The organism is Mesorhizobium sp. M0011 (assembly GCF_040324155.1).
In the GTDB taxonomy this organism is placed as follows: Bacteria; Pseudomonadota; Alphaproteobacteria; order Rhizobiales; family Rhizobiaceae; genus Mesorhizobium.
Map to the genome: position 1 here is coordinate 1 of NZ_JAMYVQ010000017.1, position 111,319 is coordinate 111,319.

116 protein-coding genes, 1 tRNA gene, 1 other RNA gene and 1 riboswitch (1 of these 119 cut by a window edge) are annotated in these 111,319 nt (G+C 63.2%); of the genes, 41 read left to right on the forward strand and 77 right to left on the reverse strand.

What is annotated here, in order from left to right; genetic code table 11:
• Window positions 1–168: 168 nt before the first annotated feature.
• Window positions 169–1,167 (reverse strand): thiamine ABC transporter substrate binding subunit, encoded by a 999-nt coding sequence (thiB, locus tag NKK51_RS18845; RefSeq protein ID WP_352554242.1) that lies wholly within the window; start codon window positions 1,165–1,167, stop codon window positions 169–171.
• A 43-nt stretch (window positions 1,168–1,210) separates the two neighbouring features.
• Window positions 1,211–1,325: riboswitch (TPP riboswitch) on the reverse strand.
• Window positions 1,326–1,412: 87 nt separating this feature from the next.
• Between thiB and NKK51_RS18850 the strand changes: the two genes are divergently transcribed.
• From NKK51_RS18850 to NKK51_RS18865, 4 genes are read left to right on the forward strand one after another with little or no spacing between them, the layout of a single operon-like run.
• A complete protein-coding gene (locus NKK51_RS18850; RefSeq protein ID WP_352440955.1) occupies window positions 1,413–2,072 on the forward strand; it encodes a thiamine diphosphokinase in 660 nt (219 codons plus the stop codon).
• Between the two features lies 1 nt (window position 2,073).
• The gene (locus tag NKK51_RS18855; RefSeq protein ID WP_023814295.1) at window positions 2,074–3,894 is read left to right on the forward strand and encodes an ABC-F family ATP-binding cassette domain-containing protein; all 1,821 of its coding nucleotides are present in this window, start codon (window positions 2,074–2,076) and stop codon (window positions 3,892–3,894) included.
• Window positions 3,895–3,952: 58 nt separating this feature from the next.
• Window positions 3,953–4,195, forward strand: coding sequence for a type II toxin-antitoxin system CcdA family antitoxin (locus NKK51_RS18860; protein WP_352554243.1), 243 nt, complete (start codon window positions 3,953–3,955; stop codon window positions 4,193–4,195).
• Complete coding sequence (locus NKK51_RS18865; protein WP_127297430.1) at window positions 4,195–4,494, forward strand: CcdB family protein; 300 nt, start codon at window positions 4,195–4,197, stop codon at window positions 4,492–4,494. Before NKK51_RS18860 ends, NKK51_RS18865 begins: the two co-directional genes overlap by 1 nt.
• A gap of 29 nt (window positions 4,495–4,523) precedes the next feature.
• Here the strand turns inward: NKK51_RS18865 and NKK51_RS18870 are convergent, their stop codons facing one another.
• The gene (locus NKK51_RS18870; protein WP_352554244.1) at window positions 4,524–6,173 is read right to left on the reverse strand and encodes a hypothetical protein; all 1,650 of its coding nucleotides are present in this window, start codon (window positions 6,171–6,173) and stop codon (window positions 4,524–4,526) included.
• Between the two features lie 75 nt (window positions 6,174–6,248).
• Entirely contained in the window at window positions 6,249–7,547 is a 1,299-nt protein-coding gene (locus tag NKK51_RS18875; protein WP_127267133.1) for an adenylosuccinate synthase, read from the reverse strand.
• A gap of 208 nt (window positions 7,548–7,755) precedes the next feature.
• Here NKK51_RS18875 and NKK51_RS18880 point away from each other — a divergent pair, with 208 nt between their 5' ends.
• A complete protein-coding gene (locus tag NKK51_RS18880; protein WP_023811869.1) occupies window positions 7,756–8,661 on the forward strand; it encodes a DMT family transporter in 906 nt (301 codons plus the stop codon).
• A gap of 151 nt (window positions 8,662–8,812) precedes the next feature.
• Complete coding sequence (locus NKK51_RS18885) at window positions 8,813–9,277, forward strand: DUF2231 domain-containing protein (protein WP_352554306.1); 465 nt, start codon at window positions 8,813–8,815, stop codon at window positions 9,275–9,277.
• A gap of 49 nt (window positions 9,278–9,326) precedes the next feature.
• Here NKK51_RS18885 and serA read toward each other — a convergent pair whose 3' ends face one another.
• The 5 genes from serA to glmM form a co-directional block, all read right to left on the reverse strand.
• Window positions 9,327–10,928 carry a phosphoglycerate dehydrogenase gene (gene serA / locus NKK51_RS18890; protein WP_023811867.1) on the reverse strand — a complete coding sequence of 534 codons (1,602 nt, stop codon included), beginning with the start codon at window positions 10,926–10,928 and terminating at the stop codon, window positions 9,327–9,329.
• A 67-nt stretch (window positions 10,929–10,995) separates the two neighbouring features.
• Window positions 10,996–12,171: a phosphoserine transaminase gene (locus NKK51_RS18895; protein ID WP_023811866.1), complete on the reverse strand. Its 1,176-nt coding sequence runs from the start codon at window positions 12,169–12,171 to the stop codon at window positions 10,996–10,998.
• A 201-nt stretch (window positions 12,172–12,372) separates the two neighbouring features.
• Window positions 12,373–13,146, reverse strand: coding sequence for an outer membrane protein (locus NKK51_RS18900; RefSeq protein ID WP_023811865.1), 774 nt, complete (start codon window positions 13,144–13,146; stop codon window positions 12,373–12,375).
• A gap of 210 nt (window positions 13,147–13,356) precedes the next feature.
• Window positions 13,357–14,193 carry an outer membrane protein gene (locus NKK51_RS18905; protein WP_023811864.1) on the reverse strand — a complete coding sequence of 279 codons (837 nt, stop codon included), beginning with the start codon at window positions 14,191–14,193 and terminating at the stop codon, window positions 13,357–13,359.
• A gap of 270 nt (window positions 14,194–14,463) precedes the next feature.
• Window positions 14,464–15,816 (reverse strand): phosphoglucosamine mutase, encoded by a 1,353-nt coding sequence (gene glmM / locus NKK51_RS18910; protein ID WP_023811863.1) that lies wholly within the window; start codon window positions 15,814–15,816, stop codon window positions 14,464–14,466.
• A gap of 367 nt (window positions 15,817–16,183) precedes the next feature.
• Between glmM and NKK51_RS18915 the strand changes: the two genes are divergently transcribed.
• Window positions 16,184–17,020: a hypothetical protein gene (locus NKK51_RS18915; protein WP_352554245.1), complete on the forward strand. Its 837-nt coding sequence runs from the start codon at window positions 16,184–16,186 to the stop codon at window positions 17,018–17,020.
• A gap of 240 nt (window positions 17,021–17,260) precedes the next feature.
• A complete protein-coding gene (locus tag NKK51_RS18920) occupies window positions 17,261–17,713 on the forward strand; it encodes a hypothetical protein (protein ID WP_023811860.1) in 453 nt (150 codons plus the stop codon).
• A 246-nt stretch (window positions 17,714–17,959) separates the two neighbouring features.
• Here NKK51_RS18920 and ftsH read toward each other — a convergent pair whose 3' ends face one another.
• From ftsH to ybgC, 9 genes are all read right to left on the reverse strand, one after another.
• Window positions 17,960–19,888 (reverse strand): ATP-dependent zinc metalloprotease FtsH, encoded by a 1,929-nt coding sequence (ftsH, locus tag NKK51_RS18925; RefSeq protein WP_023811859.1) that lies wholly within the window; start codon window positions 19,886–19,888, stop codon window positions 17,960–17,962.
• Window positions 19,889–20,013: 125 nt separating this feature from the next.
• Window positions 20,014–21,408: a tRNA lysidine(34) synthetase TilS gene (gene tilS, locus NKK51_RS18930; RefSeq protein WP_352554246.1), complete on the reverse strand. Its 1,395-nt coding sequence runs from the start codon at window positions 21,406–21,408 to the stop codon at window positions 20,014–20,016.
• A 56-nt stretch (window positions 21,409–21,464) separates the two neighbouring features.
• The gene (gene ybgF, locus NKK51_RS18935; protein ID WP_352554247.1) at window positions 21,465–22,559 is read right to left on the reverse strand and encodes a tol-pal system protein YbgF; all 1,095 of its coding nucleotides are present in this window, start codon (window positions 22,557–22,559) and stop codon (window positions 21,465–21,467) included.
• Between the two features lie 225 nt (window positions 22,560–22,784).
• Entirely contained in the window at window positions 22,785–23,291 is a 507-nt protein-coding gene (gene pal / locus NKK51_RS18940; protein ID WP_013529149.1) for a peptidoglycan-associated lipoprotein Pal, read from the reverse strand.
• Window positions 23,292–23,541: 250 nt separating this feature from the next.
• A complete protein-coding gene (tolB, locus tag NKK51_RS18945) occupies window positions 23,542–24,825 on the reverse strand; it encodes a Tol-Pal system beta propeller repeat protein TolB (RefSeq protein WP_494516601.1) in 1,284 nt (427 codons plus the stop codon).
• 70 nt (window positions 24,826–24,895) lie between these two features.
• Window positions 24,896–26,053 carry a cell envelope integrity protein TolA gene (tolA, locus tag NKK51_RS18950; RefSeq protein WP_352440960.1) on the reverse strand — a complete coding sequence of 386 codons (1,158 nt, stop codon included), beginning with the start codon at window positions 26,051–26,053 and terminating at the stop codon, window positions 24,896–24,898.
• Window positions 26,054–26,060: 7 nt separating this feature from the next.
• Window positions 26,061–26,513 carry a protein TolR gene (tolR, locus tag NKK51_RS18955; protein WP_023811855.1) on the reverse strand — a complete coding sequence of 151 codons (453 nt, stop codon included), beginning with the start codon at window positions 26,511–26,513 and terminating at the stop codon, window positions 26,061–26,063.
• 10 nt (window positions 26,514–26,523) lie between these two features.
• On the reverse strand, window positions 26,524–27,234 hold the full coding sequence (gene tolQ, locus NKK51_RS18960) for a protein TolQ (RefSeq protein ID WP_023811854.1): 711 nt from the start codon (window positions 27,232–27,234) through the stop codon (window positions 26,524–26,526).
• Between the two features lie 397 nt (window positions 27,235–27,631).
• On the reverse strand, window positions 27,632–28,102 hold the full coding sequence (gene ybgC / locus NKK51_RS18965) for a tol-pal system-associated acyl-CoA thioesterase (RefSeq protein ID WP_352554248.1): 471 nt from the start codon (window positions 28,100–28,102) through the stop codon (window positions 27,632–27,634).
• Between the two features lie 57 nt (window positions 28,103–28,159).
• On the opposite strand from ybgC, the gene NKK51_RS18970 reads away from it, so the two are divergent.
• Complete coding sequence (locus tag NKK51_RS18970) at window positions 28,160–29,410, forward strand: glycoside hydrolase family 5 protein (protein ID WP_352554249.1); 1,251 nt, start codon at window positions 28,160–28,162, stop codon at window positions 29,408–29,410.
• A 26-nt stretch (window positions 29,411–29,436) separates the two neighbouring features.
• Here the strand turns inward: NKK51_RS18970 and ruvB are convergent, their stop codons facing one another.
• The 9 genes from ruvB to NKK51_RS19015 form a co-directional block, all read right to left on the reverse strand.
• The gene (ruvB, locus tag NKK51_RS18975; RefSeq protein WP_023811851.1) at window positions 29,437–30,474 is read right to left on the reverse strand and encodes a Holliday junction branch migration DNA helicase RuvB; all 1,038 of its coding nucleotides are present in this window, start codon (window positions 30,472–30,474) and stop codon (window positions 29,437–29,439) included.
• Window positions 30,471–30,875: a type II toxin-antitoxin system VapC family toxin gene (locus NKK51_RS18980; RefSeq protein ID WP_127296186.1), complete on the reverse strand. Its 405-nt coding sequence runs from the start codon at window positions 30,873–30,875 to the stop codon at window positions 30,471–30,473. Before NKK51_RS18980 ends, ruvB begins: the two co-directional genes overlap by 4 nt.
• Window positions 30,872–31,156: an AbrB/MazE/SpoVT family DNA-binding domain-containing protein gene (locus NKK51_RS18985; protein WP_023811849.1), complete on the reverse strand. Its 285-nt coding sequence runs from the start codon at window positions 31,154–31,156 to the stop codon at window positions 30,872–30,874. Before NKK51_RS18985 ends, NKK51_RS18980 begins: the two co-directional genes overlap by 4 nt.
• Before the next feature lie 68 nt (window positions 31,157–31,224).
• On the reverse strand, window positions 31,225–31,845 hold the full coding sequence (ruvA, locus tag NKK51_RS18990) for a Holliday junction branch migration protein RuvA (protein ID WP_352554250.1): 621 nt from the start codon (window positions 31,843–31,845) through the stop codon (window positions 31,225–31,227).
• A gap of 27 nt (window positions 31,846–31,872) precedes the next feature.
• Window positions 31,873–32,292: a type II toxin-antitoxin system VapC family toxin gene (locus NKK51_RS18995; RefSeq protein WP_128305342.1), complete on the reverse strand. Its 420-nt coding sequence runs from the start codon at window positions 32,290–32,292 to the stop codon at window positions 31,873–31,875.
• A complete protein-coding gene (locus NKK51_RS19000) occupies window positions 32,270–32,539 on the reverse strand; it encodes an AbrB/MazE/SpoVT family DNA-binding domain-containing protein (protein WP_128305341.1) in 270 nt (89 codons plus the stop codon). Before NKK51_RS19000 ends, NKK51_RS18995 begins: the two co-directional genes overlap by 23 nt.
• Before the next feature lie 56 nt (window positions 32,540–32,595).
• Entirely contained in the window at window positions 32,596–33,105 is a 510-nt protein-coding gene (gene ruvC / locus NKK51_RS19005; protein ID WP_352554251.1) for a crossover junction endodeoxyribonuclease RuvC, read from the reverse strand.
• Window positions 33,106–33,181: 76 nt separating this feature from the next.
• Entirely contained in the window at window positions 33,182–33,715 is a 534-nt protein-coding gene (gene rcdA, locus NKK51_RS19010) for a protease adaptor protein RcdA (RefSeq protein WP_352554252.1), read from the reverse strand.
• A 399-nt stretch (window positions 33,716–34,114) separates the two neighbouring features.
• Complete coding sequence (locus tag NKK51_RS19015; RefSeq protein ID WP_352554253.1) at window positions 34,115–34,495, reverse strand: hypothetical protein; 381 nt, start codon at window positions 34,493–34,495, stop codon at window positions 34,115–34,117.
• Window positions 34,496–34,827: 332 nt separating this feature from the next.
• Between NKK51_RS19015 and NKK51_RS19020 the strand changes: the two genes are divergently transcribed.
• Window positions 34,828–35,379 (forward strand): DUF2269 family protein, encoded by a 552-nt coding sequence (locus tag NKK51_RS19020; protein WP_352554254.1) that lies wholly within the window; start codon window positions 34,828–34,830, stop codon window positions 35,377–35,379.
• Window positions 35,380–35,415: 36 nt separating this feature from the next.
• Here the strand turns inward: NKK51_RS19020 and NKK51_RS19025 are convergent, their stop codons facing one another.
• The 3 genes from NKK51_RS19025 to NKK51_RS19035 form a co-directional block, all read right to left on the reverse strand.
• Window positions 35,416–36,186, reverse strand: coding sequence for a sulfite exporter TauE/SafE family protein (locus tag NKK51_RS19025; protein ID WP_352554255.1), 771 nt, complete (start codon window positions 36,184–36,186; stop codon window positions 35,416–35,418).
• 117 nt (window positions 36,187–36,303) lie between these two features.
• On the reverse strand, window positions 36,304–37,032 hold the full coding sequence (locus NKK51_RS19030) for a class I SAM-dependent methyltransferase (RefSeq protein ID WP_128305340.1): 729 nt from the start codon (window positions 37,030–37,032) through the stop codon (window positions 36,304–36,306).
• Between the two features lie 99 nt (window positions 37,033–37,131).
• Window positions 37,132–37,611: an Lrp/AsnC family transcriptional regulator gene (locus tag NKK51_RS19035; RefSeq protein ID WP_023811840.1), complete on the reverse strand. Its 480-nt coding sequence runs from the start codon at window positions 37,609–37,611 to the stop codon at window positions 37,132–37,134.
• Window positions 37,612–37,743: 132 nt separating this feature from the next.
• Between NKK51_RS19035 and NKK51_RS19040 the strand changes: the two genes are divergently transcribed.
• The 9 genes from NKK51_RS19040 (at window position 37,744) to NKK51_RS19080 (ending at window position 45,730) form a co-directional block, all read left to right on the forward strand.
• Window positions 37,744–38,649, forward strand: coding sequence for a DMT family transporter (locus tag NKK51_RS19040; RefSeq protein WP_352554256.1), 906 nt, complete (start codon window positions 37,744–37,746; stop codon window positions 38,647–38,649).
• A gap of 132 nt (window positions 38,650–38,781) precedes the next feature.
• On the forward strand, window positions 38,782–39,429 hold the full coding sequence (locus NKK51_RS19045; protein WP_023811838.1) for a thiamine phosphate synthase: 648 nt from the start codon (window positions 38,782–38,784) through the stop codon (window positions 39,427–39,429).
• A 1-nt stretch (window position 39,430) separates the two neighbouring features.
• Complete coding sequence (locus tag NKK51_RS19050) at window positions 39,431–40,471, forward strand: tetratricopeptide repeat protein (protein ID WP_352554257.1); 1,041 nt, start codon at window positions 39,431–39,433, stop codon at window positions 40,469–40,471.
• Between the two features lie 173 nt (window positions 40,472–40,644).
• Window positions 40,645–41,211 carry an elongation factor P gene (gene efp / locus NKK51_RS19055; RefSeq protein ID WP_013529127.1) on the forward strand — a complete coding sequence of 189 codons (567 nt, stop codon included), beginning with the start codon at window positions 40,645–40,647 and terminating at the stop codon, window positions 41,209–41,211.
• A gap of 86 nt (window positions 41,212–41,297) precedes the next feature.
• Window positions 41,298–42,098, forward strand: coding sequence for an inositol monophosphatase family protein (locus NKK51_RS19060; protein WP_352554258.1), 801 nt, complete (start codon window positions 41,298–41,300; stop codon window positions 42,096–42,098).
• A 106-nt stretch (window positions 42,099–42,204) separates the two neighbouring features.
• Window positions 42,205–42,891, forward strand: coding sequence for a PAQR family membrane homeostasis protein TrhA (gene trhA, locus NKK51_RS19065; RefSeq protein WP_352554259.1), 687 nt, complete (start codon window positions 42,205–42,207; stop codon window positions 42,889–42,891).
• 104 nt (window positions 42,892–42,995) lie between these two features.
• The gene (locus tag NKK51_RS19070) at window positions 42,996–44,021 is read left to right on the forward strand and encodes a MotA/TolQ/ExbB proton channel family protein (RefSeq protein WP_013529124.1); all 1,026 of its coding nucleotides are present in this window, start codon (window positions 42,996–42,998) and stop codon (window positions 44,019–44,021) included.
• A gap of 1 nt (window position 44,022) precedes the next feature.
• A complete protein-coding gene (locus tag NKK51_RS19075; RefSeq protein WP_023811834.1) occupies window positions 44,023–45,054 on the forward strand; it encodes a peptidoglycan -binding protein in 1,032 nt (343 codons plus the stop codon).
• Window positions 45,055–45,301: 247 nt separating this feature from the next.
• The gene (locus tag NKK51_RS19080) at window positions 45,302–45,730 is read left to right on the forward strand and encodes a hypothetical protein (RefSeq protein WP_128305337.1); all 429 of its coding nucleotides are present in this window, start codon (window positions 45,302–45,304) and stop codon (window positions 45,728–45,730) included.
• A gap of 80 nt (window positions 45,731–45,810) precedes the next feature.
• On the opposite strand, the gene NKK51_RS19085 is transcribed toward NKK51_RS19080, so the two are convergent.
• Window positions 45,811–46,164 (reverse strand): DUF1304 domain-containing protein, encoded by a 354-nt coding sequence (locus NKK51_RS19085; protein WP_352554260.1) that lies wholly within the window; start codon window positions 46,162–46,164, stop codon window positions 45,811–45,813.
• A 142-nt stretch (window positions 46,165–46,306) separates the two neighbouring features.
• Between NKK51_RS19085 and NKK51_RS19090 the strand changes: the two genes are divergently transcribed.
• A complete protein-coding gene (locus tag NKK51_RS19090) occupies window positions 46,307–47,794 on the forward strand; it encodes a carboxypeptidase M32 (RefSeq protein WP_352554261.1) in 1,488 nt (495 codons plus the stop codon).
• A gap of 31 nt (window positions 47,795–47,825) precedes the next feature.
• On the opposite strand, the gene NKK51_RS19095 is transcribed toward NKK51_RS19090, so the two are convergent.
• Complete coding sequence (locus NKK51_RS19095) at window positions 47,826–49,625, reverse strand: ABC transporter transmembrane domain-containing protein (RefSeq protein ID WP_352554262.1); 1,800 nt, start codon at window positions 49,623–49,625, stop codon at window positions 47,826–47,828.
• A 206-nt stretch (window positions 49,626–49,831) separates the two neighbouring features.
• On the opposite strand from NKK51_RS19095, the gene rpmE reads away from it, so the two are divergent.
• Window positions 49,832–50,053: a 50S ribosomal protein L31 gene (gene rpmE, locus NKK51_RS19100; protein WP_023811830.1), complete on the forward strand. Its 222-nt coding sequence runs from the start codon at window positions 49,832–49,834 to the stop codon at window positions 50,051–50,053.
• 63 nt (window positions 50,054–50,116) lie between these two features.
• Here the strand turns inward: rpmE and NKK51_RS19105 are convergent, their stop codons facing one another.
• Window positions 50,117–50,758: a TetR family transcriptional regulator gene (locus NKK51_RS19105; protein WP_352554263.1), complete on the reverse strand. Its 642-nt coding sequence runs from the start codon at window positions 50,756–50,758 to the stop codon at window positions 50,117–50,119.
• Window positions 50,759–50,886: 128 nt separating this feature from the next.
• Here NKK51_RS19105 and NKK51_RS19110 point away from each other — a divergent pair, with 128 nt between their 5' ends.
• Window positions 50,887–51,366 carry an anthrone oxygenase family protein gene (locus NKK51_RS19110; RefSeq protein WP_352554264.1) on the forward strand — a complete coding sequence of 160 codons (480 nt, stop codon included), beginning with the start codon at window positions 50,887–50,889 and terminating at the stop codon, window positions 51,364–51,366.
• Window positions 51,367–51,371: 5 nt separating this feature from the next.
• A complete protein-coding gene (locus NKK51_RS19115; protein WP_502895188.1) occupies window positions 51,372–51,533 on the forward strand; it encodes a glycine zipper domain-containing protein in 162 nt (53 codons plus the stop codon).
• Between the two features lie 18 nt (window positions 51,534–51,551).
• Here NKK51_RS19115 and NKK51_RS19120 read toward each other — a convergent pair whose 3' ends face one another.
• From NKK51_RS19120 to NKK51_RS19130, 3 genes are all read right to left on the reverse strand, one after another.
• The gene (locus NKK51_RS19120; RefSeq protein WP_352440973.1) at window positions 51,552–51,848 is read right to left on the reverse strand and encodes an Rdx family protein; all 297 of its coding nucleotides are present in this window, start codon (window positions 51,846–51,848) and stop codon (window positions 51,552–51,554) included.
• A gap of 13 nt (window positions 51,849–51,861) precedes the next feature.
• On the reverse strand, window positions 51,862–52,611 hold the full coding sequence (locus tag NKK51_RS19125) for a YebC/PmpR family DNA-binding transcriptional regulator (RefSeq protein ID WP_352440974.1): 750 nt from the start codon (window positions 52,609–52,611) through the stop codon (window positions 51,862–51,864).
• Window positions 52,612–52,825: 214 nt separating this feature from the next.
• Window positions 52,826–53,149 carry an ArsR/SmtB family transcription factor gene (locus NKK51_RS19130; protein ID WP_352554265.1) on the reverse strand — a complete coding sequence of 108 codons (324 nt, stop codon included), beginning with the start codon at window positions 53,147–53,149 and terminating at the stop codon, window positions 52,826–52,828.
• A gap of 52 nt (window positions 53,150–53,201) precedes the next feature.
• On the opposite strand from NKK51_RS19130, the gene NKK51_RS19135 reads away from it, so the two are divergent.
• From NKK51_RS19135 to NKK51_RS19150, 4 genes are all read left to right on the forward strand, one after another.
• Complete coding sequence (locus NKK51_RS19135; protein WP_352554266.1) at window positions 53,202–53,684, forward strand: SRPBCC domain-containing protein; 483 nt, start codon at window positions 53,202–53,204, stop codon at window positions 53,682–53,684.
• 28 nt (window positions 53,685–53,712) lie between these two features.
• A complete protein-coding gene (locus NKK51_RS19140) occupies window positions 53,713–54,105 on the forward strand; it encodes a VOC family protein (protein ID WP_352554267.1) in 393 nt (130 codons plus the stop codon).
• Between the two features lie 53 nt (window positions 54,106–54,158).
• Window positions 54,159–54,521, forward strand: coding sequence for a VOC family protein (locus tag NKK51_RS19145; RefSeq protein WP_352554268.1), 363 nt, complete (start codon window positions 54,159–54,161; stop codon window positions 54,519–54,521).
• Between the two features lie 61 nt (window positions 54,522–54,582).
• On the forward strand, window positions 54,583–55,014 hold the full coding sequence (locus tag NKK51_RS19150; protein WP_352440979.1) for an SRPBCC family protein: 432 nt from the start codon (window positions 54,583–54,585) through the stop codon (window positions 55,012–55,014).
• Between the two features lie 15 nt (window positions 55,015–55,029).
• Here NKK51_RS19150 and NKK51_RS19155 read toward each other — a convergent pair whose 3' ends face one another.
• The 4 genes from NKK51_RS19155 to ssrS all read right to left on the reverse strand — a co-directional run bounded on the left by NKK51_RS19155 (window position 55,030) and on the right by ssrS (window position 57,598).
• Window positions 55,030–55,791, reverse strand: a complete 762-nt coding sequence (locus NKK51_RS19155) for a TerC family protein (protein WP_128305329.1) — start codon at window positions 55,789–55,791, stop codon at window positions 55,030–55,032.
• A gap of 74 nt (window positions 55,792–55,865) precedes the next feature.
• Window positions 55,866–56,690, reverse strand: coding sequence for a TIGR00282 family metallophosphoesterase (locus tag NKK51_RS19160; RefSeq protein WP_023811815.1), 825 nt, complete (start codon window positions 56,688–56,690; stop codon window positions 55,866–55,868).
• 68 nt (window positions 56,691–56,758) lie between these two features.
• Window positions 56,759–57,346 (reverse strand): 5-formyltetrahydrofolate cyclo-ligase, encoded by a 588-nt coding sequence (locus tag NKK51_RS19165; protein WP_128305328.1) that lies wholly within the window; start codon window positions 57,344–57,346, stop codon window positions 56,759–56,761.
• A gap of 96 nt (window positions 57,347–57,442) precedes the next feature.
• A non-coding RNA gene (gene ssrS / locus NKK51_RS19170) (6S RNA) lies at window positions 57,443–57,598 on the reverse strand.
• Between the two features lie 148 nt (window positions 57,599–57,746).
• Between ssrS and NKK51_RS19175 the strand changes: the two genes are divergently transcribed.
• From NKK51_RS19175 to msrB, 5 genes are all read left to right on the forward strand, one after another.
• Window positions 57,747–58,586 (forward strand): AAA family ATPase, encoded by an 840-nt coding sequence (locus tag NKK51_RS19175; RefSeq protein ID WP_023811813.1) that lies wholly within the window; start codon window positions 57,747–57,749, stop codon window positions 58,584–58,586.
• An 85-nt stretch (window positions 58,587–58,671) separates the two neighbouring features.
• The gene (locus NKK51_RS19180; RefSeq protein WP_352554269.1) at window positions 58,672–59,118 is read left to right on the forward strand and encodes a GNAT family N-acetyltransferase; all 447 of its coding nucleotides are present in this window, start codon (window positions 58,672–58,674) and stop codon (window positions 59,116–59,118) included.
• A 7-nt stretch (window positions 59,119–59,125) separates the two neighbouring features.
• The gene (locus tag NKK51_RS19185; protein ID WP_352554270.1) at window positions 59,126–60,316 is read left to right on the forward strand and encodes a vWA domain-containing protein; all 1,191 of its coding nucleotides are present in this window, start codon (window positions 59,126–59,128) and stop codon (window positions 60,314–60,316) included.
• A 19-nt stretch (window positions 60,317–60,335) separates the two neighbouring features.
• Window positions 60,336–61,133, forward strand: coding sequence for an MBL fold metallo-hydrolase (locus NKK51_RS19190; RefSeq protein WP_023811810.1), 798 nt, complete (start codon window positions 60,336–60,338; stop codon window positions 61,131–61,133).
• A gap of 197 nt (window positions 61,134–61,330) precedes the next feature.
• On the forward strand, window positions 61,331–61,735 hold the full coding sequence (msrB, locus tag NKK51_RS19195; protein WP_127270383.1) for a peptide-methionine (R)-S-oxide reductase MsrB: 405 nt from the start codon (window positions 61,331–61,333) through the stop codon (window positions 61,733–61,735).
• An 80-nt stretch (window positions 61,736–61,815) separates the two neighbouring features.
• Here msrB and NKK51_RS19200 read toward each other — a convergent pair whose 3' ends face one another.
• The 13 genes from NKK51_RS19200 to NKK51_RS19260 all read right to left on the reverse strand — a co-directional run bounded on the left by NKK51_RS19200 (window position 61,816) and on the right by NKK51_RS19260 (window position 76,858).
• A complete protein-coding gene (locus tag NKK51_RS19200) occupies window positions 61,816–62,127 on the reverse strand; it encodes a hypothetical protein (RefSeq protein WP_127270382.1) in 312 nt (103 codons plus the stop codon).
• A gap of 7 nt (window positions 62,128–62,134) precedes the next feature.
• Window positions 62,135–62,575, reverse strand: a complete 441-nt coding sequence (locus NKK51_RS19205; RefSeq protein ID WP_352440983.1) for a hypothetical protein — start codon at window positions 62,573–62,575, stop codon at window positions 62,135–62,137.
• A gap of 50 nt (window positions 62,576–62,625) precedes the next feature.
• Window positions 62,626–62,886 carry a DUF2312 domain-containing protein gene (locus NKK51_RS19210; RefSeq protein ID WP_013529099.1) on the reverse strand — a complete coding sequence of 87 codons (261 nt, stop codon included), beginning with the start codon at window positions 62,884–62,886 and terminating at the stop codon, window positions 62,626–62,628.
• A gap of 155 nt (window positions 62,887–63,041) precedes the next feature.
• On the reverse strand, window positions 63,042–66,500 hold the full coding sequence (gene pyc / locus NKK51_RS19215; protein ID WP_352554271.1) for a pyruvate carboxylase: 3,459 nt from the start codon (window positions 66,498–66,500) through the stop codon (window positions 63,042–63,044).
• 284 nt (window positions 66,501–66,784) lie between these two features.
• Window positions 66,785–67,903 (reverse strand): branched-chain amino acid ABC transporter substrate-binding protein, encoded by a 1,119-nt coding sequence (locus NKK51_RS19220; protein ID WP_127296222.1) that lies wholly within the window; start codon window positions 67,901–67,903, stop codon window positions 66,785–66,787.
• A gap of 138 nt (window positions 67,904–68,041) precedes the next feature.
• Complete coding sequence (locus tag NKK51_RS19225; RefSeq protein WP_023811804.1) at window positions 68,042–68,389, reverse strand: DUF6867 family protein; 348 nt, start codon at window positions 68,387–68,389, stop codon at window positions 68,042–68,044.
• Window positions 68,390–68,500: 111 nt separating this feature from the next.
• Window positions 68,501–69,229 (reverse strand): ABC transporter ATP-binding protein, encoded by a 729-nt coding sequence (locus NKK51_RS19230; protein ID WP_127296224.1) that lies wholly within the window; start codon window positions 69,227–69,229, stop codon window positions 68,501–68,503.
• The gene (locus NKK51_RS19235; protein ID WP_352554272.1) at window positions 69,229–70,785 is read right to left on the reverse strand and encodes an ATP-binding cassette domain-containing protein; all 1,557 of its coding nucleotides are present in this window, start codon (window positions 70,783–70,785) and stop codon (window positions 69,229–69,231) included. Before NKK51_RS19235 ends, NKK51_RS19230 begins: the two co-directional genes overlap by 1 nt.
• On the reverse strand, window positions 70,785–72,380 hold the full coding sequence (livM, locus tag NKK51_RS19240) for a high-affinity branched-chain amino acid ABC transporter permease LivM (RefSeq protein ID WP_023811802.1): 1,596 nt from the start codon (window positions 72,378–72,380) through the stop codon (window positions 70,785–70,787). The genes NKK51_RS19235 and livM overlap by 1 nt, the downstream gene beginning before the upstream one ends.
• Window positions 72,381–72,384: 4 nt before the next feature.
• On the reverse strand, window positions 72,385–73,287 hold the full coding sequence (locus NKK51_RS19245; protein WP_013529092.1) for a branched-chain amino acid ABC transporter permease: 903 nt from the start codon (window positions 73,285–73,287) through the stop codon (window positions 72,385–72,387).
• A gap of 334 nt (window positions 73,288–73,621) precedes the next feature.
• Complete coding sequence (locus tag NKK51_RS19250) at window positions 73,622–74,623, reverse strand: 4-hydroxyproline epimerase (protein ID WP_352554273.1); 1,002 nt, start codon at window positions 74,621–74,623, stop codon at window positions 73,622–73,624.
• A gap of 31 nt (window positions 74,624–74,654) precedes the next feature.
• Complete coding sequence (locus NKK51_RS19255; protein WP_352554274.1) at window positions 74,655–75,905, reverse strand: NAD(P)/FAD-dependent oxidoreductase; 1,251 nt, start codon at window positions 75,903–75,905, stop codon at window positions 74,655–74,657.
• Window positions 75,906–75,964: 59 nt separating this feature from the next.
• Window positions 75,965–76,858, reverse strand: a complete 894-nt coding sequence (locus tag NKK51_RS19260) for a dihydrodipicolinate synthase family protein (RefSeq protein WP_023811799.1) — start codon at window positions 76,856–76,858, stop codon at window positions 75,965–75,967.
• Window positions 76,859–76,969: 111 nt separating this feature from the next.
• On the opposite strand from NKK51_RS19260, the gene NKK51_RS19265 reads away from it, so the two are divergent.
• Entirely contained in the window at window positions 76,970–77,620 is a 651-nt protein-coding gene (locus NKK51_RS19265) for a GntR family transcriptional regulator (protein ID WP_352554307.1), read from the forward strand.
• 54 nt (window positions 77,621–77,674) lie between these two features.
• Here NKK51_RS19265 and NKK51_RS19270 read toward each other — a convergent pair whose 3' ends face one another.
• Together NKK51_RS19270 and NKK51_RS19275 are read right to left on the reverse strand one after the other, a co-directional pair.
• The gene (locus NKK51_RS19270) at window positions 77,675–77,974 is read right to left on the reverse strand and encodes a hypothetical protein (RefSeq protein WP_352554275.1); all 300 of its coding nucleotides are present in this window, start codon (window positions 77,972–77,974) and stop codon (window positions 77,675–77,677) included.
• Between the two features lie 317 nt (window positions 77,975–78,291).
• Window positions 78,292–79,788, reverse strand: a complete 1,497-nt coding sequence (locus tag NKK51_RS19275; protein ID WP_023811796.1) for a CoA-acylating methylmalonate-semialdehyde dehydrogenase — start codon at window positions 79,786–79,788, stop codon at window positions 78,292–78,294.
• Window positions 79,789–80,163: 375 nt separating this feature from the next.
• On the opposite strand from NKK51_RS19275, the gene NKK51_RS19280 reads away from it, so the two are divergent.
• The 3 genes from NKK51_RS19280 (at window position 80,164) to NKK51_RS19290 (ending at window position 83,861) form a co-directional block, all read left to right on the forward strand.
• The gene (locus tag NKK51_RS19280) at window positions 80,164–81,045 is read left to right on the forward strand and encodes a LysR family transcriptional regulator (protein WP_352554276.1); all 882 of its coding nucleotides are present in this window, start codon (window positions 80,164–80,166) and stop codon (window positions 81,043–81,045) included.
• Between the two features lie 219 nt (window positions 81,046–81,264).
• Window positions 81,265–81,708: a phospholipase A2 family protein gene (locus tag NKK51_RS19285; RefSeq protein ID WP_352554277.1), complete on the forward strand. Its 444-nt coding sequence runs from the start codon at window positions 81,265–81,267 to the stop codon at window positions 81,706–81,708.
• Entirely contained in the window at window positions 81,705–83,861 is a 2,157-nt protein-coding gene (locus NKK51_RS19290) for a phospholipase D-like domain-containing protein (RefSeq protein ID WP_352554278.1), read from the forward strand. The genes NKK51_RS19285 and NKK51_RS19290 overlap by 4 nt, the downstream gene beginning before the upstream one ends.
• A gap of 4 nt (window positions 83,862–83,865) precedes the next feature.
• Here NKK51_RS19290 and NKK51_RS19295 read toward each other — a convergent pair whose 3' ends face one another.
• The 10 genes from NKK51_RS19295 to rsfS all read right to left on the reverse strand — a co-directional run bounded on the left by NKK51_RS19295 (window position 83,866) and on the right by rsfS (window position 93,451).
• Complete coding sequence (locus tag NKK51_RS19295; RefSeq protein WP_128304957.1) at window positions 83,866–85,122, reverse strand: D-amino acid dehydrogenase; 1,257 nt, start codon at window positions 85,120–85,122, stop codon at window positions 83,866–83,868.
• Between the two features lie 120 nt (window positions 85,123–85,242).
• Window positions 85,243–85,797, reverse strand: coding sequence for a GreA/GreB family elongation factor (locus NKK51_RS19300; RefSeq protein WP_352554279.1), 555 nt, complete (start codon window positions 85,795–85,797; stop codon window positions 85,243–85,245).
• Window positions 85,798–85,799: 2 nt separating this feature from the next.
• On the reverse strand, window positions 85,800–86,216 hold the full coding sequence (gene rnk, locus NKK51_RS19305; protein WP_352554280.1) for a nucleoside diphosphate kinase regulator: 417 nt from the start codon (window positions 86,214–86,216) through the stop codon (window positions 85,800–85,802).
• Window positions 86,217–86,490: 274 nt separating this feature from the next.
• Entirely contained in the window at window positions 86,491–87,630 is a 1,140-nt protein-coding gene (gene alr, locus NKK51_RS19310; protein ID WP_352554281.1) for an alanine racemase, read from the reverse strand.
• A gap of 77 nt (window positions 87,631–87,707) precedes the next feature.
• A complete protein-coding gene (locus tag NKK51_RS19315) occupies window positions 87,708–88,223 on the reverse strand; it encodes an RNA pyrophosphohydrolase (RefSeq protein ID WP_352554282.1) in 516 nt (171 codons plus the stop codon).
• 156 nt (window positions 88,224–88,379) lie between these two features.
• A complete protein-coding gene (locus NKK51_RS19320) occupies window positions 88,380–89,558 on the reverse strand; it encodes a divergent polysaccharide deacetylase family protein (RefSeq protein ID WP_352440993.1) in 1,179 nt (392 codons plus the stop codon).
• A gap of 211 nt (window positions 89,559–89,769) precedes the next feature.
• A complete protein-coding gene (locus tag NKK51_RS19325; protein ID WP_023811786.1) occupies window positions 89,770–91,101 on the reverse strand; it encodes a S41 family peptidase in 1,332 nt (443 codons plus the stop codon).
• Window positions 91,102–92,439, reverse strand: a complete 1,338-nt coding sequence (locus tag NKK51_RS19330) for a murein hydrolase activator EnvC family protein (protein WP_352554283.1) — start codon at window positions 92,437–92,439, stop codon at window positions 91,102–91,104.
• Window positions 92,440–92,563: 124 nt separating this feature from the next.
• Entirely contained in the window at window positions 92,564–93,046 is a 483-nt protein-coding gene (rlmH, locus tag NKK51_RS19335; RefSeq protein WP_023811784.1) for a 23S rRNA (pseudouridine(1915)-N(3))-methyltransferase RlmH, read from the reverse strand.
• Between the two features lie 27 nt (window positions 93,047–93,073).
• Window positions 93,074–93,451 (reverse strand): ribosome silencing factor, encoded by a 378-nt coding sequence (gene rsfS / locus NKK51_RS19340; RefSeq protein ID WP_013529073.1) that lies wholly within the window; start codon window positions 93,449–93,451, stop codon window positions 93,074–93,076.
• Between the two features lie 242 nt (window positions 93,452–93,693).
• On the opposite strand from rsfS, the gene NKK51_RS19345 reads away from it, so the two are divergent.
• Entirely contained in the window at window positions 93,694–94,545 is an 852-nt protein-coding gene (locus tag NKK51_RS19345; protein ID WP_352554284.1) for a mechanosensitive ion channel family protein, read from the forward strand.
• Between the two features lie 9 nt (window positions 94,546–94,554).
• Here NKK51_RS19345 and NKK51_RS19350 read toward each other — a convergent pair whose 3' ends face one another.
• The 5 genes from NKK51_RS19350 to obgE all read right to left on the reverse strand — a co-directional run bounded on the left by NKK51_RS19350 (window position 94,555) and on the right by obgE (window position 100,240).
• Entirely contained in the window at window positions 94,555–95,838 is a 1,284-nt protein-coding gene (locus NKK51_RS19350; RefSeq protein WP_352554285.1) for an MFS transporter, read from the reverse strand.
• 68 nt (window positions 95,839–95,906) lie between these two features.
• Window positions 95,907–96,539: a nicotinate-nucleotide adenylyltransferase gene (locus NKK51_RS19355; protein WP_352554286.1), complete on the reverse strand. Its 633-nt coding sequence runs from the start codon at window positions 96,537–96,539 to the stop codon at window positions 95,907–95,909.
• 204 nt (window positions 96,540–96,743) lie between these two features.
• Window positions 96,744–98,030: a glutamate-5-semialdehyde dehydrogenase gene (locus NKK51_RS19360; protein WP_352554287.1), complete on the reverse strand. Its 1,287-nt coding sequence runs from the start codon at window positions 98,028–98,030 to the stop codon at window positions 96,744–96,746.
• Window positions 98,031–98,032: 2 nt separating this feature from the next.
• Window positions 98,033–99,205 (reverse strand): glutamate 5-kinase, encoded by a 1,173-nt coding sequence (gene proB / locus NKK51_RS19365; protein ID WP_352554288.1) that lies wholly within the window; start codon window positions 99,203–99,205, stop codon window positions 98,033–98,035.
• Between the two features lie 3 nt (window positions 99,206–99,208).
• Entirely contained in the window at window positions 99,209–100,240 is a 1,032-nt protein-coding gene (gene obgE / locus NKK51_RS19370) for a GTPase ObgE (RefSeq protein ID WP_352554289.1), read from the reverse strand.
• 134 nt (window positions 100,241–100,374) lie between these two features.
• Between obgE and NKK51_RS19375 the strand changes: the two genes are divergently transcribed.
• Window positions 100,375–101,244, forward strand: a complete 870-nt coding sequence (locus NKK51_RS19375; protein WP_352554290.1) for an endonuclease/exonuclease/phosphatase family protein — start codon at window positions 100,375–100,377, stop codon at window positions 101,242–101,244.
• A gap of 7 nt (window positions 101,245–101,251) precedes the next feature.
• On the opposite strand, the gene NKK51_RS19380 is transcribed toward NKK51_RS19375, so the two are convergent.
• The 4 genes from NKK51_RS19380 to NKK51_RS19395 form a co-directional block, all read right to left on the reverse strand.
• Window positions 101,252–101,782, reverse strand: coding sequence for a GNAT family N-acetyltransferase (locus tag NKK51_RS19380; protein ID WP_352554291.1), 531 nt, complete (start codon window positions 101,780–101,782; stop codon window positions 101,252–101,254).
• 21 nt (window positions 101,783–101,803) lie between these two features.
• Complete coding sequence (locus NKK51_RS19385; protein WP_352554292.1) at window positions 101,804–102,391, reverse strand: GNAT family N-acetyltransferase; 588 nt, start codon at window positions 102,389–102,391, stop codon at window positions 101,804–101,806.
• A gap of 120 nt (window positions 102,392–102,511) precedes the next feature.
• The gene (gene rpmA / locus NKK51_RS19390) at window positions 102,512–102,781 is read right to left on the reverse strand and encodes a 50S ribosomal protein L27 (protein ID WP_013529063.1); all 270 of its coding nucleotides are present in this window, start codon (window positions 102,779–102,781) and stop codon (window positions 102,512–102,514) included.
• A 97-nt stretch (window positions 102,782–102,878) separates the two neighbouring features.
• Window positions 102,879–103,559, reverse strand: a complete 681-nt coding sequence (locus NKK51_RS19395; RefSeq protein ID WP_352554293.1) for a 50S ribosomal protein L21 — start codon at window positions 103,557–103,559, stop codon at window positions 102,879–102,881.
• Between the two features lie 409 nt (window positions 103,560–103,968).
• On the opposite strand from NKK51_RS19395, the gene NKK51_RS19400 reads away from it, so the two are divergent.
• Window positions 103,969–104,058: transfer RNA gene (locus NKK51_RS19400), tRNA-Ser, on the forward strand.
• A gap of 665 nt (window positions 104,059–104,723) precedes the next feature.
• Here the strand turns inward: NKK51_RS19400 and NKK51_RS19405 are convergent.
• The gene (locus tag NKK51_RS19405) at window positions 104,724–105,323 is read right to left on the reverse strand and encodes an NADPH-dependent F420 reductase (RefSeq protein WP_128304050.1); all 600 of its coding nucleotides are present in this window, start codon (window positions 105,321–105,323) and stop codon (window positions 104,724–104,726) included.
• 72 nt (window positions 105,324–105,395) lie between these two features.
• Window positions 105,396–106,130: an SDR family NAD(P)-dependent oxidoreductase gene (locus tag NKK51_RS19410; protein WP_128304051.1), complete on the reverse strand. Its 735-nt coding sequence runs from the start codon at window positions 106,128–106,130 to the stop codon at window positions 105,396–105,398.
• Window positions 106,131–106,406: 276 nt separating this feature from the next.
• On the opposite strand from NKK51_RS19410, the gene NKK51_RS19415 reads away from it, so the two are divergent.
• Window positions 106,407–107,303: a LysR family transcriptional regulator gene (locus tag NKK51_RS19415; RefSeq protein ID WP_352441004.1), complete on the forward strand. Its 897-nt coding sequence runs from the start codon at window positions 106,407–106,409 to the stop codon at window positions 107,301–107,303.
• Window positions 107,304–107,563: 260 nt separating this feature from the next.
• On the opposite strand, the gene recQ is transcribed toward NKK51_RS19415, so the two are convergent.
• Complete coding sequence (gene recQ, locus NKK51_RS19420; protein ID WP_352554294.1) at window positions 107,564–109,405, reverse strand: DNA helicase RecQ; 1,842 nt, start codon at window positions 109,403–109,405, stop codon at window positions 107,564–107,566.
• Window positions 109,405–110,166, reverse strand: coding sequence for a sulfotransferase family protein (locus tag NKK51_RS19425; RefSeq protein WP_352554295.1), 762 nt, complete (start codon window positions 110,164–110,166; stop codon window positions 109,405–109,407). The genes recQ and NKK51_RS19425 overlap by 1 nt, the downstream gene beginning before the upstream one ends.
• A gap of 380 nt (window positions 110,167–110,546) precedes the next feature.
• Here NKK51_RS19425 and NKK51_RS19430 point away from each other — a divergent pair, with 380 nt between their 5' ends.
• A protein-coding gene (locus tag NKK51_RS19430) for a coniferyl aldehyde dehydrogenase (protein ID WP_352441007.1) crosses the window boundary here: on the forward strand, window positions 110,547–111,319 show its 5' portion. Its footprint extends 649 nt past the window's final position; the window shows 773 of its 1,422 coding nt (coding positions 1–773); it begins with the start codon at window positions 110,547–110,549; its stop codon lies beyond the right edge, outside the window.

The following is a 111,319-nucleotide window of genomic DNA, read 5'->3' on the forward strand; positions in this document are numbered from 1 at the left end:
GTTCCCAAATGGCATCGCGAACCTCCCGGCGCAAAGCACGCCAAACTGTGCGCGATGTCCTCGCACACCTGTTCGCGATGTCTCCGGTCCAAACACCCCCTTGAGGGGGAGATGGCCGGCAGGCCAGAGGGGGGTGGAGTGGCGCGAACATCAAAAGAACTCGCAAGCCTACTTGCTCATCACCGCCAGCCACTCATCGACCCAGGCCTTGCGGTTGGCGGCGACCTCGTCGGGGCTGAACAGCAAGGTCTTGGTCGGCTTGACCAATTTGTCGAAGGCCGGATTGAGCGGCTTGTCGGTCTTGCCGGCCGGGAACATCCAGTTGGTCTCGGGGATGGCATCCTGGAATTTCGGCCCGGTCATGAAGGCGATGAACTTGGCCGCCAGCGGGTTCTTGGCCCCCGCCGTGGTGATACCCGCGACTTCTATCTGCAAATACTCGCCCTCCTCGAACGACGCTGCCTGATAGCGCTCTGTCTTCTCGGCGACCATGTGGTAGGCCGGCGACGTCGTGTAGGACAGCACCATCGGCGCCTCGCCCTTGGTGAACAGCCCATAGGCCTCGCTCCAGCCCGGCGTCACGGTCAGCACTTTCGCCTTGAGCTTGGCCCAGGCCTCGGGCGCCTTGTCGCCATAGACTGACTTGACCCACAGAAGCAGACCGAGGCCCGGCGTGGAGGTGCGCGGATCCTGGATGACGATCTTGTCATCGGCACTGCCCTCGACCAGCTCTTTCAGGCTTTTCGGCGGGATCTTCAGCTTCTCGGTGTCGTAGACGACGGCGAAATATCCGTAGTCAAAGGGGACAAAAGTATCGTCGCTCCAGCCACCCGGCACGTTGACATCAGTTACGCCGCCATGCGGCGCGAACAAGCCTGACGCCTTGGCATCGGCGGTGAGATTGGTGTCGAGGCCAAGCACGATATCGGCCTTGGTCGATGCGCCTTCCAATCTGACGCGGTTGAGCAGCGCGACGCCGTCGGCGACCGAGACGAACTCGACATCGCAGCCGCATTCGGCCTCGAACTCCTTCTTCACCACGGGACCCGGACCCCAGTCGGCGGTGAAGCTATCATAGGTGTAGACGGTGAGCTTGTCCTTGGCCAAGGCCGGTCCGGACAAGGCCACGACCGTTGCTGAAACAAGAGCGTATAAAAACGTGCGCATCGGCGCCTCCTTCGTTCGAATTGAAAGGAATTGAGGCGTCGGACTGTCCGAAACGTCTAATCCCTCCGCCGGTACAAACCGGATCAGGTTCAGCGGGTTGGCGAGACTGCCTCTCAGCCGGTCCGCGAAGATCGCGTCCGGCACCCCGTTAGAGCGTTTCGACACATAGGCCGGGCCGATCCCCCATGCAAGTGGGAGTTTGCCGCCTTCCGTTTCCCGTGCCGGGCTGGTAAGGGCCACACGATATGAGCACATTCACCATCCTGCTTGGCGGCGATCTCATCCGCACGCCACGGCTCGACCGCCAGGCCGAAGGCTCCCGCGTCATCGCCGCCGACGCCGGCATCGGGCATGCGCGGCTGCTGGGTCTCGTGCCCGAACTGTGGGTGGGCGATTTCGATTCCGTGCCAGCCGAGCTGCCTGACGATCTCGCTTCCGTGCCGCGCCGGACCTTCCCGGCGGAAAAGGACCAGACCGATGGCGAACTGGCCATTGCCGCCGCACTCGAGCGCGGCGCGACCCGCCTGGTGCTCGCAGGTGCTTTCGGCGGCAAGCGCGCCGACCACGCTTTCCTGCATCTGGCGCTTGCCCTGCGGCTGGCCGAGGCCGGGACTGATGTGCTCCTGACCAGCGGCGCCCAGGAAGGCATCCCGCTGCTGCGCGGAACGGCCGGCTTCGACTATGCCGATGGCACGCTGTTTTCGGTGCTCGGCTTTTCCGAGCTCGCCGGCCTGACCGTCACCGGCGCCAAATGGCCGCTGAACCACGTCAAGGTGGCGTTCGGTTCGTCGCTGACCATCTCCAACGAGGTCAAGTCCGACAAGACCGGGGGCCGCCTCGAAATCGCGCTCGGCCATGGCCGCGCGATGCTGCTCGCTCATCCCTATCCCTTACCTGAAAGCTGACATGGCCCCGCCTCTTCTCAACCTCGACGGGATAAAACTGACCTTCGGCGGCACGCCGCTGCTCGACGGCGCCGCCTTGACGGCTTCGGCCGGCGACAAGATTGCACTGGTCGGCCGCAACGGGTCGGGCAAGTCGACCCTGCTGAAGATCGCCGCTGGCCTGATCGAGCCGCAGGACGGCGAGGTGTTCCGCCAGCCTTCGGCAACTATCCGCTATTTGCCGCAGATGCCGGACATGGAGGGCTTTGCCACCGTCCGCGCCTATGTCGAGGCCGGGCTTGGCCCCGCCGACGATCCCTACCGAGCCAGCTATCTGATGGAGCATCTCGGACTGTCGGGTGAGGAACGTCCGAATGATCTGTCGGGCGGCGAGGCGAGGCGTGCTGCCCTTGCCCGCGTGATGGCGCCGGAGCCAGACATCCTGCTGCTCGATGAGCCGACCAACCATCTCGACCTCTCGGTCATCGAATGGCTGGAAGAAGAACTCATCCGCACCTCCTCGGCACTGATCGTCATCTCGCACGACCGCCGCTTTCTCGAACGTGTGTCGCGCGCCACCATCTGGCTCGATCGCGGCCAGACCCGCAGGCTGGACAAGGGCTTTGGCCATTTCGAGGAATGGCGCGACCTGGTCCTGGAGGAAGAAGAGCGCGAGCAGCATAAACTCGGCCGCCAGATCGTTCGCGAAGAGCATTGGCTGCGCTACGGCGTGACGGCGCGGCGCAAGCGAAACATGCGCCGGCTCGGCGAGTTGCAGACCATGCGCCAGCGTTTTCGCGGCCATCGCGGTGCCGAAGGGTCGGCGACCATGGTGGCGAGCGACGCCGCCGAGTCCGGCAAGCTGGTGATCGAGGCGAAGAACATCGAGAAGAGCTTTGGCGATCTCACCGTGGTCAAGGGGTTTTCGACCCGCATCCAGCGCGGCGATCGCGTCGGCCTGGTCGGGCCGAACGGCGCCGGCAAGACGACGCTCTTGAAGATGCTGACCGGCGAGATGAAGCCGGACGCCGGTTCGGTGCGGCTCGGCACCAATCTGGAGATCGCCACGCTCGACCAGAAGCGCGAGGCGGTCGACCCGCAGGAGACGCTGGCGCAATATCTCACCGACGGGCGCGGCGAGAACCTCGTCATCAATGGCGAGCAGCGCCACGTCGTCTCCTACATGAAGGATTTCCTGTTCAAGCCGGAGCAGGCACGCACGCCGGTGCGCGAGTTGTCCGGCGGAGAACGGGCACGGCTCTTGCTGGCGCGGGTGCTGGCGCGGCCGGCAAACCTTCTGGTGCTCGACGAGCCGACCAACGATCTCGATATGGAGACGCTGGAACTGCTGCAGGAACTGGTCGCCGGCTTTGCCGGCACCGTCATCCTGGTCAGCCACGATCGCGATTTCCTCGACCGCACCGTGACCAGCCTGATCGCGCCGGATGGTGAAGGCCGCTGGATCGAATATGCCGGCGGCTACTCCGACATGCTGGCGCAGCGCGGCGGCACCAGGCTGGACGACCGCAAGGCGCGTGCGAAGGCCGAAAACGGCGAAGCGCCAGTGACGACCAGAAGTGAAGCGGCCGCGCCAAAGGGGCCGGCGAAGAAACTGTCGTTCAAACAGAAATTCGCGCTGGAATCGCTGCCCAAGAAAATCGAGGCTGTGACGGCTTCGATCTCAAGGCTGGAGAACAACATCGCCGATCCGGCCTATTACGAGCGCGACCCGGCCTCCTTCCAGAAAACCATCGCCGCCCTCGACAAGGAGCGCGCCACGCTGGCGGCGCTGGAGGAAGAGTGGCTGGAACTGGAGATGCTGCGCGAGGAGATGGAAGGGTAAGGGATTGTGTGTGAACTTTTATGCGCCTACATTATGCGCATAAAAGAGAGCGATTTCCATGCTTCAATCGACGTCAAAACCTCAACGGCAATCCGTCAACACGTCCATCGATTCCCAGTTGATCAGCGACGCGAAAGCGTTGGGCATCAACATTTCCCGTGCCGCCGAGGCGGGGATCGCGAAAGCGATTGCGGCGGAAAAGACGCGTCGATGGCAAGAGGAAAACAAACAAGCCATTGAAAGCTCCAATGAATATGTCAGGCGCAACGGACTGCCATTAGCCAAATACCGGCTGTTTTGATGGCACGTTACGATCTTTATCGGAATGCTGAAGGCGGCGGCTATTTTCTCGATGTTCAGTCCGACCTTCTTGAAGGACTGAGCACAAGAGTCGTCATTCCGTTGATGCCGCCCAACATAGCACCGGTTCCGGGCCGCCGACTAAATCCGACCTTCGCTATCGATGGCAAAGATCATGTAATGGTCACGCAGTTCATGTCAGCCTTGATGGCCTCTGAATTGCCGGATGCCGAGGGAAATCTCTCCCGGCACCACGACGACATCGTCGCCGCGCTCGATATGTTGTTCCAGGGCTTCTGAGTCAACGAGGCTTCGGGCCGGCTTCCTTCTCAGCCCGCCGTCTTCGCCTGCCAGGCCTTGATTGCCTCGTCGAACACCTTCTCGCCGGGAATGCCCTTTTCCATGGTCAGCAGTGCCCGCCGTCCGGTCTTGTAGACGACCGGTACGTCGATCCAGTCCTGGCCGCGAAGCAGGGTCATGTTGGCGTCTTCGTCGGCCTTGGTATCGTTGAGCGCGACGAGGAAGAAGCCGTCGGCGATCTTGGCCGGAATGCCGATCAACGGGCTGCCGGCATCCTGCTCCGAACCCTTCATGGCGACGCGCAGGATGTTGTCGACACCGCCGCCCTCGAAACCGTCGGGCGTCAGGAAGATCATCTCGATGATATGGCTGGCCGGCAGTGTCTGGTCGGTGTTGCGGCGGATGGTCATGCGCAACTGGATGTCCTTGCCGGGAATGGTGGCCTCGGCGCGGATCGCCGGCTCCGGCGGCAGGTCGCCACCGGGCGATTCCTGCACCAGCGACCAGACGATGTTGCCGGGCTCGGCGGAACCCTGGGCGGTGCTGGTGCGCTCCTCATAGAAGATCGCCTTCTGGCCGACAGGCAGAGCGGCTTCCGCAGGCGCAGCTGCCGTGGCGGGCGGCGCGGCGCCGGCCGGTGCGGTCGGCGTGCCGGCAGCATCGGCTGGCGCTGCCGGGGCAGCTCCGTTGGCAGGCGGTATTGCGGGGGCGGCACCTGTAGCGGGGGGCGCTGCCGCGGCAGGTGTGCCTGCGGCCGGAGCGGAAATCGCCGGTGGGTTCGTCGCCGAGGGCGGCGTGGTCAGCGCGGCGACCGATTCGCCTTCGCCGATGCCGCTTTGGCCACCGGCCGGACCCGGGTCGACTTCACTGCCCTGCGGCGTCAGCCGCTGCGTGAATTTCGTGCTTTCGGCTTCCGTGCCGCCAGCCGCGGGCGCCGGAGGCGTTGCCGCGGCATCGGTTGCCGGCTTGGCAGGCGCTGGTTTCACCGGCTCGGTCTTGGCGACCTGATTGCCGCCAAGCCCAAGCATTTTGCCGAAGGCATCCTTGTTCAGCCAGATTCCGTAGCCACCGCCGGCTACGACCAGAAGAGCGACGACGGCCGCGATCAGCCCACCATAGCTGCGCTTGCGCTCGGCGGGACGCAGGCGCTGGAAGGTGTCCGACACCGGCTCTTCGTCGCTGGAAAAGACATCTGCCTCGTCCTCCTCCTCGTCGGCATCCATACCTGGAAGAGGCGTGTCGGCGCGAGCCAGCTGGGAAGGCGCCGGCGTCGCCCTTTGCCAGCTCGGCTCGACCTTGGCGGCAGGTGGTGGCGCGGGCTGATAAGATTCAGGCTTTGCAGCGGGCGGTGCCGGCCAGGCCGATTCGGCCTTGGCCGGCTGCCGTGTATGGCTCGGCTGATTCTTGTTGCGATCGATCGACGAAAAGATGTGTTCCAGCTCCGCCAGCGGATCGGTCTCCGGCAGGCTCTTGGCATAGTCCCGCTCGACACTCGCGATCGCGTCTTCCAGCGAACGCATCTGCGTGGCTATGGCTTCGGCGGCCGGCGGCGGCGAATATTCCTCAAGCTTCTTCGCCAGCATGGTGCGAACGCTGGCATAGATGCGCGTACGCTTTTCCGGCGTCTCGTCGCCATGCTTGCCGAGCGCCTTTGTCAGAATAGCAACGTAATCTGCCATGCTTCAGTCGACCTGTATTTTGTTTCCGCGCCGGCCCCCGCAAATCGGCCGCGATGCCCGGAAAGGCTTCAGAAACTAGTCTTGAAACGGATCGGTCACAAGTATCGTGTCGTCCCGTTCCGGGCTGGTGGAAAGGAGTGCGACCGGGGCGCCGATCAGCTCTTCGATGTAGCGGACGTATTTGACGGCCTGGGCCGGCAGATCGTTCCAGCTGCGCGCGCCGGCAGTGGTGCCTTTCCAGCCCTCGAGCGTCTCGTAGACCGGTTCGACACGTGCCTGCGCACCCTGGCTTGCCGGCAGATAATCGATCATCTCGCCGTCGAGACGATAACCTGTGCAGACCTTGATCTCGTCCAGCCCGTCAAGCACGTCGAGCTTGGTCAGCGCGATGCCCTTGATGCCGTTGACAGCGACGGCCTGGCGTACCAGCACCGCGTCGAACCAGCCGCAGCGGCGCTTGCGGCCGGTGACGACGCCGAATTCATGGCCGCGCGTGCCGAGGAATTCGCCGACCTCGTTCTTCTGCTCGGTCGGGAACGGACCCTCGCCGACGCGTGTCGTATAGGCTTTGGTGATGCCGAGCACATAGCCGATGGCGCCTGGGCCGACGCCGGAGCCGGCGGCAGCCTGTCCGGCAACCGTGTTCGACGAGGTCACGAATGGATAGGTGCCGTGGTCTATGTCAAGCAGCGTGCCCTGCGCGCCCTCGAACAGGATACGCTCGCCAGCCCGGCGCTTGTCGTCGAGGATTTTCCAGACCCGGTCCATATAGGGCAGGATGTCGTCGGCGACCGAGGTCAGTTCCTGCATGATCGCGTCATGCGTGACTTCCGCATGGCCAAGCCCCCGACGCAGCGCATTATGGTGCGTCAGCAGCCTGTCAACCTTCACGGGCAGTGTTTCCAAATCCGCCAAGTCCATCACCCTGACCGCGCGCCGGCCCACCTTGTCCTCGTAGGCGGGGCCGATGCCACGACGGGTCGTGCCAATCTTCGTCCCGGAATTGGATGCGGCGTCCTCACGGAATCCGTCCAGCTCCCGATGCAGGGACAGGATAAGCGCTGTGTTTTCGGCTATTTTCAGGCGATCCGGTGCGACTTCGACACCTTGCGCCTTGAGCTTAGCCACCTCGGCGACGAAAGCATGCGGGTCGAACACGACGCCATTGCCGATGATGGACAGCTTGCCCTGGCGCACGACGCCCGACGGAAGCAACGACAGCTTGTAGACCTTGCCGTCGACGACCAGCGTATGGCCGGCATTGTGGCCGCCCTGGAAACGCACCACGACATCGGCCCGCTCCGACAGCCAGTCGACGATCTTGCCCTTGCCTTCGTCACCCCACTGCGAGCCGACGACCACCACATTGGCCATGTTTCTTTTCCCTTGAGACGCCGCCAAGCGGCTTGAATATGGTTCGAAACGACAGGCCTCTATAACGTCAAGACCTCGCGAGCGCGACCTTTCTTTGCCGTCGAAAATGCCCTGAGGCACAACAATTTTCGGCTTTGACATCATTTACTTGGGCGAGCGAGGGCAATAGGCCGGCAAACACCGCAGCTCCGGCGACTGGAATCCCGCGATGCATCGAAGCGCCTACATATTCCTGCTGCTCACCACCTTGCTCTGGGGCGGAAATTCGGTGGCCGGCAAGCTGGCGGTCGATCACGTCTCGCCGATGACGCTGGTCTTCCTGCGCTGGGTTCTGGCCGTGGCGATCATGCTGCCCATCGGCTGGAAGACCATCCAGAAGGACTGGCCGGTCGTCCGCAAGCACTGGTTCGTGCTGGTCGCCCTCGGCGCCAGCGGCTTCACCCTGTTCAACACCATCTTCTACACGGCGCTCAACTACACGACAGCGATCAATGTCTCGATCGAACAGGCGGCGATGCCGATCCTGATCATGACTGCCAATTTCGTCTTCTTCCGCCTGCGCGTGAACTGGGCTCAGATTGTCGGCGTCGTGCTGACCATCGCCGGCGTGATCCTCACCGCCTGCCATGGCGACCCGCGCCGGTTGTTGACGCTGGAACTCAATTTCGGCGACGCCATCATGCTGGTCGCCGTCTTTCTCTACAGCGGCTATTCGGTCGGACTGCGGTTGAAACCGGTGATGCATTGGCAAAGCCTGATGCTGGCCCTGTCGGTTGCGGCACTCGTCACTTCGCTGCCGTTCTTCCTGTGGGAGGTCGTCGCCGGCAAGGTCATCATGCCCGACGCGCGCGGCTGGACCGTCATCGTCTATACGGCGATCGGCGCCTCCGTCGTTTCGCAGATCTTCTACATCAGAGGCAACGAACTGATCGGCGCCAACCGCGCCGGCCTGTTCATCAATCTGGTGCCGATCTTCGGCACGCTGCTTTCGGTGCTGATCGTCGGCGAGACGTTCCACCTCTATCAGGCATTGGCTTTGGTGCTCGTGCTGGGCGGCATCGGGCTTGCCGAATACAGCGGGCGCAAGATGGCGTTGGCGGACCACCGCGGATGACATGTGGCGGCTGACGCTCTCCCCGTTGCAGTGATTCACGCGAACAGCATGGATTTAGCCATTGGCCCGGAAACAGCGGCATAAACCCTGCCGCGTCCCCACTTGGAACATTTCACCTCCAGCGGAGTTTGAACGGCAGGGAGGCGACATGATGAGCCACAACCCTCGCAGCACGGCAAGCATCGCTGGTCACCCTATCCATCCCATGCTGATTCCGTTTCCGATTGCTTTTTTCGTCGGCACCTTCGTTTGCGATCTTATCTTCTGGCGAACAGCCGATCCCGGATGGGTCACCGGATCGCTCTGGCTTCTCGGCGCCGGCCTGATCATGGCTGCCCTGGCTGCGCTTGCTGGCCTGACGGATGTTCTCGGCGATGTTCAGATCCGCAATCTCACGACGGCATGGCTCCATGCCGGCGGCAATGTACTCGTTGTGTTGATCGAGCTTTACAACTGGTACTTGCGGTATGCCGGCGGAGCGGCGGCCGTGATGCCAACCGGCTTCGTCCTATCGCTGATCGTGGTTCTCATCCTGCTGTTTACGGGCTGGAAGGGCTGGGAACTGGTCTACCGACATCGCGTGGGTGTCTCCGATGGCTCGGACGAGTTGACCTGAACCGGCCGCCGCGGCGGCCGGCATCAACGAGGGCGACCCCTGTCCTCGATCACATCGCGTTGACGTCGAACTGCAGCCGCTTGGCCGAGTCGATCGACTTATGCGCCTTGACCTTTTCCAGCACGGCTTCCGGGAACGGCGCGTCGAGATAGAGCAGCGCTATGGCATCGCCGCCCGGCCGGTTGCGGCCGAGCTGGAAGTTGGCGATGTTGACGCCATTCTCGCCGCAGACAGTGCCGAGCAGCCCGATAATGCCCGGCGCGTCGGCATTGGTGGTGTAGAGCATGTGCTGGCCGACCTCGGCATCGAGATTGATGCCCTTGATCTGGATGAAGCGTGGCTTGCCATCCGAGAAGCATGTGCCGGCGATCGAGCGCGTCATGTGCTCGGTCTTCACCGTCAGCTTGATATAGCCGTCGAAGACGCCCGACTTGTCGCGCTTGACCTCGGCGACGATGATACCCCGCTCCTTCACCATGATCGGCGCCGACACCATGTTGACGTCGGAGACCTGAGGCCGGATCAGTCCGGCGAGTGCGGCGCTGATCAGCGCGCGCGTGTTCATCGTCGCGGTGGAGCCGTCGAACAGGATCTCCACCTCCTTGATCGGATCCTCGGTGACCTGGCCGACGAAGGCGCCGAGCACCTCGGCAAGCTTGACGAACGGCTTCAGCCGCGGCGCCTCCTCGGCGGTGATCGACGGCATGTTGATGGCGTTGGAGACGGCGCCCTTGATCAGATAGTCGGCCATCTGTTCGGCAACCTGCAACGCGACATTCTCCTGGGCCTCCGTCGTCGAGGCGCCGAGATGCGGCGTCGCCACCACATTCTCCATGCCGAACAGTTCGTTGTTCTCGGCGGGTTCGACCTCGAAGACGTCGACGCCGGCGCCGGCCACCTTGCCGCTCTTCAGCGCCGCGATCAGGTCGGCCTCGACGATCAGACCGCCGCGTGCGCAATTGATGATGCGCACGCCCTTCTTCATCTTGGCGATCGCCGCGGCATCGATGATGTTGCGCGTCTTGTCGGTCAGCGGCGTGTGCAGGGTGATGAAATCGGCGCGGGCGAACAGTTCGTCGAGTTCGACCTTGTCGACGCCAAGCTCCTCGGCACGGCTGTCCGACAGGAACGGATCGAAGGCGATGACGTGCATCTTGAGGCCAACGCCGCGTGTCGCGACGATCGAACCGATGTTGCCGCAGCCGATGACGCCCAGCGTCTTGCCGGTGATCTCAACGCCCATGAAGCGGTTCTTTTCCCATTTGCCGGCATGGGTCGAGGCGTTGGCTTCAGGGATCTGGCGCGCCAGCGCAAAGATCATCGCCACCGCATGTTCGGCTGTGGTGATCGAGTTGCCGAAGGGCGTGTTCATCACGATGATGCCCTTGCGGCTTGCCGCCGGGATATCGACATTGTCGACGCCGATGCCGGCGCGGCCGATGACTTTGAGATTGGTAGCGGCGTTGATCAGCTTTTCGGTGACCTTGGTCGCCGAGCGGATGGCGAGGCCATCATACTGGCCGATCACTTCGGCGAGCTTTTCCTTGTCCTTGCCGAGATCGGGCAGATAGTCGACCTCGACGCCACGATCCTTGAATATCTGCACGGCGGTGGGGGAGAGTTTGTCTGAGACGAGAACGCGGGGCGCCATGGCGACCTCCTTGAAATGGATTTGATCCTGATGGGAATGGGCGGCCCGGAGGCCGCCGCGAATGATCTCAGGCCGCCGCTTTGAGCGACGCCTTCTGTGCGGCGAAGGCCCAGTCGAGCCAGGGCAGCAGCGCTTCCAGATCCGACGTCTCGACCGTCGCGCCGCACCAGATGCGCAGGCCGGGCGGTGCGTCGCGATAGGCACCGATATCGTAGGCGACGCCTTCCTTGTCGAGCACCGACACCAGCCCCTTGGCGAAAGCCGCCTGCCCGTCGGCGTCGAGCTCGGACACGTCCGGATCGGTGAAGGACAGGCAGACGGACGTGTTCGACCGTGTCGCCGGCTGGACGGCGAGATGACCGAGCCAGGAGGATTTGCCGACAAAGCGATCGAGGACGGCCGCATTGGCATCCGCCCTGGCGATCAGCGCGTCAAGGCCGCCGGTCGACTTCGCCCAGTTGAGCGCATCGAGGTAATCCTCGACGCACAGCATCGAGGGGGTGTTGATGGTCTCGCCCTTGAAGATGCCTTCGATCAGCTTGCCGCCCGAAGTCAGGCGGAAGATTTTCGGCAGCGGCCATGAAGGCTTGTAGGTCTCCAGCCGCTCGACGGCACGAGGCGACAGGATCAGCATGCCGTGAGCGCCCTCGCCGCCCAGCACCTTCTGCCAGGAGAACGTGACGACATCGAGCTTTTCGAAGTCGAGCCTCTGCGCGAATGCGGCGGAAGTCGCATCGCAGACGGTCAGGCCCTTGCGGTCCGCGGGAATGAAATCGCCGTTCGGCACGCGCACGCCCGACGTGGTGCCGTTCCAGGTGAAGACCACATCGCGGTCGAAATCGATCCTGGTAAGATCAGGCAGTTCGCCGTAGCCGGCTTCGATCTTGCGCACATCGGCGAGCTTCAATTGCTTGATCACGTCGGTGACCCAGCCGGAGCCAAAGCTCTCCCAGGCGACCATGTCGACGCCGCGCTCGCCGAGCAGCGACCACAGCGCCATCTCGACCGCACCGGTGTCCGACGCCGGCACAATGCCGATGCGATAACCCGCCGGGACCTGGAGAATCTCCCGCGTCAGCTCGATCGCCTGTTCGAGCTTGGTCTTGCCGATCTTGGCGCGGTGGGAACGGCCGAGCGCGGCATTGTTCAGCGCCTCGACCGACCAGCCGGGACGTTTTGCACAGGGACCTGAGGAAAAATTGGGGTTTGCCGGACGGAGTCCGGGCTTCGTATGCGTCGTCATCGTGGTCTATCCTTCCAGATAGTGGCCCCTCGTTGGGGAGGGGTGGCCCACGGACGGCGATATGCGTTCAGGCTTCGGGCGTCAAGAGGAAAGTTTTTGTCGCTGCCGGGATACCGGCGATCCCTGATCGGGATGTCGTGACTTCAAACGCAAACGGCGGACCCCGAAGATCCGCCGTCCTGAACCTCGTGCTCGCCGCGCCTACCAGAGATCGTAGCGCAGCCCGAGCTTGACCTGATGGTTGCTGATACCTTTTTTGACCGGATAGGAGGTCAGGCTCTCAGCCGTCACATATTCAGCGTCCGGAGCGGAGAAATACTGATAGCCCAGGTCGACGGAAACGTTCTTCGATACCTGATAGGCGAGGCCCGCATTCAGCGTGTAGGCCAGCGAGTACTGGGTCTTGCTGTCACTTACGGCGAAATCGTCCGTGTCGTCGCCATTGTCGGTGAAATAGCTTGCCGACAGGCTGCGCTTGCTGCGGACGACCCCGATACCGGCGCCGAGATAGGGTGTGATGCCGACATAGGTGCCAAGATCGACATAGCCGTTGAGTATGCCCGACAAGGCGTAGTTCTTCAGGGATGCCGACGCCACGGTCGGCTCTGCCGCAGTCGCTGAATCGTCATAGCCGACGCCGATCTCGTTGCCAGGCAGATAGCCGAGATTGAGGTCGGCGCGCAGATAGTCGTTGAAATGGTAGCCGAAGCCGATGCTGGCAAAGATCGGATCTTCTTTGTCGCTGAAGCTTGCAGGTGGCGAAGGTGTGAAGGCGAAATCCTCATTTTTGAAGCTCTTCTGCGCCAGATAGGAGACGTCGCCGCGCAGGTACCAGCCGGAACCGACCTCGACCGGGACATAGTCGGGCGCCTGGTCGACATAGATCGGCGGGTCATAATCGGCCGCGTGCACCGGCGTCAGCGGCAGGAGGGCTAGTGCACCGAGCGCCAGCGCCATACGCGATGTAAGTTTCATGGTCCCCGACTCCCGAATTTGGCGCAGCCCGCAATCGCAGCGGCAGCCATCGTTTCAAGGAGCATTGTTAACCATAGTGGTTAAGTGCCGGTTAAGGCTAACAGAGCGTTAGCGAATTCATTTCCGCTGTCGATTCCAGGCGGCCCAAACGAAAAACCGCCCGGCTTGAGGCCGGACGGTTTTCGAAGAATTCAAGTGATGTAGATGGCGTTACTTGGTGTAGATCGGCTCGGGTTCGGGCTGGTAGGCCACGACCGGCGCGGCGCAACCATTGCTGCCACCGAACTGGTAGCGCAGGCCACCGCGCACTTCGTGCGTGTTGATGCCACGGTCGAAGCCGGGACCGGAGCTGGTGATGTTCCAGTCGAACATGCGGCCGCCCTGAATATGGGAGAAGCGGTAGCCGGCATCGAGAATGATCTTGTCGGTCAGGCAGTACGAAGCGCCGGCCATCAGACCGTAGGCGAAACGCCAGCTTGATCTGCCGGGATTGAACTCGGTGGTGTTCGGGTCGTAGACATCATCCCACTTGACGCGGGCGCCGCCGATGCCGGCGCCAACGTAAGGCGTGATGCCATGGTAGGTGCCGAGATCGACATAGGCATTCGCCAGCAGCAACAGGGCGCTCATCTTCGATACTTCGGTCGAAGTACCGTTGATGTCCGAGGTGCCCCCGTTGAAGTTCGACTTGAACCAGTAGTCGGCGGTCAAATCGGTCCGGAAGTGATCGTTGATCTTGTAGCCGACGCCGGCGCCGAGCGAGAAACCGCCCTTGAGTTTGCCGAAATCGAAGCTTCTGGTGCCGGGCGTAACCGTACAGTTACAGGGATCGACGGTGTAGGTCATATAGTCGATGCCGCGCACGGTCGACTTGTGATAGTCGATGTCGCCGCGGATGTACCAGCCGCCGACCTCGACCGGCTGCTCGTAGACAGCCTGAGGCGGAGCCTCTTCGACCATCGGTTCCGGCAGGTCGGCTGCGAACAGCGGTCCTGCCAGGCCTGCGAACAGGAAGGCGAGCAGGACCTTTCTTGCTGTCTTGAACATGCTTGTCACCCCTGAGAAGCTCGGAACGGCGAATCCGTCCGAAATGCGATTGGCTTTCAGTCGTGGATAATGAATTGCAAAGGTTAAAAGGCGTTTAACCCTGTTGCTTAACCACGAATCTCGAAACTCTAGGGATTGGCGCGAGATTTACGGGCACCGAAAAAAGTGGCGGCTGACAAGAAAAAGCCCGCCGAGGGGCGGGCCTTGGACCGGTTAAGGGAGCGCGGCGCGCCTGGTTGTCCGATCCACGTCCTGCTGGACGCGCTGGGGTCAGGCGGCGCTGCGCGTTTCCGAGATGACTTCAACGATGCCGTTGACGACGGACTCGACCAGTTGCGGGTCGTCGCCTTCGGCCATCACGCGGATCAGCGGTTCTGTCCCTGATGGCCGGATAACCAGCCGTCCGGTCTTGCCGAGGCGGTTACGGGCGTCTTCGATGGCGGCCTTGACCGGCGCCTCCTCGAGCGGCTTGCCGCCGGAAATATGGACGTTCTTCAGAAGCTGCGGCACCGGTTCGAACTTTTTCGACAGTTCGCTGACCGGCCGCCCCTGCCGCTTGATGCAGGCCAGCACCTGCAGCGCCGAGACCAGGCCGTCGCCGGTCGTCGAAAAGTCGGACAGCACGATATGACCTGACTGTTCGCCGCCGACATTCAAGCCGTGCGCGCGCATATGCTCGACGACATAACGGTCGCCAACCTTGGTGCGGTGCAATTGCAGCTTCATGCCGCCGAGGAAGCGCTCGAGGCCGAGATTGGACATCACCGTCGAAACGACGCCGCCGCCCGCAAGCCGCCCGCTCTGGTGCCAGGATTCGGCGATCAGCGCCATGATCTGGTCGCCATCGACGATCGCGCCGTTTTCATCGACGATGACGACGCGATCGGCGTCGCCGTCGAGCGCGATGCCGATGTCGGCGCGCACTTCGTGCACCTTCTTTTGCAGGCCGGCCGGATGGGTCGAGCCGCATTCCTTGTTGATGTTGAAGCCGTTGGGCTCGACATTGATGGCGACGACTTCGGCGCCCAGTTCCCACAGCGCCTCGGGCGCCACCTTGTAGGCCGCGCCATTGGCGCAATCGACGACGATCCTCAAGCCCGCGAGCGACATCGAGCGCGGCAAGGTGCGCTTGGCGAATTCGATGTAGCGGTCATGCACGCCGTCGACGCGCTTGGCGCGGCCAAGCCCGTCGGAATCGGCGAGCGCCAGTTCGATATCCTTGTCGAGCATGCTCTCGATGCGCTCCTCGATTTCGTCGGAGAGCTTATAGCCGTCGGGTCCGAACAGCTTGATGCCGTTGTCGTAATAGGGGTTGTGCGAGGCCGAGATCATGACGCCGATATCGGCGCGCAGCGAACGCACCAGCATGGCGACAGCCGGCGTCGGGATCGGGCCGAGCAGGAACACGTCCATACCGGCGGCACAAAGACCGGCGACCATGGCATTCTCGATCATATAGCCGGAAAGCCTGGTGTCCTTGCCGAGTACGACACGATGTCGATGGCTGCCGCGCTGGAAGGAAAGGCCGGCGGCCATGCCGACCCGCATCGCGATTTCAGCCGTCATCGGAAACTTGTTGGCGCGTCCGCGAATGCCGTCCGTGCCGAAATAATTCCCTGCCATGCTAGTCAGCTTCCTCGACGTTTCTTCCCCGGCACGTCATGCCACAATTGGCCAGGGCGCTATGATCACATTGTGTGATTATACGTTACCAATCCTTAGAAAACCATTGTTGTGCACTGCACACATGTGGCCGCAACCTGACATGCCCAGACTGCCATGTTGCAATATACAAGTCATGCGAGCCTTTCAGCGCGGATGCACCAGCAAAATCTTGCTTTGGACCAGGCAACAAACAACGATTTCATCACCTTATCGGGAGAAACCGGTCTTCGGCGATATATACGCCACTTAGCATCTGGCGCAACCGCCCGTTGAGCGTTATTGATTTGCAGGGACGTATCATGGGCTGCTGCAACGGAGAAACGCTATGCTCATCCACCGACTTGCCACTTTGACCGGCCTCGCCGTCGCGACCTTGTTCCTGGCCGCGCCAGCCAACGCACTGACGATGGCCGAGTGCAGCACGAAGTATAACGCCGCCAAGGATGCGGGGACACTTGCCGGAGCGACCTGGAATCAGTTCCGCAAGGCTCAATGCGGCACCGATGCCGCGGCAACCACCGACGCCAAGCCAGCCGACACCAAGAAGGCCGCGGAAACGAAGCCGGCCAAGGCTGCCAAGGCTGCCGCCGCGACGGACGACAGCACAGCCAAGGGCCTGACGGCGAAGGAATGCAGCACCAAATACCAGGCGGCGAAGGCTGCCGGCACGCTGAACGGCATGAAGTGGAACGACTTCCGCAAGTCCGAATGCGCCGCCGGTGCATCCGCCGCTGCCGCCGCCAAGCCGGCAGCCACCAAGGCAGCCGCGGCTCCCGCCGACGGCAAGGGCCTGAGCATGGCCGAATGCAGCACCAAGTATCAGGCTGCCAAGACGGCCAACACGCTGAAAGGCATGAAGTGGAACGACTTCCGCAAGGCCGAATGCGGTACCGGCGCCTCGGATGACGACACCGTGCCGGCCGCCGACGAGGCGAGCTACACCAAGGAGCCGGCAAAGCCGACCACGGCCGCACCCAAGGGCGTCACTTTCCCGTCCGCGATCTCGGCTAAATATGCCAGCGAGACCCCCGGTAAAGGCCGCATGCACACTTGCCTCGACCAGTACTATGCCCTCAAGGACGCCAATGCGCTTGGCGGCCTGAAGTGGATCCAGAAGGGCGGCGGCTTCTACAGCCTGTGCAACGCCAAGCTGAAGAGCTGATCGCTTAGCCATAGTCTCCAAACAAAGGCCCGCGCATCGCAAGATGCGCGGGCTTTTTTGTTGCGCGAAGACGCACACTGCCTTGCTCGCATCTGCATGTCGCCGGGCTGCTGGCATCATCAATTCGCCTACACTGCCCACCGCCAAGCTCATCGGTAGTCCGAAAAGATTCTGTTGAACATATAAAGAACAAACCATATACAAAAAGACGTCAAACTTATCATCAACCAGGAGGGTCTTATGCACAGTTTGAAATTGGCGGTATTGGCTGCGACCGCATTTGTCGCTTGGAGCGTCGCCCCCGCAAGCGCACTGACGATGAAGGAATGCGGCGAGACCTATCGAACAGCCAAGGAAGGCGGCACTCTGAACGGCATGGACTGGACGGCTTTTCGCAAGGAGAAGTGCGCGACATCAGCAGCGGACAGTGTCAGCGAGGATACGGTCAAAACCGAGCCGCAGACGAAAAAGGAAACCAGCGCAGCGGTCGCCCCCACTGTAGCGCCCGCGGGCGTGACATTCCCGACCACGCTGGCCGCCGAGTTCAAGACCGAAAAGCCCGCGAAGGCGCGCATGAAGACCTGTCTCCAGGGCTACCATGGCAACAAGGACGCGGGCACGTTGAACGGCCTTCGCTGGATCCAGAAGGGCGGCGGTTATTACAGCCTGTGCAATGCCAAGCTGAAGAGCTGAGCGACAAGACATCTGAAGAAGAGAAGGCCTGCGAACCGCAGGGTTCGCGGGCCTTCTTGTTGCCTTCGAGGGCACGCCAGCGGCGACGTTGCCAATCTCCCCCGCAAGGGGGAGATTGGCTATCACCTAGGCTTTCGCCAATCGTCATCGTCGCAGATGCGAGGTCGCGGACAACTCCTCCCCAACGCCAAAAACAAAAAACGCCGCGGAGCAAGCCGCGGCGTTCGATGAAATCAGTGGTCAAGCTCAGCTCGATGGCTGCGGTTCCATGCCGCCTTCGGGCTCCGGCCCCTTCTTGCGGCGGCCGCCGGACTTCGGCACGGCAGAGCCACGGCTCGGCGGCGTGTCGTCGCCAAGGTCGCGCGCTGGCTTGTGGCCGGCGATCAACTGCTTGATCTCCTCGCCGGACAGCGTCTCGTATTCCAGCAGGCCCTGCGCCAGCGCGATCCATTCCTTCTTCTTCTTGGTCAGGATGGACTTCGCCGATGAGTAGGCCTCGTCGATCAGGCGGCGCACTTCGGCGTCGATGATCTGCGCCGTTTCTTCCGACACGTTCTGCGTGCGCGCCACCGAGTGGCCGAGGAACACTTCTTCCTGGTTGTCGCCATAAGCGACATGGCCGAGCTTGTCGGAAAAGCCCCAGCGTGTGACCATGGCGCGCGCCAGTTTGGTCGCCTGCTCGATATCCGAAGAGGCACCCGAGGTGATGTTTTCCTTGCCGAACTTGAACTCCTCGGCGACACGGCCGCCCATCATGATGGCGAGCCGCGAGATCATGTATTTGTAGCTCATCGAATAACGGTCGCCTTCGGGCAACTGCATGACCATGCCGAGCGCGCGACCGCGTGGGATGATCGTGGCCTTGTGCAGCGGATCGGCCGACGGCACGTTCAGCGCGAGAATGGCGTGGCCTGCCTCGTGGTAGGCGGTCAGCTCCTTCTCGGCCTGCGTCATGGCCGACGAGCGGCGCTCGGCGCCCATCATGATCTTGTCCTTGGCGTCCTCGAATTCGGCCATGGTGACGAGGCGCTTGTTGCGCCGTGCCGCCATCAGCGCGGATTCGTTGACGAGGTTCATCAGGTCAGCGCCGGAAAAGCCCGGCGTACCGCGCGCGATCACCTTGAGGTCGACATTGGGCGCCAGCGGCACGTTGCGCACATGCACCTTGAGGATCTTCTCGCGGCCGACGATGTCGGGGTTCGGCACCACGACCTGGCGGTCGAAGCGGCCTGGCCTGAGCAGTGCCGGATCGAGCACGTCGGGCCGGTTGGTGGCAGCGATCAGGATGATGCTTTCGTTGGACTCGAAGCCGTCCATCTCGACCAGGAGCTGGTTCAGCGTCTGCTCGCGTTCGTCATTGCCGCCGCCGAGGCCGGCGCCGCGATGACGGCCGACAGCGTCGATTTCGTCGATGAAGATGATGCAGGGCGCGTTCTTCTTGGCCTGGTCGAACATGTCGCGGACGCGGCTTGCACCGACGCCGACGAACATCTCGACGAAGTCAGAACCGGAAATGGTGAAGAACGGCACATTGGCTTCGCCGGCAACCGAGCGGGCGAGCAGCGTCTTGCCGGTTCCCGGAGGGCCGACAAGCAGCACGCCGCGCGGAATCTTGCCGCCGAGCCGCTGGAATTTCTGCGGATCGCGCAGGAACTCGACGATCTCTTCCAGATCTTCCTTGGCTTCGTCGACGCCGGCAACGTCCTGGAAGGTGACGCGGCCATGCGCTTCGGTGAGCAGCTTGGCCTTCGACTTGCCGAAGCCCATGGCGCGACCGGAGCCGGACTGCATCTGGCGCATGAAGAATATCCAGACGCCGAGGATGAGGATCATCGGCAGCCACGAGATCAGATAGCCGAACAGCGAATTGGAACCGTCTGTTTCAGGCCGCGCATTGATGGTGACGTTCTTGTCCTGCAGCCGCGAGACCAGCGAAGGATCGCCGGGCGAATAGGTCTGGAAGCCGCTGGCATTGTCGGTGTAGGTGCCGCTGATACGGGCGCCCGCGATGGTCACCGTCTTGACCCGGCCCGCCGCGACATCCTGCAGGAACTGCGAATAAGGCACATCGCTGGAGGCCCCTCGCGTCTGCGGCGTCTGAAACAGATTGAACAGGGCTATGAGCAGGACCGCTATGATCGCCCAGAGCGCGAGGTTGCGATAGTTCGGATTCATCAATTGTCCCGTTGGCGTCCGCGGGGCGGACACGCGTCATGAGAGGAAACTTGCGCCTAACATAGGGAGAGCGTCCCCCCTTGCCAAGCAGAACAGCACGTCTGGGTTAAGCTTTCGCGCAACCATCAGCCGGCACTGTGGCCGCTGAAAGGCAAGGGCGGCACCGGGGCCGCGCCAATCAGCCCGGCCACGGCCCGCGCCGGCGCCAGGTCGAAGGACGGCAGGAAGCGGGCAAAGGGCGCAACGACCGGCCGCACTTCAACCGCCATTGGCGCCCGGCTATCCCCCGACAAATCAAGGCATTCACCGGCCTGCCACAACGCCGGCTCGGCGGCGAGCGCGGCGCGCATCAGGCTCGGCGGGGTTTTTCCATCGCCCTTCGCCAGCCGCTTCGCCGCTGCTGCGCCGAACGGGGCAATCAACAATGCGCTGCTGCTGTCGTTCAATGTGATGCGCCGGCGGCCATCCCAGACGGTGCCGTCCGTGATGGCAGCGGCGGAGGGCAGGCCGCGCGCCTCGCGGCGCAGGAAGATGCCGGAGCGCCGGGAATCCACAACCGTCCGCGACAATGTGGCGCAAAGAAATCCAGCCCTCAGCCGACCGAACAGAGCCTCGCTGCGGGCCTGATCCGGCAGGAAGGCAATTCCGCCGGTCATGGCCAGCAGGATACGCAACGCATAGACGGCCGCTCGCTCGTCACCTGTGTTCAGCAAAAGCGGATCAAGACGAATGAGCCCGCAGGACAGCCGGGTCGCGAAATCGCCGATCAAACTTGCGGCGGCGAGGCCGAGTTGACTGCGCGCGCGGCCCTCATGCGCGGCCAACGCCAGTGCATCGCCGATGCGCTGTGCACCGTTGCCGTCGGCAAGGGCTGCCCGCATGCGCGGCCGCTCGAAAGCCTCGTCGGCATTGGTCGGGTCGTCGGCCCAGCCGACATTCTCACGCCGCAGGACATCTCGCAGCGCCGCGCGCCGCAACCCGAGAAGTGGCCGAACGATCCACTCGCGCCAGTCATACAAGGTGGCCGGCGCCATGCCGGCAAGTCCCCGGCCTGCCATTTCGGCATGGCCTTGGCCCTCGTCCCGCGCCAATCCTTCTGCGCGCGCTTGCCGCATCAGCACCGTCTCCGCCTGGTCATCGGCGGTATGGCCGGTGAGGATCATGCCGACGCCTTCGGCTTGTGCCGCTTCGGACAGCAGCCGGTAGCGCGCCTCGCGAGCGGCGGCGGGCAGGCCGGTCGATGGCTTGGGGCCCGACCATGTCAGGATGCGGTGTGAAATTCCGAGTCTGGCGCACAGCTTCGCCACTGCTTGCGCTTCCGCAGCCGAACCGGACCGCAAACCGTGGTCGATCGTCACCGCCAGCAGCTTGGTTGCCGGCGCCGTACGGTCGAGATGGTGTCTGAGAAGAAGGAGCAGGGCGGTCGAGTCGCTGCCGCCGGACACGGCCGCAACAGCGCCGCTGGTAAAATCGATATGCGAAAAAGGGTTAGACGAAAGGTCCGGCTCGGTGTCGAGCATAATGCATGTCGCCCAAAGTGATCCCGGTTTCAGGACAACGACATGTAGGACAAGGATCAGCAGGCAGCCAGAGCCTTCTCCTGCTTGACGCGTTCCTTGAGCGCGCTGGAAATATCGGGGTAGCGCTTGCCGACCTCGCTGAAAGTGGCGCAGGCAACGTCGTGCTGCTTGAGGCCGACCAGCGACACGCCGAGCTTCAGCAACATGTCGGGAGCTTTCTTGGCCTTGGGGTAGTCCTTGCTGGCGGCAAGGAACGTCTCGGCCGCGTCGCGGTATTTCTGCTGGCCGAGCAATGACTCGCCCAACCAGTAATGCGCGTCCGCCGCCTTCGCATCCCTGGGGAAGCGGGCGATGTGGTCGCGAAAACCCTGCTCGGCGGTGCCGTAGTCGCCCGAGAGGATGAACTGGTATGAGTTGCGGTAAAGCTCCTCCGGGTTGTTGGTGGCGGGCAACGCCGCGACTACCGTGTCGGACTTGCCGGCCTTGGGCGCCGCCCCGGCGACTGGCGCGGTGTCCTGCGCCGGCGCGGTCGATTGTGTGTTGCCGCCGGCATCGATGACATTGCCATTCTTGTCGACGGTGATGGTGCCGAAATTCTTTTCCGGCGCTCCCGTACCGGGAATAACCTTGCCGGGGTCGCCGTCGGGAGATTCGACGATGACGTCCTCGACCGTCTTGCCGCCTGCCGATTGATCGTTGGCGGGCGCGGCGCCGGCTCCAGCCGGCGCCCGGATTGCCGGGGCCGCCGCCACGTCGTTGTCGGTGCCGGTGGTGGCGTCCGATTTCTTCTGCGCCGGCGGCTGCCCGCCTTGCGTGCCGCCACCTTCCAGCTGCTGGAAGCGGAATTCATTATCTTCCTGCTGCTTGCGAATCTGCTCCTGCATCTGCAGGACCTGGAAATTGAGTTCCTCGATCTTGCCGTTCATCTGCCGCAGCTGCTCTTCCAGGCTGGTGACAGCGGCAGGATCGGACTGCACCAGCTGAACCTGGTCCGGTTTCTTCTTTTGACCAAAAAAGCCCGGCAATTCGATACTGGGAAGATGGAAGGTAAAGCCGCTGTCGGTTGATTGCCCTGTGCCACTAGCCAAGGCGGTGACGCCTGATAGGAGCAGCAGCGCAAGCGTGCCGCTCAGAACCGATCTCAAATGCATGTGCCTCTCGCAGTGATTTCGTTAGCTTGTTCGCGCCTTCCAATCAGAATGGGACCAGCCAAGCGCCCTCGGCTCATAGCAGGAGCCGAGACTTCGGCCAAATTTTGTTTCGAGCATCCGGATATGAAAAAGGCGGCCCCAGTGCCGCCTTTCGCGCAGGTATGTTGCATTTTTACCGCTAGACGGCCGCGCGTTCTTTGACGCGCCGGTCGGCTGCGTGATGCCTCAGGAGCCAGCACCGCTGAGCGTGGTGACCGCGCGGCGATTCTGCGACCAGCAGGAGATGTCGTCGCAAACCGCGACCGGACGTTCCTTGCCGTAGGAAATGGTCTTGAGACGGCTGGCCGAGACGCCCTTGGCGACAAGGAAGTCACGGGTGGCGGCGGCGCGGCGGGCGCCGAGCGCCAGATTGTATTCGCGCGTTCCGCGTTCGTCGGCATGGCCTTCGACGACGATGGCATACTGCTTGTACTGATTCAGCCACTGCGCCTGGCGCGAGAGCGTCGTCTGCGCGTCGGCACGGATCGAGGTCGAGTCCGTATCGAAGAAGATGCGGTCGCCAATGTTGACGGTGAAGTCCTGCGCCGAGCCGGGCGTCGCCGCGCCGGCGCCGTTGAGGCCAAGATCGGCCGCGTTGTTCGGCGTCTTCTTCGAGGCGCAACCGGCGATGGCGAGCATCGCCACCAGCGCGATCATGACCGGGTTTCTGGTAAGTGCTGCGATACGGCCCATGCCGCCTCTCCTTCGTATTTCGAGTGATCTACTTTGAGTGATTTCGTTGATCACCCAGTAACCACGTTTGGGTTAACCGGCATTCAAGAAACACGGTTAAATTTTGGTTTAAGCTGCCCGTCCGCAGCCGTTTCGGCCTGAAGCCACAGTTCACGCGGACCCTAGGCGTAAATACGGCCAAAAGGCGGCCAAGGCATGGAAAAGGGGCCGAAACGGCCCCTTCTCAGCATGTGTGGCAATTCAGCCGAACCTATTCGAGCAGCGGCGACCAGGCCGGGTCCGAAGCGAAGTTCGCCGTTGGGATCGATTGCTCGTTGCGTCCGGTCAGATCGACCGAAACCAGTTTGGGGCCACCGGCGGAATCGCGGAAGAACATCAGCACGCGGCCGTTCGGCGCCCAGGTCGGTCCCTCCTGCTGGAAGCCGGAGGACAGGATGCGCTCTCCCGAGCCGTCGGTCTTCATGACGCCGATCTGGAATTCGCCGCCGGTCTGCTTGGTGAAGGCGATGAGGTCGCCGCGCGGCGACCATACCGGTGTCGAATAGACGCCGTCGCCAAAGGAGATGCGGGTCTGACCAGAGCCGTCGGCGCCCATCACGTAGATCTGTGCGCGGCCGCCACGGTCGGAGGTGAACACCACCTTGCTGCCGTCGGGCGAATAGGACGGCGAGGTGTCGATGGCGGTCGAATTGGTCAGCCGCGTCGTCGAACGGCTGCGCAGGTCCATAGCGAAGATGTTGGAATTGCCGTCGTCGCGCAGCAAGCTCATGATCACCTTCTGGCCGTCGGGCGAAAAGCGCGGCGCAAAGGTCATGCCGGGGAAATTGCCGACCAGTTCGCGCTGCCCCGTTTCGATCTGCAGCAGGTAGACCCGCGGCTGGCCGCTCTCATACGACATGTAGGTGATTTCCTGCCGGTTCGGCGAGAAACGCGGCGTCAGCACGATCGACCTGCCGTCCGAGAGATAGCGCACATTGGCGCCGTCCTGGTCCATGATCGCGAGGCGCTTCTTGCGCGCATTCTTGGCGCCGGATTCGTCGATGAAGACGACGCGGGTGTCGAAATAGCCTTTTTCGCCGGTCAGCCGCTCATAGATGGCGTCGGCGATGATGTGGGCGACACGCCGCTGATTGGCGTCGTTGGCGAAGAACTGCTCGCCGGCCATCTGCTGGCCGGCAAAGGTATCCCACAACCGGTACTGGGCGCGGATGCGGCCGTCGGCTTCTTTGCTGACGCTGCCGGTGACCAGCGCCTGCGCGTTGATCACCTTCCAGTCGTCGAAGCGCGGCGCTGCATCGGGGTTGGTGATCTTCTCGATAAAGGCGCTCTTGTCGATCGGAGCGAACAGACCCGAACGCTTCAAATCGGCGGTGACGATCTGCGAAATCTGCGCCCCAAGCGCGTCGCCGCCCTGGAAATCTGTGATGGCGATCGGCAGCGGCTCGACGTTGCCCTTGTTGACGTTGAGCTCGACGAGCGCCAGCGCCGGCAACGTGCCTGCCGCGGTCATGCCCATCGCCATTGCTGCGACCATCAGGAGCGGCTTGAGGATTGATTTCATGTCTTCTCGCTTCTCGTACTGATTTTCGGATACGCGGGCCGCCTTAGAGGCCCAGCATCTCCCTTGGATCGAAGGTGACGCGGACGTCGGCCCAGATGTCCTGCTTGCCGGCGGGAACTTGCAGGCCGGTGACATCGCATTTTTGCACCGCACGAACGGCACTTTCGTCGAACTGGCGATTTCCGCTCGACTTTTCGACCGCCGGGCGCCCGTCCAGCTTGCCGGAACCATCCAGGTTGAACCGCACCACGACGACGAAGTTCTCGGAACCTTCCAGGCCCGCGGGAAGGGTCCAGCAGCCGCCAAGCTGGCTTTCCAGGGCGCCCATTTCGGACCTGGAAAGCTTCTGGCCCTGATCCTTGTCGCCGCCGAGCGATGCCTGCTGGGTCGAGCGCTTGGCGCCGCCGCCGGATGGCTTCTGCTTGTCGAGCAGCGCGGAGATCTCGTCGGCGTTGAATTGCTTGTCATCGGACTTCGGCTTCGACGACGCTTCCTTGACCGGCTTGTCGGCGTTCTTGCGCTCCGGCGCCTTGGCGCTTTCGGCCTGCGCCGGCTGCGGCTTCGGCCGTGCCTCCGGCGCGGGCGCCGAGTCGGGCAACTGCGTCGCCTCGGCGGGGGGCTCCTGCGCTATGGCTTCGGCGACGGCGTCGGGCTTGACCTCGGGCGTCGGATCGATGGCGGCGGTCTTGTCCTGCGGCGGCGGGGTTGGCGCCGGCTTGGCCGGTGTCGGCTTGGGGTCGGGCTGCTTGACCGGCTCGGGCTTGACCTCTTCCTTGGGCGTCGGCGCCGGCGCCACTTCCGTTGCCGGGGTGGGCTTGGGCTTCTCCTGCGGCTTCGGCACGTCCTCGGGCTTCGGCTTTTCGATCGGGGTCGGCGCGGGCGGCGGAGCCGAGGTCATGTCGACGGGCTTGGGCTTGGCTTCCGGCGTTATCGGCTTGTCCGTGTCGACGCTGTTCTCGCCCACCTTCTGCGCATCCGGAACGATGTCCGGGCGCTGCGTCGGCACGGGTGCCGGCTTTTCATGCATCACGGCCTTCTTGTCGCCCTGCAACGTCTGCGCGATGGCTTCCATCGGCACGATATCGACCGCGACCGACTCGACGTCGGACGACGGAAGCGCGGCCGGCGCCGTCAGCGTGAACAGGCCGAAGGTCAGCGCCGCCGTATGCAAGATCACCGATGTGGTGAGGCCGGTCTTCATCGCGCGTCTATTGGTCCTGTTCCTGCAGTGAAACCAGCCCGATGTTCTTGTAGCCAGCGGCCGAAATGCGGGCCATCACCTTCATCGCCGTGCCATAGTCGGTGGACTTGTCGCCGCGGATGAAGATGCGCTCCTCATAGCCGGTCTTCGAGATCGCCTGCAGCTTGGCTACCAGCTCCTCGATCGGGATCTCGGTTTCCTGGAGATAGATCTGGCCGGCGGCGTTGATCGAGACGGTGATCGGCTGCGTGTCGGCATTCATCGCCTTGGCCTGCGTATCCGGCAGGTCGATCGGCACGCCGACCGTCAGCATTGGTGCGGCGACCATGAAGATGATCAGCAGCACCAGCATCACGTCGACCATCGGCGTGACGTTGATCTCGGACATCAGTGCATGGTGACGGCCGCGCCGCCTGTGGCCGCGTCCGCCGCGTCCTCCCATGCCCATGGACATACCCATCTGCTACTCCTCAGGCCTTGGGGGCCACTTTTTCATCGATTTGGCGCGAGAGTATGGCGGAGAACTCGTCGGAGAACCCTTCCATGCGCACGGCTATCTTGCTCGCGTCGGACGACAGCTTGTTGTAGGCGATGACGGCCGGAATGGCGGCGAGCAGGCCGATGGCCGTCGCCAGCAACGCTTCGGCAATGCCGGGCGCAACCACCGCGAGACTGGTGTTCTTGGAGCCGGCGATCGCCTGGAACGAGGTCATGATGCCGATGACGGTGCCGAACAGGCCGATGAAGGGTGCCGCCGAGCCGGTGGTGGCGAGGAAACCGAGGCGGCCTTCCAGCTTTTCCATCTCGCGGGTCAGCGCCAGGTCCATCGCCTTGTCGATGCGGGTCTGCAGGCCGAGCGGCGTTTTGGCGCCCTTCTCGAAACTCTTCTTCCACTCGCGCATGGCGGCGACGAAAATGGCGCCCATGCCGGTGGTCTTGCGGTCGGCGAGCGTGCGGTAGAGCTCCTCCAGCGACTGCCCCGACCAGAACACCTGTTCGAACCGGTTGAGCGCCAGCCGCATGCGGGCATAGGAAACCAGCTTGTCGACGATGATCGCCCAGGTCCAGACCGAGGCGCAGAGCAGGCCGATCATGACCAGCTTGACCACCCAACTGGCCGAAACGAACAGCGACCAAACCGACAATTGCGCGCCCGGGTCGGCGAGTGCGATATTTTCCATCGTTACGTCCTTAAGATTTTCCGGGCGAAGCTGGCGGCTGGCCCCTGGCATCCTTGTGGTCGGTTCGCATGAAGCTACCGGAACAACCCCCCAACTGTGCCGTTATCGGCCTTTTCGGGGCAAATATTGGTGAAAGGAAGGCGTTCGATAACGCCAATCTTCACCAATCTCTTCATGAACCGTTATGGTTAAGGATGGGTTAGTATATAAGGCGCGGCGCATTGCCACGCCCCGCGGCAAGGCCATCAATTCAATGGCTGCGCCTAGGGTGTGCTGAGATTCAGGTCAGGCCGAGCCGAAAACGGTAGATTCCGAGAACCGGAGCGGAGCGTACTTTTCGTACGCGAGCACCGGAAGCGCAGGAAGCTGCTGTTTGCAGGCCGGCATCACCTGAATATCAGCGCACCCTCGGCATGAACGCCGCCAGCCATTCCTTGGGAAAACGCCTTGGGCGGCCATTCTCGCCGATGATCGCCGCCTCGACCTTGGCCTCGACCAGCACCTCGTCGCCGCGCTTGAGCTGCTGCGCCATGAAGATGCGCGCGCCGGAAATCTCCTCGGTGCGGGTGTCGACCGTCAGGATGTCGTCGATACGGGCGGGGCCGCGAAAGTCGATCTCCATGCGGCGCACCACCCAGACTATTCTTTCGCCATGCTTGCCGTCGGCAAGCTCGGTGTGGTGCACGCCGGTCAGCCGGAGATAGTCGGAGCGGCCGCGTTCGAAGAATTCGAGATAGCGCGCATGGTAGACGACGCCGGAGAAATCCGTGTCGGCATAATAGACCCGCGCCATCAGCCGGTGGCCGAACGCCGTCAGCGCACCGGAAAGCCCAGCCAGCAGCGTCGCCGATTCACCATGATCGCCCATTGCGCTTCCTTTTTCAGCCCCGACGAGGCACCTGTTTCCCGCGTGGCACAGCATCGGATGGCACTGTTGACGGCGATGATCAAGACCTTGATGGCGGCGCTGCTTGTGCTCGCGGCCTTGGCGTGGCCCAGCCAGGCGGCGAGCTTTTCGATGAAGCGCGGCCTCAATCTCGACCAATGGGTCACATGGCCCGGCGAAGACCAATGGGGCGACGCCAAGGCCATCCTGCCCTATCCGGAGTGGCGCAAATTCCTTGGAGAGAACGATCTCAAGGCACTGAAGGATGCCGGCCTCGATTTCCTGCGCATGCCGGTCGACCCTTCGCCTTTCCTGTCCGACCAGACCGTGGCCTTGCGTGACGACCTCTATGCCAGCGTGCTGGACTCCGTGCGCATGATCAACCGCGCCGGACTGAAAGTCGTCGTCGACATGCACCTGATCCCGGCCGGCGGCAGCCGCAAGATCGGCATGGCGCAAGTGATGGAAGACCCGCGGACCTTCGACGCCTATCTCGAGATGGTGCGCAAGATGGCCCGCACGCTGGCCGGCGAAGATCCCAGACAAGTGGCTCTCGAGCCGATGAACGAACCGATCGTCGACTGCGACAGCGACGGCACCAGCCTGTGGCCGGACCGCCAGCGCAAACTGTTCGCGGCAGCGCGATCCTCGGCCACCAAGCTAACCTTGATCCTGACTGGTGCCTGCTATTCCGCTGCGAACTCGCTGGAAAAGATCGACCCGAAAACAATACCGGACGACAACGTCATCTGGACCTTCCATTCCTACGATCCGTTCCTGCTCACCCATCAGGGCGCAACCTGGGCCGGCGACTTCATCCCCTATGTGACTGGCCTGCCCTATCCGCTGAGCGCGGTGCCCAAGGCACAGCTCGACGTGACGCTCGACACCATCCGCGCCAGGATCAAGGCCGAGGCGCCATGGACGCGGCAGAGCGGCCTGCTTGCCTATCTCGACGAACAGGTCGCCAGCATGGACAGCCCCGACAAACTGCTCGGCTTGATGGATGCGCCGTTCAAAAAGGTCGAGGCATGGGCGAAGGCCAACCGCGTCAAGCCGGAAGACATCACGCTGGGCGAGTTCGGCATGATCCGCCAGGAATATGGCAACGCCTATGTGATGCCCGCCGAGTACCGGGCCGTCTATGTCAGGGACATGATCGGGCGTGCCGAAGCACATGGCTTCTCATGGTCGGTGTGGAGCTATGGCGGTGCCTTCGGCATCGTCGACGCCTTCAACGGCGACAAGGCCGAGCCGGATGTAATGGACGTGGTCCGCGGGCTGCGTTGATCGCTCACGGGCGGCGCGCTGGAAAATTACTCTTCCTGGAACAGGTTGATCTGCTGCTGCGCCAGATCCTTCGGCGCGTCGAGGCCGAGATGGCGCCAGGCATTGGCCGTCAGCATGCGGCCGCGCGGCGTGCGCTGGATGAAGCCCTGCTGGATCAGGTAGGGCTCGATGATGTCTTCGATGGCGTCGCGCGGCTCGGATAGGCCGGCGGCGATCGTCTCGATGCCGACCGGCCCGCCGCCGAAATTGCGCGCGATCATGCTGAGGTACCGCCGGTCGAGCGCGTCGAGGCCGAGCGCATCGACCTCCAGCCGAGTGAGCGCCTCGTCGGCGATCTTGCGGTCGACATGGCCGTCGCCGGCCACCGAGGCGAAATCGCGCACACGGCGTAAGAGCCGGCCGGCGATGCGTGGCGTGCCGCGCGCACGCCGCGCGATCTCCAGCGCACCGTCGTCGCCAAGCGGCATTTGCAGGATGCGCGCGCCGCGCCGCACGATCTGCTCCAGCTCCTCGACCGTGTAGAAATTGAGCCGTACCGGAATGCCGAAACGGTCGCGCAGCGGATTGGTGAGCAGGCCGAGCCGCGTGGTGGCGGCGACGAGCGTGAAGCGGGCAAGGTCGATCTTGACCGAACGCGCCGCCGGTCCTTCGCCGATGATCAGGTCGAGCTGGAAATCCTCCATCGCCGGATAGAGGATCTCCTCCACCGCCGGGCTCAGCCGATGGATCTCGTCGATGAACAGCACGTCGCCTTCCTCGAGATTGGTCAGCAGCGCGGCAAGATCGCCGGCCTTGGCGATGACCGGGCCGGAGGTCGAGCGGAAATTGACGCCGAGCTCACGCGCCATGATCTGCGCCAGCGTCGTCTTGCCCAGACCGGGTGGCCCGACGAACAGTACGTGGTCGAGTGCCTCGTTGCGGCCTTTGGCGGCCTCGATGAACACTTTGAGATTGGCCCGCACCGCCGCCTGGCCGACGAAATCGTCGAGCGTCTGCGGCCGCAAGGTCTGCTCGGCATCCTCGCCGCGTTTTTCCGGCGCAATCAGGCGGGGCGACAGGCTCATGCGAGCAGTTCCATACTGGCAATGGACTTGGCGGCCCGCTGATCGAACGTGACTGTATGCGAGCAACCCAGATTTCGATTGTGCTCGGCGATCAGCGCATCGGCAAAATCTACCTGCGGCAAATTTGATCTTTCGAGCGCAATCACGATGGCATCGAAATCTTCGAACAACAGTGTCTTGACCTTCAACAGTCTCTGGATTGCCGCCTGCATCTGCTCTTTCGGTAGTCTGTAGCGCGAAATCAACGACCAGCTGAATTCCACCAGCACGATCAAGCTGACGAAGCCGGGAGCATCGTCGCTGAGGCCTTCGCCGAATGCGAGGGCTTTCGCCCGTTGCTCTGCATCGTCGTTCAGCACCATTCGAAGCAGAACGTTCGTATCAATGCCGATCGACGTCACTCGTCGCCCTCTCGTCCGCCTTGCGATCCGTCTCCGACAACATGCCTACCAACTGCATCCCGCACCGCGAGGTCGATTTCCTCCAGTGACGCCGGACCGCCGGGCGGATCGCCCAGAAATCCGGCGAGGTCCGCAAAGTCGAGATTGCGCGGCGTTCCAATCAGGTAGCCATCCATGACCGTCCAGGCGATCATGTCACCCGTTTTGAGTGATAGCGCATCCCGGACATCTTTTGGAATTGTAAGCTGACCCTTCGAGGTCAGACTGGCGTAAGCACCCATTTTCTTACTTTCTAAGAAATTTCCTACCAATCATATGATAGTTGGAATTTTCTTTTCCAACAACCATATCACCGCGCCAGTTCCTTCAGCCCGAAACGGATCAGCTTCGGCGCATCGGCATCCTCGCCCGCCGTCTTCAGCGCCGCCGCCACCGCATTGGCGGCGGTGTCGCGTGAATAGCCGAGATTGACCAGCGCCGAGACCGCGTCGGTGATCGGCGCCGGAGCCACGCCGTCGCCGAGCTCCTGTTTCAGGCCGATGGTGCCCGAGGCGGTGCCGGCATAGGCCGGCGCCTTGTTCTTCAATTCGGTGACGATGCGCTCGGCCACTTTCTTGCCGACGCCGGGCGCGCGCGAAACCATGGCGATGTCGCGCAGCGCAATGGCGTTGGCGAGATCCGCCGGCGCCAGCGTCGACAGGATGGCCAGCGCCACCTTGGCGCCGACGCCCGGCACATTGTTCATCAGCAACCGGAACCACTCGCGCTCGAGCTGCGACTGGAAGCCGTAGAGGCGCAGCATGTCCTCGCGCACATAGGTCTCGATGAACAGCACCACCGCTTCGCCGGGCGAAGGCAGCGCGGCCAGCGTGCGCGCCGAGCAATAGGCGACATAGCCGACGCCATGGATATCGACGAGACAATGGTCCTCGTCGACCTCGTCGAGCGTACCCTTGAGCTTGCCGATCATGCCAGACCTTTCATGGAAGATGGGCTCTCATGGGTGCGTCTCAGGAGAGATGATGTCGAGCTCCGGGAAGTAACTGCGGTAACGTGCGGCGTCGCGGGTCAAAAGACGATGTCCAGCGACGGTCGCGTGAGCGCCGATAAAGAAATCGGGCAAGGTTCTTTCCCTGATGCCCCCGGCCCGGCGATAGCGGGAATGCGTGACGCCCGCAAGGAATGCCGCGTCCCAAGGTACAAGTTCGCGATCCATCTCAAGCATGTCGACTGCTTTTCGAAGCGCCGTTTCCGTCACTATCAGTGGCGCGAGTTCGGACCAAATGATGGTGTTGACCACCAAGGCTCCATCACGGCGGCAGGAAGCAATCGCCGACGCCGACCATGTTGTCAGCGGTCCGGCCGGTCCCCAGACGTCGATCAGGACATTTGTGTCAATCAACGTCGAGATCTTCACGCGGCCCCCTCAACCACTCCATGTACTGATCGGTGGTCATGCCTCCCAGATCCAACGTCCCCTCCATCCGGTCGAGGACATCGCTGAACCTGCGCAATTTCTCTTCCTGGGAGAGGTTCTCCTTGACGGCAACCAGCCGAACGCCCTCGTCGGTGGCCACGAACTCCACTTCGGAGCCCGGGGCGATGCCCAGACGGTCCCTTATCGGCTTGGGGATTGTAACTTGCCCCTTGGTGGTCACGCGCATGGTAATACCTCTGCGGTATTACTTATCCCTGCAACGTGAACAAGTCAAGAACATAGCTAGCCGGCCAGCGCCATCCTGTAGGTCACGCTTTGCCGATGATGCGCGTGGCAGATGGCAATGGCCAGTGCGTCGGCGGCATGTTCGGTGTCGAAGACGGCTTTTGGCAACAGCACCTTCACCATCATGTGGATCTGCTTCTTGTCGCCATGACCGACGCCGATCACCGCCTTCTTGACGGCGTTGGGCGCATATTCGGCAACGACAAGCCCGGCACGCGCCGGCACCAGCATGGCGATGCCACGTGCCTGGCCGAGCTTCAGCGTCGCCACGGCGTCCTTGTTGACGAAGGTCTGTTCGACCGCCGCCTCGTGCGGCATCGCGCTGTGCAGGATATCCGCCAGCCCGTCATGCAGCTGGCACAGCCGCGTTGCCAGCGCCGCCTTGTCGTCGGACTTCACAGTGCCTGAAGCAATAAAGCGCAGCGAATTGCCGAGGCTTTCGACGATGCCCCAGCCGGTGCGCCGAAGCCCCGGATCGATACCGATGATGCGAATCGCTTCCGCCATTTGCCGACTTTACCTCCGGCCCACAGCGATGCCAGCGAAATGTGAACAAACCGGAAACAGAAAGACAGACCGAGGTCTAACCCCGAGCGAAAGCCGTGTTGAGCAGGCTGATCTGGTCGGAAACCGGATTGAGGCGGCGAGCCATCGGTTGCATGTCGATCAAGGCGCCCGAGCCATAGATCTCGTCGTCCATGCGGCGCACCAGTGCTTGCAGGCGCAGCGAGCGGGTGACGAGGTCGAGGAAATCCTCGGGCAGCTCGGCCCAGCCGGTGGCTTCGTCATGGGCGGAAGCGGTGTCGAGGCGCACCTTGGACTTTTCCGACGCGACCTGGTCGCGGGTCATCTCGCCGGAATTGGCGGCGCGCTGCAAAAGCAGCCAGGACGCAACCTGCATCAGCCTGGTGGTCAGCCGCATCGATTCGGCCGCATAGAGCGTGGCGCCCAGCCGCGACAGTTTCTTTGCCTCGGCCCGGCCCTTGCCGTCGAGATATTCGGCGGCCTGTTCGACCAGGCCCATGCCTTCCTGGTAAAGCGGCTTGAAGGATTGCGAGAAAACCCGGCGCTCCGCCAGCTTGACGGTTTTCGCACTGCCCTTCGAAGGCTCGTTCATTGATACGCCCCTGCACTTGCAACCGGCCGATTCGGCTCCCTGCCGATACACCCGGAACCCTATCTGACTGAAGCTTGAAAATGCGCTTCGTCACTGGCGAAGGCAAGCACATGTTTAACAGAAGGTTAACGGCGAGCCGCCATTGGGCGGCCCCCGCCGAGATGCGGACAAAAAGGGAAATGAAGACAAAAAAAAGAGCCGCGGATAAGGCGGCTCTCAGGAGTTTAACAGGGAGGCGTCAAACAAAGTGGCTCCAACCACTCGGTAAGAATCCAGATCACTGGATGAACATAGTAAACACCTGTAAAGCTTAATGAAGCCTTAACGGCGCGGATGTTTTTTGACCGAACGCCGCCATACTGTGCCGTAACAGCACAGCATCTCCTACGTCAGGCTAGCTCAGGCTGTCCTCCAGACGGCGGGCAAGGCGATGAAGGCAAACAACAGCATGGCCGCGTAGAAGCCCATCGAGGAGGCCGCCACCAGCGGTTCGATCGCGGCATTGCCGGCAAGCAGGAAATAGAGGCCGATCAGCAGGCCGATACCGCTGATTGCGGTCAGCCAGAAATGAACGGTAGCGAGCGTCTTCTGCCCGATTGCCGGAAAAAAATGGTAGAAGAAGGCGAAGACCGCCGACATCAGCCATCCGGCCACCATCGTGTGGGCGTGGGTCGGCATCTGTCCGTGATCCTGGCTGATCGCCATGTACAGGCCGAGCGCCATGCCGCACAGCGAATAGATGATGGCCAGCGTGAAGAAATTCCGTGCTATCCCTTGCATAATGGTCCCCCGAATTGCCTTTTCCCGTTTGCGGGAATGGGTTGATCGTCAGGCGATTGTTGTCGCCACCGGGCTCCCGGCACTGGCGCACTAGCATCGGCAGCGTATCCGGACGATGTCGCGCCAACCCCTCCCGACATCCGTATATTAGCAGAAAATCAGATAGTGCATTCACAATCTCGGCGACTTCGTAAGTTGAGGGCAGGCTGAAACAGAGCCGAATTTTTCGCGACATCGTACCGAAACAGGCACCACGCAAAACGCCCGCTCCTCTGACGGCCGGCGCAAATCAGCGCTGCCGCAAACCTGACCGGACACTGCAGGAGCAACCCATGGACTGGTACTCGATCGTCAAATTCCTCCACGTCACTACCGCCATTCTGTGGGTCGGAGGCGGCTTCGTGCTGTTCCTGCTGGGCATGCTTGCCGAGCGGGCGGGCAACATCGAGGAAAAACTGCAGGCAATGCGCGCCAGCGGTCAGCTGGGCGGCAGGTTCTTCGCGCCGATGTCGATGCTGACGCTGATTTTCGGCCTCATCATGTGCTGGTTCTGGGTCGGCTTCTCCGACCTATGGATCCTCATCGGCCTGGCCGGCTACGCCACGACCTTTTCGATCGGCATGTTGATCTTCAAGCCGACGGGCGAGCGCATGGGCGAGATGATCGCCAAGGAGGGCGTCACACCGGCTGTTCTTGCCATCGGTCAGCGCATGATGAGCGCGGCACGCTTCGACTATGCGGTGATGCTGGTGATCATCGCCGACATGGTGCTCAAGCCGACCGCGCATGATATCGGCATCCTCGCCGGCATGGTGCTGGTCGTCGTGGCCGGCGCCACACTGGCCTTTGGCGGCAACCGTCGCCTCGTGCCGAGCGCCGCGTGACCCCCGGATAAACAGGGCGGCTGCGCGGCCGCCTTTCTACATCAAGCCAGCGATGCCGTCCCAAAGCAGCTTCAGCGCCACGACCGCGACGGTTGCGTAGGTGAAGGGATAGAATGTTTCCGGGCGCATCCGTCGCACCAGCCACGCCCCGGCAATGGTCGACAGCGGCGCCAGCGGCATCAGCGCCGCCGATGCCGTCAGATTGGCGGTGTCGAACTGGCCGAGCGCGAAATAAGGAACCAGCTTCAGCGCATTGGTGGCGGCAAAGAAGATCGCGGCGGTGCCCGACAGAACTTTCGGATCGAGACGGATCGGCAAGGCATAGACCTGGAAGGGCGGGCCGCCGACATGGGCGACGAAACTGGTGAACCCGGCGACCGTGCCCCAGACCGCGGCGGCCACACGGTTGGGCGCGGCTGCGTGGTCGGCGCCGTGGCGGAACTGCAGATAGAGCCAGCGCAGGACGAAGATGATGGCGACGGCGCCGACGATCAGCCGCACCGCCTCTTCGGTGACCAGTGCCGCCGTCAGCCAGCCAAGGCCGATGCCGATGACGGCGCCCGGCATCATGTCGACCAGCATCTTTCTGTTATAAACGCCCCACCATGTCCATACCGAGACGATATCCATCAGGCACAGGATCGGCAGCAGGATGGCCGCCGCCTGCACCGGCGGCATGGTCAGCGCCATCAGCGGCACGCCGACGAAGCCGACGGCGCCGCCAAAGCCGCCCTTGGACAGGCCGACCAGAATGACCGCCGGAATGGCGGCCGCATAGAACCACGGGTCGAGAAGCAGGCCGGACATGGGAGGGGGACTGGTCTGGAGGGAAAGCGTATCGACGCTTGAATAGCCCAGAATCCCGAGCGGGGCGACAACAAATATCGGCAGGGCCGCCCCATCCCTTGGCTGTCGGCGCCTTGCCTATCGGCGGGCCGAAACCAGCAGGAACATCGGCCGCTCTAGCTCCTCAGCCAGTTCGGGTTTGGCCGCAATCTGTGCGTCGGTCGGGCGGAATTCCTCGACATGGTCGATGGTGAAGCCGGACCGGATCAGAGCGTTGAGCGTGGTGCCGATCGTGCGGTGATGTTTCACCACACCCTTGGCCAGCCAGTCCGTCCGGCGCGGTCCTTCAACCAGGTACTGGTCGACAGGCCATGTCTTGCGGCCCTCGGCATCGATTGCCCAGCCGGGATTGGTCGGCGCCATGAAAATCGGATGCTCGGTCGAGAAGACGAAATGCCCGCCGGGCGCCAGCGCCTGATGCACGGTCCTGAACAGACGCATCACGTCCTCGACATAGTGCAAGGCGAGCGAACTGTAGACGAAATCGAAGCTGGCTTGCCGCAGGCTGAGCTGATCGAGGTCGGCCGTCTCATAGGTGATGCCGGCGTCCGGGCCGGCCGCTCTCGCCCGGGCAAGCATCTTTTCCGACAGGTCCAGGCCAAGCACATGCACCGCCCCGTGCTCGTGCGCCCAGCGGCAGAACCAGCCGAATCCGCAGCCGAGATCGGCGACTCTCGAGCCGCTGACATCGGGCAGCATCGCGCGCAGCGCCGGCCACTCGGCGGCGCCATCCAGACCTTCGACGGAACGGCCGAGCTGGCTGTAGCCTGCGAAGAAATCCTCCCGGTCGTATATATTCTGCGCCATGACGGTCTCGATTCGTTTGGCCGGCACCCTAACCAACCGGCCCGGCTTTCCACCCGGCTTCGATCGGCCCTCTGAAAACATGGCCGAGCCCAGCCTGGCTCAGGAAGCCTGCAAGGCCTTTACCCTGTCACGAGGCGCGGTTGCATCGAGCGGCGGCGGCCGCCGCCGGATCGGCTGCGCCTTGATGATGGCGGTGCTGGTCTCGGCCTTGTCGGCGATGCGGTCGAGAATCCCGTCGAGATCACCGATCGAGCGCACGAACAGCCGGGCGACGAAACAGTCATCGCCCGTCACCTTGTCGCATTCGCCGAATTCGGGGATTTCCTCGATCAGCTTCTGGACGATGTGCAGCTTGCCCGGCAGAGGCCGGATGCGCACGATTGCCTGCAAGGTATAGCCGAGCGCCAGCGGATCGATCTCGACAGTGAACGCCCGGATGACGCCGCGCTCCTCGAGCCGTCGAAGCCGCTCCGAAACGCTTGGCGACGACAGCCCGACCTGGCTGGCCAGCTCCTTCAGCGAGGTGCGCGCATCCTTGACCAGGATTTCAAGGAGATTTCGGTCGAGATCATCAAGCATTTTACATTTCTCGCTGATTTGGAACCACCGCCTAATATAATTAGGTAACTTATTCATACATCCTTTCTGATCGGATGGAAAGCCGCGTTTCCGCATGAGATTATGACGGTTCAACTGATACGGAGGTTTGTTGTGAACGATACAGTGCGTGGCACGGTCGAAATGTCCGCCGCAATGGCGATCCTGGGAACGATCGGATGGTTCGTCGTCCTGTCCGGCCAGCCGATCATGGATGTGGTGTTCTGGCGCTGCGCGTTCGGCGCGCTGACGCTGCTCATCATCTGCACCGCCCTGGGGCTGCTGCGCAACCGACTGTCGTTGCGCATCATCGGCATCGCCGCGCTCGGTGGCGTCGCCATCGTCGTCAACTGGCTTTTGCTGTTCAGCGCCTTCTCCCGCGCGTCGATCTCGATCGCCACCGCCGTCTACAACACGCAGCCCTTCATGCTGGTCGGCTTCGGCGCGCTCTTCTTCGCCGAGCGGCTGACCTTGACCAAGCTGACCTGGCTGGCCATCGCCTTCGCCGGCATGGTGCTGATCGTTGAGGCCGCTCCCGACGCCGGTGATGTCGGGACGGATTACTTTACCGGCATCGTCATGGCATTAGGCGCGGCTTTCTTCTGGGCCGTCGCCGCCATCCTCACCAAGAAGCTCAAGGGCACGCCGCCGCACCTGATCGCGCTGATCCAGGTCTGCGTCGGCGTGGTCATGCTGGCGCCGTTCGCCAATTTTTCCCAGCTTCCGGCCGATGCGTGGAGCTGGACCATGCTGGCGACGCTCGGCATCGTCCACACCGGCCTCATGTACATATTGATGTACGGCGCCATCCAGAAGCTGCCGACGCATCTGCAGGGGTCGCTGTCCTTCATCTACCCCGTCGTCGCCATCCTGGTCGATGTCGTCGCCTTCGGCCATCGGCTGCATCTGAGCCAGATCGTCGGCGCCACCGCCATCCTGATCGCCGCCGCCGGCATGAATCTCGGCTGGACGCTGTGGAAGGGCAAACCGCCCGTCGCAAGCCCGCACCCGATCAAGTAAAGCGGTCCGCCGGCGTCTGGCGGGCCAACATCGCGATCCCGGCTGCCCGCCTGTTCAAAGCGGGCACTTTGCTCTATGCCGCAATCCAACCATCTTCGCCCGGCATAGGCGAAACGCGGGACCCGAAGAACCATGAATGACGCAACGCCCCCCAACCGCTGTCGCATTGTGCTGATCGCGCCGCCCGGCGTGCCGGCGGCCCGAATCGCCGCGGCATTCGAAGGCGGCGACGTCGCTTCGCTGATCCTGCCCGAGAACGGCATGGATGAGGCCTCCTTCCAGGCTTTCGCCGAACAGATCGTGCCGGCAGCGCAAGCCGCCGGTGCGGCCGTTATTATCGCCGGCGACACCCGCATAGCCGGCCGCGTCCAGGCCGACGGCATCCATGTCGAGGTCTCCAAGGCCGAGCTGGCCGAGACGATCGAACACTTCCAGGCAAAGATGATGGTCGGCACCGGCGGCGCCAAGACGCGTGACGACGCGCTCGAGCTTGGCGAGACACGGCCCGACTACATCTTCTTCGGCCGCTTCGGCTACGACAACAAGCCCGAACCACACCCGCGCAACCTGTCGCTCGGCAGATGGTGGGCGGATATGATCCAAATCCCGTGCATCGTCATGGCCGGATCCGACATCGCCTCGGTCGAAGCCGTGGGCGCCACCGGTGCCGAATTCGTGGCGCTGTCGAGCGCCGTGTTCGCCGACGGCACCGATCCTAGGACAGCGGTCGCCAGCGCCAACGCGCTGCTCGACGAAACCGCGCCACGCTTCGAGGACTGACGTGCCCTCGGCGAGGCTTCCCCTCCAGGCCCTGCTTGCGATGCTGATGGTCCAGGCAGCGGCCGCGGAGACCATCCCGCTGCCGCAGCCCAAGCCGGAAATCGGCGTGCACACCGACAAGCCGATCGACAAGCCGCTGCCGCAGCCCGCCACCACGGCAGAACCGGCGCCGCTGCCGTCGGCCGACACGGTCAATCCCGACCGCTTCGGCGCAAAACCCGCCGACGCGGCCTATGGCGCCTTCCAGCGCGGTCTCTACAAGACAGCTTACAATTTGGCATTGGTCCGGGCGCAAAACGGCGATCCGGCGGCGCAGACCTTGGTGGCCGAGATCCTGTCGCGGGGGCTCGGTGTACCGGTCAATTCGGCGCAGGCGGCGAAATGGTACGCGCTGGCCGCCGAACAGGGTGTGCCGGAATCGCAGTTCCAGTATGCGCTGATGCTGCTCGACGGCCGCTATGTCAAAAAGGATGGAAAAGAAGCCTACGCCCTGATGCAGGCCGCCGCCGAAGCCGGCAACCGGCTGGCGCAATTCAATTTCGCGCAGATGCTGGTCCAGCAGGACCCCGGCGATGCCGGCATGGCCAAGGCGGTCTCCTACTATGAGCGCGCCGCCGCGACCGGCCTCGCGGACGCGCAATATGCGATGTCGCAGATCTACGCCAATGGCGTCGGCGGCAAGCCACGCGACGACGCCCAGGCAAGGCGCCTGCTGGCGCAGGCAGCCAGGCAGAACTACGACACCGCGCAGATCGATCTCGCCGCCTGGATGATCGAAGGCCGCGGCGGTGCGCGCGACCTGAAATCCGCCTTCGGCTGGATGAAGCAGGCGGCGGAAGGCGGCAATGTCGCCGCCCAGAACCGCCTGGCCAAGCTCTATATGCAAGGCATCGGCACCGATCCGGACCTTGTGCTTGCCGGCGCCTGGTACGTCGTCGCCCGCCGTGCCGGCCTCATCGACCCCCAGATGGACGACTTCCTGCAGGGGCTGGACGACGACCAGACCAAGCAGGCGCTGCAGAAGGCCAACCGGCTGCCTTGACGGCGGTTCTCGCGGTCAAGGCAAGTGTAACCCCGGCTCCCTGGCCTGGTTCCAACCTGCCCGCTCCCTTGCCTCTTCTGGCGATTTGTGGTCTTGGGAGCCCGAAATCGCTTTCCCTGCGAACATCCCATACCAACGGCGTGGCCGTTGGCATCATTCCGGATCATCTCATCATGGCCAAGATCAATGGCAACGAAATCCGTCCCGGCTATGTCATCGAGCATGATGGCGGCCTTTGGGTGGCGGTCAGGACCAACACCGTCAAGCCCGGTAAGGGCGGCGCCTACAATCAGGTCGAACTGAAGAACCTCATCAACGGCACCAAGCTCAACGAGCGCTTCCGCTCGGCCGAGACGGTCGAACAGATCCGGCTCGACCTGAAGGATTTTTCCTTCCTCTACGCGCAGGAAGACGCACTGGTGTTCATGGACACCCAGAGCTACGAGCAGCTCGAATTGAACAAGGACTTCGTCGGCGATCGCGCCGCCTTCCTGCAGGACGGCATGATGGTGACGGTCCAGCTCTACGAAGAGCGGCCGATCGGCATTTCGCTGCCCGACTATGTGACGCTGACCATCACCGAGGCCGACCCGGTGGTGAAGGGTCAGACGGCGGCATCGTCCTACAAGCCGGCGATCCTGGAGAACGGCATCCGCGTCCTGGTGCCGCCCTTCATCGGCGCCGGCGAGCGCATCATCGTCGACACCAACGAAATCACTTACGTGCGCCGCGCCGACTGACGCATGTCGCCCAAAAGTGGCCCCGGTTCTGGGTCACCGACATGCATCGAGGCGGAGTTTAAAGCGCAGCACCGGGAAAAAGCACTATGGCACGCTCAGCCCTTCTCAACGTCATGGTCCAGGCCGCAATGAAGGCCGGCCGCTCGCTGTCGCGCGACTTCGGCGAGGTGCAGAACCTGCAGGTCTCGATGAAAGGCCCCGGCGACTATGTCAGCCAGGCCGACCGCAAGGCAGAGGACATCGTCTTTGCCGAACTGTCCAAGGCTCGGCCCGGCTATTCCTTCCTGATGGAGGAGCGCGGTGCGGTCGAAGGCGACGACGGCCAGCATCGCTGGATCGTCGACCCGCTCGACGGCACCACCAATTTCCTGCACGGCATTCCGCTCTTTGCCGTTTCGATCGCGCTGGAGCGCCAGGGCCAGATCGTCGCCGGCGTCATCTACAATCCGGCGATGGACGAACTCTACACCTGCGAACGCGGCGGCGGCGCCTTCATGAACGACCGCCGCTTGCGCGTCGCTGGCCGCATCAAGCTGGTCGACACCGTGATCGGCTGCGGCATGCCGCATCTCGGCCGCGGCCACCACGGCAATTTCCTGGTCGAACTGCGCAACGTCATGGCCGAGGTTTCCGGGGTCCGCCGCCTCGGCTCCGCCTCGCTCGATCTTGCCTATGTCGCCGCCGGCCGCATGGATGGCTTCTGGGAAACCGGCCTGTCGGCCTGGGACATCGCCGCCGGGCTGCTTTTGATCCGCGAGGCGGGCGGCTTCGTCTCCGACATGGACGGCGGCCAGGACATGCTCGACAACGGTTCGGTCGTCGCCGGCAACGAGGTCATCCAACGCGCTTTGCTTAAGGCCGTCAAGAAGCCGCTCTCGGCGCGCTGACAGGCACGCCGCGCTGATGCGCCGCAGTCGCAAAACCGCAACGAAAGCTTGAAATACTGCCCGGCATGCGCCCAAATTGGAGGGCGCGGTGCAGGAACCCGGCTTAGTGAGAGACAACGAACCCTACCCCGATATCCCGTTCATCGGACGCTGGCACTATTCGCGTGCCGAGATGATCGCAGACGGTGTCGTCCACGCGGTCGGCATCGTGCTGGCGATATCGGCCGGTTCCGCACTGCTTGCGCTGGCGGCGTTCCGTGTCGGACCGGGCGAATACATCGCCGCCGCCTTCTACGTGGTTTCGCTGCTCACCGTGCTCTCGGTGTCGATGACCTACAATCTGTGGCCGGTGTCGTCGCCGGCAAAATGGGTGTTGCGGCGTTTCGACCACGCCGCGATCTATCTGCTGATCGCCGCGACCTACACGCCTTTCCTGGCGCAGCTCGAAGGCTCGCCGCTGGCGCGCTGGATGATCGTGCTGGTCTGGACCGCGGCAGTGCTGGGCATTGCCATCAAGGTGTTCTTTCCCGGCCGTTTCGACCGGCTGGCGATCGGCTTCTATCTCGCCATCGGCTGGAGCGGCATCATCCTGGTCAAGCCGCTTGTCCAGACACTGCCGACGACATCGATAGCGCTGATCGTCGCCGGCGGCATCGTCTATTCCTGCGGCGTCATCTTCTTCGCCTGGAAGGGGCTGCGCTTCCACAACGCGCTGTGGCACGGTTTCGTCGTCACCGGCGCCGGCCTGCATCTGGCCGCCATGGTCGACTGTCTGGTCATCAATCGCCTCTGACACTATCGACGCGGCAATATTGCCAAGCGCCATTCAATTTGGTCACAATTCCGTTTAGAGTCGCGGTTTACGTGATCGGCGGCGGCATCGGAAACGGGGCACGGATGGCTTTTCTCAGATCCTTCGGCATGGGCAGACGTTCTGATGTCCTGATCTACGACCCGCATAAACTATCGAGCCCGCAGGTCTTTTTGCTGACCATGGTGATCTTCCTGGTCATCGTCGCCTTCATCGCCGCCATTCTGACCCGACAAATCTCGACCGCCTTTGGCAGCAATCCCGGCCTCAATGGCCTGATCGTCGGCGTGCTGGTGGTCGGCATCCTTTTGGCCTTCGCCCAAGTCGGGCGACTGTTTCGCGAAGTGCGCTGGGTCAACTCCTTCCGTGCCGGCTCTGAGACGACCGAACCGGTGCTGCTGGCGCCGATGAAGGCGATGATCGGCCGTTCCTCGGCGATGGCCTTCTCGACCAGTTCGATGCGCACCATGCTCGATTCCATCGCCACCCGCCTCGACGAAAGCCGCGACACCTCGCGCTATCTCGTCGGCCTGCTGGTGTTCCTCGGCCTGCTCGGCACCTTCTGGGGCCTGTTGAACACCATCGGCTCGATCCGCGAGACCATCGAATCGCTCGATCCCGGCACCGGTGACGCCGCCGCGGTGCTCGATTCCCTGAAGCAGGGGCTTTCCGCGCCGCTGGCCGGCATGGGCACGGCCTTCTCGTCCTCGCTGTTCGGCCTCTCCGGCTCGCTGGTGCTCGGCTTCCTCGACCTGCAGGCCGGCCGCGCCCAGACGCGCTTCTACACCGAACTGGAAAACTGGCTGTCCTCGGTGACCGACCTGTCGTCGGACATCGTCGTCGCCGACCCAGCCAAGACCGAATCCTCCGACGAGATCCGGGTGCTGTCGGAACGGCTGCGCAGCATGCAGGAGAATGGCGGCGGCTCCAACCCGCGCGTCGCCACCGCCATGGCCAATCTCGCCGACGGCATTTCCGGCCTGGTCAAGAACATGCGCTCGGAACAGCAGATCATGCGCGACTGGGTCGAGGCCCAGTCCGACGAGCAGAAGGCGATGCGCAACACGCTGGAAAAGATCGCCGATGCCCTGAAGAAGCCCGGAGTGCACTGAAGTGGCACTCGCCAGGGGCCGGCGCACCGATCGCCGCATCGACTACTGGCCGGGCTTCGTCGACGCGCTGTCGACGCTGCTTTTGGCCATCATGTTCCTGCTCACGGTCTTCGTGCTGGCGCAGTTCCTGCTGGGACGCGAAATCTCCGGCAAGGATACGGCACTCTCGCGCCTAAACTCCCAGATCAACGAACTGACGCAGCTGCTGGCGCTGGAGCGCTCGACGGCGCAGGACAAGGATGACTCGCTGGCCAATCTGCAGGCATCGCTGTCGGCGGCGGAAGCGGAAAGGAGCCGGCTCCAGCAATTGCTGGCGCAAGGTGCGGGCGCCGGCGACGCCGCCAACCAGCGCGCTGCGGCGCTCGGCGGCGAACTCGACAGCCAGCGCCAGATCAGCCAGCAGGCACTGAGCCAGGTCGAGATCCTCAACCAGCAGATCGCGGCACTGCGCAAGCAGATCGGCGCGCTCGAGGATGCGCTCAACGTCTCCGAAATCCGCGACCGCGATTCAAACACCAAGATCGCCGACCTCGGCCGTCGCCTCAACGTCGCACTGGCGCAGCGCGTGCAGGAATTGAACCGCTACCGCTCCGACTTCTTCGGCCGTTTGCGCGAAATCCTCGCCGACCGCGAGAACATCCGCATCGTCGGCGACCGCTTCGTCTTCCAGTCGGAAGTGCTGTTCCCGACCGGCTCCGAGGTGATCAACGATGCCGGCAAGGTCGAGATGAAGAAGCTCGCCGACGCCATCATCGAGCTGCAGAAGGAAATCCCGCCCGAGATCAACTGGGTGCTGCGCGTCGACGGCCACACCGACAACAAGCCGCTCTCCGGCGCCGGCCGCTACCGCGACAATTGGGAACTGTCGACGGCCCGTTCGACCTCGGTGGTGAAATTCCTGATCGAAAACGGCGTGCCTGCCAACCGGCTCGTAGCCGCCGGTTTCGGTGAGTTCCAGCCGCTCGACCCCGCCGACACCGAAGAGGCGCGCAACAAGAACCGCCGTATTGAACTGAAGCTCACCGAACGTTGATCCGTCCTCACGCGAACTCACGCGAACTTGTTCGTCGGCTCAACTCTAGGGCGCATACCGAGGCCGGCAAGGCCTGAAAAGATTATCTTTTTTTAATTACACATTGTCGCGGGGCGGTCCTAGCTTGCCGCCCGGGCCGAGAACCGCCGGCGATGAATCCCCCTCATCGCGACGCGACGGAACCGGACGGCCAAGGCCGGAAGGCAGGCGGACAACCGCCGCTTTCCTCTACAAGAGGAGACGCGTGATGCGCTCTTTCAAGACCTCGCTTAGAACTGCTACACTCACGGCGTTCCTCATCGCCGTTCCGCTTGCCGGTGCCTATGCCGCGGGCCATCACAAGGGCGCTCTCGACGCGACCGATCCGACCGACATGACTGGCCCGCGTGTCGAGGCGCTTATCGCACAGGTGCAGGGCGTCCGGCAGGGCATCGTGGACGCAAGACAGGCCAACAACATCACCCCGGCCGTGGCGGAACGCCTGGAAATGCGCACGGCCCACATCAGTCAGGCGGCAGAGAAAGTCGCCGCGTCCTATCATGGCAGGATACCGGCCGCGCAATACCATGACCTGTTGCGTCGTCTCGACAATGTCGACCAGCGGTTGATGATCGATACCGGCAGTGGTTTCCTGATCGGCGACGGCGCCGACGGCGGCAATTACCCGAACGGCTAAACGGTCCAAGAGGACGGCTGAAACGGTCCAAGAGGAAGGGACCGCCTGACGCCTTCGGGGGCCTCCCGCGGGCGTCCTTTTTACCAGCCGAGCCACACCGCGATCAGGGCAGCCGCCGCCGGCACGGTCTGGATGAACAGGATCTTGCGCCCGACCGTTGCCGCGCCATAGAGGCCGGCAATGGCCACGCAAGCCAGAAAGAAGACTTTGACCTGGAAACCGGCCGCACCAAGGTATAACCCCCAGATGAGCCCGGCGGCGAGGAACCCGTTGTAGAGTCCCTGATTGGCGGCGAGCACTTTCGAGGCACTGGCGAATTCCCGGGTCAGGTTGAAAGCCTTGTGTCCGCGCGGCGTGTCCCACAGCACCATCTCCAGATAGACGATGTAGGCATGGATCAAGGCCACCAGCCCGACCAGGATGTTGCCGATCATTTTTTCCCCCCTTGATGTGTTGCCGGCAGCATTTCATGCGCGGCCTCGCCTGCGCAAGGTGCATCTGCTGGACGGCGTCTGAGGGTTGCCAACGCCTTTGCGTTGGTATCTTTTCGCGCCGTCCCCAATCACGGAAGCCGCCATGTCCTTTCAGAAACTCGATAATCTCGGCCACAAGCTCGAAGCACTCGAGCATGCGCTGGCCATCCTCGGTGCCGACGAGGCCACCCACATGGCCGTCGGCGGCGGCGAGAAGCGTGCCGAGGCGATCTCGGCACTGGCCGGCATGTATCACACCAGGGCAACGGCGCCGGAGATAGCAGACTGGATCGCCGCGGCAGAGCAGGAAGCGTTGGGTGAAGAGCAGCGCACCGCGGTCTCGGAACTGCGGCGCCAATATACCAACCTGACCTGCCTGCCGGTCGAATTCGTCGAACGCCAGACGACCGCGCGCATGCGTTGCGAGCAGCTGTGGCGCGGCCTGCGCGGCAAGAACGACTGGGCAGGCTTCCAGCCGGCGCTGGAGGGCGTCGTGGCGCTGGTGCGCGAGGAGGCGGCGCTGCGTGCCGATGTGCTCGACCTAGCCCCCTATGACGCGCTGATGGAGCAATACGACCCCGGCAACCGCACCGCCGACATCACGCCAGTCTTCACCGACCTGAAGGCTTTCCTGAAAAGCTTCGTGCCGGAGGCGCTGGCGGTCCAGGACGCGCGGCTGCGCAAGCGCCCGCTGAAGCCGCTCTCAGGCACCTATGCGATCGACCGGCAGCGCGAGCTCGGCCTTGCCATGATGGCGGCGGTCGGCTTCGACCTGACACACGGGTCGCTGTCGATGTCGCACCATCCTTTCTGCGGCGGCGTGCCGAGCGACGTGCGCATCACCACCCGCTACAAGACGTCCGACTTCCTGTCGGCGCTGATGGGCGTGCTTCACGAGACCGGCCATGCGCTCTACGAACAGAACCTGCCCAAGGCATGGTCGCACTGGCCGCTCGGCAAGGCGCGCGGCATGGCCGTGCATGAAAGCCAGAGCCTGTTCGTCGAAAAACAGCTCGGCCGCAACCCGGCCTTCTGGAACTGGGCGCTGCCGGTGGTTGAAAAGCATCTCGGTGAGGCCTGGTCGCTCGACGATATCCTGCCGCATGTGCATCGCGTCGAGCGCGGCCTGATCCGTGTCGATGCCGACGAGGTGACCTACCCCCTGCATGTCATCCTGCGCTACGAACTGGAGCAGGAGCTCGTCGCGGGCCGGCTGGAGGTCGCCGACCTGCCCGAAGCCTGGGACGCCAAGATGCGCGATTACCTCGGTCTTTCCACCATCGACAATCCGGCCGACGGGCCGATGCAGGACGTGCATTGGCCAGGGGCCGCCTTCGGCTATTTCCCCTCCTACACGCTGGGCGCGATGATGGCGGCGCAGCAATGGGCGGCGCTGACGCGGGATCATCCTGCCGCCGATGACGATCTCGCCAAAGGCAATTTCAAGGCGATCAACGAGTGGCGCCGCGAAAAAATCTGGTCGCAGGGATCACGCTGGTCGACGCCGGATCTGCTCGAACGCGCTACCGGCGAAAAGCTCAACGCCACCTATTTCGTGAACCATCTGAAGCAGCGATACGGAGCCGTATAGTGGCTGCCGGCACAGCGGCAGATGTTTCTGCCTACTCCGCCGCGCCTCTGAAGGCGCTGGCGCCGGTTTCGAACTGCAGCTTGGCCAGACGCGCATAGATGCCGCCCTTGGCGACAAGGCTCTGATGCGTGCCTTCCTCGACGATCGAGCCGCCATCCATGACCAGGATCCTGTCGGCCTTCAGCACCGTTGCCAGGCGGTGGGCGATGACGATCGTGGTGCGGCCCTGCATCAGGCGTTCCAACGCGGTCTGCACCAGCGTCTCGCTTTCGGCGTCGAGTGCCGAGGTGGCCTCGTCGAGCAGTAGGATCGGCGCGTCGCGCAGGATGGCGCGGGCGATCGCCACCCGCTGGCGCTGGCCGCCTGACAGCGTCACGCCGCGCTCACCGACCTGGCTGTCATAGCCTTTTTCCAGCTTGAGGATGAATTCATCGGCAAGTGCATCCTTCGCCGCCGTCTCGATTTCGGCCTTGCTGGCTCCCGGCCGGCCGAAACCGATATTGTCACGCGCGCTTGCCGCGAAAATGGTGACGTCCTGCGGCACGATCGCGATGCGATGGCGGACCGAAACGGGATCGGCCTCGCGCACGTCGACACCGTCGATCAGGATCTTGCCTGTTTCGGGATCGTAGAAGCGCAGGATCAGTGAAAACACCGTGCTCTTGCCGGCCCCTGACGGCCCGACGATCGCCACCGTCTCGCCGGGCATGACCTGAAAACTCAAGCCGTGCACGGCGGCGCGGTCGGGCCTTGCCGGGTAGGAGAAGGAGACATTGTCGAAGACGATCGCGCCCTTGGCCACCGCGGGCAGCGGCTTCGGATCGGCGGGCGCCTGGATCGCCGGCTTCTCGGCCAGGATCTCGGTCAGCCGTTCGGCGGCACCCGCCGCTTGCGCGAGCTCGCCCCACACTTCCGACAGCGCCCCCAGCGCGCCGGCGGCGAACACCGAATAGAGCAGGAACTGGCCGAGCGTACCCGGCGATATCGAGCCTTCGAGCACGTCGCGCGAGCCGAACCACAGCACCGCCACAACGGACGAGAAGATGGTGAAAATGGCGAAGAAGGTAAGGAAGGAGCGCGCGAAGATCGAGGAGCGTGCCGCCTCGAAAGCAGCTTCCACCGCGGCCGAGAAATGCCCGGTGACCAGCTTCTCATTGGTGAAGGCCTGCAGCGTGCGCACCGCGCCGATCTGTTCGCTGGCATAGGCCGTGGCATCGGCCAGCGTATCCTGCGCCTGGCGTGATTTGCGCCGCACCGAACGGCCGAAAGCGACCAACGGCAGCACGATGACAGGTATAGCGACAATGACGAGGCCTGACAGTTTCGGGCTGGTGATGACCATCATCCCCACCGCGCCAAGACCGAGGATTACGTTGCGCAGCGCCACCGAGGCCGTCGCTCCGACCGCCGACTTGACCTGCGTCGTGTCGGCGGCAAGCCGCGACACGATCTCGCCCGACTGGGCGGTGTCGAAAAAGGCAGGCGACAGCGTCGTCACATGGGCAAACACATCGCGCCGGATATCGGCGACGACGCGCTCGCCCAGCGTGATGACGAAATAGTAGCGGCCGGCCGATGCCGCCGCCAGCAGGGCGGCCATCGCCACCAGGGCGGCGAAATATTCGGCGATGAAGGTGGTGCTGGACGACGAAAAACCATGATCGATCATGCGTCGCACCGCCAGCGGCAGCGCCAGCGTGGTTGCCGCCGCGATGACCAGCGAGATGATGGCGCCGACGACCAGCGTGCGATAGTGCGTGATGTACGGGAACAGGCGCCGGAGCGGCTTGAGCGAACGCCGGCGCTCGTCTGCGCTGGTGATTTGCGCCATCCCGATGTTTCCTCCAGCCGCCCTTGGGGTCTGCGCCTCAATATGCGCTTGCCGCGGCCTTGTGATTCAATTCCGGCTGATGTATAGGCTCGCCGACCGTTTTAGAAGCCGTGGCTCCTCAATAGCTGCGGCTTCGAGTTTTAAAAAGAGGCGCATCGACGCAGGCTTATGCCCGTCGGCAGCGCCGGCAAGCCAGGAACCGAGCCATGAAGAGCGCTATTCATCCCGACTACCACACCATCAAGGTCGTCATGACCGATGGCACCGAATACACGACCCGTTCGACCTGGGGCAAGGAAGGCGATACGATGAACCTCGATATCGACCCGACCACCCACCCGGCCTGGACCGGCGGCCAGCAGACCCTGCTCGACCGCGGCGGCCGCCTGTCGAAGTTCAAGAAGCGTTTCGAAGGTTTCGGCATCTAACTCAACGAGCTTTCACAGATCGAAAACCCGTCCTTGTGGCGGGTTTTTTGTTGCGGCGCGGCGCTACTCGGCCAGCAATTCCCTTAGCGCCATGCGCTTGTAGGCGGCGACCAGCCTGTCGCCCTCCTGGCGCTCAACCGAGATCGCCAGCCGCATGGCGGCCTCGCCCATCTGCCAGACCAGAAACGCCGTGGTTTCCAGTGTCGCCGGATCGACCGCCGGCCGCAGCCGTTTCAGCACCGCGGTGAGGAATTCGGCGTTGGCGCGGCTGTCGGCGAGTTCGAGTTGGCGCAGCGCCTTGTCGGCCTGCGTGCCCGACCAGATGTCGCGCATCACCGGCTCGGCCAGGAACAGCCGGTAATAGATGTCGACTAACTCTGAAAACGCGGACTGCAGGCCTTCGGCGTCGCTGACGCCGGCGAGTGCCGCCGAGATGCAGGCTTGGCTTTCGGCGGTGTAGCGCTCGGCCAGCGCCCAGATGATCGCCCGCTTGTCCGGAAAGAACTGGTAGAGCGAGCCGATCGACACACCGGCCCGTTCCGCCACTTCTCCCATGCGCATGGCATCGCTGCCTTGCTCGGCGATCAGCGCCGAGGCAGCCGCCAGCATGCGCTCGACCCGCTCGCGGCTGCGCTGCTGGCTCGGCGCCCGGCGCGGTGAAGCAACCTGCTCCTGCGGGGAAACGGGGGCTGCCGTGTCTTCCAATGACTGACTCCAAATGCATCAAAATCGCTTGACTCACAAAATACGAGGGTTTGTCACGTTTTGCAAACGTGAGGATTATTCATGTTTTTGCGCGAAGGAAAACATAACGGGCATATGGAGCAAATGACATGATCGCGAAACTTCTTCCCACCCTCATCTTCATTGCCGCACTCGGCTCAGGCGTCGTCGGCGGCGTCTTCTTTGCTTTCTCCAGCTTCGTCATGCCGGGCCTCGCCCGCATGCCGGCCGCAAGCGGCATTGCCGCGATGAATTCGATCAATGTCACAGCTGTGACCCCGCTGTTCATGACAGCGCTGTTCGGCACGGCGCTCGTCTGCATCGTTGTCGCCATCGGTGCGGTGATTGGCTGGAGCCAGCCGGGTTCGCTCTGGCTGATTGCCGGCAGCCTGCTCTATCTCATCGGCATCGTGGTGGTGACGATGATCTTCAACGTCCCGCTGAATGATGCGCTCGCCGCCGTCGATCCAGCCAGCAGCAATGGCGCAGCCCTGTGGCCACGCTACCTCAATGAATGGGTGATGTGGAACCATGTCCGCGCCATCAGCGGCATGGCCGCGCTGGCATCCTTCTGGTTCGCCACGCGTTGACGACGATGGAGCGACCGATGAAGGATCAATACGCAAATATGGCCTTCGGCATGGCAATCGGAGTTGGTGTCGGTGCCGCGATCGGCACCGCTCTGGATGACCTTCCGATGGGCGTCGCCGTGGGTATTGCGATTGGCGCCGCCTTCGGTGCGTGGCCACGCAAGTGACGGCAGCGCCGGCGACCTCTACGCCTTTGTCTTCCGATCGGAATGACCGAGGTCGCGATCCGGGTCGATGACGTCGCGGACCAGTTGCTTCAGTTTGGCCGCGTCCGGAAAACCGCCGTCGCGCTTGCGGTCCCAGACCAGCACGTCATTGCAGCTGATGGTGAAGATGCCCCCAGTGCCGGGCACCAATGTCACCTCGCCGAGATCGGTGCCGAAGGTCGACAGCAGTTCCTGAGCCATCCAGCCGGCGCGCAGCAGCCAATGGCACTGCGTGCAGTAGGTGATGCGGATGGCGGGGAGTATCTGCTCGCTCATGCCGGGCTTCCGCTCATGCCGCGCTGAGCTTGGCCATGGTCTCGTCGTCGACTTCAAAGTTGGCGTAGACGCTCTGCACGTCGTCGTCGTCCTCGAGCGTGGCAACCAGCTTCATCAGCGACTGTGCCCGGTCCTCGTCGACCGGAACATTGTTTTGCGGCTTCCAGATCAGCTTCACCGATTCCGCCTCGCCGAGTGCGCCTTCCAGCGCCTTCGAGACCTCGCCGAGATTTTCGAAGGCGCAATAGATCGTGTGGCCTTCCTCATCCGACTCGACATCATCGGCGCCGGCTTCGATTGCCGCGTCCATGACCTTGTCGGCACTGCCTGCGGAGGCCGGATAGTAGATTTCGCCGGCACGGTCCCACATGAACGACACCGAGCCGGTTTCACCGAGCGCTCCGCCGGCCTTGGTAAAGGCGGCGCGCACATTCGACGCCGAACGGTTACGGTTGTCGGTCAGCGCTTCGACGATGACCGCGACGCCGCCCGGGCCATAGCCCTCATACCGCACGGCTTCGTAGTTCTCGGCGTCGCCCATCGAGGCCTTGTTGACGGCACGCTGGATGTTGTCCTTCGGCATCGACACCGCCTTGGCGTTCTGGATCGCAAGGCGCAAGCGCGGGTTCATCGATGGATCGGGCGTCCCGCTCTTGGCGGCGACGGTGATTTCGCGCGCCAGCTTGGAAAACATTTTCGACCGCACCGCATCCTGGCGGCCCTTGCGGTGCATGATGTTCTTGAACTGTGAATGGCCGGCCATGGCACCCCTGTCGTCTTCTCGGCTAGAGCATCCCGAAGCGAAGTGATCTGACCTCGTCTGCCGCAATGCCCGAATTCAAAATTTCAGAGCGTCCCAGGTGCAACTCGTGGAAGCACGACGTTCTCTGTCGGAATGGCCGGCTTATAGATAAATCGGCTCAATTCGTCCAGCCGCACCGCGCAAGACATGGCACTGCATGGCATGCTGCGACCGCTCACGACTCGAGATCCGACTTCAGCCGGTCGATGATGCTGAGCGCATGACCGGCATACTGGCTGATCCAGCGATCATGGATCTGCTTGATCGGCAGCGCGTTGAGATGGTTCCAGCGCTCGCGGCCGTCGCGCCGCGCAACGATCAGGTCGGCCTCCTCCAATACCTTGAGATGCAGCATGACGGTGCAGCGATCGATGTCGGGAAAGGCCTCGCACAGCATGCCGGTCGTCCTCGGCGCGTCCTTCAGCTGATCCAGTATTTCACGCCGGCGCGGATGCGCCAGCGCCTTGAAAACATTGTCGTCTTGCGATCGGCTTGACATGTTATCTTTCTATAACATATTGTTGGGCCGATCAAGGGAAGGAGTTGTGGATATGTCACTTGGATTCAGTGTTTCCGGACGCATCGGCAAGCCGGTCGCCGACGTCTTCGACGCGGTCGTCAATCCAAAGAAACTGAGCGGCTACTTCACCACGATCGGCGGCGCCAGCGCCCCGCTGGAAGCTGGCACCGGCGTCGTCTGGTGGGGCAAGGTGCCGGTCGAGGTCGACGAAGTGGTCAAGGACAGCCGCATCGTGCTGCGCTGGGATGCCACCGACGCCGACGGCAAACCCGCCTACAAGACCCGTATCGAGATGAATTTCGAGCCGCTGGACGATGGCGGCACCTTCGTCACCATCGCCGAGAGCGGTTGGCAGGAAGGCGCGGTCGGCCTGAAGAAGTCCTACCTCAATTGCGAGGGCTGGTCGCAGATGCTGGCCTGCATGAAGGCCTATGTCGAATACGGCATCAATTTGCGCGACGGCTACTATCGCAGCGAGATGAAGGGCGAACCCGCCAACGAGACCAATATCTGAGCCACCATGGGGAGGATGGAGATCCGCGATGAAGAAAGTAACGCCATTCCTGATGTTCGAGGGCAAGGCCGAAGAGGCAATGACGCTCTATTGCGAGACCATTCCCGGCAGCGGCGTCCTTGACGTCACAAATTACGGCCCCGGCGAAGATGGCCCGGACGGAACGGTCAAGCTGGCGCGCGTGTCGATCGCTGGCCTGGAAGTCATGGTCTTCAACAGCCCCGTGCACCACGCCTTCACGTTCACGCCGTCGGTCTCGCTCTATGTGGACTGTTCCTCAGAAGAGGAGCTGAACCGAATTGTCGAGACACTGGCCAAGGACGGTGGGTTTCTGATGCCGCCCGACAGTTACGGCTTCAGCCGCCGTTTCGCATGGCTCAACGACAGGTTCGGGGTCTCCTGGCAGATCAATCTCGCATGACTGGTCTGGGCAAGGGCGACCAACAACAGCTGAACACGACAACGGAGCCAGCTATGACCACGAAAATCACCGGCGGCATCAACATCGCCATGAAGGTGCCGCCGCACCAGTATCAGGCGACGATCGCCTTCTACCGCGACGTCGTCGGCCTGAAGCCTTTCACGGACAAGGCGCCGGCCATCGGCTTCGAGCTTGGCCCCAACCGTCTGTGGATCGACGAGGCGCCGATGATGAGCCACGCCGAAGTGTGGCTGGAACTGTTCACCAAGGATTTCCCCATGGCTGCGGATCATTTAGCCAAGGCTGGCGTTGTGCGTTGCGATGCCATCGAGCCCCTGGGCGAGGGCTTCCGCGGCGGCTGGATCACCAACCCCGCCAATATCATCCACATGCTGCGCGAACCGGACGCCTGGTGAGCGCCAAGCCACGAAAGGAGCATCCGATGGACATCCAGAAAAACCGACCGCCGAAGCCGGCATGCTGATCCGGCGGCCTGTCGCCGAGGTGTTCGAGGCCATCGTCGACCCCGCCATTACAACGAAATTCTGGTTCACTCATGGCAGCGGCCGGCTGGACAGCGGCAAGCAGATCCGCTGGGAATGGCGCATGTACGGCGTGTCGACGACGGTCGACGTCAGCGAGATCGTCGCGAACGAAAAGATCGTCATGCAATGGAGCGATCCGCCGACCACGGTGGTCTGGACCTTCACCGAAATGCCCGACGAGACGACTTTTCTCGAGGTTCGCAATTTCGGCTTTGCCGGCAATGGCGACGAGCAGGTGAAAGAGGCCGTCGGCTCAACCGGCGGCTTCACGCTGGTACTGGCCGGCGCCAAGGCGTGGCTGGAACAGGGCCTGACGCTCGGCCTGATCGGCGACCGTCACCCGAAGGGCGTGCCAGGACATTAGGTATTCAGGGTCTGCCTAATGCCCGCCGCCCGACTTCTTACGTCGCCGCGCCAGCATGTTGAGCCCCTCGACCAATGCCGAAAAGCCCATCGCCGCATAGATGTAGCCCTTGGGCACATGGTAACCCATGCCGTCTGCGATAAGCGTCATGCCGATCATCAGAAGGAAGCCCAGCGCCAGCATGACAATGCTCGGGTTCTTGGCGATGAAGTTGGCCAGCGGCCCGGCCGCCAGCATCATCACGCTCACCGCCACGATCACGGCGATGTACATGATGGCGATCTCGTCGGTCATGCCGACGGCGGTTATGATTGAATCGATCGAGAAGACCAGGTCGAGCAGCAATATCTGGAAGATCGCGCCGGCAAGGCTGATCTGCAGCGTCTCGCCCATCATCGTATCCTTGTGGTCGTCGGGATCGACCGTGTGATGGATCTCCTTGGTCGCCTTCCAGACCAGGAACAGGCCGCCGGCGATCAGGATCAGGTCGCGCCAGGAAAAACCGTGGCCGAAGGCCGTGAACACCGGCGTGGTCAGCTGGACGATGATCGAAATGGTGGCCAGCAGCACCAGCCGCATGATCAGCGCCGCCGAGATGCCGAGCCGGCGGGCACGGGCCCGTTGTGCTTCCGGCAGCTTGTTGGTCAGGATCGAGATGAAGATCAGGTTGTCGATGCCGAGCACGACCTCGAGCACAATCAGCGTCAGCAGCGCGACCCAGGCGGTCGGGTCGGACACGAATTGGAAATGCGGCGCCAGGAATTCGATGAGCTGCATGGAGGTCGTCCCCTCTTTTAACGATCTAGAGCAGTGTCGCCGGCAGTTAGGTACTAAGCGTGCCTATATCAATGTCAGGACCAGAAGGACGGTGCGGTTTCTTCCAGCCGTGGCCCGCGACGAAACGGCGCGATCCGCTCGGTCAGCCCTGTGCGGTCGGAAATATCGACGCCAACGCCGCACAAGGTCGCCGGTCCGGTCGCCGCCTCGAAGCGGCCTTTCGGCACCTTCGACAGGAACCGGTTGAGCGGCTCCTCCTTGTCCATGCCGAGCGAGGAATCGTAGTCCCCGCACATGCCGGCGTCGGACATATAACCGGTGCCGCCGTTGAGGACCTGGTGATCGCCGGTCGGCTGGTGGGTGTGGGTGCCGACGACGAGGCTGGCGCGGCCGTCGACGAAATGCGCGAAGCACATCTTTTCCGAGGTCGCCTCGGCGTGGAAGTCGATAATCACGGCATCCGCCTGCTCGCCGAGCGGACAGGCGGCAAGCTCGCGTTCGCCGGCCTGGAACGGATCGTCGAGCTCGGGATGCATGAACACCCGGCCCATGATGTTGGCGACCAGCACGCGCGCGCCGCTCCTGGCGATATAGACACCGGAGCCGCGCCCGGGCGTGCCCTTGGGAAAGTTGGAGGGACGCAGGAAGCGCTCTTCACGCGGCGCGAAGGCGAGCGCGTCGCGCTGGTCCCAGACATGGTTGCCGGTGGTGACGACATCGGCACCGGCGGCGATCGTCTCGCGAAAAATATCTTCGGTGATGCCGAAGCCGCCCGCGGCGTTCTCGCCATTGACGATGACGAAATCGAGTTTGAAGTCGGAGATCAGGCCGGGCAGTTGTTCCCACACCGCCGTCCGTCCTGTCTTTCCAACCATGTCACCGAGGAAAAGAAGTCTCATATGATCCCGCACCGAAGTCAGCGAAAGCTGCATGACGCCAGTGAAGATCATGCGTCCCTTGTACTTATCTACAATTTTGGCGCGAAGCGGCGCAACCCGCTCTCGGTCAGTATTTCCGGAATGACGACGTCATGTTCCTCATCCGGCACCATTGCCACCTCCTGGCAGTCGAAGGCGATGCCGACCAGCCGCGGCGGCTGTCCCTTGTCGATCAGCTTGGCGATGGCGCGGTCGTAATAGCCGGCACCATAGCCGATGCGATGGCCGCGCGCATCGAAAGCGGCGAGCGGCACCAGCATCACAGAGGGGTCGAGCACCTCGGCTTCCTCGTGAGGGCCGACCGTGCCGAAACCCATCTCGACCATCGGCGCGCCGCGCACCAGTTCGCGAAAGACAATGGTGGTCTTGTCGAGAATGGCCGGCAGGCAAAGCCGCGCGCCCTTTTCACGCAAGGCAAACATCAACGGCCGAACGTCGACTTCAGAACGCATCGGCCAGAAGCCGGAAACGATCTGGCCTGGCTCGACATGGAGATGATCGCGTGCCGTCTCTGCCATTTCAAGCGCGACCTCCACCCGCCAGAACTCATCGAGCGCATCGCGGCGTCCGAGGGCCTCACGGCGAAGCTGCTTTTTCAGGTCTTTGAGAGAGGTCATGCAGCCAGGGTAGAAAAGGTCAGATCTGGATGGAGTTTTGGGAGCGACGTTTTCCACCGCAATCATCCACCGAAATGCGGGACGCGTGGCAATAAGTGACGATCCACACAACCGGTGGAGAGAGCGATCCCGGGAACCTACAAAGTAGGTGGGCGCCGTGTGAGAAAACCCACGGGTCTTCCCAGGGACAGCTCCCTAAGGATCGTTAAGGCCCCGGGGAAAATGTTCTCCTGCCGGGAAGCACAGACCGTCCCGCCCAATATAGGCTGCCGGCCGGCTAAGCGCCAGTGAGACGGGCATATGTTTCCATCAGGGTTCAAGCCCATTCGTCGCGGCCGGCGCACCCTTGCACAGGGTGAGCCGCGTCCTTACGGTTGCCATGATCAACCGAGGAGCAAGAATGCGTTTCGAAGGCACGGCGGCCTATGTCGCCGACAAGGATCTGATGGTGGCCGTCAACGCGGCGATCGCGCTGGAGCGGCCCTTGCTGGTCAAGGGCGAGCCAGGCACCGGCAAGACGGAACTGGCCCGCCAGGTGGCGTCAGCACTTGGCCTCGACCTCATCGAATGGCACGTCAAGTCGACCACCAGGGCGCAGCAGGGCCTTTACGAATATGACGCCGTCTCGCGCCTGCGCGACAGCCAGCTTGGTGACGAGCGCTTCAACGACATCAGGAACTACATCAAGCGCGGCAAGCTCTGGGAGGCGTTCGCCGCCGGCAGGAAGGTCGTGCTTTTGATCGACGAGATCGACAAGGCCGACATCGAATTCCCCAACGACCTCCTGCAGGAACTCGATCGGATGGAGTTCTTCGTCTACGAGACCGGCGAAACCATCCGCGCCGCCGTCAGGCCGATCGTCATCATCACCTCCAACAACGAGAAGGAGTTGCCGGACGCGTTCCTGCGCCGCTGCTTCTTCCACTACATCCGCTTTCCCGACGTCGACACGCTGCATAGAATCGTCGATGTCCACTATCCCGGCATCAAGCAGAACCTGGTGCGCGCGGCGCTGACCCAGTTCTACGAAATCCGCGACGTGCCCGGCTTGAAGAAGAAGCCGTCGACCTCCGAGGCGCTCGACTGGATAAGGCTGCTGGTCGCCGACGACATCGCGCCGGAAGATCTGCGCGCCGATCCGAAGAACGCCCTGCCCAAGTTGCATGGCGCATTGCTGAAGAACGAGCAGGACGTGCATTTGTTCGAGCGGCTGGCGTTCATGGCACGAAGGCAGCAATAGGTAGCAGCAGCGCTTTCCCTTCTGTGGACCGTTGCCAGCAGCCGAACAGGCAGGCAGCCTCGGCCAAACCTTCAGAGGAGATGACATGGCTGAGATTATCGTCCGCCCGCTCGCGCAGTCCGACCGCGCCGATTGGCGGCGGCTGTGGACCGACTACCTCACCTTCTATGAGACGAAGCTGCCGGAAGAGGTCTACGCCATCACCTGGAAGCGGCTGTTCACCGAGGGTGAGTTCGAGCCGAAAGGCTTCATCGCCACGCTGGACGGCAAGGCGGTTGGGCTCACCCACTATCTCTACCACCGCTCAGGCTGGTCGGAAAAAAACAACTGCTATCTGCAGGATCTGTTCGCCGACCCTGACGTGCGCGGCAAGGGCATTGGTGCTGCGCTGATCGAGGCAGTGAAACAGGAAGCCGAAAAAGTCGGCGTCAAGAACGTCTACTGGATGACACACGAGACCAACACCACCGCGCGCAAACTCTACGATCATGTCGCGCGCCGCACCGGCTTCATCGAATATGATCTGCTGTAGATAGACAATGTTCATCCCCTTCTTCCTCGAACTGAAGGCAGCGCGCGTTCCCGTTTCGCTGCGGGAATATCTGTCGCTACTCGAGGGGCTGGAAGCCGGGCTGGTCGACTATGATGTCGAAGGTTTTTATTACCTCGCCCGTGCGGCGCTGGTGAAGGACGAGCGCCATATCGACCGCTTCGACCAGGTGTTTGCGCATGTCTTCAAGGGCATCGAAGCGCTGGGCGGGCCGGATGCCGTCGATGTCGCTGACATTCCCGAGGAATGGTTGCGCCGCATCGCCGAAAAGCACCTGACCGACGAAGAGAAAAAACTGGTCGAGGCGCTGGGCGGTTTCGAGAAATTGATGGAGACCTTGAAGCAGCGGCTGGACGAGCAAAAAGGCCGCCACCAGGGCGGCTCGAAATGGATCGGCACCGGCGGCACCTCGCCCTTCGGTGCCTATGGCTACAATCCCGAAGGTGTGCGTATCGGCCAGCATGAAAGCCGCAACCGCCGCGCGGTGAAGGTGTGGGACAGACGTGAGTTCAGGAATTTCGATGATGCCGTCGAACTCGGCACCCGCAACATCAAGATCGCGCTGAAGCGGCTGCGTCGCTGGGTGCGCGAAGGCGCCGAGGAGGAATTCGACCTGCCCGGCACCATCCACGCCACCGCCGAACATGGCTATCTCGACGTGCAGACGCGGCCCGAACGGCGCAACGCGGTGAAGCTTTTGATGTTCTTCGATGTCGGCGGCTCGATGGACGACCACATCAAGAGCGTCGAGGAGCTGTTCTCGGCCGCCCGCGCCGAATTCCGCCAGCTCGAATATTTCTATTTCCACAACTGCCTCTATGAGGGTGTGTGGAAGGATAATCGCCGCAGGCATGCCGAGGTGATTCCGACCTTCGACCTCCTCCACAAATATGGCCCGGACTACAAGGTGATCGTCGTCGGTGACGCCTCGATGAGCCCTTACGAGATCGCTCATCCCGGCGGTTCGGTCGAGCACTGGAATCCGGAGGCAGGCAGTGTCTGGCTCGGCCGTCTGCTGCAGCAATGGCCGAACGCGGTATGGCTGAACCCCGAAGACCCCAAGAACTGGGGCTACACCCATTCGATTGCGATGATCCGCGACATCTTCGGCGGCCGCATGTTCCCGCTGACTTTGGCCGGGCTTGAGGGCGCGACCAGGCAGCTTTCAAGAAAACACTGAAAGACTGACAGGAGATCCGATGACCTGCTTTCTCTGCCTGCAATGCGGCGTCCAGTTCGCGGCGACAGAGACGCCTCCAAAACATTGCCCGATCTGCGAGGACGAGCGCCAATATGTGCGCTGGGAAGGGCAGGCGTGGATCACGCCGGAGGAACTTGCTGAAGGGCATCGGCTTGTGATGAAGGATGATGCCGGCGTTCTCGCCTTCGGCATCGAGCCGCGCTTCGCCATCGGCCAGCGGGCGCTGCTGGCACAGACGCCACACGGCAACGTGCTGTGGGACTGCGTTTCGATGGTCAGCGACGAGGCGGTGGCCGAGATCAACCGCCGCGGCGGCCTGGCGGCGATCGCCATCTCGCACTGCCATTATTATTCGGTGATGGTCTGTTGGAGCGAGGCGTTTGGCGGCGTGCCGATCTATCTCCACGCCGATGACCGCCAGTGGATCATGCGGCCGCACAAGGCGATCGTCAGCTGGGAAGGCGAGACGCTGGCCATAAACCCTTCGCTGACGCTCATCCGCTGCGGTGGCCACTTTGCCGGCGGTCAGGTGCTGCACTGGAAACGCGATGGCGGCGACGTCTTGCTGGCCGGCGATATCCTGCAGGTGACGCCGACGCGCCGCCATGTCAGCTTCATGTACAGCTATCCGAACTACATTCCGCTCAATGCAGCGGCCGTGCGCCGCATCGCGGCGGCGATGGAGCCATTCGCGTTCGACCATATCTACGGCGCGTGGTGGAACCAGAATGTCATCGGAGGCGCAAAAGCGGCGTTGGCTGCTTCGGTCGATCGCTATCTGGCGGCGATCGCATGAAGATCACGATCGAAAATGCGGGAAAATGCCGTAACAAATGCCTATCTTGGTGCGAATATGAGGTTGCAATCCGCGCATGACCCCGAGCCTCCGGTTCGGAAAGGATCATGCGCAAAACCAAAGTGCTACAGCGTCCCTTGCGCGTCCGATGGACGCGCGGCGCTGTAGGAGCGAGCCGGCAAGGCTGAGGAGATCACATGGACACCCACACCTACCCTGTAACCCGCACCGACGCCGAATGGCGCGCCCGGCTGACGCCGGAGCAGTATGCCGTCATGCGCGGTCACGGCACCGAGCGGCCGGGAAGCTGCGCTTTGCTCTACGAGAAGCGCGCCGGCACCTTTTCCTGCGCCGGCTGCGACCAGCCTTTGTTCGAATCCAAGCTGAAGTTCGAGAGCGGCACCGGCTGGCCGAGCTTCAACGACCCGGTGCCGGGCTCGGTCGAAAACACCGTCGACCGCAGCTACGGCATGGTTCGCACCGAATGCCATTGCGCCCGCTGCGGCAGCCATCTCGGCCATGTCTTCGAGGACGGCCCGCCGCCGACCGGCCTGCGCTATTGCATCAACGGCGTGGCGCTGAAATTCGAGCCCTCGGCTTGAGCCATCCGGGTTCGACACTATAGGGCGGCATCTGTCGCCCTTTTCGTTTAAATATCCGTCGCCCCCCTCTGGGCAGACGATCAGACCACGATCATCGCCACCAGCCACAGCGTGGCGCCAAGCGTCATCATCCAGGCCTTGGCCCCGGGAATCTTTTCGGTGGTCCGCCACACCGCCAAGGTCAGGAACAGGCTGTAGGGCACCGACGCGAAATGCACTGCCAGCACAAGCCCGAGCGGCAACTTCAATCCGAGCAAGACGAGCGCCAGCACCGATGCGGCGATGCTGACCGCGGTGCCGACGAGGACAAGGTCGCGCCAGAACAGCCGATCGAGCGGCACCTGGCCTTGCCAGCGTGAGCGGAAAAAGGAGCCGATACCTTCTGGCAACACCGGATGTCTATCCCTGCCCCAGGACTTCGGTTACCGCACGCTCGAAGCGCGAACATTCGGTCACCAGCCAGTCGGCCATGGCTGGCCAGTTGTCCTCGGCATAGCAGTTCACCCGCCACATCGAATTGATGCCGAGGCCCTCGCAACTCTGTTCCGGCCTGAGCTTCAGCCTGTCTTCGATTTCACGCTGAAACGGCTTCAGCCGCGACCAGGCTTGCGTGGCGCCGAATTTCTCGTTGCGACCGAAGAAGACGCCGACCTGGCTCTGCGCCGGCGCGACATACATGGAAAGGACCAAGGCGAAGTCGGGCAGCCCGCGCTGCCAGAACCAGGGTCCGCGCCGCGCCATCAGAGCCCTTTCTTCCGGATGCCGCTCAGCGAACAGCGTCCAGAAGCCGCGCTGGCGGAATTCAGAGGCGCGGCGGGCGCCGAAGTCGAATTCGCTCATGGCTCAAACCGTATCTCCGGCAACCGTGTCGGTGCCGGGGCCGGCTGATCTTACACCATGCCGAGCGCGGCCTTGTACAGATCGAGGATGGTTTCCTCTTCCTGCCGCTCGGCCTGGTCCTTCTTGCGCAGCCGGATGATCGTGCGCATCGCCTTGGTGTCGAACCCAGTGCCCTTGGCCTCGGCGAACACTTCCTTGATATCGTCGGAAATGGTTTTCTTCTCTTCCTCGAGCCGCTCTATGCGCTCGATGAAGGCACGCAGCTGGCCGGCGGCAACAGTCTGGCTGGTATCGGTGATATCGTCGGCCATATTTTTCTCCAAAAGCATCGGCTCCGCGACTCGCGGACGACTGCGGCAAAATTTGAGCCGGTTCGATGCCCGACCGGCGGCGGCGGGTCAAGCCGTTATCGACCAAGCCACGCGGGCTGCCGCCAGAAGCCGACAACCAGTCCGTTTTGCGAACTCTAATTGAAAGCGATCAGCAGATCCTTGGCATCGATCTGGTCGCCTGCCTTGACCAGCACCTCGGCGACCGTACCGTCGCGCTCGGCATGCAGCGCCGTCTCCATCTTCATCGCTTCGATGGAAAGCAGCACGTCACCGGCCTTCACAGCTTGGCCGGCAGCCACCGAAAGCGCCGAGACGACGCCCGGCATCGGTGCGCCGACATGCGCCTCGTTGCCGGGTTCGGCCTTGCGGCGGGCCTTGGCGGCGGACGCGCCATGCGCCCGGTCGGGCACCTTGACACGACGCGGCTGGCCGTTGAGCTCGAAGAACACGGTGACCATGCCCTTTTCGTCGACATCGCCGATGGCAAGGCATCGGACCACCAGCGTCTTGCCTTTCTCGATGTCGACGAAGATCTCGTCTTCCGGCTTCATGCCGTAGAAATAGGTCGGCGTCGGCAGGACGCTGACCGGCCCATAGGTTTCCTGCGCTCCGGCGAAATCCGTAAACACCTTTGGATACATCAGCCACGAGGCGAATTCGAACTCCGACAGCTTGCGCTCGAGCTTCTCCTCGATTTCCTTGCGGTTGGCCTTTAGGTCGGCTGGCTTGAGCAGTGAGCCGGGCCGCACCGTGATCGGCTTGTCGCCCTTCAGCGCCTTCCCCTGCAGCGCCGCCGGCCACCCGCCTGGCGACTGGCCAAGGTCGCCGCGCAGCATCGAGACGACCGAATCCGGGAATGCGATATCCTTGTCCGGGTTTTCGACATCGGCAACGGTGAGATCCTGGCTGACCATCATCAATGCCATGTCGCCGACGACCTTGGAGGACGGCGTCACCTTGACGATGTCGCCGAACATCAGATTGACGTCGTGATAGGTCTGCGCCACCTCGTGCCAGCGCGTCTCCAGTCCGAGCGAGCGCGCCTGTTCCTTCAAATTGGTGAACTGCCCGCCCGGCATCTCGTGCAGATAGACTTCCGAAGCCGGCCCCTTGAGGTCGCTTTCAAAGGCGGCGTACTGGTTGCGCACCGCTTCCCAGTAGAACGAGATTTTCCTGATCCATTGCGGGTCGAGACCGGGGTCGCGTTCTGTGCCCTTCAGCGCCTCGACGAGCGAGCCAAGGCATGGCTGCGAAGTGTTGCCGGAGAAAGCGTCCATCGCCGCGTCTATGGCGTCGACGCCGCTTTCCACCGCCGCCAGCACCGTCGCCGCCGACAGGCCCGACGTGTCGTGGGTGTGGAAATGGATCGGCAGGTCGGTCGCCTCGCGCAGCGCCTTGAACAGCACGCGTGCCGCCGCCGGCTTCAGCAGTCCGGCCATGTCCTTGACGGCAATGATGTGGGCGCCGGCCGCCTGCAATTCCCTGGCCAGGCCGACATAGTATTTGAGGTCGTATTTCGCCCGCGCCGGATCGAGGATGTCGCCGGTGTAGCAGATCGCCGCTTCGATCAGCTTACCCTCGGCGCCGACCGCATCCATGGCGACGCGCATATTGTCGACCCAGTTCAGGCAATCGAAGACCCGGAACAGGTCGACGCCACCGCTTGCTGCCTGCTTGACGAAATGCTGCACGATATTGTCGGGATAGTTGGTGTAGCCGACGCCATTGGCGCCGCGCAGTAGCATCTGCAACAGCAGATTGGGCGCCGCCTCGCGCACCAGCGACAGCCGCTCCCACGGATCCTCGGTGAGGAAGCGCATGGCGACGTCGAAGGTGGCGCCGCCCCAGCATTCCAGCGATAGAAGCTGCGGCAAGGCGCGCGCATACGTACCGGCGATGCCGGCAATGTCATGCGTACGCATGCGCGTCGCGAGCAGCGATTGATGGCCGTCGCGCATCGTCGTGTCGGTGACCAACACCTCTTTCTGGTCGCGCATCCAGGCGGCGAACTTCTCCGGCCCGAGCACATCCAGCTTCTGCTTGCTGCCGCCGGGCACATTGCCGTTGAGGTAAGGCACCACGGGCGCCGCGGCATCGGCCTTCGGCTGCGGCCGGCCGCGCGTCTCGGGATGGCCGTTGACGCTGACGTCGGCGAGATAGTTGATGAGCTTGGTGGCGCGATCCTGGCGCTTGACCTGCTGGAACAGTTCCGGCGTCGTGTCGATGAACTTGGTCGTGTAGGAATTGTCGGCGAAGCTCGGATGGTTGATGATCGCTTCGAGGAAGGTCAGATTGGTGGCGACGCCGCGGATGCGGAACTCGCGCAGCGCCCGGTTCATGCGGGCGATCGTCTCGGCCGGCGTCGGCGCCCACGCCGTCACCTTCTCCAGCAGCGGATCGTAGAAGCGGGTGATGACAGCGCCCGAATAGGCGGTGCCGCCATCGAGGCGGATGCCGAAGCCTGTTGCGCCGCGATAGGCGGTGATGCGTCCGTAGTCGGGGATGAAATTGTGCTCGGGGTCTTCCGTGGTGATGCGGCACTGCAGCGCGTGGCCGTTCAGCCTTATGTCCTTCTGCGCCGGCACGCCTGATTCCGGTGTGCCGATGGCAAAGCCGTCGAGGATATGGATCTGCGCCTTGACGATATCGATGCCGGTCACCTGCTCGGTGACGGTGTGCTCGACCTGGATGCGCGGGTTGACCTCGATGAAATAGAATTTGCCGGTGTCGGCGTCCTGCAGGAACTCGACCGTGCCGGCGCCGATATAACTGGTCTCGCGGGCGATCTTCAGCGCATGGCCGCAAAGCTCCTCGCGCTGCGACATTTCGAGATAGGGCGCCGGCGCCCGCTCGACGACCTTCTGGTTGCGGCGCTGGATCGAACAGTCGCGCTCGAACAGGTGCACCGCATTGCCATGGGTGTCGCCCAGCACCTGCACCTCGACATGGCGCGCGCGCTCGATCAGCTTTTCGAGATAGACCTCGTCCTTGCCGAAGGCGGCCTTCGCCTCGCGCTTGCCTTCCGTGACTTCACGGGCAAGGTCGGCTTCGGCGCGGATGGCGCGCATGCCGCGGCCGCCGCCGCCCCATGATGCCTTCAGCATCACCGGATAGCCGATTTCCTTTGCCAGTTTCTTGACCTCGTCCATGTCGTCCGGCAACGGATCTGTGGCGGGGATCACCGGCACGCCGAGTTCGATGGCGAGGTTGCGCGCGGCGACCTTGTTGCCGAGCCGCCGCATCGTGTCCGGCTTCGGCCCGATGAAGGTGATGCCGGCCTCGGCACAGGCGTCGGCGAATTCGGGGCTTTCCGACAAAAGGCCGTAGCCCGGATGAATGGCATCGGCGCCCGAAAGCCTGGCGACGCGGATCACCTCCTCGATCGACAGATAGCTTTCGATCGGTCCCATGTCCCGGGTCAGATGCGGCCCACGCCCAACCTGGTAGCTCTCGTCGGCCTTGAAACGGTGCAGGGAGTATTTGTCCTCCTCGGCCCAGATCGCCACGGTTTTGAGGCCGAGTTCGTTGGCCGCGCGAAAGACGCGAATGGCGATTTCGGACCGGTTGGCGACGAGGATCTTCGTGATGGCCAAGGACTGAGCTCCAGCAACGGAAGGAAGAGAAATCGGCGCAATGATTAGCGTGAAAATGCTGCAGTGCAAACAAATTTGACGCGCATTTAAACCGATTGAAATGGAATCATTGCGCCAGAGGCCTTCGCATTCATCCAAACAGCCAGAAAAAGCGCCGGCTCTGCCGTGACGCGCGATCATTCCCGGCTAAGGGACCCGGCTCCATCGGCCGCCCCTGATGACAAAAAGAAAATGCCCGGCGCGAGGCGCCGGGCATCCGTAAACGGTCTGGAGACTGACGAGTCTTACATCTTCTGGATGTAGGTGTACTTGCCGTCGTCGCCCTTCTTCCATTCGTACATCACGTAGCCGGGCAGCGTGGGGTCGCCCTTGGCGTCATAGGACAGATCGCCGAGCACGGTCTTGAACGGGCCGTTTTCATGCAGCGCCTTGGCAACTGCCTGCGGATCGTTCGACTTGGCAGCGGTCGCTGCCTCGGCGATAGCCTGCACGGCGGCGTAGGAGTAGAGCGTGTAGGCTTCAGGTTCGAAACCCTGCGCGCGGAACTTCTCGACGAGTTCCTTGTTGGCGGGGATCAGGCGCGGATCCGGGCCGAACGTGTTGAGCGTGCCCGCAACCGCGTCACCCGCGATCGAAGCCAGTTCGTTCGACACGATGCCGTCGCCGGAGACCAGCGTCGCCTTGAGGCCCTGGTCGGCCGCCTGGCGGATGATCAGGCCGGCTTCGGTGTGCAGGCCGCCCCAATAGATGATCGAAACGCCGGCTTCCTTCATCTTGGCGATCAGCGCCGAGAAGTCCTTGTCGCCGACATTGATGCCTTCATACATGACTTCCGTCAGGCCCTTGGCATTCATTGCCTTCTTGGTTTCGTCGGCAAGGCCCTGGCCGTAGGTGGTCTTGTCGTGCACGACGGCGATCTTGGCGTCCTTGAAGTTCGCGGCGAGATAAGCGCCGGCAATGCTGCCCTGCTGGTCATCGCGTCCGCAGGTGCGGAACACGTTCCACAGACCGCGCTCGGTAAACTGCGGGTTGGTAGCGGCCGGCGTCACTTCGACGATGCCGTTTTCCGCATAGACTTCCGATGCCGGGATCGAGACGCCCGAGTTGAAGTGGCCGACCACGAACTTGACACCGTCGCCGACGAACTTGTTGGCGACCGAGATACCCTGCTTCGGATCGGAAACGTCGTCGCCGACCTCAAGCTTGATCTGCTCGCCATTGATGCCGCCCTTGGCATTGATGTCGGCGACAGCAGCTTCCGCGCCCTTCTGAAGCTGCGCGCCGAAGGCGGCGTTCGGACCGGTGATCGGACCTGCGACGCCGAACATGACGTCAGCCCACGCGTTGCCGCCGAACGCGACCAGCGCGGTCAGGGCGACGGCGGACAAAAGTGACTTTTTCATTTAAAACGCTCCCATTAACGGAGTGGGCGTGGATGAAGCTTTCATGCGATGCCCACCCTTATCGCAGAAAGCATAGTTTGCCGATTTTCAGGCACTTGTCACGCCGATTCAATTTCGAGGCGGCGTTAATGATGAACGTCAACCTTTCGGTTTCCAGCTCAAGAGTGAAGCTCTTTCGTAGAGCCAATTATACTGTGTCACCATCTGGTTGGTGCGCGTGTATTGATAGCCGACGAAGCCGAGGATCATCAGCACGATGGTGTCGACGACATAATAGTGCAGCGAGAACATGGTGCCGCCGAACAGCGCGTGATGGATGAAGCGGATCGCGATGCCGAGGCCCAGCATATAGGCGAACAGCTGGATGAAGCTGCGCCACGTCTGAGCACTGGCCTTGCCCGTCATCCACGCCGCCCAGCCGCCGAGCAGACAGGTGACGAAGAAGAACTGCCAGATCGAGGGTTCCTCGTAAAGAATGCCCTGCATGGTGAAGTCTCCTTAGCATGATCCCGAAAAGTTGCGGACTTTCCGGACAAGATCATGCGACAAACAAACAATCTGGAGCGGAATGGCGAATGCACGCATTCCGCTCCGAACTCAGTGGTGTCCGCCTTCGAGATAGGCGGCGCGCACTTCCGGATTGGCGAGCAGCTCCTTGCCGGTGCCGCTCATCGTCACATTGCCGTTGACCATGACGTAGCCGCGCGTGGCGAGCTTGAGCGCGCCGAAGGCGTTCTGCTCGACCAGGAACACGGTCAGCCCCTGGGTGCGGTTCAGTTCGCGGATGGCGTCGAAGATCTGCTTGACGATCAGCGGCGCGAGACCCAGCGACGGCTCGTCGAGCAAAAGCAGCTTCGGTCGTGCCATCAGCGCGCGTCCGATCGACAGCATCTGCTGCTCACCGCCCGACAGCGTGCCGCCGCGCTGGGTGATGCGCTCTTTCAAACGCGGGAACAGCGTGAACACCTTCTCGACGTCCTCGTCATAATGCTTGAGGTTGTCGAGGCTGGCGCCCATCTGCAGGTTTTCCATCACCGTCATGCGCGGAAAGATCCGCCGGCCCTCGGGCGACTGGGCAATGCGCATGCGCGCGATCTCGTGCGTCGGCATCTGGGTTATGTCGGTGCCGGCAAAGGTGATGGTGCCGGCGCGAGCCCGCGGCGCGCCGAAAATGGTCATCATCAGCGTCGACTTGCCGGCGCCATTGGCACCGATCAGCGCCACGATCTCACCTTCCTTCACAGTGACATCGACGCCGTTCAAGGCTCGGATGTTGCCGTAGTAAGTCTGCACGCCCTTGATATCGAGCAGCGTTGTCGCGGCCATCACTTGCCCCCTCCACGCTTGCCCGCCGCGGTCTTGCTCGCGGTCTTTCCGGAGGCTGCCTTTGCAGTCTTTGCGGAAGCATGGCTTGTCGCCACCTTGCCCGCGTCGACGCGGCGCGAGAATTCCGTGTCCTTGCCCTGGCCGAGCAGCCTGGCCTGTTTGACCCATTCCTCGCGCGCGATACGTCCGTCAAAGGCGAGATAGGCTTCGGCGGCCTCGACGTCGGCCTTTTTCCAGGCGCCGATCTGGTCGAAGTGGAAGATGCCGTGATCGTTGAGCTTCTTCTCGTTGACCGTACCGATGCCCTTGATGCGGGTCAAATTGTCGGCCTTGCCGCCGCGAGGCGCAGCCAGCCGGTTGGAGATCTCTCCAGCCTTCGCCGGGGCCTTGGCTGTAGGCTTGGCCGATGCGGTCGACTTCGCCGCCGTGCCGGTTGCCGCCTTTGACGCCGCTTTCGGAGCAGGCTTTGCCTTCGCCGCCGGCACGGCTGCCAGCGAGGCTGCCTTGTTTGCCGCGGCGAGCGACCTGGCGTCGACCTGACCGGCCTTTGACGCTCCCTTGGCCACCGTAACCCGCTCGCCCGAACTATGGCCGACAGTGTCGGTCACCGGCCCGGCGAGATAGGACGACGATGTTCCCGGACCATGCGCGGCATCCGGCCCTGTATCGAGCTGTTCGATGACATCTTCGTCGCCGACTTCGGTGAGGACCGCCTCGACTTCCTCGTCGTCGACGCCGAGATAGGCGGCGATGACGCGCGGATCTGTGCGTACCGACTGCGGACTGCCGTCGGAAATCTTGCGGCCGTACTCCAGCACCACGACATGGTCGGATATCTGCATGACCACCGACATGTCGTGCTCGATCAACAGGATCGAGGTGCCGGATGTGTTCTTGATGTCGATCAGCAGCTCGTTGAGCGCCGCCGATTCCTTCGGATTGAGGCCGGCCGCCGGTTCGTCGAGGCACAGAAGCTCGGGTCCCGTGCACATGGCGCGAGCGATTTCGAGACGGCGCTGCGCGCCATAGGGCAGGTCGCCGGCCGGGTCGTCGGCACGGTCGACAAGATCGGCCTTTTCCAGCCAATGCTTGGCGAGTTCCACCGATTCGGCCGAGGCCTTGCGATAGCCGCTGAAGCCGAACAGGCCAAGCACCGTGTAGCCCGATGCCTTCATCAGTTTGTTGTGCTGGGCGACCAGCAGGTTCTCCAGCAGGGTCATGCCGGAGAACAGGCGGATGTTCTGGAAGGTGCGCGCCACCTTGGCGCGCGCCGGGATCTCATGGTTGGGCAGCCGCTCGAGCAGGAAGGTCGAACCATCGTTCCGGTTGAGCGTGATCATGCCTTCCGAGGGCTTGTAAAAGCCGGTGATGCAGTTGAACACCGTGGTCTTGCCGGCGCCGTTGGGGCCGATCAGCGCGGTGATCTCGCCGCGCTTGGCGGCGAAAGACAGATCGCCGATGGCCACCAGGCCGCCGAACTTCATCGACAGATGATCGACCTGCAGGATAGCGTCGTTCACGCCGGAATTGGCCTTCTGAACAGGGTTCGCATTCATCAGCCGTGTCCTTCCTTGGTGAAGGAGCTTGAGACAGCCTTTCGCTCCTTGAGGAAGGCGGTTGGTTCACGACTGCCGACGAAGCCGCGCGGCTTCCACAGCATGACGATGACCATGGCCATGCCGAACAGAAGCATGCGGTAGAGTTCCGGTGTGAAGTCCGGTCCGAAGACCTGCTTGAGGAAGTCGAGTTCGCGCAACGCCTCGGTACCGCCGATCATCACCATTGCGGCGACCGCGATGCCGACCAGCGAGCCCATGCCACCGAGAACGACGATGGCCAGGATGATGGCCGATTCCAGGAAGACGAAGGATTCCGGGCTGACGAAGCCCTGCCGTGCGGCGAAGAACGCGCCGGCGAAGCCGCCGAACATCGCACCCGTGGCAAAGGCTGTAAGCTTCGTAGTGGTGGTGTTGATGCCGAGCGAACGGCAGGCGATCTCGTCCTCCCGCAACGCTTCCCAGGCACGGCCGACCGGCATGCGCCGCAGCCGGATGGTAACGAAGGCTGTCAGCAGCGCCAGCGCCAGGATCAGGTAATAGAGGAAGATCTTGTAGTAGGCGCTCGATGTCGCGAGATGCAGCACCTTGGCGATGTAATTGGGGTCCGACACGTTGAAGGTCATCAGGCCGAAGAAGGTGACCTTCGGAATGCCGGAAATACCGGCCGAACCGTTGGTGACCTCACGCCAGTTGATCAGGACCAGGCGGATGATCTCACCGAAAGCCAAGGTGACGATCGCCAGATAGTCGCCACGCAGGCGCAGCACCGGAAAACCGAGCAGCACGCCCCAGAAGGCGGCCATGGCGCCGGCGGCCGGCAAAAGGATCCAGAACGACAGGCCGTATTGCGTGCCGAGCAGCGCATAGGCATAGGCGCCGACCGCGTAGAAAGCGACATAACCGAGGTCGAGCAGGCCGGCGAGGCCGACGACAATGTTCAGGCCCCAGGCCAGCATCACATAGATCAGGATCTGGATGCCGAAATTGTCGACCCATTTCAGCGAACCTTGCAGACCGCCGACGAACGACCAGGACATCAGCGACAGGATCGCCACTACCAGGATCGGATAGAGGATCAGCGCGGCAATGCCGAGTTTGGTGAAGTTAGCATGGATGAAGCCCCGGAAATAATAGATCACGCAGGCCAGCACATAGATGACTGCCAGGGCGCGCAGGAACTGCAGATAGCCCGCCGGCTCGGCTCCCACCCATCCGACGAGAGAGCTGTTGACCGCAAACAACACCACCGCCGCGACCAAGGCCACGATGAAGGCCGGCAACTGGAAGAAGCGTGACGCCACGCTGGCCGGCAGCAGGCCGGTGGCGACGTCGGTGATCTTCTGGTTGGCGAGGAAGGGCTGGCCATAAGCGACATAGAGGAAGCGCCCGACAGCCGTGGCGATCACCACGGCGGCAAGCAGGCCCCAGCGTGTCGTCAGGACCAGTTCATTGGAAATGTTCTGGCCGGTCTTCAGGCCGATGAACAGCACGAACAGGCCGAACGATATGGCAGCGGCATAAAGTGCCTCGCGCAACGCGCGCTGCATGGGGGTGGCGACGGTGTCGCGCTCCGGAGATACGGTGACGGCCATAGTCTCAGACCTTTTCGACTTCTGGCCGGCCCAATATGCCGGAAGGCAGGAAGATCAGCACGATGGCCAGGATCGAGAACGCCGCGACGTCCTTGTAGTCGATCGAGAAATAGGCCGACCACATGCTCTCGATGAAGCCGATCATCAGCCCGCCGACCACCGCCCCAGGCAGCGAACCAATGCCGCCCAGCACCGCCGCCGTGAAGGCCTTCACGCCCGGCGTGAAGCCATCCGAGAAGGCAATGACGCCGTAATACATCAGGAACAAAGTGCCGGCGACCGCGGCGAGGGCCGCACCCATGATGAAGGTGATCGAGATGGTACGGTCGACATCGATGCCGAGCAGCGCCGCCATCTTGCGGTCCTGCTCACAGGCCCGTTGCGCTCGCCCGAGCGAGGTCTTGTTGACCAGATACCAGAACAGCGCCAGCAGCAGCGCCGTGACGACGACGATGATGATCTGCTTCAGCGACACGCTGATGCCGTTGATGTTGTAAACCTGGCTGACCATCGGCGGGATCGGCTTGTTGCGTGGACCCTGCGTCACCTGGACGAAGTTCGACAGCGCGATCGACATGCCGATGGCAGTGATCAGCGGGGCCAGTCGGAACGAACCGCGCAACGGCCGGTAGGCGACCTTTTCGATCGTCCAGTTATAGAGGCTGGTGAGCAGCATCGCCACGATCATCATGATCAGCAGCGCCAGCACAACCGGCACCGAATAGAACAGCGCGCCAAGGGCGAGGAAGACGATCAGTGCCGTGAAGGCACCCACCATGAAGATGTCGCCATGGGCGAAATTGATCATGCCGATGATGCCGTAGACCATCGTGTAGCCGATCGCGATCAGCCCATAGATCGATCCCAGCGTCAGCCCGTTGATAAGCTGCTGGACAAAATACTGCATGTGTACATGGCTCCCCTGGAATGTCGCCCATGCAGACGCATTCCTTTTCGTATTTCCCCTAGTCGTAAAGTTTCGAGCCCGGATTGCAACGTCATTTTTCAATCGTCATGCGTGTTTTCGAAGCACGCTGTCCGATTGCCCGTTTTCCATCATCCAGCCCCTGGACTATCGCGGACCCTACCATTGGCATAACGCAATGTCTTTGACGATTCGACCGCATCATGCGCTCCGTTTCGAAGAAATCGCCGTCAAAATTAGGTGATGAAAGGAATCCTTGCGTTTTTGGCACGATCCATTTTTCAGGCCGTTGCTTTCCGCAAGGTCAGGATCCCCATCACTTGACAACAAATCCGTGCGCGAAAGGGTCGCGGTCGTCGATGAAGATGGTGTTCAGTCCGGTCATCCGCGCCCAGCCGCCGATCGAGGGAATGATGGCCGGCTTGCCGGCCACGCTGACATCCTTTTCGACCTTGCCCTTGAACAGCGAACCGATGATCGATTCATGGACGAAGCTGTCGCCGGCCTTGAGTTTGCCCTTGGCATGAAGCTGCGCCATGCGCGCCGAGGTGCCGGTGCCGCAGGGCGAGCGGTCGATCGCCTTGTCGCCGTAGAACACGGCATTGCGGGCATCCGCGCCATCCACCGTCGGCGCACCGGTCCACAGCATGTGCGACAGCCGGTTGATGCCAGGGCTCTCGGGATGGACGAAGGAATATTTCTCGTTGAGCCGCTGGCGCACCACCGGGCTCCAGGCGATGAAGTCGCCCGCCGAATAATCGGCCATGTCGCGATAGTTCTCCTGCGGCTCGACGATGGCGTAGAAGTTGCCGCCATAGGCGACATCGACGGTGATTTCGCCGAGCCCAGGGCATTCGACCGTCAGCCCCTCGGCATGGAGGAAGGACGGCACATTGGTGATGCGCACCTCCTCGACATAGTCGCCGACCTGTTTGTATTCGGCGATGACAAGGCCGGCCGGCGTGTCGAGCCGAAGCACGCCCGGCGTCTTCGGCTTGATCAGTCCGTGTTCGATGGCCATCGTCACCGTACCAATGGTGCCATGCCCACACATCGGCAGGCAGCCGGAGGTTTCGATGAACAGGATGGCGATATCGCAATCCTCGCGCGTCGGCGGATAGAGGATCGAGCCGGACATCACGTCGTGGCCGCGCGGCTCGAACATCAGTCCGGTGCGGATCCAGTCATACTCGGCCAGAAAATGCGCACGCCGCTCCATCATAGTCGCGCCCTGCAGCAGCGGGCCGCCGCCAGCGACCAGCCGCACCGGATTGCCGCAGGTGTGGCCGTCTATGCAGAAGAAGGATTTCTTGGCCATGACGCTCCTCGAAAATCAAAAACCCGAAAAATCAAAATCGTTGCGGACTGAAGGGGGCCAGATCGATCGGTGGAGTCTGCCCCAGGACAAGATCCCTGATCAACCGTCCGGTGGCCGCCGCCTGGGTCAGGCCGAGATGGCCATGGCCGAAGGCATAGACCACCGACCGCTTTCCCGGCGCGCCGCCGATGACGGGCACTGAATCCGGCAGCGAGGGGCGGAACCCCATCCATTCGCGCCCACCCGAGGGATCGAGCCCCGGCAAGAATTTCTGTGCCTTCCGCAGCAGCGCTTTCGACCTGGCATAATTGGGCGGCCGCTCGATGCCGCCGAGTTCAACGGCGCCACCGACACGCATGCCCGTTTCGAGCGGCGTGACGACGAAACCATGGCCGGAGAAGATCAGCATCCGCTTCACGTCGAAGGCACTCGTCGGCAACGTGGTGTTGTAGCCGCGCTCGGTCTCCAGCGGAATGCGATCGCCGAGCTGCCGCGCCAGCAGATGCGACCATGCGCCGGCGGCGACGACAAGTTGTCGCGCCTGCCTTGTGGTGCCGTCTGCCAACGTCAGCGTCGCACCATCCTGATCCGCCGCGACTTGGCTGATCCGGGCCAGCTCAAAGCGGGCGCCCTTGGCCTGCGCATAGGCCCACACCGCCTTGCCCAGCAGTTTCGGGTCGGCGACCGTCTTCCATCCCGGCACGAACGTGCCTTTGATGAAGCGCGGCGACAGCCCCGGCTGCAAGGCGGCCAGTTCCTCGCCCTCGACATGGCGGAAACCGATGCCGAAACGCTCACGCGCCGCCCAGCCAGGCAGCCCGGCCTGAAATTCGGCTTCGCTTTCATAGAGCTCCAGTGAACCGTCCTCGCGCAGCATCGACCGCGTACCGGAGCGATCGAGCAAGCCCATCCACTCCGCCTCGGCGAGCTTCATCATGCCCGCCTGAGCGGCAAGGCTCGCCTCGTATTTCCCGGGCGCCCCGGCGCGCCAGAAGCGGATTAGCCAGGGCAGAAGCCTCGGCAGATGGGCGGGCGGAATGCTGAGCGGGCCAAGCGGATCGGCCAGCCATTTCGGCAGCTGCCGGATCATGCCCTTGTGGGCCAGCGGCAGCACGTCGGAGAACGCGAAGGCGGCGGCATTGCCGGAGCTCGTCTCCTCGCAAATGCCGGTGCGGTCGAAGACGGTGGCCCTGCGTCCGGCCTCGGCGAGAGACGCAGCGGCACAGATGCCGATGATGCCGCCACCGATGATGGCGATGTCGATTGGAACATCGCTATTCATCTTTGTACGTCACCCCTGCATGCATGTCCCAGTCTCCGCCCCGCTCGCTTCATACCAGCTCAGAACTGCGGCAGTGTCGGCCGCACGGCGAGCGCATCCTTGACGATCTTCTCGACAGCCTTGCGGCGCTCTCCAGACAGCGGCTGGCGCGGCATGCGAACGCGGTCATTTGTGTTGATCGCGAACACTTCGGCAAGCTTGATGTTTTGGACCAGGTAAGTCGAGACATCGAGATCGAGCAGCGGCCGGAACCAGCGGTAGATGGCGAGCGCCTCCTCGCGGCGGCCCTGCTTCATCAGCTGGAATATGGCGACGGTCTCGCGCGGGAAGGCTGTGACCAGTCCCGCGACCCAGCCGATGGCGCCGACCGACAGCGCCTCGAAGGCCAGATTGTCGACGCCGGTGAACAGGTCGTAGCGGGTGCCCAGGCGATTGATGATCTCGGTCGAACGACGGATGTCGTCGGAGGATTCCTTGATCGCGACAAAGCGCTTGTCCGACGCCAGCTCCTCCATCTGGTCGACGGTGACGTCGACACGGTAGGCGAGCCGGTTCGAGTAGATCATGACCGGCAGGTCGCCCGCCTCGGCGACCGCACGAAGCGCTGCAACCGTCTCTTCCGCATTGGTGTGGTAGATCGGGCTCGGCACGACCATGAGGCCGTTGGCGCCTTCCCGGCTCGCGCGCTTGGCGATGCTGGCCGCCTCGCGTGTGCCGGCCTCGTTGACGGTCAGCAGCACCGGCTTCTTGCCGGCGACCTTCTGTGCGGTCTTCAGCACCTCGATCTTCTCGTCGGGCGACAGCATCGGCCCCTCGCCGAGCGATCCGCAGACGATGATGCCGTCGCAGCCGGCCTCCATCTGCAGGCTGAAGCAGCGCTCCATCTCGGCATGATCGAGACGATCATCCGCGGTGAATTTGGTCGTGACGGCAGGAAAAACTCCGGTCCACATGATCATCTCTCCATCTGATATATCAGTGGTATATCTATTAACAAACCCGCTGTCAATGCGGATTCCGTTATGATATATTCAAGATATATCAGGAGAGCGCATTTGATATCCATGGCAGCAAACACCTCGGCGGAGCCGGCCGCGACCAGGGCCTACCATGTGCTCGAGCACATGATCGTCACGCTCGAACTGGCCCCGGCAAGCTTCGTCACCGAGGGCGCCCTGATCGACAGGCTGGGGCTTGGCAGGACACCGGTGCGCGAGGCTATCCAGCGGCTGGCATGGGAAGGGCTGCTCGACGTCAGGCCGCGCGCCGGCATCGCCATCGCCCCGCTCCATCCCGGCGACTGGTTGCGCGTCCTCGATGCACGTCGCGGCGTCGAGGTGGTGCTCGCCCGCTCGGCCGCCCGCTTCGTCACCCGCGAAGCCGCCGACCTGTTTCACGAAGCAGCGCTTGCCATGCAGAAGGCGGTGATCTCGGGTAATGTGCTTGCCTTCATCCAGGCCGACAAGGCACTCGACGAAGCGCTGGCGCTGGCTGCCGACAATCCCTTCGCCGCCCGTTTGGCCGCCCCCTTGCAGACCCACAGCCGCCGCTTCTGGTTCCGCTACAAGGCCGAGACCGGTCTTGCCGAATCCGCCGAGCACCATGTCGCGCTGATCCGCTCGATCCTTGCGGGCGACGAGGAGGCCGCGGCCAAGGACGCCAAACGCCTGATGGCGCTGTTGCGCGGCCACGCCGAGACGGCCGCTACGCGCTGAATGTCCTTTTATATCCGGTGCGCTCTCGTCGCCGGCGCTTCCTCGAAGCTCGGGTCAAGTCCCGGGCAAGGCAGCCGCCGCCATCAACGGGCCGTCCCAGCCTTCGCCTGCCGTGATGACGCAGCTCTGACCATGCGTGTCGGTGGCAAGAATCGTCCAGGTCCCTTGGTCGGAGACGAAAATCTCGAGAATCACGCTCGGGTTGACCAGGCCGCGCGCCGCCTCGCTTTCGTGGAATTTTTCCCCGAGCGCTTTGATCATATCCGCACGGGCCGCGCATTGCTCTGCCAGCGCCGGGGCGGCCGGAAACGCGGAAACCGCCGCGAAAAATAGCGTTGCCACAAGACGGGTCATCTGACACCTCCTTGCGCCAGACGATGTCCCCGAGGCTGTCGCCAGCGCCGTTGCTTGATCTGCCGTACCTCCTTGCGGCAGGACTGCAGACCAAGACGGCAGATGCCTACTTGGTTCCATCACATTAGCGTTCAAGCGGATAGGGTCGCCACCGGATTGCAAAAAAAGCCCGGGGCGCAAGCGCCCGGGCCTTGAATCCAAATCAATTTGTCGTCCGGGTCAGTTCATCGTCGGGATGACGAATTCAGCACCGTCCTTGATGCCCGCCCGCGCGACCGCAGCCGAAGGCGAGGACGCGCAACCGAGAAATCGTCCGTCTAGTTCATCGTCGGGATGACGAATTCGGCACCATCCTTGATGCCGGACGGCCAGCGCGAGGTCACCGTCTTGGTCTTGGTGTAGAAGCGGAATGCATCCGGCCCGTGCTGGTTAAGATCGCCGAACGAAGATGCCTTCCAGCCGCCGAAGGTGTAATAGGCGATCGGCACGGGGATTGGCACGTTGATGCCGACCATGCCGACCTGGACACGGCTTGCAAAGTCGCGCGCGGCATCGCCGTCACGGGTGAAGATGGCGACGCCATTGCCCATCTCGTGGTCGTTGGCCAGCTTGATCGCGCTCTCATAGGTCGGCGCGCGCACAACAGAGAGCACCGGCCCAAAGATCTCTTCCTTGTAGATGCGCATATCGGCGGTCACATTGTCGAACAGGCAGCCACCCATATAGTAGCCGTCTTCATAACCCTGCATGGAGAAGCCGCGGCCGTCGACGACCAGCTTGGCGCCTTCCTTGACGCCGGTGTCGACATAGCCCTTAACGCGTTCCAACGCCTGCGCCGTCACCAGCGGGCCGAAATCGGCGGAAGAGTCGGTCGAAGGACCGACCTTCAGGCTCTCGACGCGCGGGATCAGTTTTTCCATCAGCCGGTTGGCGGTATCGTTGCCGACAGGCACGGCCACCGAGATCGCCATGCAGCGCTCGCCGGCCGAGCCGTAGCCGGCGCCGATCAGCGCATCGACGGTCTGGTCCATGTCGGCATCGGGCATGATGATCATGTGGTTCTTGGCACCGCCGAAGCACTGCACGCGTTTGCCGGCGGCCGTGCCGCGCGAATAGATGTAATGGGCGATCGGCGTCGAGCCGACAAAGCCGATGGCCTTGATGTCGGGATCGTCGAGGATGGCGTCGACCACGTCCTTGTCGCCATTGACGACATTGAGGATGCCTGCCGGCAGGCCGGCTTCGAGGAAGAGTTCGGCAATGCGCATCGGCACGCCGGGATCGCGCTCCGAAGGCTTCAGGATGAAGGCGTTGCCGCAGGCGATGGCCGGCGCGATCTTCCACAGCGGGATCATCGCCGGGAAATTGAACGGCGTGATGCCGGCGACGACGCCGAGCGGCTGGCGCATCGAATAGACGTCGATGCCGGGGCCGGCGCCGTCGGTGAATTCGCCCTTCATCATGTGCGGCGCGCCGATGCAGACTTCGACCACTTCGAGGCCGCGCTGGATGTCGCCCTTGGCGTCAGCGATGGTCTTGCCGTGCTCGCGCGCCAGGATGTCGGCCAGTTCGTCATAGTCGCGGGCGACCAGTTCGAGAAACTTCATCAGCACGCGCACGCGGCGCTGCGGGTTGGTTGCCGCCCATTTGGGCTGTGCCGCCTTGGCATTCTCGACAGCCGCGCGCAGTTCCGCCTGCGAAGCCAGCGCCACCGTGCCGCGCACGGAGCCGTCCATCGGCTGCATGACATCCTGCTTGCGGCCGCTGGTCCCGGCGACATGCTTGCCGCCGATGAAATGACCATAATCGATCATGATTTCTCTCCCTTGTTCGTGATGCTGTATTGTCCGCCTTTGGCCGGCGGATGGCAACGCGACGGAGAACGCAACCGTTGTGCGGAGAATAGATAACGAGAGGCACCTGTGCATCAATTGCCGCAAATGATAGGGTGCGCCCGTCTTTACAGGATTTCTCAAGGTTGAGCTTCGTCACACCCCCCTCTGTCCTGCCGGACATCTCCCCCGCAAGGGGGGAGATCGGATGTAGCGGTCGCTTTCGCAAATCTTCAGCTCCGCAAAAGAGGCTCTGTCAGCGGAGCTGCCAATCTCCCCCCTTGCGGGGGAGATGTCCGGCAGGACAGAGGGGGGTGGGCGGGAACGCGACGCTCGTCATTAGATCGGACCATGCCCATGAACTGGGATGACGTCCGCATCTTCCTTGCCGTGGCCCGCGCCGGCCAGATCCTTGGCGCGGCCAAACGGCTGGAGCTCAACCACGCCACCGTCTCGCGCCGCATCGCCGCACTCGAGGATGCGCTGCGGACAAAGCTGTTTCGTCGGCTGACGACCGGCAGCGAGTTGACCCCGGCCGGCGAGCGCTTTCTCGACATTGCCGAGCGCATGGAAGGCGACATGATCGCCGCGCGCTCGACCATTTCAGGCGAAGGCGATGATGTCTCCGGCACCGTGCGCATCGGCGCGCCCGACGGTTTTGGCGTCGCCTTCCTGGCCAAGCGCCTCGGCGAACTGACCGCCCTGCACCGCGAACTGACGATCCAGCTTGTGCCGGTGCCGCGCTCCTTTTCGCTGTCGCGTCGCGAGGCCGACATCGCCATCACCGTCGAGCGGCCGACCGAAGGCCGGCTGGTGGCAGGAAAGCTGGTCGACTACTCGCTCGGCCTGTTTGCCTCGCGCACCTATGTCGAAGCGCATGGCTTGCCCAAAACCGCCGCCGAGCTCGACCAGCACACGCTCATCGGCTACGTGCCCGACCTCATCGTCAGCCCCTCGCTCGACTATGCGGGCGAATTCAGCGCGGACTGGCGCACCAGCTTCGCCATCTCCTCGGCCCTCGGCCAGGCCGAGGCGGTGCGCTCGGGCGCCGGCATCGGCATCCTGCACACCTTCGTCGCCCGCTCGATGCCGGAATTGGTATCCGTCGATGTGGTCGCGCCGATCCGCCGTGCCTACTGGCTGGTCTATCACGAATCGGTCAGGCCGCTGCGCCGCGTCCAGATCGTCGCCAGCTTTATAACCAAGGTGGTGGAGCGGGAGCGAAACCTGTTTGTCTGATGCATGTCGCCCAAAAGTGATCTCGGTTTTGAGAGAACGACATGCATAAAACAAAGACGCTAAAGCGCATCGCATGAATCCGATCAAACGCGATGCGCTTTAGCCGTGCCGCCTTTTCCTTGCCACAAAACCGGCCAGTGTGGCATCAGGCGTGCGGTCGCCGGCTGTGGGCGGGCGCCGCGCGCAGGGACATCTTTCAGAAAGCTGGCGCGAATAGACATGCGAGCCGTTCTTGCCATCCTGCCGCTGCTTTTCGTTTCCGCATGCGCCAATCTGTGGACGAAGGTCCCGGAAGCCGAACTGCCCAAACCGATCCGCTACGCCATGGCGCGGCCTTCGCCTTTCATCTTCGGCAATTATTGCGGCCCCGGAACCCGCACCGGCGACCTCTCGGCCCGGCCGGTCAACCGCCTCGATGCTGCCTGCCAGACGCATGACGCCTGTTACATCGCCCGCCACAACCATTGCGACTGCGACGGCACCCTCGTCGCCTCGGCGAAAGCGATCCGCGACGACAAGACAGCGCCGCGTAAAATGCGCGGCGAGGCCGAACTGCTGATCGCCACCTTCACCATTCCCGTCTGCAAGGTCTTCCCGCAGGGCTTCATGCCGCCGCGCGATCCGGCGCAATTGAGCGCCCTGAAGACCGGAGCGGCCGGGTGAAGGGTCACGCATCCATCGCCATCGCTCTGTTCGGGCTGGCTGTCCTTGCCGGCTGTGCCGTCGCTGGCCGCAATGCCTGCGATCTCCTGCAAGGTCAGAGCGCTTGCGCGCGACCCGCGCTCTCCGCCGAGACAGCTGGGCCGCGGATCGCCGCCGCGCAGTTTTTCGGTGACGCCGGCACCAGCGACTACGAAAAACGCTTCCTGGCGCTGCTCGCTCGCCATCAGCTTGGCGCCATGGACCGCGCCAACGGAACCGGCCCTTTCGGTCACGACCGCCATGAGATCGCTAACAGCGATTTCCAGGCGACCTACCGGACACTGCAAAAACTGGCCCGGCCGGTGGCCGAAACGCATCTGCCGCCGGCCGGCGCCAACAGCGGCGAGGGCCATTTCGATGGAGGCTGGCGGGTGTCGCGGCAGACGCTCTACATCGATGCGGCTGCGCGGCCCTCGGCGCCCAGGATCTTCGATTTCTCCGGCCTGCAGGCGCGCAGCGTCGAGATCGTGCTGCGCCAGGCCGGCAAGCAACCAGCCGACATCGAGGGCATCTGCGATGGCACGCTGGCGATCCGTGCCGGCGGCGGTTCACGCACCATCGCCACGGGCACGGCATTCCGTTTTCGCCTGACCGGCGAGAATGACACGGTCAGCCTGTTTCCAAGTGACGGTCTGAACCGCTGCACCGCAAGGATCCGCTCCAGCCTCGCCCCGGCCGGCGCGCCGCTCACCATCCGGCGCGAAGAGACTGCCGATCCGGCTCTCGCCGCCTTCGACAGTCGCTACGAGCGCTGCCCGACGCCTGACCCCACCAGCCTCGATGCTATCAGCCGCGCCTTCTATGCCAGCCGCTGGCTGTCGCAGACCTGTGCCTTGCCGATCGGAAAGCCGCGCCTGCTGCGCAAGTCGCGCGATGGCTTCAACGCCAAGGTCGAGGCGTTGATGGGAGCGCCGCTGTCCGACAGCGCCATCGACAAGGGCGACCCGGAGCTGCCGCTCGACTTCTCCAAGGCGCCAAGGCTGAAGCTGATCTACCTGTCGTCGCTGGAGTTCAAGGCTGACTTCTCCGGCCGCATCATCGAACGGCTGATCCGCCACCATGCGGCCCTCGGCACCAAGGTGCGCATCATGGTCACCGACGTGCTGGAGCGCGACAAGGACGACGCCCTGCTGCATCGGCTGGCGGCCGAATTCCCCAATGTCGAATTGCAGGAATATCGCTGGCGGGCGGACCATGGCGCGCCGATCGACGAGCAGATCTCACAACTGCACAAGGTCCATCACGTCAAGATGCTGGCAACGCTTGCCGACGATCCCACGCGCTCCCGCGCCATCATCGGCGGCCGCAACATCCATGACGGCTTCCTGTTCCACCAGCCGATCGATCTGTCGCGCTATCCCGATCTTGAGCAATACGGCAAGACCGACGGGTTCTCGTTGAATTACTATTCGAACTGGAGCGACTTCGACATCGAGTTCGCCGATCCGGCCACGGTCGAAACGCTCGCCGCGCATCTTTCGACAGTGTGGCTGCGCGACGCCGACACCAATCTGGCGCGTCCCTTCTCCATTCCGGTCCGGTCCGACGGCGCCCGCCCGTCAGGCACGGCGCGGCACTTCATTTCGGTGCCCTACGAGGATGGCCATGCGCTGGAGGACTATTTCGTCGAGTTGGTCGACGCCGCCCGGCACCATATCCAGATCGTCAATCCCTACCTCAACCTGACGCCCAAGCTCGCCCAGGCTGTTGATCGGGCGCTCGCCCGCGGCGTCAGGATCGACATTGTCGGCCGCATCGATCTCAAGGGCGATATCGGCGGCAAGTTTCTCACCGCGCTCAACAAGCTGTTCGTCGAGAAATATGGCGACCGCATCAACATCCGCGAGTTCAAGGCGCCTGACGTGGTGCTGCATTCCAAGATCATGATGATCGACGAAAGGCTGGTCGCCATCTCGTCGGTCAACCTCAACAACCGCAGCTTCTTCCACGACAGTGAGAACGGCATGATGGTGCTCGATCCGGCCTTCTACGCCAGGATGAAGCCGATCTATGACGACTATGTCGCGCACTCCAATCCGGTCGCCACCAATGTAACGATCCCGTGGGCTTACCGGCTGCTTTTCGACGAGGACTGGGTCCGGCAGGCGTTCTGACCCTCTACCGTAGATAGCGCTCCTGCGCGAGGTCACGAACGTCGATGTCAGGCACCCGGCTGGAGATGATGTCGGCCAGAACCTTGCCCGAGCCGCAGGCCATGGTCCAGCCAAGCGTGCCGTGGCCGGTGTTGAGATAGAGGTTGGAGAGCTCGGTGCGGCCGATCAGCGGCGGACCATCCGGCGTCATCGGCCGCAGCCCGCACCAGAACGTCGCGTCCCGCATCGCGCCGGCGCCCGGAAAGAGATCGCCGACCGAGTGTTCCAGCGTGCGCCGCCGCGATTCGTGCAGCCTGAGGTCGAAGCCGGAAATCTCGGCCGTACCGCCAACCCGGATGCGGTCGCCGAGCCGGGTGATCGCCACCTTGTAGGTCTCGTCCATCACCGTCGACACCGGTGCCGCGGCGGCGTCCTTGATCGGCACGGTGATCGAATAGCCCTTGACCGGATAGACCGGGATCGGCCGCTTCACCCGGCGCATGAAACCTGCCGAATAACTGCCCAGCGCCATCACATAGGCGTCGGCGGTCTTCCAGCCTTTGCTGGTGCTGAGATTGGCGATGCGGTTGCGGCTGCGGATGACGCGCCAGATCGTCACGTCGTATTCGAACTTGACGCCGCGGGCCACACAGAGTTCGGCCAGCCTGTCGGTGAACATCTTGCAGTCGCCGGTCTCGTCGTGCGGCAGCCTGAGGCCGCCGACGAACTTTTCGCGCACCCCGGCAAGGCCAGGCTCAGCCGCGATGCAACCGTCCTGCTCGAGGATCTCGTAGGGCACGCCGTACTTCTTCAGCACCTCGACATCGCCGCCGGTGCCGTCGAGCTGCTTTTGCGTACGGAACAGCTGCAGCGTGCCCTGGGTACGCTCGTCATAGGCGATGCCGGTCGCTTCGCGCAGCGCCTTCAGCGTGTCGCGGCTGTATTCGGCGAGCGGAACCATGCGCGCCTTGTTGATCGCATAGCGCTCGGCGGTGCAGTTGCGCAGCATCTTGATCAGCCATGTCCACATATGCGGATCGAAGGCCGGCCGCACCACCAGCGGGCCATGCTTCATCAGCAGCCATTTGATCGCCTTCAGCGGAATGCCGGGTCCGGCCCAGGGCGAGGCGTAGCCGGGCGAAATCTCGCCGGCATTGGCGAAGCTGGTTTCCAGCGCCGGGCCTTTCTGGCGGTCGAGAACCGTCACCTCGTGGCCGGCCTCGGCAAGGAAGTACGCCGTGGTCACTCCGATGACGCCGCCGCCCAGCACCATGATCTTCATCGTTCACTCCTTGCCGCGCCGCACGTCCTAGGGACGCCTGGACGCGGCCGCATTTCCGATTTGCGCACGATCCCCGGCGAAAATCGATGCCGACTTTCGGGATCGTGCAGTGTTGCCTGTTCACGCCGCCGTGGGACCGGGGTCGTCATCCCCTGTCTGCCGCATTCCGGCCCTTTCGCCAAGGGGCCGCCAATCGGCTGCGGCGCTGTAGACGAGGGTGAGCCCATGCGGCCGTCGCGCCTCGACTTGGGATCTCTCCCTGACGGCACGCCGCGCGGCCTCCGGCTGGTAGAGCACGGTTGCGACCAGGACCGACTCCCGCCTGCCGTCGGCCTGTTCGATCCATGCAGTCCGGCCCTCGGCCATGCCGAGCATGCAAAGCCCCCGCCTTGTCATGATCGACAGGCTGGAGCCGACCGGACCGCGCACCTCGTTCTGCACCAGGGTCCGGGTCTGGGCAGGGCCGGCATCGACACGAAACACCAGCCTGCTGTTCAGCGTCACGATATCGGATCCGACCGAATCGATCGCGACGACCTCGGCTTTGGAAAGCTTGTCTTCAAGCATTGGAACAATCGGATCCGCGAAAGCCCGCCGACGCTCCAACATGATCTCGAGGACGGCGAAGTCCTTTGTCGTCAGCCGGAAATTCGCGCCTGTCATCGCCGTCTCCATGATCAGGACCCTTCCCGCCCGCAGGCCGGCGCATCGACCACTTCGATGGTCGCCGACAGTTCCCGGCCGCCACGACTGCTCCAGCGCACTGTCTGCCCGATGGTGGCGCCGATGAGCGCCGTCCCCAACGGCGTCAGCACCGAGATCCTGTTTTCACTGATGTCTGCTTCGCCGGGATAGACCAGCGTGATGCGCTGGGTGTGGCCGCCATCGTTGCGGATTGTCACCGTCGAACCCATCCGCACCACGTTGGCCGGCATGGAAGCCGCTGCCGTGACGACGGCACGGTCCATCTCCGAAAGCAGTTCTTCGGCCGTCTCGGGCACGCGGTCGAGCGACGCCCGCGCCAGGCCCGTCAGCCTGTGGTGGTCGGCATCGCTGACCCGGCTCGGTGGACGCAATCCTGTTGCATGTTGCATGGCAAACCTCGATGACTTGGCGCATCGAACAGACGCGCGCCTGCCGCCGCACGGACGGTGGCTTGATGAAAAGCCGGCAGCCGCGAAGCTGTCTGGCTCGAGTTGATGATGTCAGGTAGAAATGCCCCGGTTCGGACGAACGCCAAAAGGCGACCGCGCCGGGGCTACGATCCCGCGATCGGGCAGACCCTGAACAAGGTTCTGATATAAGCTGGGTTGCTCATGCAAGGAGCCTTGCCGACAGGCGTCCGCTTGTCAAGCGTGGCCAAACCGCTCAACCGCCGACATAGCGCCGACGGAAGCGCGAGCCGAGGCTGGTCAGAATCTCGTAGCCGATGGTGCCGGCATGGCCGGCAGCGTCGTCGACACTTTGCGAGGGACCGAGCAGTTCGACGAGATCACCCTCGCGCAGCCTGCCGGCCGGCAGGGCGGAAATGTCGAGAATGATCGAGTCCATCGACACTCGCCCGAGGAAAGGCAGGCGCACGCCCTCGAACCAGGCGGCGGACGCGGCGCGGCGCTGCCAGCCATCCGCGTAGCCGAACGAAATCGTCGCCAGCCTGAGCGGGCCTTGCGCTTGATAGGTATGGCCATAGCCGACGCCCGCGCCCTTTTCGACGCTGCGCGTCTGTGCCACCTTTGCCTGCAGCCGCACCACCGGCAGCATCGGATTGGGCTTTGCCGGCGTCGGATTGATGCCATAGAGCGCGGCACCGGGGCGGGCGAGATCGTAGCGAAAGCGTTCCCCAAGAAAGATGCCGGAGGAATTGGTCAGCGAGGCCGGTGCCGCCGGCAGCATCTTGCGCAGCTGCTCGAATGCCAGCCGCTGCCGCTCATTGGCCGGGTGCTCCGGCTCGTCGGCGCAGGCCAGATGACTCATCACGAACCGGATGTCGATGCCGTCGAAGGCCTGCGGATCGGCGGCAACGCGCTCCACATCCCGGGGCGCCATGCCGAGCCGCGACATGCCGCTGTCGACCTGGATCGCGGCCGGCAGTTTTCGGCCGGCGCGGCGAGCCGCCACACGCCAGGCCACCAATTGTTCCGGGCTGTTGATGACTGCGCAAATGTCTGCCGCCACAGCGTCCCGCTCGGCACCGGGCGGAATGCCGTTCAACACGAAAATGGCAGGGCCCGGACCAAGCGAGCGGCGCAGGGCGACGCCTTCGCCCAGGAGCGCAACGAAGAAGACATCGCAGCCTTCGCGCAGCAGCGCCGCCGCGACCTGGCCGGCGCCAACGCCGTAGCCGTCCGCCTTGAGCACACCAGCGCAGGCAACATCGCCCAACCGCGCTTTCAGCCGCCGGTAGTTTTCACGGATTGCACCGAGATCGATGGTGAGGATGGCCCCAGCCGCCACTTCGCTTGTGGCGGTGACCTCTTCTGGCGGCGGCTTTTGGGGGGCGTCGTTCATGGCGACCCTTCGCGTGGTAGTGGATACATCAATAGGACCGCCGGGCCGGCGCGGCAACCGCGGTTGTTGTATAGCGGCTATTGCACCAGATGCCGGAACGCCGCCACCACATCCTCATAGACATGGCGCTTGAACGGCACGATCAGGTCGGGCAAATCCTGCATAGGCCGCCATGCCCATTCGTCGAACTCTGCGGTGTGGCCGCCCGGCGGCGGGTTGATCTGGATCTCGCTGGTGTCGCCGTGGAAGCGAAAGGCGAACCATTTCTGCGTCTGGCCGCGATACCGGCCCTTGAAGGCGATGCCGACGAGATGGTCCGGCAAATCATAGTTGATCCAGTCCGGCGCCTCGGCCAGCAGCGAGACGCCTCGCATGCCGGTCTCCTCATGGAGTTCGCGCTCGGCCGCCTGCAGCGGCTCCTCGCCCTTGTCGATACCGCCTTGCGGCATCTGCCAGAGCTGCGTCGTGCCGGCAAATTCGCTGTCCGGTTCGGCAATCCGGTGCCCGACCCAGACAAGGCCCTCGGCATTGAGGATCATCAGCCCGACACAGGGACGGTAAGGCAGCGTTTCGCGATCAATCTTTTTAGCCATGCGTGATGGGGTCCAGCCGTTTTGAGAATTCGCTCCGGTGAGGCAGGTGGCGAGCGTTTTCGAGAACCGGAGCGGAGCGTACTTAAAGTACGTGAGCACCGGAAGCGCAGAAAACGTCGACAGATGCCCGCCGGAGTAGAATTATCAAGACGGCTGTTAGCCTTTTTGCGGGTCAATGGCCACCGCTGAAATCGGCACGATCTCGATGCCGCGCTTCTTGGCCTCGACCACCCAGGACGACACCGTATCGACCGTCAGGTCGAAGGCCGAACCGATGCCGACGGCGGTGCCTTTGGCCCGCGCGGTCGCCTCCAGGCTGTCGAGCTTCTTCAGGATTTCGCCGCGATCCTGCACGGCATCGATCGCCATGTCGCCGGCGACGAAGGGCACGCCGTCCTTCAGCGCCAGGTCCGGCGCCAGGCTGCGAGCCGACGAGCCGTCATCGATATAGGCAAGGCCGCGTTTGCCGAGCTCGGCGATGAACGGCTCCATCGCCGCCGCGTCGGCGGAAAAACGGGCGCCCATATAGTTCATGACGCCGGTATAGTTGGTCGTCCGCGACAGTGCCCAGTGCAGGCTTTTCAGGTTCTCATCCGCGCTCGCCGCCACCGTCAGCGTGTTGCGGCCCGGATTTACCTTCGGATAATCGAACGGTTCGAGCGGCACCTGCATGACGATCTCGTGGCCGCTCTGCCTGGCTGCCTGCATCCACCGGCCGATGCTGTTGCCTTGCGGCGCGAAGGCCAGCGTCACTTCCGCCGGCAGCTTGGCGATGGCCGCCTGGGTGCCGGTCTGCGAAACCGAAAGCCCGCCGATGACGATCGCCACCCGTGCGCCGCGCCCGCCCGACCAGGGCCGCGCATAGACGTCGAACGGCCGTCTGCCATCGGTGGCGCGCACCGGCAACGGCCCAGTCTCGCTGGTCTCGATCAGCGCCTTGTCGGGAATATGCGCGATCTTCAGGTTCTGGCCGATGGTCGACGGATCGCGAATGACGATCGCTGCCTTGGGCGGCCCATCGCCCTCCTCCGTCTGCACATGAATGATCTGCGGCCCGCCTGATTTGACCGGCGCCTCCGGCTTCGGTGCCGCCGGGGCCAATGCAGGCGGCGCAGGGGCAGGTTCGGCCGCCGCGGTCACTTTCGGCGTTGAAACTGCAACCTCTTGCGGCTTTCGAAACGGCTTTTCCCTGAGCGCGATCGCGCCGGAGACGCCTGCCACCGCCAGCACGGCCACGGTCGCCATGATCGCACCGCCGCTGAGCTTGCCGGCGGCGCGCGGCGGCCGGACTGCCTGTCCGAGCGGGCGTTCGATGTCCTTGCCGATGTCAGCCAAGCCTAATCCCCGGGCGCATGGCTCCGAAGGCGAAGCCGCTTCGAAAGGACATGCGCGAATTCATCAATCCCGGCGCACCCCGCGCCATGTCTTGGGAGCTTTGCCTCGCCCCCCGAATCAAACTGCCGGAACCTTTCGGTCCCGGCAGCATCGCATTGCTTCCATCAGGCTCAAACAGAAAGATGGAGCGGCGCGTGGCCGCTCCAGATCCTTACTGGTTGAGAACCGCCTTTTGCGGATTGGGCGGGAAGGCCGGATCGGTCTTCTGGCCGCGCAGCAGCTGCTCGGCATAGATGAGCTGCAGATCGTCTTTCGGATCCGGCGGCACATAAGCTGCCGAGCCCGAACCGGTCGTGCTCTCATCGGCGCCCTTGATATGGCCCTTGAGGTCGGATTCGCCGCGCGTCAGGTCCCTGCCCTGCAGTTCCGGCGGCAGCGGCTGGTCGACCTTGATGTCGGGCGTGATGCCCTTGCCCTGGATCGACTTGCCGGACGGCGTGTAATAGAGCGCCGTCGTCAGCCTGAGCGCACCATTCTCGCCGAGCGGAATGATGGTCTGCACCGAACCCTTGCCGAAGGACTGCGTGCCGACCACCGTGACGCGGCGCAGATCCTGCAGCGCGCCGGCGACGATTTCCGATGCACTGGCCGAACCGCCATTGACCAGGACGATCATCGGCTTGCCGTTGATGTCGTCGACCTGCTTGGGCTTGGCGTCGAAGCGGGTGACGTCCTTGGGGTCGCGGCCACGCGTCGAAACGATCTCGCCGCGGTTGAGGAAGGCATCGGACACGCTCACCGCCTGGTCGAGCAGGCCACCCGGATTGAGGCGGAGATCCAGAACGTAGCCCTTCAGCTTGTCGTCGGGAATCTGCTTCTTGATGGTGTCGATGGCGTTCTCGAGGTCGTCATAGGTCTTTTCGGTGAAGGAGGTGATCTTCATGTAGCCGATGTCGTTCTCGACCCGGAACTTGACCGCCTTGACCTTGATGATGTCGCGCACGACCGTCAGTTCGATCGGCTTGTCGGCGCCCTGGCGCAGGATGGTCAGCTTGATCGGCGTGTTGACCAGGCCGCGCATCTTGTCGACCGCATCGTTGAGGGTCAGGCCGCGAACCTCTTCGCCATCGATCTTGGCAATGTAGTCGCCGGCCAGCACGCCTGCCTTGGCGGCCGGCGTGTCGTCGATCGGCGTGATCACCTTGACCAGATCATTCTCCATGGTGACTTCGATGCCGAGGCCGCCAAACTCGCCCTTGGTCTGGACGCGCATATCCTGCGCCTGCTCGGCATTCATGTAGGAGGAGTGCGGGTCAAGCGAGGCCAGCATGCCGTTGATGGCGTTCTCGACCAGCGACTTGTCGTCGGGCGGTGTCACATACTGTGCCCGCACCCGCTCGAAGATATCGCCGAAGATCGCCAGTTGCTTGTATGTCTCCGACCCTGCAGCGTTCGCCGCCGAGCCGGGTGCGCCATAGACCAGGCTCATGGCGGACGCGCCCATCAGCGCACCGGCAAACAGAAGCGACAGTTTCCGCATTATTCACGTCCTTCCAGAAAAACGGTCCGCCCACCATGGGGCCGGATCGACGGGTTTTCCATCCTTGCGGAACTCGACATAGAGTTCCGGCGTGGCATTTCCATTCTTCGAAACCGAGGTGCTCGCCACCCGGGCCTCTCCCATCGCACCGATCGGCTCTCCTGCAAGCACTGATTGACCGGTCGCGACGCTGATTCTGCTCATCCCCGCCAAAACGACATGATAGCCGTCGCCTGCGTTCAGGATCAAGAGTTGACCATAAGACCGAAACGGCCCCGCATAAAGCACATTTCCATCCGCCGGCGCGGTGACGATGGCTCCCGATTGTGTCGCAACCATGTCGCCAAGCATCACCGCGCCGTTACCGTCATCGGCGCCGTATCGCCGCTTGATGCGGCCGGTCACCGGCAGTGCGATCTGCCCCTGAAGGGCCGAAAAGGGCACCGCGGCGGCAAGTTGGTTGCCCTCCGGAACCGGCAGCGACGCCAATTCCGCCGGCGCAGATGTGTTGTCGCGATCCGCCGTCTTCTGCTCGGCGGCCTTGGCCGCATCGGCGGCCTTGCGGTTCTTGTCGGCCTGCGCTTCGAGCGAGGCGATCAACTCTTTCAGGCTGCCGGCCTTGGCCGCCAGCGCTTCGGATCGCTGCTTTTCCGCGGCCATTTGCGTTTGCGTGTCGGCTTCGAGCTTCTGCTTGGCCTCCAGCAGCATGCCGAGCCGCTTCTTTTCCGCCGTCTGGTCGCCGACCGCCGCCGTCAGCCGCGCCCGTTCGGCCTCGATCGACGCCGTGATCCTGGTCTGTTCCTTGAGATCGGCAAACAGGCTATCGGTCTGCTGGCGCAGTTCGGGCACCACCGCGCCGAGCAGGATGGCGCTGCGCACCGACGACAGCGCGTCCTCGGGCTTGACCAGGATCGCCGGCGGCGGGTTGAGGCCCATGCGCTGCAGCGCGCCCAGCACTTCGGCCAGAACGTCGCGCCGCGCCATCAGCGAGGCGCGGATCTTCTGTTCCTGGCCCTTCAGTCCTTCCAGCCGGGCGCCGATGTCCTCAATGTCCTGGCCGAGCTTCTGCTCGGTCATCGCCGACTGGATCAATGCGGCGGTGATCGAGGCGTGATCCCTCTTGATCGTCGCGATATCGGCGGAGAGTTTGGCCAATCGTTCCGACGACAGCGTGATCTCCTTCGAGACCCGTTCATATTCGGCCCGGCTCTGATCCGGATCGGGAGCCATGTCGAGCGTGTTTTCCGCCCGCCCCGCATGCAGCGACAGCACAAGTACCGCCGCCGCGATGCCGCAGCGCGCGCGCCAGGAGCCCGTTCTTGATTTGCTGTCTTCAGACATTGAAGCCCGACTCTATGCGTGGCTTCGTTAACGAACAATCAACCATGTTCGAAACCGCCCACTCGATGCAATCTTGCCTCGGCATTGGGGCGGAAATCCGGGTGTGTCGCACCAATTCACCGGTTTACGAGCGATGGTAGGGATGTCCCGAAAGGATGGTGGCCACACGATAAAGCTGCTCTCCCAGCATCACGCGCACCAGTTGATGCGGCCATGTCAGCAATCCGAACGACATCACCAGTTCGGCCTGGTCGCGCAGCGACTGATCGTGGCCGTCGGCGCCGCCGATGGCGATGACCAACGCCTTGCGGCCACCGTCACGCAACAGGCCGAGGCGCCCGGCGAAATCTTCCGAGGAAAAGCTTTTGCCGCGTTCGTCAAGGAGGATCAAAGCGGTTCCGGGCTGCAACTGCGTCTGCAGTTTCTGGCCTTCCTCACGCCGCCGCTCGTTGGCGGTCTGGCCGCGCCCCTCGGCAATCTCGGCAATGCCGCCAAATTCAAGCCCCACTACCGGGCCGCTCTTGGCGAAACGCTCGAAATAGCGGTCGGCCAGCAGCTTTTCGGGGCCGGCTTTCATCCGGCCCACGGCATGAACTGATATCTTCATCCTCGCCTTGTAAGCCGCGCGAACGACTTAGTGGAGCGTTTCTTCCTCGAGGTCCGGCGCCTGCCACATCTTTTCGAGATTGTAGAATTCGCGGACTTCGGGGCGGAAGACATGGACGATGATGTCGCCAGAATCGATCAGGACCCAGTCGGCGCCGGATAGCCCCTCGACGCGCGCGGTGCCGAGACCGGCATCCTTGATCGCTTTGAGAAGATGATCGGCGACAGCCGCGACATGACGGTGCGATCGGCCCGAAGCGACGACCATGTAGTCGCCGAGGCTCGATTTCCCCTGGATGTCGATGGAGACAATGTTTTCGGCCTTGGAGTCTTCCAGACTGGCAAGGACTGTCTTGATGGCGCGGGACACGGCGTCGTCTACGCTGATCCTGGCCGGCGAAGGCATGATATCGGCCTTCTTCCGCAGTGCTGTTCTCAGTGTATTTCCTTTCGCAGCAAGAACAACCAAATCACCCCTTGAAGCAGGTGACACCACTTAGATAGGCAGAGTTCCCTGACAGTTTCAAGACGGGACCCTGCCTCGCACGAACGTATTGTCGCTCTTGTGGTTCCGCCGCACGCCGGAAAAGATCGGAACCCTCACCGCCCGCATGGGTTATCGGCTCACCGACCAACCGGATTTCCCCCATGCCGATCGACCCGCAAAACGCTTTTCTCAGCGTCCAGGCTGGCCTCGCCCAACTGAGCACGCTGATTGTTTCGTACTCCTTCTCGGCCATCGGTGCCGTCATCCTCTTGATTGTCGGCTACATCGTCGCCGGTCTTGCCGAACGTTCGATCTTCGCTGGTCTCGGCCATATCCATGGTTTCGACGCGACGTTGCGGCATTTCTTCTCGAAGATCGTCCGCTACGCCATCCTGATCCTCGTCACCATCATGGTGCTCGGCCAGTTCGGCGTGCAGACGGCCTCGATCATTGCCGCGATCGGTGCCATTGGCCTCGCCATCGGCCTGGCGTTGCAGGGCACGCTGCAAAACATCGCCGCCGGCATCATGCTTCTGGCGCTGCGGCCGTTCCGCATCGGCGAATCCGTCGAGGTCGGTTCGATCGCCGGTACGATCGAGGAGATCGGCCTGTTCGCGACCAAGCTCAGGACGGCCGACGGGGTCTACATATTGGCGCCGAACTCGACGCTGTGGAACCAGCCGGTGCGCAACTTTTCGCGCAACGGCGTACGCCGCAGCGACATCATACTCAGCATCGGCTCCTGGAACGACATCGACAGGGCGCAGAAAACCTTGCTCGCCATTGCCGCGGCCGAACGGCGAGTGAAACGTGAGCCGGCACCGATCGCTTTCGTCTCGACATTAGGCGACAGCACTGTTTCGATTGCCTTGCGCTATTGGACTTCGTCGGCGGACTTCTTCGCCACCCAGACCGATCTCACCAAGCGCGCCAAACAGGAATTCGATAGCGAAGGCATATCGATCCCGCTGCCGCCACCGGAAGCGCCCCAACCCGAAGCCCGCCGGCAATAGGCGGTTGGCTCAGTGTCGGCCCTCATCGTCCGGTGCGAAGGCAAGTTCAACCGGCAACGGCGCCTGCGCCGTCATCGGTGCGAAACTGCCGGTTTCACCGACCGGGACCGCACGCGTCGTGAACACGCGCAAAAGCACGAACAGGCAGAAGGCTGCGGCGATGAGAACAGCCACATAGATGAAAGCCTGCGTTCCGAAGACGGCTGAAAGCGCCGTCACGATGCCGGGCACGACGAAACCCGACAGCGACCAGGCAAACAAAAGCGAACTGGACAGCGCCACCATGTCGTCCTTGCCGGCGCGGTCGGCGGCATGTGCGCTGGCCAGCGAATAGATCGATTCCGAGGCGCCGTCCCACACGATATAGATCACAACCAACGCGGCCAACGCGCCGCCATCGAACCCGAGCGCAAACAGGCCGGCAACCATGGCGAGCGCGGATGCGGCGATCAGCACATAGCGGCGGTCGGTTCGGTCGGAAATCCAGCCAAGCGGGATCTGCAGGATCAGCGTGCCGAGAGGCATCGCCGAAAGCAGCAGCGCCACATCGGCCTGGCTGTAGCCCTTGGCCGTGGCGTGGATCGGCGCGAAGCCCGCAATCGACATCGACAGGCCGCCAACCGCAAGCATGCCGGCGACGCCGACCGGTGAAACCCGCCAGGCGCGGCGCAGCGCCACCGAGGCCGCCTGCGGTGCCGGCGGCTGGGCAAGTCTGGTCATCCCGACGGGAAGGATCGATAGCGCCGTGAAGACGATGCCGATCAGCGGCGCATCCGCTGTCCTGATATCGACCAGCGCCAGCGTCGCGTAGCCGACGCCGAGCCCGGCGACATAGGCAACGTAGAAGAAAGCCATCACCCGGCCGCGGATGGCGTTGGCAACGGCGTCGTTCAGCCAACTCTGCGCGACGATGAACAGGCCGCAGATGGCAAAGCCGTAGAGCGCGCGGGCGGCTATCCACAGCAGCGGATGGACCCCGGCGCCGACAGCGGCGTTGGCCAGTGCGATCAGCGCCGACAACACCATGAAGGCACGGGCATGGCCGACCCTTCGCACCAGCGGTCCGGTCAGGATGCAGCCGGCCAGCCCGCCGGCCGAAAGTCCGGTGATGATCAGCCCGGCCCAGGTCGGATCGAAACCCTCGGCGCCGAGCCGAACCGGGATATAGGCAAACATCAGCCCGTTGCCGACGGCAATCAGTGCCATCGACACGATGACGCTGGCAATCGCGATCAGCGGTGTGGGCTCGGCGCCCTGCTCGGCTTCGCTGCGGATTTTCCTGGGAATCGACATGCCTGCTCAGGATTGCCCATGAAACTGGCAAAGGGAGCGATAAAAGCGACATGGGCGGACGGGCGGGCTCACCCCTTCGCCAGCTTGCGGATCGCGCTCGATGACAGCGACGAGCGCGGGCCGTGGATGAAGGTCCAGGCCGGTGCCTTCAGGCGGGCAAGCCGCGGCGCATCGCCCTCGTCGACGCGGGCATAGTCGAAGGTCTTGGCGACGACCGAGGACAGGAACGACAGCGTCGCGCCCGGGCGGTCGATGACGGCGATCGGGAAGGTCATGACGATCTCGCGCCAGCGCTGCCAGCGGTGAAAATCGCGCAAACTATCCGCACCCATGATCCAGACGAAGTCGACACCGGGATTGCGCGCCTTGACCAGCGCCAGCGTGTCGGCGGTGTAGCGGACGTGATGCGCCGCCTCGAAGGCGGTGACCTTGATCTTCGGGTTCTTGGCGATCTGCTCGGACAGCTGCAGCCGCTCGCCCAGCGGCGCCAACTCCCTGGTGTTCTTCAGCGGATTGCCCGGCGTCACCATCCACCACAGCTGGTCGAGCGCCAGGCGCCGCAGTGCAATCTCGGCGACCAGCGCGTGGCCGGCATGCGGCGGATTGAACGAGCCGCCGAACAGGCCGACGGCGAGGCCTTTCTCGGCATGCGGCATTTTGAGATAATGGGAGGGAACGGGGGGGTGGGAAGGGGATAGCATCGCGCTAGGCACCCCCCTCTGCCCTGCCGGCCATCTCCCCCGCAAGGGGGGAGATCAGCAGTTTCGGCGAAGGCGTAAATCTTGCCGCGTTGGAGATCGGCGAAACCCGAAATGCCAGCCAATCTCCCCCCTTGCGGGGGAGATGTCCGGCAGGACAGAGGGGGGTGGCTGGGCGCAAGCTTCAGGCCCTTTGGGCGAAATACGTCAAGGCCTCACCTGTCCAGACCCGCGCACGCGGTATTTGAACGACGTCAGTTGCTCGACGCCCACCGGTCCGCGCGCATGCATCTTGCCGGTGGCGATGCCGATCTCGGCGCCCATGCCGAACTCGCCGCCGTCGGCGAACTGCGTCGATGCGTTGTGCAGCAGGATCGCCGAATCGATCTCGTTGAAGAATTTTTCGACCGCTTGCGCATCCTCGGCGACGATCGCCTCGGTGTGATGCGAGGAAAACGTCTCGATGTGATCGATCGCACCCTTGATACCGTCGACCAGCTTCACCGCGATGATGGCATCGAGATATTCGGTGATCCAGTCGGCATCGGTCGCCGGCCTGGCGTCGAAAAACACTTTCAGCACCTCGGCATCGGCATGGATCTCGCAGCCGGCCGCGCGCAGTGCGTTGAGGATCGGCACCAGATGCGTGGAGGCGACCGCGCGGTCGACCAGCAGCGTCTCTGCGGCACCGCAGACGCCGGTGCGCCGCATCTTGGCGTTGACGGCGATCCGCACCGCCATTTGGAGCTCGGCCGAACGGTCGATGTAGAGATGGCAGATGCCTTCGAGATGCGCGAAGACCGGCACCCGTGCCTCGGCCTGCACCCGCCCGACGAGGCTTTTGCCGCCGCGCGGAATGATGACGTCGAGCATACCGCCCAAGCCTTTCAGCATCTCGCCGACGGCGGCGCGGTCGGTGATCGGCACCAGTTGGATGGCGTCCTCCGGCAGGCCGGCTTCCTTCAGCCCTTCGACCAGGCAGGCGTGGATGGCGGCCGAGGAATTGAGCGAATCCGAGCCGCCGCGCAGGATTACCGGATTGCCGGCCTTGAGGCACAGCGCGCCGGCATCGGCGGTGACGTTCGGGCGGCTCTCATAGATGACGCCGACGACGCCGAGCGGCGTGCGCACGCGCTCGATATGCAGACCGTTCGGCCGATCCCATTGTGCGATCACGTCGCCAACCGGGTCGCGCAATTCGGCGATCTCCCTGATGCCGTCGGCCATGGCGCGAATGCGCGCCGGATCGAGCTTCAGCCGGTCCATGAAGGAGGCGGAAAGCCCGGATTCCTGGCCGTTCGAGACATCGATGGCGTTGGCGTCGAGAATGTCTTGCTGCCTGGCGACGATCGCCTCGGCCATGGCGGCAAGTGCAGCATTCTTGGCGGCGGTGGTGGCAATGGCCAACGGTCGGGCGGCAGCGCGGGCGCGGCGGCCGATATCGGCCATCAGCGCCACTGTGTCTTCTCCGGATTTTTCATGCTGCTTCAGCATGCTCATCCTCCGCTTATGGCGCCACCGGCCAGTACTTGGTCGCTAGCCCCTACTTGGGCACCAGAATGACTCACCACAAGGTCGTCGCGGTGGATCATCGCCGAACGCGCCTCGTAGCCGAGCACGGTTTCGATCTCGGCCGTCTTCAGGCCCGCGATCCTTACGGCATCGGCTGCATCGTAGGCAACCAGCCCGCGCGCGATCTCGCGGCCCTCGGGCGACAGGATCGCCACCGTGTCGCCGCGCGAGAAATTGCCGCTGACCAGCTTGACGCCGGCCGGCAGCAGCGACTTGCCCGACAGCAGCGCGCCGATGGCGCCGGCATCGACTGTCAGCCGGCCGGCCGGTTCGAGTTGGCCGGCGATCCAGGTCTTGTAACCCTTGACCGGATTGGAACTCGGCCGGAAGAAGGTGGCGCGTTCGCCGCGTTCGATCGCCATCAGCGGCGACAGCCGCGTGCCCGACGTGATGATCATCGCGGTGCCGGCGGCGGTGGCGATCTTGCCGGCATCGAGCTTCGTGCGCATGCCGCCGCGCGACAGTTCGGAAGCGGCCGCACCCGCCATCGCCTCGATATCGGGCGTGATCCGGTCGACCACCGGAATGAATTTAGCCTGGGGGTCACGCGCCGGCGGCGCCGTATAGAGCCCGTCGATGTCTGAGAGCAGCACCAGGAGGTCGGCGCCCATCATGGTGGCGACGCGAGCCGCCAGCCGGTCATTGTCGCCGTAGCGGATTTCGGAAGTCGCCACCGTGTCGTTCTCGTTGATGACCGGCACTGCCTTCATCTTCAAGAGTGTCGAGATCGTCGCCCGCGCATTGAGATAACGGCGGCGCTCCTCGGTGTCGCCGAGCGTCAGCAGGATCTGGCCCGATTTCAGGCTGCCCTTGCCGAGCGCGTCCGACCAGGCGCCGGCCAATGCGATCTGTCCCACGGCTGCCGCCGCCTGGCTCTCCTCCAGTTTCAGGGCTCGCTTGCCGAGGCCAAGGATGGTGCGGCCAAGCGCGATGGCGCCGGAGGAGACGACGAGGATTTCAGCGCCGCCCTGCGCAAGCACCGCAATATCGTCGGCAAGCGAGGCGAGCCAGTCGCGCTTCAGGCCTGACGTTCGGTCGACGAGCAGCGCCGAGCCGATCTTGACGGTGATGCGCCGATATTTTTTCAGCGACTGCATGGCCTACTTGTCCCAGCGCGTCTCGACCGGGGTAGCCGTCCGCGCACGCGCCTCGCCCACCACCGACATCAGCGCCCGCAGCACCGCCTCGACGCCTTCGCCGGTGACCGCCGACAACAGCATCGGTGCTCGGCCGGCGGCACGCTTCAGCGAGGCGACTTTCTTCTTGCGCGCATCGGCGTCGAGCGTATCGACCTGGGACAGCGCCACGATCTCGACCTTGTCGGTCAGGCCGTTGCCATAGGCCTCAAGTTCCGCGCGCACGGTCTTGTAGGCTTTGCCCGGATTTTCCTCCTGCGCCGAAACCAGATGCAGCAGCACGCGCGTGCGCTCGACATGGCCAAGAAAGCGATCGCCAATGCCGACGCCCTCATGCGCGCCTTCGATGAGACCCGGAATGTCGGCGATGACGAACTCGCGCGCGTCGATCCGGGCGACGCCGAGGCCGGGATGCAGCGTCGTGAACGGATAGTCGGCGATCTTCGGCTTGGCCGCGGTGACCGCCGCCAGGAATGTCGACTTGCCGGCATTGGGCAGCCCGACCAGCCCGGCATCGGCGATCAGCTTCAGCCGCAGCCAGATGTTGAGCTCCTGCCCCGGCAGGCCGGGATTGGCGCGGCGCGGCGCCTGGTTGGTCGAGGTCTTGAAATGTTGGTTGCCGAAACCGCCATTTCCGCCCTTGGCCAGCAGAAAGCGCCGGCCGACCACGGTCAGATCGCAGATCAGCGTCTCGTTGTCCTCTTCGAACACCTGCGTTCCCGCCGGCACCTTCAGCGTGACATCGGCGCCCTTGGCGCCGGTCATGTTGCGGCCCATGCCGTGGACGCCGGTCTTGGCCTTGAAATGCTGCTGGTAGCGGTAGTCTATGAGCGTGTTCAACCCGTCGACCGCCTCCAGCCAGACATCGCCGCCACGGCCGCCATCGCCGCCATCCGGCCCGCCGAACTCGATGAACTTTTCGCGCCGGAACGACACCGAACCGGCGCCACCGTCACCGGAGCGGATGTAGACCTTGGCTTGATCGAGAAATTTCATGGGATTGTACAGTTTCTACTAGTGGCCTTGCGGCATTGCTCTAAACCTTGGCCCTTGCTCTAAACCAAGGCGCGGCGAAGGGCGAGGCCGTTTTGTGACAATGGCCGCGTGGGATCGGCCGGAGAGATGCCGGAATGAAGCTTGTAACTTACAACATCCAGTACGGCATCGGCCTCGACGGGCAATACGATGTCGGGCGCATCGCTGATGCCGTGCGCGGCGCCGACGTGATCGCTTTGCAGGAGGTGACCCGCAACAATCCCAGGAATAGCGGCCGCGACATGGTCGCCGAGATCGGCGAGGCGCTGCCCGACTACTTCGCCGTCTATGGCAGCAATTTCGAGGCCAATATCGGTTCGCACATCGACAATGGCCGCGCCATCACGAAAACCTTCCAGCTCGGCAACATGGTGCTGTCGAAAACGCCTATTCATCTGTCGCGCAACCTGCTTTTGCCGCGCAGCCGCAGCTTCGAGATGATGAACTTCCAGCGTGGCGCGCTGGAAGCGCTGATCGAGACGCCGCTTGGTTTCATCCGCTTCTATTCCATCCATCTCGATCACCGCAGCCCCGTCGAACGCGCCAGCCAGATCCAGTTCCTGCGCCAACGCATGCTGAACTACGCGCTCGAAGGCGGCGCGCTGTCCGGCGTCGCCGAGATCGGCCTGCCGGAACTGCCGCATCCCGAAGCCTTTGTCGGCATGGGCGATTTCAACATGCTGGCCGGTTCACCCGAATATGTCGAACTCGCCGGCCGGCCGGACCATGAATTCGGCATGCCGCTGACCGCCGACTTTGCCGTCGATGCCGCCTTGCGCCTGAACGCCACCGGCGACGATCTCATCAGCTGGGTCGACCCGAAACAACCCACCGACCCCAGCCGCCACAAGCGCATCGACTATATCTTCACAAGCGCTTCGCTTGCCAGATCCCTGCAGCGCCTGTGGGTCGACCGGAAAGCTGACGGTTCGGACCACCTGCCGGTGTGGGTCGAACTGGGCTGATGGCCTTTCATCCGGCAGTGTTTTCACGTTCGACGATCGCCATCATGATCGTATCGCGGTATTCCCCGTCGATATGGACGGCGTCGCGCTGCACGCCCTCCCTGACAAACCCGACCTTGTCGTAAAGAGAGATGGCGCGAGCATTGTCGGAATGCACGGAAAGCTCGACGCGGATAAAGCCGGTCTTGCGCGCCTGTGCCAAGGTCGCATTGATGAGCCGCAGTCCCAGGCCACGCTCCCGATAGGAAGGAATGATCCCCATTCCGAGGGAGCCGCGATGCGCATGGATGAGCCGATCGTGGCGTGAGATGTCGCACCAGCCGACGACCTCGCCACGAACAACGGCCACGAACCCCGGATCGCCTCTCCCGATACGGTCCATTGCGAAACTTCTGACTTGATCCAGCGGTGGCGCCTCTAGGAAGGACAGGTACTTTCGCTCACGCGCGACGACATCGAGCGCGCGATGAAAGCTTTCGATATCCCCGGGCGTCATCGGCGCGATCGCGACCGTTTCAATATCGCTGCTGTCGACCATTGGCTTGACCGTCGTCACACATCAAAAATGTACCCAGTTCCGCAGGCTGGTCCAGGTCTTGCGATCGAGCCGGTAGCGCTCGACGGGAACCTGGCCGGCAACGATCGAGTTCAGCATGCCCTGGCCGGCATACTGGAACCCGCATTTGTGGATCACCCGCCTGGAGGCCGGGTTGATGACCCGCGTCGAGGCCTGCAGAACCTGGATCGACGTCCTCTGGAAGGCGAGATCGACCAGCGCATGGGCTGCTTCCGTCGCATAGCCCTTCTTCCAGTAAGGCTCGCCGATCCAGTAGCCGAGTTCCAGCCCGCGTTCGGTGGTGTTGAGACCGGCACAGCCGACGAACGTGTCGGTTCCGGCCAGCGTCAGGGCATAGGCGATGCCGGCCCGGCGCGACCTGGTCATGGCAAGGAAAGCGCGCGCCTCGGCCTCACCATAGGGGTGCGGCATGCGTGCCAGCATTTCGGCGACATGACGGTTGTCGGCAAGTTCGACCAGTTGCGCGACATCGCCTTCATGGGGCGCCCGCATCACCAGCCGCTCGGTGACCAGCACCGGGCAGTCTATCGCGTAACTTCCGTCTTCTGAGTCTTCCGCTTCGGCAACCATTTGAAAGTCCTCCAGGCACAAGAAAAAGGGGAGATGAAAACCCATCTCCCCTGATCCTTTTCCTGGCCTTGCCAGACACCGGTTCCCGAGATGGGCGCCGGTGTTCTAGTGCGGAACCGGCTACTCCGCGGCTTTGGCAATCGGGTTGACCGATACGTAGGTTCGGCCGTTGGCTTTTTTGTTGAACGTCACGGCGCCGGTCTCGAGCGCAAAAAGCGTATGATCCGTGCCCATGCCGACATTGACGCCGGGATGCCACGTGGTGCCGCGTTGACGAATGATGATGTTGCCCGGGATGACGGCTTCGCCGCCGAACTTCTTCACGCCCAGACGCTTGGAATGCGAGTCGCGACCGTTGCGCGACGAGCCGCCAGCTTTCTTGTGTGCCATCTAACTAACTCCGTTGCGCCGCAAGGCGCCTAAAAGGCCTTATGAACGCGTTCGCGTTCCGTTTCAAGTCCGATCCGGCGACCCAATCGCCAGAAAATTACTTCGCAGCCAATTCCTTGGCCTGCTCGCGCCAGTCCTTGATCTGGTCGGCGCTGAAGGGCATGTGCTCGTCGATCTTGGCGACATCCTTCTCGGTCAGCTTGGCAAGCTGGGCGAAGGTGATGATGCCCTGCTCGTTAAGATCCTTGGCTGCGACCGGGCCGATGCCCTTGATCATGGTCAGATCGTCCGGCTCACCCTTCGGTGCCTTGAACAGTGGCGCTGCGGCGGTCTCGGCTGCCTTTGTCTCGGCTGCCTTGGCCTTGGGCTCCTTCTTCGGCGCGGCTTCCGCCTGCACCTCGGTGGCGGCCTCGGCCTTCACCTTCTTCGGCGCCTTGGCCGCTGCCGTCTTGGTCGGCTTGGCGCCACCCAGCAGGATCTCGGAGATCCGCACGGTGGTCAAAAGCTGGCGATGGCCGATCTTGCGGCGCGAATTCTGCCGGCGGCGCTTCTTGAAGGCGATGACGGTGCGGTTCTTGCCCTGTTCGACGACTTCGGCGGTGACCACCGCGCCGTCGACGAACGGCGCGCCAAACGTGACATTCTCGCCTTCGCCATGCGCCAGAACGTGGCCGATTTCGACCATATCGCCGACATTGGCTTCAACTTTTTCGATCTTCAGGAGATCGTTGGCGGCAACGCGATACTGCTTGCCACCCGTTTTAATGACTGCGAACATTTTTTGCCTTTCGCTGTTCGGTCGGCCTTGATGAACCGCCTCTGGCAGTTCAGCCGTCTTTTTGTCAGTCTGCGGGTTCAAAAAACAAGCGGCGCGGAAGAACCCTCCACGCCGATTGCGCGCTGTCCCTAACCGAAGGTTGGGGGCGAGTCAAGGCAAACCAGCCGCGCCGTTTCCGAGACCGTCATTGGCGGGCACGGACCGGCTGTGCCGACATGCCCACGGCGTTGCCCCCGCCTGGGCTGAGGATGGGTGACTGGTCGGCAATCTGCCTCGGGTCTCGCTGTACCCCACCAGCCGTGAATCCGCCGCTTGCCAAGCAAGCCAAATAACTGACGGATTGGCCTTGTAACCTGCCCGTTCAGCCGTTATCTAGTGCGCCGCGCCGGCAACGGCCGACCATGACCGCGGAGAGGTGGCAGAGTGGTCGAATGCACCGCACTCGAAATGCGGCATGGGTGCAAGCCCATCGGGGGTTCGAATCCCTCCCTCTCCGCCATTTAGCCCAAGAACCTGACATCTCCTGGGCTGCTAGCCGCCTGCCGCATATCGCGCAGCCAACAGGACAAAGCCGCCCGAGCCGGGACACTCTGGCCTTTGCGGAGGCGTAAAGCTTCGGCGATGGGCAGGCCCATTCGGCTCTCCGCACATGGTTTTCTGTCCGCAAGCGCAGCCATGTCGCTGTGAATTTGCCAGCCGGTTTGGCCCAAATGGGGGAAGTGGCCGGCCCAAGATCTCGTAATGGTTGGTTCGCCCAGCCAGTTAGGAGACCACTATGCGCAAAGCCTCTCTCGCCGTCACAGTCGTCGGCACGGCCTTCTTCAGTCTTTCCACTGTCGCATCGGCATGCGTGTCGATGGACGGCAACTTCGTCGTAAACAACTGCAATTATCGCGTCATGGGAAATTGCAAAGGCTCGGATGGCAGTTGGGGTGGCTTCGGACCCATCCGCCCGGGCGGTCGTGAGGTAACTTCCAAAAGACGCGATGCCGGCTGGGACGTCAGCTATTGCAATTACGATTCATGGGTGGCCGGCACATGTCGGCCGAAGGATCCCAGGCAAATGTAAGCCGCTTTCAAGCATGTCACTTTGCGGCTCGGCTCGTTGCTGACGATGTGGCCGGCGTCGAACACCGGCCACTCTGTCGGTGCACGATAAATCCGTTACTGCTCCTTCTTGAACAGGTCCTGGAAGATCAGCTGGCCCCAAGTGCGGCCGCGTGCGTGCACCAGTGCGCCACCCTCGTTGAGCTTCCCCAGCTTGACCGGTGCGAACCCGAGTTGTTTGGCTAAGGCCGCCACGGGAGCGATCGCGTCCTCGTCGTCGCTCGACAGGAAGACGACCCGGTGCCCGCCCTCCACGATCGGATCGGCAGCCAAAGTCGCCGCGATCAGGTGATTGAAGCCTTTGACCAACTTGGCGCCGGTGAACGCCTTTGCGACGAAAGCGGAGGACGGCAGACCGTCCAGCTCTTCAGGGACTGGAAACACGTTCGTCGCGTCGATGATCGTCTTGCCTTCCCAGCTTGACAGAGCCTTCGCAACATCTGGGTGCGACTCGAAACGAACCGCCAGAAAGACGATGTCCGCCTTGATCGCTTCCGCCAGCGTTTTCGGGATAATCGTGGGTCCGATCGCGGCCGCATCGGCTGCAAAGCTTTCCGGGTCGCGCGTGGTTGCCACGGACACTTCGATGCCGTTGCGGGCAAACGCCTTGGCAAGAGCGTGGCCGATCTTGCCGAAGCCAATAATTGCATAGCTCATGTATATTCTCCTTCAGTTTGCCACGCCCTGCGGGCTCAAAATATCGAATGGAGTGACCGGCCGGGCGTAGCGTCAGATTTGCGCCAGGCCCCCGTCGACGGCTACCTCGCTGGCGGTCATGAAGCTGCTGTCCGATGACGCGAGAAAGGCAGCCGCCGCTCCAATCTCAGCCGGATCGGCCATGCGCTGGAGCGGGTTCATCGAGGCAAAGGCCTTCAAGCCCTCCTCCCCTATCGCTGCCTTCGCGAGTTCGGTCGCTGTCGGGCCGGGCGACAGCACGTTTACCCGGATGCCGGTGCCCTTCAGGTCCTCCGCCCAGCTCCGCGCAAGATTGCGCACGGCCGCCTTGCTCGCGCTGTAGACGCTGAATGCGGGGGCGCCCGTGGTGCCGGCGCTCGATCCGGTCAGGATGATCGAACCGCCCTCGCCCATCAGCGGCAGCGCCTTCTGGACCGTGAAGATCGTACCCTTCACATTGGTGTCGAAGGTTTCGTCAATGTGCTCGGCGGTGATCTCGCCGAGCGGAAGCAGGCCTCCCGCCCCGGCATTGGCGAAGACGATGTCGAGGGTTCCGCGCTCGGCCTTCACCGCTGCGTAGAGCCGGTCGAGGTCGGCCTCGTTGGAAACCGAGCCTTTCACCGCGCGGGCATTAGGCCCGAGGTCGGCCACGGCGGCGTCTAGCGCTTCCTGCCGGCGGCCGAAGATGAAGACGAAGGCGCCCTCCTCGATAAAGCGCTTCGCTGCGGCACGGCCGATGCCGGTGGCGCCACCCGTAATAACCGCAACCTTACCGTCTAGTTTTCCCATAACTCAATCCTTCCAGGCTCTGTCTTTGGTCGTTCGGGTACGCCCCGAGAACCTCTAGATGGGCCCGTCAGGGTCACGCGGTGAGTGCGGAAGCGCGCACATCGGTGGTGCAAAATCGATCCGCTTTCAGGACTGACGCCAGCCGTGACGATCCGTGTCCGCCATTCGGAATTGCGCCGCCCCTGTCGACATAAGCTATGATGTCCCGCCCGTACTGCTGTAGCATGCGTTAGATACGGGCTTTGGAAGGCGCACCGCGCGGTGCCGGATTGCACCATGATCAACTGGGATGACATTCGCTACTTTCTTGCCGTCGCGCGCGGAGGCTCGGTGCGGGCTGCCGGCGCGCAGCTCGGGGTGAATCACTCGACCGTGCTGCGACGCGTCGCCCAACTCGAGGAACGCCTCGGAGCGCACATGTTCGAAAAGCTGCCTTCGGGCTACCGCCTGACGGCTGCGGGCGAGGAGGTCCTCGATCTCGCGAACCTGATGGAAGCGTCGTCGCACCAGCTGGAGACGCGCGTCTTCGGGCGCGACCAGGGTGTGCGCGGGCTTCTGCGGGTGACGCTGGCACCACCCCTCGCGACACACCTGCTCATGCCGGACTTCGCCGATTTCGCGCGTCTGCACCCGGACATCGAGATGGAAATCCTGTCGTCCGGCGAGCTGGCAAATCTGACCAACCGAGAGGCCGACGTCGCGATCCGCGTCGTCTACGACCGCAAAACCCTGCCGCTCAATCTTCACGGCCTGAAGGGACCGGAGGTGTTCGGCGGCGTCTACATGTCCCGCGATCGCCTGGCCGCGTGGCGTGCGGGCGCGCCTGATCCCATCCGGTGGATCGTCATAAGCGTTCATGGAATTCCAGAGTGGGCCAGCGCAGGTGAGGTTCGCACCGCGGGGGTTCCATTCAGGACCACGGACGCCGAGGCGCAGATCGTTGCCGTACGGCAAGGTCTCGGGATCACGACACTGCCGTGCTTCGTCGGAGATGCCGACCCCCTGCTGGTGAGGGTGCCGGGCACCGACCTGCACATGTACGGAACGCTCTGGCTTCTCACACAGGGGGAGACACGCAAGACGAAGCGCGTGCGGCTCTTCACGGAGTTCGTATCCCGCAGGCTCGCCGCCTACGCTCCGCTTTTCACGGGACTGTCCATATCGCGCGACTGACGCCCCGCGGGTCGACGCTGCGGTGGATAGGCGGACAGCGGCACCTATTGCGGTTGAAGATGCTCAGCCATGAAGTCGATGAACGCCTCAGTCTGGGCCTGATCTGTCGGCGGGCCGGCCAGAGAACATTGAACTGATCGGTCTCGGCGGGGGCATGGGCGGTGGAGGAATGGGCGGCGACGGAACAGGAGGTCTCGGAACGGATGCCCTCTCCGAAGATCGCTATGCTTCAGGACGCGTGACCAGTCGCTGATCTGACCTCAGGCCGAGCCATCGGATTGGTGCTCGGCAATCGTACTCAGAAAAACCTGGCCGAACTCCTTCAGCTTTGCCGCCCCAACCCCATTCACTTCAGCGAAGGCGTCGAGGTCGTTTGGGCGGCGCTCTGCCATGTCGATCAGGGTGCGATCGGAAAACACCACATAGGCCGGCACCTGGCGCTCCTTGGCGAGCCGCAGTCGCAAGGTCTTCAGCGCGGCCAGCAGCCCGGTGTCCACATCCGATTGCCCGAAATCCTGCCCGGAGCGCGTCTTGCCGCGCAAGGCGCGGCTGCGCACCTCGACGCGATAATGGAACGGCACCTCGCCACGGCCAAGCGCATGGCCTTTTTCGGCGATGGCGAGGCCGCCATGGCCGGCCGGATCCGGCATCAGGAACCCGCCGGCGACGAGCTGCCGGATTAGCGACAGCCAAAAGTCCTTCTTGTGCGCCAGTCCGCTGCCGAAGCTGGCGAGCCTCTGGTGGTTCCTGGCCAGCACCTTCTCGGTTTCATGGCCGAGCAGGATGTCGATGACATGGCCGGCACCGAAGCGTTCGCCACTCTGCGCGATCGCCGCCAGGATGATCCGCGCCTCCGCTCCGCCATCGGCGCGCGGCGCCTGGTCGAGGCAGGTGTCGCAATTGCCGCAAGGCTGCGCTTCTTCGCCGAAATAGCCGAGCAGCACCTGGCGGCGGCACTGCGCCGTCTCGCAATAGCCGATCAGCGTGTCGAGCCGGCCATGCGAGCGCCTCTTGTGCTCGGGCGGCGCATCCTCGTCGTCGATGAACATCCGGCGCATGCGGATATCGCCAAGGCCGAACAGCATATGCGCCTCGGCGTCCCGCCCATCGCGGCCGGCGCGGCCGATCTCCTGGTAGTAGGCCTCCAGGCTGCCCGGCATGTCGGTGTGGAAGACATAGGCGACATCAGGCTTGTCAATGCCCATGCCGAAAGCGATGGTCGCCACCATGACGACGCCGGACAGGGTCATGAAGCTGTTCTGGTTGGCGTCACGCGCCTCCTTGCTCATGCCGGCATGATAGGCGAGCGCGGTGACGCCGTTCTTCTCGAGGAAGGCCGCCATCTCCTCCGTCTTCTTGCGCGACAGGCAATAGACGATGCCGCTGCGGCCGGGATGACGCTCGACGAAGCGCAGCAGCTGCCGCTTGCTGTCCTGCTTGGCCTCGATGGCAAGCTTGATGTTCGGCCGGTCGAAGCCCAGCACCAGGGTCTCGACGCGCTCGGCAAACAGCCGGGATTCGATGTCGGTGCGCGTGCCTTCGTCCGCCGTTGCCGTCAGCGCGATGATCGGCACGTTGGGAAAGATGCCGCGCAGACGCGACAGGTCCTCGTATTCGCGCCGGAACGCCGGCCCCCATTGCGAGATGCAATGCGCCTCGTCGACGGCGATCAGGCTGACATCGAGCCTGGCCAGCGCGTCGAGCATGCGCTCGGTCATCAGCCGCTCCGGCGCGAGATAGAGCAGGCGCGTCTGGCCCGAGGCGACGCGACGCCATGCGGCGATATTGGCATCGCGGTCGATCGAGGAATTGATCGTGTCGGCCGCCACGCCGGCAAGCCGCAAGGCGGCGACCTGATCCTGCATCAGCGCCACCAGCGGCGAAACGACAATGGTGAGCCCACCCAGGACCAGTGCCGGCACTTGGTAGCAGAGCGATTTGCCCGCACCTGTCGGCATGACGGCCAGCACATGCCGCCCGGCCAGCAGCGCATCCATGACATCGGCCTGGCCGGGGCGAAAATCATCAAAGCCGAACACGTCCTTCAGGACGCGCCGCTTGGGATCTCGCTCTTCTGTCGCGACGGCCGCCGGTGCCTGCATCACCGCGCGTCCACGGTCGGCGTGCTTATTGGCATGTCATAGCCGAACTCGGCGCAGAAACGCCGGACGCCGACGAGAAATACCTGGGGCAGACCGCCGAGATAGGTCCTGAATTCTTCATTCCGTTCCCATTTTCTCAACGAAGCCACCCGGATCGGATTGTCCGGATCCTCGCTGAAACGAATGTGCGGTGTCAGTCCGAACGACTGCGCGATTCTGTCCTGCTGCGCATCGGGCGCGCCGATCATGTCTTCGTAGCGGACAAAGAGTATCTGCCGGTGCGGTTGTGCCTTCTTCAGCCGGGTCAGCGCGTCGTATTCGGCCAGCCAGCGATGCGGCGTGACGTGGAACCGACGCTCGTGGCGTGTTTGCGGATGCGAACTTGTCAGCGTGTCGAATGGATGGCGCACACAATAGATCAAGCCGATGGAGGGAGGTAGCTTCGCCAGATGCGCAAAACCGCGCGCATCGCGCTTGACGACGAGGTTCGATTCCGGCCGATCCAGCATGTCCAGCATTGTGTATCGCGCTTCGGGCGGATGGACGAAAATATCCCCGAAACACCTCATCAGCCGCTGTGTCAGCGTCGTCCCGCTGCGCGCGCAGCCCGAAATGAAAATTCTGTTGGCGGGCGTCGCGCGTGCGTATGTGCGTCTTTGCATGCGCTGTTTCAGAGACAGCGGCACGAATCGCAGAAACTCCCGCATAATCCTTCGCGCGGCCGCTCCAAACGCAGCCTCAAGCCTGCGCGCGCCCTTCATCCGCAATTCCGCTGGCGCAATGCGGCAACCCGATCTTGCATCAGGGCCACCCGGGACGAAACGCGCCGCCTGCGGGCCACGGCCAAGATACTCATCGCCGATGCCTGCATCAGGCAGACACCGGGCTGCAATTTCGTGGATTGGAGAGGATGTGGAAACCGGTCAAAACGACTCTCCGCATGGGCACCTTGCCTTAGCGCAGCTGACACCGGACCACAACCAGAACAAGCCGGCACAAGGAAAGCCTGCGGCGCGAACGCGGAAGCTGACCGATTGATCCAAGGCTCGCCGCAGCACCTTCCCTTGCGAGACCTGCACCCCCGCTGGATTCCGCCACGCACCACGATGTAAGCTCGGCCCGACAAGTCAGGGAGGGCGCGATGCTGCAGGCCATTCAGGATGCTCTCGGCGAGCGGTTTCGGTTGCAGCGTGCTGCCTTCGAGGCGCAGCCTTTCCCCAACTTTGGCATCCGCAAGGATCGCCTGAAACGCCTGTTGGCGTTGACCGAGCGGCATGAAGCCGACATCTGCACCGCCATCGACACCGACTTTGGCGGCCGTTCCGCGCATGAGACGCGTCTTGCGGAACTGTTCGTCGTGCGCGCCGGTATCCGCCACGCGCTGTCGCACCTCAGGGGCTGGATGCGCGAACGCCGCGTTGTCACCACCATGCCGTTCCTGCCCGGCCGAAATCGCCTCGTCCCGCAGCCGCTCGGCGTCGTCGGCATCGTGTCGCCCTGGAATTATCCTTTCCAGCTCGCCGTCGCGCCGGTCACGGCGGCACTCGCGGCCGGCAATCGCGTGCTTATAAAACCTTCCGAATTGACGCCGGCATTTTCAGCGCTGCTGGCCAAACTCGTTGCCGAGCATTTCGCACCCGATGAGCTCAGCGTCATCAGCGGCGACGCGGAGATGGGAAAGGCCTTCGTGTCGATGCCTTTCGATCATTTGCTGTTCACCGGCTCGACCGCGGTCGGACGCCAGGTCGCGATCGCCGCGGCCGCCAACCTGACCCCGGTCACGCTCGAACTCGGCGGCAAGTCGCCGGCAATCTTCGATCCGTCATGCGATCTCGACGCGGCGGTATCCAGCATTGCCTATGGCAAGCTGTTGAATGCCGGGCAGACCTGCATCGCGCCGGATTATCTGCTGGT

Bases quoted from the DNA above. Each gene is read 5' to 3' on its own strand.
- thiB (WP_352554242.1), bottom strand. From the start codon at position 1,167: ATGCGCACGTTTTTATACGCTCTTGTTTCAGCAACGGTCGTGGCCTTG.
- NKK51_RS18850 (WP_352440955.1), top strand. From the start codon at position 1,413: ATGAGCACATTCACCATCCTGCTTGGCGGCGATCTCATCCGCACGCCA.
- NKK51_RS18855 (WP_023814295.1), top strand. From the start codon at position 2,074: ATGGCCCCGCCTCTTCTCAACCTCGACGGGATAAAACTGACCTTCGGC.
- NKK51_RS18860 (WP_352554243.1), top strand. From the start codon at position 3,953: ATGCTTCAATCGACGTCAAAACCTCAACGGCAATCCGTCAACACGTCC.
- NKK51_RS18865 (WP_127297430.1), top strand. From the start codon at position 4,195: ATGGCACGTTACGATCTTTATCGGAATGCTGAAGGCGGCGGCTATTTT.
- NKK51_RS18870 (WP_352554244.1), bottom strand. From the start codon at position 6,173: ATGGCAGATTACGTTGCTATTCTGACAAAGGCGCTCGGCAAGCATGGC.
- NKK51_RS18875 (WP_127267133.1), bottom strand. From the start codon at position 7,547: ATGGCCAATGTGGTGGTCGTCGGCTCGCAGTGGGGTGACGAAGGCAAG.
- NKK51_RS18880 (WP_023811869.1), top strand. From the start codon at position 7,756: ATGCATCGAAGCGCCTACATATTCCTGCTGCTCACCACCTTGCTCTGG.
- NKK51_RS18885 (WP_352554306.1), top strand. From the start codon at position 8,813: ATGAGCCACAACCCTCGCAGCACGGCAAGCATCGCTGGTCACCCTATC.
- serA (WP_023811867.1), bottom strand. From the start codon at position 10,928: ATGGCGCCCCGCGTTCTCGTCTCAGACAAACTCTCCCCCACCGCCGTG.
- NKK51_RS18895 (WP_023811866.1), bottom strand. From the start codon at position 12,171: ATGACGACGCATACGAAGCCCGGACTCCGTCCGGCAAACCCCAATTTT.
- NKK51_RS18900 (WP_023811865.1), bottom strand. From the start codon at position 13,146: ATGAAACTTACATCGCGTATGGCGCTGGCGCTCGGTGCACTAGCCCTC.
- NKK51_RS18905 (WP_023811864.1), bottom strand. From the start codon at position 14,193: ATGTTCAAGACAGCAAGAAAGGTCCTGCTCGCCTTCCTGTTCGCAGGC.
- glmM (WP_023811863.1), bottom strand. From the start codon at position 15,816: ATGGCAGGGAATTATTTCGGCACGGACGGCATTCGCGGACGCGCCAAC.
- NKK51_RS18915 (WP_352554245.1), top strand. From the start codon at position 16,184: ATGCTCATCCACCGACTTGCCACTTTGACCGGCCTCGCCGTCGCGACC.
- NKK51_RS18920 (WP_023811860.1), top strand. From the start codon at position 17,261: ATGCACAGTTTGAAATTGGCGGTATTGGCTGCGACCGCATTTGTCGCT.
- ftsH (WP_023811859.1), bottom strand. From the start codon at position 19,888: ATGAATCCGAACTATCGCAACCTCGCGCTCTGGGCGATCATAGCGGTC.
- tilS (WP_352554246.1), bottom strand. From the start codon at position 21,408: ATGCTCGACACCGAGCCGGACCTTTCGTCTAACCCTTTTTCGCATATC.
- ybgF (WP_352554247.1), bottom strand. From the start codon at position 22,559: ATGCATTTGAGATCGGTTCTGAGCGGCACGCTTGCGCTGCTGCTCCTA.
- pal (WP_013529149.1), bottom strand. From the start codon at position 23,291: ATGGGCCGTATCGCAGCACTTACCAGAAACCCGGTCATGATCGCGCTG.
- tolB (WP_494516601.1), bottom strand. From the start codon at position 24,825: ATGGTCGCAGCAATGGCGATGGGCATGACCGCGGCAGGCACGTTGCCG.
- tolA (WP_352440960.1), bottom strand. From the start codon at position 26,053: ATGAAGACCGGCCTCACCACATCGGTGATCTTGCATACGGCGGCGCTG.
- tolR (WP_023811855.1), bottom strand. From the start codon at position 26,513: ATGGGTATGTCCATGGGCATGGGAGGACGCGGCGGACGCGGCCACAGG.
- tolQ (WP_023811854.1), bottom strand. From the start codon at position 27,234: ATGGAAAATATCGCACTCGCCGACCCGGGCGCGCAATTGTCGGTTTGG.
- ybgC (WP_352554248.1), bottom strand. From the start codon at position 28,102: ATGGGCGATCATGGTGAATCGGCGACGCTGCTGGCTGGGCTTTCCGGT.
- NKK51_RS18970 (WP_352554249.1), top strand. From the start codon at position 28,160: ATGGCACTGTTGACGGCGATGATCAAGACCTTGATGGCGGCGCTGCTT.
- ruvB (WP_023811851.1), bottom strand. From the start codon at position 30,474: ATGAGCCTGTCGCCCCGCCTGATTGCGCCGGAAAAACGCGGCGAGGAT.
- NKK51_RS18985 (WP_023811849.1), bottom strand. From the start codon at position 31,156: ATGGGTGCTTACGCCAGTCTGACCTCGAAGGGTCAGCTTACAATTCCA.
- ruvA (WP_352554250.1), bottom strand. From the start codon at position 31,845: ATGATCGGCAAGCTCAAGGGTACGCTCGACGAGGTCGACGAGGACCAT.
- NKK51_RS19000 (WP_128305341.1), bottom strand. From the start codon at position 32,539: ATGCGCGTGACCACCAAGGGGCAAGTTACAATCCCCAAGCCGATAAGG.
- ruvC (WP_352554251.1), bottom strand. From the start codon at position 33,105: ATGGCGGAAGCGATTCGCATCATCGGTATCGATCCGGGGCTTCGGCGC.
- rcdA (WP_352554252.1), bottom strand. From the start codon at position 33,715: ATGAACGAGCCTTCGAAGGGCAGTGCGAAAACCGTCAAGCTGGCGGAG.
- NKK51_RS19015 (WP_352554253.1), bottom strand. From the start codon at position 34,495: ATGCAAGGGATAGCACGGAATTTCTTCACGCTGGCCATCATCTATTCG.
- NKK51_RS19020 (WP_352554254.1), top strand. From the start codon at position 34,828: ATGGACTGGTACTCGATCGTCAAATTCCTCCACGTCACTACCGCCATT.
- NKK51_RS19025 (WP_352554255.1), bottom strand. From the start codon at position 36,186: ATGTCCGGCCTGCTTCTCGACCCGTGGTTCTATGCGGCCGCCATTCCG.
- NKK51_RS19030 (WP_128305340.1), bottom strand. From the start codon at position 37,032: ATGGCGCAGAATATATACGACCGGGAGGATTTCTTCGCAGGCTACAGC.
- NKK51_RS19035 (WP_023811840.1), bottom strand. From the start codon at position 37,611: ATGCTTGATGATCTCGACCGAAATCTCCTTGAAATCCTGGTCAAGGAT.
- NKK51_RS19045 (WP_023811838.1), top strand. From the start codon at position 38,782: ATGAATGACGCAACGCCCCCCAACCGCTGTCGCATTGTGCTGATCGCG.
- efp (WP_013529127.1), top strand. From the start codon at position 40,645: ATGGCCAAGATCAATGGCAACGAAATCCGTCCCGGCTATGTCATCGAG.
- NKK51_RS19060 (WP_352554258.1), top strand. From the start codon at position 41,298: ATGGCACGCTCAGCCCTTCTCAACGTCATGGTCCAGGCCGCAATGAAG.
- NKK51_RS19070 (WP_013529124.1), top strand. From the start codon at position 42,996: ATGGCTTTTCTCAGATCCTTCGGCATGGGCAGACGTTCTGATGTCCTG.
- NKK51_RS19080 (WP_128305337.1), top strand. From the start codon at position 45,302: ATGCGCTCTTTCAAGACCTCGCTTAGAACTGCTACACTCACGGCGTTC.
- NKK51_RS19085 (WP_352554260.1), bottom strand. From the start codon at position 46,164: ATGATCGGCAACATCCTGGTCGGGCTGGTGGCCTTGATCCATGCCTAC.
- NKK51_RS19090 (WP_352554261.1), top strand. From the start codon at position 46,307: ATGTCCTTTCAGAAACTCGATAATCTCGGCCACAAGCTCGAAGCACTC.
- NKK51_RS19095 (WP_352554262.1), bottom strand. From the start codon at position 49,625: ATGGCGCAAATCACCAGCGCAGACGAGCGCCGGCGTTCGCTCAAGCCG.
- rpmE (WP_023811830.1), top strand. From the start codon at position 49,832: ATGAAGAGCGCTATTCATCCCGACTACCACACCATCAAGGTCGTCATG.
- NKK51_RS19110 (WP_352554264.1), top strand. From the start codon at position 50,887: ATGATCGCGAAACTTCTTCCCACCCTCATCTTCATTGCCGCACTCGGC.
- NKK51_RS19115 (WP_502895188.1), top strand. From the start codon at position 51,372: ATGGAGCGACCGATGAAGGATCAATACGCAAATATGGCCTTCGGCATG.
- NKK51_RS19120 (WP_352440973.1), bottom strand. From the start codon at position 51,848: ATGAGCGAGCAGATACTCCCCGCCATCCGCATCACCTACTGCACGCAG.
- NKK51_RS19125 (WP_352440974.1), bottom strand. From the start codon at position 52,611: ATGGCCGGCCATTCACAGTTCAAGAACATCATGCACCGCAAGGGCCGC.
- NKK51_RS19130 (WP_352554265.1), bottom strand. From the start codon at position 53,149: ATGTCAAGCCGATCGCAAGACGACAATGTTTTCAAGGCGCTGGCGCAT.
- NKK51_RS19135 (WP_352554266.1), top strand. From the start codon at position 53,202: ATGTCACTTGGATTCAGTGTTTCCGGACGCATCGGCAAGCCGGTCGCC.
- NKK51_RS19140 (WP_352554267.1), top strand. From the start codon at position 53,713: ATGAAGAAAGTAACGCCATTCCTGATGTTCGAGGGCAAGGCCGAAGAG.
- NKK51_RS19145 (WP_352554268.1), top strand. From the start codon at position 54,159: ATGACCACGAAAATCACCGGCGGCATCAACATCGCCATGAAGGTGCCG.
- NKK51_RS19150 (WP_352440979.1), top strand. From the start codon at position 54,583: ATGCTGATCCGGCGGCCTGTCGCCGAGGTGTTCGAGGCCATCGTCGAC.
- NKK51_RS19155 (WP_128305329.1), bottom strand. From the start codon at position 55,791: ATGCAGCTCATCGAATTCCTGGCGCCGCATTTCCAATTCGTGTCCGAC.
- NKK51_RS19160 (WP_023811815.1), bottom strand. From the start codon at position 56,690: ATGAGACTTCTTTTCCTCGGTGACATGGTTGGAAAGACAGGACGGACG.
- NKK51_RS19165 (WP_128305328.1), bottom strand. From the start codon at position 57,346: ATGACCTCTCTCAAAGACCTGAAAAAGCAGCTTCGCCGTGAGGCCCTC.
- NKK51_RS19175 (WP_023811813.1), top strand. From the start codon at position 57,747: ATGCGTTTCGAAGGCACGGCGGCCTATGTCGCCGACAAGGATCTGATG.
- NKK51_RS19180 (WP_352554269.1), top strand. From the start codon at position 58,672: ATGGCTGAGATTATCGTCCGCCCGCTCGCGCAGTCCGACCGCGCCGAT.
- NKK51_RS19185 (WP_352554270.1), top strand. From the start codon at position 59,126: ATGTTCATCCCCTTCTTCCTCGAACTGAAGGCAGCGCGCGTTCCCGTT.
- NKK51_RS19190 (WP_023811810.1), top strand. From the start codon at position 60,336: ATGACCTGCTTTCTCTGCCTGCAATGCGGCGTCCAGTTCGCGGCGACA.
- msrB (WP_127270383.1), top strand. From the start codon at position 61,331: ATGGACACCCACACCTACCCTGTAACCCGCACCGACGCCGAATGGCGC.
- NKK51_RS19205 (WP_352440983.1), bottom strand. From the start codon at position 62,575: ATGAGCGAATTCGACTTCGGCGCCCGCCGCGCCTCTGAATTCCGCCAG.
- NKK51_RS19210 (WP_013529099.1), bottom strand. From the start codon at position 62,886: ATGGCCGACGATATCACCGATACCAGCCAGACTGTTGCCGCCGGCCAG.
- NKK51_RS19220 (WP_127296222.1), bottom strand. From the start codon at position 67,903: ATGAAAAAGTCACTTTTGTCCGCCGTCGCCCTGACCGCGCTGGTCGCG.
- NKK51_RS19225 (WP_023811804.1), bottom strand. From the start codon at position 68,389: ATGCAGGGCATTCTTTACGAGGAACCCTCGATCTGGCAGTTCTTCTTC.
- NKK51_RS19230 (WP_127296224.1), bottom strand. From the start codon at position 69,229: ATGGCCGCGACAACGCTGCTCGATATCAAGGGCGTGCAGACTTACTAC.
- NKK51_RS19235 (WP_352554272.1), bottom strand. From the start codon at position 70,785: ATGAATGCGAACCCTGTTCAGAAGGCCAATTCCGGCGTGAACGACGCT.
- livM (WP_023811802.1), bottom strand. From the start codon at position 72,380: ATGGCCGTCACCGTATCTCCGGAGCGCGACACCGTCGCCACCCCCATG.
- NKK51_RS19245 (WP_013529092.1), bottom strand. From the start codon at position 73,287: ATGCAGTATTTTGTCCAGCAGCTTATCAACGGGCTGACGCTGGGATCG.
- NKK51_RS19250 (WP_352554273.1), bottom strand. From the start codon at position 74,623: ATGGCCAAGAAATCCTTCTTCTGCATAGACGGCCACACCTGCGGCAAT.
- NKK51_RS19255 (WP_352554274.1), bottom strand. From the start codon at position 75,905: ATGAATAGCGATGTTCCAATCGACATCGCCATCATCGGTGGCGGCATC.
- NKK51_RS19260 (WP_023811799.1), bottom strand. From the start codon at position 76,858: ATGTGGACCGGAGTTTTTCCTGCCGTCACGACCAAATTCACCGCGGAT.
- NKK51_RS19265 (WP_352554307.1), top strand. From the start codon at position 76,970: ATGGCAGCAAACACCTCGGCGGAGCCGGCCGCGACCAGGGCCTACCAT.
- NKK51_RS19270 (WP_352554275.1), bottom strand. From the start codon at position 77,974: ATGACCCGTCTTGTGGCAACGCTATTTTTCGCGGCGGTTTCCGCGTTT.
- NKK51_RS19275 (WP_023811796.1), bottom strand. From the start codon at position 79,788: ATGATCGATTATGGTCATTTCATCGGCGGCAAGCATGTCGCCGGGACC.
- NKK51_RS19280 (WP_352554276.1), top strand. From the start codon at position 80,164: ATGAACTGGGATGACGTCCGCATCTTCCTTGCCGTGGCCCGCGCCGGC.
- NKK51_RS19285 (WP_352554277.1), top strand. From the start codon at position 81,265: ATGCGAGCCGTTCTTGCCATCCTGCCGCTGCTTTTCGTTTCCGCATGC.
- NKK51_RS19295 (WP_128304957.1), bottom strand. From the start codon at position 85,122: ATGAAGATCATGGTGCTGGGCGGCGGCGTCATCGGAGTGACCACGGCG.
- NKK51_RS19300 (WP_352554279.1), bottom strand. From the start codon at position 85,797: ATGGAGACGGCGATGACAGGCGCGAATTTCCGGCTGACGACAAAGGAC.
- rnk (WP_352554280.1), bottom strand. From the start codon at position 86,216: ATGCAACATGCAACAGGATTGCGTCCACCGAGCCGGGTCAGCGATGCC.
- alr (WP_352554281.1), bottom strand. From the start codon at position 87,630: ATGAACGACGCCCCCCAAAAGCCGCCGCCAGAAGAGGTCACCGCCACA.
- NKK51_RS19315 (WP_352554282.1), bottom strand. From the start codon at position 88,223: ATGGCTAAAAAGATTGATCGCGAAACGCTGCCTTACCGTCCCTGTGTC.
- NKK51_RS19330 (WP_352554283.1), bottom strand. From the start codon at position 92,439: ATGTCTGAAGACAGCAAATCAAGAACGGGCTCCTGGCGCGCGCGCTGC.
- rlmH (WP_023811784.1), bottom strand. From the start codon at position 93,046: ATGAAGATATCAGTTCATGCCGTGGGCCGGATGAAAGCCGGCCCCGAA.
- rsfS (WP_013529073.1), bottom strand. From the start codon at position 93,451: ATGCCTTCGCCGGCCAGGATCAGCGTAGACGACGCCGTGTCCCGCGCC.
- NKK51_RS19345 (WP_352554284.1), top strand. From the start codon at position 93,694: ATGCCGATCGACCCGCAAAACGCTTTTCTCAGCGTCCAGGCTGGCCTC.
- NKK51_RS19350 (WP_352554285.1), bottom strand. From the start codon at position 95,838: ATGTCGATTCCCAGGAAAATCCGCAGCGAAGCCGAGCAGGGCGCCGAG.
- NKK51_RS19355 (WP_352554286.1), bottom strand. From the start codon at position 96,539: ATGCTATCCCCTTCCCACCCCCCCGTTCCCTCCCATTATCTCAAAATG.
- NKK51_RS19360 (WP_352554287.1), bottom strand. From the start codon at position 98,030: ATGCTGAAGCAGCATGAAAAATCCGGAGAAGACACAGTGGCGCTGATG.
- proB (WP_352554288.1), bottom strand. From the start codon at position 99,205: ATGCAGTCGCTGAAAAAATATCGGCGCATCACCGTCAAGATCGGCTCG.
- obgE (WP_352554289.1), bottom strand. From the start codon at position 100,240: ATGAAATTTCTCGATCAAGCCAAGGTCTACATCCGCTCCGGTGACGGT.
- NKK51_RS19375 (WP_352554290.1), top strand. From the start codon at position 100,375: ATGAAGCTTGTAACTTACAACATCCAGTACGGCATCGGCCTCGACGGG.
- NKK51_RS19380 (WP_352554291.1), bottom strand. From the start codon at position 101,782: ATGGTCGACAGCAGCGATATTGAAACGGTCGCGATCGCGCCGATGACG.
- NKK51_RS19385 (WP_352554292.1), bottom strand. From the start codon at position 102,391: ATGGTTGCCGAAGCGGAAGACTCAGAAGACGGAAGTTACGCGATAGAC.
- rpmA (WP_013529063.1), bottom strand. From the start codon at position 102,781: ATGGCACACAAGAAAGCTGGCGGCTCGTCGCGCAACGGTCGCGACTCG.
- NKK51_RS19395 (WP_352554293.1), bottom strand. From the start codon at position 103,559: ATGTTCGCAGTCATTAAAACGGGTGGCAAGCAGTATCGCGTTGCCGCC.
- NKK51_RS19405 (WP_128304050.1), bottom strand. From the start codon at position 105,323: ATGAGCTATGCAATTATTGGCTTCGGCAAGATCGGCCACGCTCTTGCC.
- NKK51_RS19410 (WP_128304051.1), bottom strand. From the start codon at position 106,130: ATGGGAAAACTAGACGGTAAGGTTGCGGTTATTACGGGTGGCGCCACC.
- NKK51_RS19415 (WP_352441004.1), top strand. From the start codon at position 106,407: ATGATCAACTGGGATGACATTCGCTACTTTCTTGCCGTCGCGCGCGGA.
- recQ (WP_352554294.1), bottom strand. From the start codon at position 109,405: ATGCAGGCACCGGCGGCCGTCGCGACAGAAGAGCGAGATCCCAAGCGG.
- NKK51_RS19425 (WP_352554295.1), bottom strand. From the start codon at position 110,166: ATGAAGGGCGCGCGCAGGCTTGAGGCTGCGTTTGGAGCGGCCGCGCGA.